Below are 115,014 nucleotides of genomic sequence, written 5' to 3'. Positions count from 1 at the left end.
CGCGCCGGGCGTGCTCGGCGATGCGGGCGGCCAGGGCGACCACACCGGAGACCTCGCCGGCGAAGCGCTGTCCGGCGGCCTGCTCCCGCGGGCCGAAGCTGTGGGCCTGCCGGGAGTAGAGGTTGAGCGCGCCGACCGGTTCGTCCAGCACGAACAGCGGGACCGACAGCGAGGAGAGCACGCCCCGGGCCAGCGCCTCCGGGCGGTAACCGCCCCACCGGTCGTCCCCCGCGAGGTCCTCGATCAGGTTCACCTCACCGGTGCGCATGGTCGACAGGCACGGCCCCCGCTCGTGGCCGTACTGCACCTCGTCCACGCGGGTGGCCAGGTCGTCGCTGCTGGCCACCGTCACGGGCCGTCCGTCCTGGCGGACGGTGATGCCGCACGAGACCGGCGCCTCGACGGCGGCCGCGGCCCGGACGGTCACCTGCTGGAGGAACTCGTCGACGTCGCGGGTGCTCAGCAGGAGGTCCTGCAACTCGGTGACCAGCCGCGCACCGCCGTGCTCCGGCACGTCCGTCATCCGCCGCCCACCTCCCTCCGCGGTCCCCGCCGGTGATCACCCCATCGTCGCACCGGACCGCACTCGGTGCAGCGGACGGCGAGCGGGCACCGCCCGCGACGGTCGGAACGGGGAAGCGGCACGAGTACCGCGTCGGTGTGGCGCGCGGCGCGTTCCGTTCCTCCCGGAACGGAACGCGCCGCGCGTCACCTGCGACCCCCCGGGGCCGGGGAGCGCATGACGATCAGGTCGCCGTGGCCGCCGTACCCCAGGACCGGTTCGGCGAACTGGGTGCCGTCGAAGGTGATGAGCCACCACTCGCGGCCGACCGGCAGCAGCACGGGGTGCGGGATGTTCGTGCCGTAGGGGGCGTCCAGCGTGCCGAGCTTGCGCATCCGCAGGTCGTACACCGGGTACGTGCGGGCGTCGCCGTCGCTGGCGAAGACGTACCAGGAGCGGCCGACGCGCTGGATGATCGTGCCCTCGGTCTGGTCGACGCCGGTGTCCGCGCCGACCCGGCTCAGCGACTCGGCGTAGTCCGCGCCGACGGGCCCGGCGGCCAGGGCCGGGTGGAAGACGAACGCGGGCTGCTGCGCCTCGCTCTCCACGAACGCGAGCCGCCAGCGGCCGTCGACGCGGGTCAGCGCCGGGTCCCAGGAGCTGACCGTCGTGGGCAGCGGCAGCCGCTGGGTGGGGATGACGTGGACGCCGGAGAGGACGTTCGCCCCGGTGGTGGCGTGCCTGATGTGCACGCCGCGGAAGTCGAAGTCGCCCCAGGAGCTCATCAGCACGATGAAGCGCCCGGTGCGGTCGTCGTACACGATCTGCCCGGCGTGGTCGCCGAGCACCGCGCCGTCGCGCTCGAAGAACAGGATCGCGACCTGCTCCAGCCGCGTGGGATCGGCCAGGTCGATCGTCCAGACGGCCCAGTGCGCCTGCTGGAAGAAGCCCAGCCCGGCGTTGGTGAGGGTCAGGTACATCTTGCCGTCGCGGACGTACGGCCTGCCGTCGGCGTGCTGCACCACGTGCGGGTCCCGCACGCCGACCTGGCCGAAGTAGCCGGCCCGCACGCGGCCCAGGCGCACCGAGCCGTCGCCCCGCCCGCCGTAGGCGTGGTCGAGGTTCCCGAGGACCGCGGGCACCCGCAGGTCGATCAGGGCGCGCACGCCGTTGCGCTCGGTCACCAGCGGCTGCCAGCCGGTGCCGGTGCCGGTGGTGTCGACCAGGACCGTGACGGCGTTCTCGTTGAGGACCACGGCGAACCCGAACGACCCGCTCACCCGCGCCTCGGCCGAGGCGACGACGGTGGTCGTGCCGCCGACGGTCACCTCGATCGTCGCCCGCCCCGCGCCCGGGTCGAGCGTGCCCAGCACGGAGGTGTCCCCACCGGCCCAGCCCGCCTGCACCGCGCCCGCGCCGTCGATCCGCTGCACCTCGACCAGCACCGAGGCGAACGGCGCCCGCGGGCCGGCGCCGGTGCTCACCAGCGTGCCCGAGGCGCGCGGCGACGGGGTGACCGCGCTGTCGTACTGCACGAACCGCGGCGCGATCAGGTCGAACGGCCGGAACCGCTCGGTGGTGGAGAAGTGCAGGTCGAACGGGGTGACGTCGGGCGCGGCCGTCGCCGGGGCGGTGCCGAGCAGGCCGGTCAGCGCCGTGCTGACGCCCGCGACACCAGCACCGCGCAGCAGCGTGCGCCGATCCATCTCGTGTGCCGTCACTCGTCCTCCTCCTGGTCCTCCGACGCTGGCGCGACCGGGTCCTCGATCATGACCCGCCGGACGACCGGCTTCAACCCCTCGGCCGAACGCCCCCGCTAGGACGCGCGGAGGGCGAGCCGCACGGCGCTCCAGGAGACGGGCGGAGCGACGAGCCGCAGGACACCGCCGGTGATCTCGGCGCTCGCCGGTCGTGGCACGACCCGGTCGGGGTCGTCGCGCGTGTTGCTCGCGGAGGCGTCGGCGTCGTGCAGCGTCCACGCCTCGGCCACCTCCACGTCCCCGAACGGCGTGACGGAGACCAGCACCTCCACCGGCTCCGCCCGGCCGCGGTTGACCGCGAACAGCACGACCTCACCGGTGTCGGGGTCGTGGGTGGCCACCGCGTCGACCACGGGCACGTCGCCGAAGCGCGCGGTCCGGGTCGTCGGCGACGCGATCTCCACCCGCAGGACCCGTCCGCGCGCCAGCCGGGAGGTCAGCGCGAACGGGTGGAAGGTCGTCTGCCGCCACGCGGGTCCGCCGGGCTCGCTGCGGATCGGGGCGATGACGTTGACCAGCTGGGCCTGGCAGGCGGCGACCACGCGGTCGGCGTGCCGCAGCAGCGAGATCAGCAGGTTGCCGACCACCACGGCGTCGGTGACGTCGTAGCGGTCCTCGATGATCCGCGGGGCGATCTCCCAGTCCGTGCGCGGATCGGCGTGGAACCTCTTCTGGTACCAGACGTTCCACTCGTCGAAGGACACGCCGATCCGCTTGGTGCTCTTGAGCCGGGCGCCCACCGCGTCGGCCGTGGCCACGACGCTGTCGACGACGTGGTCCACGTCCACGGCCGAGGCGAGGAAGCTGTCGACGTCACCGTCGATCACCTCGTAGTAGGCGTGGCAGGAGATGTGGTCGACCTGGTCGTAGGCCAGCTCCAGGACCGTGGACTCCCACGCGCCGAACGTCGGCATGGTGGAGCTGGAACTGCCGCAGGCGACGAGCTCCAGTCCCGGTTCGGCCTGGCGCAGCGCCCTGGCCGTCTCGGCGGCGAGCCTGCCGTACTCCTGCGCGGTCTTGTGCCCGGTCTGCCACGGTCCGTCCAGCTCGTTGCCCAGGCACCACAGGGCGATCCCGTGCGGCTGCGTCGCCCCGTTGGCCCGGCGCAGCTCCGACAGGTGCGTGCCGCCCTCGTGGTTGGCGTACTCGTGCACGTCGAGCGCCTCGGCGACGCCCCTGGTGCCGAGGTTCACCGCGTACATGACCTCGGCACCGGCCTTGCGGGCCCAGCGGACGAACTCGTCGAGGCCGACCTCGTTGGTCTCGAGGCTGTGCCAGGCCAGCTCGCGGCGAACCGGCCGGTCGGCGACCGGTCCGACGCCGTCCTCCCAGCGGTAGCCGGAGACGAAGTTGCCGCCGGGGTAGCGGACGAGGGTGACGCCCAGCTCGCGCGTCAGCGCCAGCACGTCGCCGCGGAAGCCGTCCTCGTCGGCCGTGGGGTGCCCCGGCTCGTAGATGCCCGTGTAGACGCAGCGGCCCATGTGCTCGACGAAGGACCCGAAGAGACGGCGGCGGACCGGCGCGACGACGTGGCCGGGACTGAGGACGAGAGAAGCGGTCAGCACGGTTCTCCTGCGGTGGTCGTGGAGTGGGCTACTTCAGGGCTCCGGACCCCGCTCCGCTGCGCCAGAAGCGCTGGAGCAGGACGAAGGCGGCGACGAGCGGGACGACGGCCAGCAGCGATCCGGTGATGACGAGGTCGAACAGTTGCCGGGTGCCCGCCTCCTGCTGCGCGGTGTTGAACCACGTGGTCAGCCCGACCGTCAGCGGGTAGAGGTCGGCGTCGCTGAGCACCACCAGCGGCAGGAAGTAGTTGTTCCAGGTCGCCACCAGCGTGACGAGGAAGACGGTGACGATCGCCGGACGCATCAGCGGCACCACGATCTGGAGGAAGATCCGCAGTTCGCCCGCCCGGTCGACGCGGGCGGCGTCGATCAGCTCCACCGGCACGCTCTCGGTCACGTGGACGCGGACGAGGTAGGTGCCGAACGGGCTGAGCAGCGAGGGCAGGACGACCGCCCAGACGGTGTTGACGATGCCCGTCTTCGACAGGATCAGGTACGTCGGCAGCACCAGCGCGGTGGCGGGCACCATGATCATACCGAGCAGCGCGGTCTCGAAGAACCGCTTGCCCCAGAAGGAGAAGCGGGCAAGGCCGTAGCCCGCGAGCGCGGCGAGCAGGGTCGCCCCGGCGGCGCTGACCCCGGAGTACAGGGCGGTGTTGGCGAGCCACCGGCCGTAGACGCCGCCGTCCTCGCGGAACAGCCGCCGGACGTTGTCGATCAGGCTGAACTCGCGGCCGAACCACAGCGCGGGGCTGGAGAGCAGGTCGGGCTGGCTCTTGGTCGCGGCGATCACGATCCACACCAGCGGCAGGACGAAGTAGAGGACACCGGCGGCCATCAGGGCGTGGGCGAGCCGCGAGCTCGGCTCCCCCGAGCGGCGGCGGGACCCGGTCGTCGTGGTCACGAGGCGGCTCCCCTGCGGCGGCTGACGACCACGAAGACGTGGGCCACGACGAACACGACGAAGCCGAGGGTGAAGGAGATCGCGGCGGAGTAGTGGAAGTTCGAGTAGGCGAACGCCTGGTTGTAGGCGTAGAGGTTCGGCGTGTAGCCCGCGGAGATCTGCGGCGCGAACCGGGCCATGACGTAGGGCTCGGTGAAGAACTGCACGGTCCCGATGACGCTGAAGATCGCCGCGAGCGAGACGGCCCGCCGGATCGCCGGGACCTTGACGCGCAGCGCGATCTGCACCGGGGACGCGCCGTCGATCACCGCGGCCTCGCAGGTCTCGCGCGGCACGCCCTGCAGCGCCGAGTACAGGACGATCGTGTTGTAGCCGGTCCACGCCCACGTGACGATGTTGCCCAGCGACACCAGCAGCAGCGAGGAGCTGAAGAAGTCGACCGGTTGCCCGCCGAACAGGACGGGGACGTCGGCGAACACGCCGAACGTCCGGCTGTAGAGGAAGCCCCACATGAGCGCGCCGAGCACGGCGGGCACGGCGTAGGGCGTGAAGGCGACGAGCCGGTACACCCTCGCGAACCTCGTGCCGACGGCGTCGATCGCGAGCGCTCCGGCCAGCGCGACGCCCAGCATGATCGGGATCTGCACGACGCCGAAGAGCACGACCCGCACGACGCCGTCGAGCAGCAGCGGGTCGGTGAAGGCGCGCACGTAGTTGTCGACGCCGCTGAACCGCGTGCCGCGCGCGAGGCTCTTGCTGGAGAGGCTGAGCCAGAACGCGAACCCCAGCGGCACCACCAGGAAGGCCACGACGACGAGGAAGAACGGCAGGACGAACAGCGCTCCCGCGAGCGGGTGCGCGGTCGCGCGGCGCGACGACCGACGCGGCGCGCGTCCGGACGGCTCGGGGGGAGCGATCGGCAGAGCCCTGGTCACGGGACCTCCTGGTTCGGTCGCCCGCGCTCCCGCCGCGGCGGACGAGCGCCGCGGCGGGAGCGCGGGGCGCTACTGGGTGACCGTGAAGCCCTGCTGCTCGGCGTGGGCGACGACGTTCTTCTGCGTCTCCTCCAGCACCGTGCTCCACGGCCGCTCTCCCGCCATGGCCTCGGCACTGCGGTCGTTCAGCTCGCCGAACACGAAGTCCTGGAACGGCGTGAACTGGAAGTCGCCGAGCTTCTCCGACACCGGCACGAAGATCTCGTTGACCTTCTGGCCGCCGAAGAAGTCGTGGCTCTTGCCGATGAACGCCGGATCGGCGGCGACGTCGGTGACCAGCGGGTGGAGGAACGCCTTGTTCAGACCCACGTCCCAGGCCGCCTCCGACGTGCCGAACAGCTCCCTGGCGACCGTCGTCGCCGCCCCGGGGTTCTTCGCCTGCTTGGTGACCGTGAACGTCGAGCCGCCCCAGTCGCCCTGCTCGTCGCCCCCCGCGGTCCACTGCGGCATCGGCGCGACCGCCCACCTGCCCGCGGTCCTCGTGAGCGATCCCGCGACGTAGCCGGGCGTCCAGCCCGCCGCGGCCCACGTCCAGTACTTGCCGGAGTCCAGGGCCGCGGTGGCGTCCGCGGTGAAGAACGGGTCCTGCGCCATGAGACCGCGCTGCACGAGGTCGCCGTGCAGGTCGAAGACCTTGCGGCACTCGGGACCGGTGAGCGCGATCGTCACCCGTTCCCTGCCCTCGGCCGGCGAGTAGCCGTAGGGGCGGCACCCGGCCTGCCACATGAGGCCGTTGATCCAGCCGCCGTCGCTGCCGAAGCTGGCCACGTAGGCGTTCGGGTCGGCGGCCTTGATCTTCACCGCGGCCTCCGCGTACTCGGCCCAGGTGGTCGGCACGGGGATCTGGTGCTGCTCGAAGAGGTCCTTGCGGTACATCAGCGCCATCGGGCCGCCGTCGACGGGGATGGCGTGGACGGCGTCGCCGTCGGTGGCCTGGCTCCAGGCCCACTCGGCGTAGAGGTGCTCGTCCTCGTTCGCGCCGTACTGCCCCATGTCCGCGAGGGCGTCGAGGACGACGAACGTCGGGATCTGCTGGAACTCCACCATCGCCACGTCCGGCGCTCCGGTGCCGGCCTCGAACGCCGTCTTGAGCTTGGCGTACTGGTCGGGTCCGGTGCCGACGTTGGTCCAGTCGACCTGGACGTCGGTGTGCGAGGCGTTGAACGCCTCGACCACTCCCGCGAACTCGGGGTACCAGGCCCACACCGAGACCCGCACGGGTCCCCCGTCCCCGCCGGGCTCCGCGCCGTCGCCCGTGGTGCAGGCCGCCGCCGCGAGCAGACCACCGGCGGCGAGCACCGGCACGAGCCTTCGCGAGGCCCTTCTCCACCTGCTGATTCCGGGCATGGACAGCGCCTTTCTGTGGCGGCACGTCACCGGGCGTGCGGCAACCGCCATCACGGAACGTGAGCGAGGAGTCGGGCGGTGCGGCCACCCCCGTGCGGCGGGAACGCCCGCCTCCGAGGACCGGTCGGGAACTGCGCCACGGCGGGGGGACTCGGGCGAACCGACCGGGATCGCCGCCGTGGCACCGGTCTTGCTGCGCTGCAAAGAAGTGTGGTCCCGGTTTTGCCGCGCTGCAAGAGGCATCTGGCCGCACTTCGGCCCACGTCCGCGGTCCGGCCGCGCGGTTCGGCCGGACCGGGGTTGTCGGCCGGGGAGGTCTCCCCCACACTTCGTGCAGCGCTGCGGGACCGGGGCGCCCGGACGAGGGAGAGCCATGCGCGGTGCCACGCTGCGTGACGTCGCACTGCTCGCGGGCGTGTCGGCCCGGACGGTGTCGAACGTGGTCAACGGCTACGCGCCGGTCACCGAGCGCACCCGCCTCAAGGTCGAGCGCGCCATCGCCGAACTGGACTACCGGCCCAACGTCCTGGCCCGCAACCTCGCCAACGGCCGGTCGGGACAGATCGCCGTGGTGGTGCCCTACCTCGACACGCCCTACTTCGCGGAACTGTTGCAGGCCATCATCCCGCGGGCGCGGGAGCACGGGTACAACGTCCTGGTCGACCAGACCGACGGCGACCCCGAGCACGAGCGCGAACTCGTCCGCCGCGGCGCGCGGGGCGTCCTCTTCGACGGGATGATCCTCAGCCCGCTCGGACTGGCCCAGGAGGACCTCTCCGACTGCGATCCGACGCTGCCGCTGGTCGTGCTGGGCGAACGCACGTCCGACGGCACCTTCGACCACGTCGGCATCGACGACGTGCAGGCGTCCCGCGAGGCCACCCGGCACCTGATCGACCTGGGCAGGCGCCGGGTCGCGGCCGTCGGCGACCAGCCCTACCCGACGGGAGAGGCCGCTCAGCTGCGCACCCGCGGCTACCGCCTCGCCCACGAGGACGCCGGTCTGCCGGTGGACGAGTCGCTGATCGTGCGCACGCCGCGGTTCAACCGCGCCGACGGCTCGCGGGCGATGACCCGGCTCCTCGACCGTCCCGATCCGCCGGACGCCGCCTTCTGCTACAGCGACCTCGTCGCGCTCGGAGCGCTGCACACCGCCCTCGACCGCGGCCTGCGCGTGCCCGAGGACATCGCGCTCATCGGCTACGACGACATCGAGGAGGGCCGCTACTCCAACCCCACCATCAGCACCGTCTCCCCCGACAAGGAGGCCATCGCCACGACGGCGGTGGACCGCCTCCTGCGCCGCATGACCGGCACGACCCCGCTGCCGGGCGTGGAGGTCAGAGCCTCCCACCGCCTGATCCCCCGCCAGAGCACCGTGGGCCGCCCGAGTTGAGCGTTCGAGCACGACGAGTGGAGCGTTCGAGCACGACGAGTGGAGCGTTCAGGACGTGCCGGGCGCGCACGCCCGTCCTGAACGCTCCACTCGCGGTGCCTGAACGCTCAACTCGCGGTGCCTGAACGCTCCACTCGCGGGGTCAGTGGATGTAGGGCCAGCCCGCCGCGTCCAGGGCCAGGAGGTTGATGCCCAGCAGGGGGGTGCCGTTGTCGGCGTAGTAGTGGTACACGAGGACGTCGCTGTCGGTGTCGGTGAAGACGGCCTGGTGGCCGGGACCGTGGACGTTGCCGTGGCTCGCCACGACCTCGGTGCCTCCGCCGGACGTCATCGCGACTCCGTTGCGGTCGCGGTACGGGCCGGTGACGCTGGTGGAGCGGCCGACCACGACGCGGTAGGTGCTCGCCGCACCGCGGCAGCACAGGTCGAACGAGACGTAGAGGTAGTAGTACGACCCGCTCTTCACGATGAACGGCGCTTCGATCGCCCCGCCACCGCGCCCGGCGATGGAGCGGATCGTGCTGTCCGACCGCTTTCCGGTGCCGGCGTCGAGAGCCACCACCTTGATCCCGGACCAGAACGAGCCGAAGCTCAGCCACCAGCGGCCCTGGTCGTCCACGACCAGGTTGGGGTCGATGGCGTTGAAGTCGTCCGAGGTCCGCGACTCGATCACCAGGCCGCGGTCGGTCCAGGTGCCGGAGTTCCCGCTGGGGCTGGTGGCCAGGAAGATCGCCGAGCGGTTGGAGCCGAACGTCGAGGCCGAGTAGTACAGCCAGTACTGGCCGTTGCGGTGCGCGAGGTCCGGCGCCCACAGGCTGCGGCTGCCGCCGGTGTAGGCGGTGGTCCACGGCGCGCCGCCGGGGAAGGCCGCGCCCGCGTTGCGGAAGGCCGTGCGGTCGGTGGAGGTCTTCAGGCTGATGCCGTCCCCGGTGTGGGCGATCAGGTAGCCCCCGGTGGGCCGCTTGACCACCGCCGGGTCGTGCACGCCGGTGTCACCGGTCACCACGCCGGGGCCGGGGTAGGCGGCCGCCCCCGCCGTCGGGACGGTGAGGGCGGTCGTCGCCAGCACGGCCACGACGAGCAGGGCGCGTGCCACCGAGCGCCTCGGTGCGGTGCGGTGGGGGACGGGTCGCAGGGTCACGGTGATGCCTCCTCGTTCCGTTCCCGGAGCACGGGCGGACTCTCCGGGTGAACGCGATGGCGGCGGGACGATCGGCCGCACGCGCCGGTGCGGGCGCACCTCCGACTGTTACCGCTAACACACACAACCGTGCGCGCGGGACGGTCCAGGAGCGGCCGAGCACCCCATTCGTAGCGCCGCGGACCTGGACTGTCAACGACCGCACGAACCCGGACGTCCGGCGTGGCCGCATCCGGCCGGACGCGCACGCTCCGCCGTCCGCCAACACCTGTTAGCGGTAACAGTCCTAGTGGCGGCGGAAGGCCAGCAGAGCGATGTCGTCCCGCTTGCCCCGGCCGAACTCGTCCAGCAGCCGGTCGCAGAGGTCCTCCAGGTCGTCGTCGCGGGACACGGCCGAGCGCAGGACCTCCATGCCCTCGTCCAGGTCGATGCCGGACCGCTCCACCAACCCGTCGGTGGTCAGCACGACCAGGCTCCCCCGCGGCAGGTCGAACCGGGTCGCGGGAGGCCGCGACAGCCCGATGCCCAGCAGCGGTCCCAGCACGTCGAGGTAGCGGGTGCCGTCCTCGTCGGCGATCAGCGGCGGCACGTGCCCGGCGTTGGCCACGGTCATCGTCCCCTCGTCCAGGTCGACGAGCAGCAGACAGACGGTGGTCAGACCGCCCACGGGGTGGAACTGCTGGAGCATCACGTCCAGGTGCGTGAGGATCTCCGCGGGACCGTGTCCCTCCACGGCGTAGGCCCGCAGAGCGTGCCGCACCTCGCCCATGATCGTCGCCGCTTCGATGGAGTGCCCGCACACGTCGCCGATGGCGATGAGCAACCGCCCGTCCAGCTCCGCGACCTCGTAGAAGTCACCGCCGATCGCGGCGTTCGCGGACGCGGGCACGTAGCGCACCGCCATCGGCAACTCCGCCCGCTCGGGCAGGTGCCGCGGCAGCAGGCTGTGCTGGAGCGTCAGCGCCAGGTCGTGCTCCTCGGCGTAGGCGCGCAGGCCGTCCGCGGCCAGCGCCGCTGCCTGCCCCAGTTGCAGCAGCAGGTTGCGGTCGTCCGCCGTGGTCGCGGCGTTCGCGTCGACGGCGATGCACGTGGGCGGGCGACCGGGCTTGCCCCTGGCCACCACCACGGCCAGCGGGACGTCCGGGTTCCAGTCGGGCTCGTCCAGGACGACGACACCGGCGCCCTCGGCGGTGACGGACGACGCCACCACCTGGATCAGCGCGATCTGCTCGGTGCGCAGCGCCACCGCCTCGCCCACGGCCTCGACCCGGCCCACCCGCACGTCGCCCTGCGGGGTCAGCAGCAGCGCGGTCGCCGCGCCGTCGAGCACGTCGGCCGCGCCCGCCGCCGCGGCGGTGGCGAGCGCGTCGAAGGACGCGGCGGCGTTGATCGTGAGCGTCGCCCTGGTCAGGCGGGTGAGCCGATCGGCGAGACGTTCGGCCAGGGCGCGAGCGCGGTAGTAGCGCAGCGCGGCCTCGACGGTGGCGAGCAGCTCGCCGGGGTCGACGGGTTCGGTGAGGTAGGCGTCCGCGCCGCGGGTCAGTCCCGCGGTCTTGTCGTCGGGCTGCACGTAGGTGGCCGACACGTGGACGACCGGGACCGCGGCCGTGCGCGGCTCGGCCTTGATCCGCTCGCACACGTCGAAGCCGCTCATGTCCGGCAGGTGCACGTCCAGCACGACCAGGTCGACGTCCTGCTCGCCCAGCACCGTCAGCGCCTCGCCCCCGGTGACCGCCTCGACGACCTCGTGGCCGCTGCGCCGCAGCCAGCTGGAGATGATGTAGCGGCTGGCCTCCAGGTCGTCGACCACGAGAATCCTCGCGCCGGCGTTCGGCGCGGACGTCTGCGCAGCGATCGGGGAGTTCATCCGGACACCGTCCTTCGCACGGCCACGAGCGCTTCCCGGACGGCCTGCCGCACCGTCTCGGTCGAGATCTGCCGTCTGGGCAGCAGCGACGCCGCCAGACCGGACACGGTCAGGTGCAGGGCGGCCGACTCCGCGGTGCACACCACGACCGCGGGCACCGCGCTGAAGTTCGCGTCCCGGCGCAGCACCGACAGGATCTCGGCGCCGGTGACGAAGGGCGCGTCGGCGTCGAGGAAGACCAGGCCGGGACGTTCGGTGGTGGCCGCGGTGAGCCCGGTCCTGCCGTCCGCCGCCTCGACCACCACGTGGGCGAGGTCTCCGATCACGTCCTTCAGCAGCGCGCGCGACTCCTCGTTCCCGTCCACGAGCAGCGCGGTGCCGACCGGGGTCAGCGGGATGTCGTCCAGCGCGCCCACCGGGAGCCGCAGCGTCACCTCGGTGCCGCGCCCCGGCTCGCTGCGCAGGGCGAGGTCACCGCCGAGGATGCGGGCGAGCTTGCGCGCGTAGGACAGCCCGAGTCCCGTTCCGCCCGCTCCGACCTGCAACGCGCCGGGCACCTGGTGGAACTCCTCGAACACCCGGTCCTGCTGGTCGGCCGGGATGCCGATGCCGGTGTCGGTGACCACGAAGTGCAGGTGCCTCCCGTCCTCGGCGAGGTGCACCGACAGGCGCACCTCTCCCCGCACGGTGAACTTGAGCCCGTTGGACAGCACGTTGCGCAGGATGCGCACGAGCATGGTCTCGTCGGTGACGAACGGGGGCAGCGCGGGGAGGTCGTCGGCGACGAGTTCGACCTCGCCCGAGCGGATCATCGGCTGCAGCGCGCCCCGCAGCTGCACGACGACGTAACCGAGGTCGACCGGCACCGGCTGGGGCCGCATGCTGCCCGACTCGGCCTTGGCCGTGTCCAGCAGCTCGTTGACCAGGGCCAGCAGCGTGGCGCCGGAGTCGTTGATCAGTTCGACCTGCCGGCGCTGGTCCGCGGTGAGCGGGTCGGCGCCCTGCGCGGCGAGGAGCCTGGTGAGCCCGACCACCGAGTTGACCGGTGTGCGCAGCTCGTGGCTGATGTTGGACCAGAAGCGGGTCCTGGCCTCGGCCGCCTCGCGCAGCTGCGTGGACTTCTCGTCCAGCTCCGCGTACAGCGCCACCACGCCGCGGTTGGTCTCCTCCAGCTCCTCGGACAGCTCCTTGTAGAGGGCGACCACCCCCCGGTTGGTCTCCTCCAGCTCGTCGTTGAGGCGCTCCAGCTCCCGGCCCTTCTGCTCCAGGGTCTCCAGGGTCTCCAGCAGTTCCTGGTTCTGCGCGCGCAGCTCGTCCAGAGCGGTGCTCCCGATCGGCGTTCCGAGTTCCCGGCGCACCCTGATCAGGTGCTCCGGCGACGGCGCGACGACACCGCCGGGCAGCCTCTTGACCAGGACGACGGTGCCGCCCTCGTCGCCCGCGGTGACGTGCACCTCGTCCAGGAGCCGGTCGGCGGTGTCCCAGCCGGGACCGGTGGTCCTCGCGGGGCCGCCGCGCCAGCTCAGCTCCACGACCAGCGCCACGCGGGGCGCGAGTCGCAGCGCGAACACGACCGCCGAGGTCAGGGACTGGCGGACCAGTTCGCGGCCCACGTCGCTGAGGGCCGTGGCCACCCGGATCTGGTCCTGGCCGTCGAAGCCGACCGCCGCGGCCACCTGCCGGCCGCGCTGGCGCACCAGGAACACGTCCGGCTCGCCGTGCACGGCGGTGCGCAGCAGTTCGTGGTGCGTCTCGCCGGTGGCCACGGTCACCACGGCTTGCCGACGAGGACGCAGGCGTCGTCCCTGCGCACGCCGGCGTCGCGCAGCAGGGTGGCCGCGATGAGCACCGGGGGGCCGTGGAGCAGGTCGTCGCCGCGGTCGATCGTCCACCGCTCGGTGAGTCCGTCGGAGTGCAGCACCACGACGGCGTCCTCCGGCAGCTCGTGGTCGAAGGCGCGGATGGTGCGGGCGTTGTGCCCGGCGACCCCCGGCACGGAGATCATCCCCCGCTTCTGCCCACCGCCGAGGATCGCGGCGGCGATGTTGCCGAGTCCCGCGAACCGGACCGTCCTGGCGGTCAGGTCGAGTTCGGCCACGGCGAGGGCGCCCCCTCTGGTGCCGCGCAGCACCTCGTGCAGACGGGCGACGGTCTCCTCGGGAGGGCCGGGACGCAGCTCGCAGAACGCCCGCACGGCCGCGCGGGAGGCCGACGCGGCCAGCGGACCGTGCCCGGAGCCGTCGCACATCATCAGCGACAGCCGTCCGGGGGCGCGCCGGACGGCGTAGGCGTCCCCGCAGACCTCCTCGCTGCCGATGGGGCGCGAGATGCCCGCCGCGACGTCCTCGGGGATCTCCTCCTGCGGCCGGTGCTGGGGGTGGAAGCGCGCCACGAGCGCCGTTCCCCGGCCGGGCCGGGACGTGATCGCGCTCGAATCGGCGAGGCGGGCGACGGCTCCGAGACCGATGCCGAGCGTGCCCGCGGTGGAGCTGCCGTCCTCGAGGGCGCGGGCGAGGTCGGCGATGCCGGGACCTCCGTCCACGGCGACGACCTCCACGGCGGCCTGGTCGGTGCCGCGCACGGACCGCACGAACACGAGTCCTCCGCGCGCGTGCTTGTGCAGGTTGGTGCCGATCTCGGTGACGGCCAGGCCGATCTCGGCGACCCGCGTGGCGGGGAACCCGAGCCTCTCGGCCAGCGAGGAGACGGCGCGGCGGGCGCGGCCGACCTCGACCGCCTCCTCGACCCGGACGACGGTCACCTCCTCGACCATCGGCAGGCAGGTGAAGCCGCTCAGCGCTTCCACTTGACCACCGTGACGCTGGTGCCGCGTCCCACCTCCGTGTCGAGGTCGAACTCGTCGACCAGCCGGCGCGCTCCGCTCAGGCCCAGTCCGAGCCCCTTGCCGCTGCTCCAGCCGTCGGCCAGCGCGAGCGAGACGTCGGGGATGCCCGGTCCCTCGTCGCGGAAGGACGCCCGGACCCCCCGGCGTCGGCCGTCGGCGACGATCTCGATGTGCGCCACGCCTCCGCCGCCGTAGATCAGGGTGTTGCGGGCGAGCTCGCTGGTCGCCGTCACGAGCTTGGTCTGGTCCACCAGCGACAGCGCGACCTGCTGGGCGTAGTTCCGCGCGAGCTGGCGGACTCGCACCACGTCACCGTCCTCGGTGATCGGCACCGTCCCCGACTCCTCGCTGGCGACGGTCACAGCAGGGCTCGGAGTGGGTCGGCGTCCTCGTCGGAGGACGGGCCCCTGCGTTGCTCGCCGAGGACCCGCAGGATCTTCATGCCGCGCTCCAGGTCCAGCGCGGTGCGCACCCCGCCGAGCGTCAGGCCGAGTTCGACGAGGGTGATCGCCACCGCGGGGCGCATGCCCACCACGACGGTGTCGGCGTCGAAGAGCTGGGAGATCGACGCGATGGTGGCGAACATCCGGCCGATGAAGGAGTCGACGATCTCCACCGCGGAGATGTCGATCACCACGCCGTGCGCCCCGGTGGTGCTGATCTTCTCCGCCAGGTCCTCCTGGAGGGCCAGCACGCTCTGGTCCTGGAGGTCGATCTGGATGGAGACGAGCAGGACACCACCGATCTTGAGAATCGGCACGCGTTCCATCAGACCGTCCTCCTCTCGGCTCTGCGCACGACGTCGATCCCCTCGCGGCGCAGCGCGTGGCGCAGGGCGTCCGCGAGGGACGACTTGGTGGTGATGTCCCCGAACTCGATGCCCAGGGCGACGATGGTCTGGGCGATCTGCGGCCGGATGCCGGAGATGGTGCACTCGGCCCCCATCAGGCGGGCGGCGACGACGGTCTTGAGCAGGTGCTGGGCCACCTGGGTGTCCACGGCGAGCACACCGGTGATGTCGATGATGGCGTGCTCGGAGCCGGTCTCCACGAGCGCTTCGAGCAGCTTCTCCATGACGACCTGGGTGCGCGCGGAGTCCAGGGTGCCGACGAGCGGCACCGCCAGCACGCCCTCCCAGAGCTTGACCACGGGGGTGGTCAGCTCCAGCAGCTGCTCCGACTGCTCCTGGATGATCTCCTCGCGGGCGCGGGCGTAGGTCTCGAAGGTCCACAGACCCAGCGCGTCCAGCAGCGTGGAGAACCTCATGAGCTCCCGGAACAGCTCGGGGTCCTCCTCCTGCTCGGTCAGTTCGAACACGATGCGCTTGAGCGCGAAGACGCTGGACGCGGTCTCCGAGGGCGTGAACCCCTGCCGGGCGCGGCTGCGGGAGAACTCCTCCAGCAGCGCCTTGATCTCGGCGTACTCGGCACCGGAGAGGTTCCGGCCGTCGCCGTCGGCCACCGGCAGCAGCGTGGCGAGGAACTCGCGGAACTCCGACTCCAGCTCGGCCCGCACCGACCGGCCGCGCAGCACGACGGCGGCCGACGTCACCCACTCCTCGATCAGGCGGTCGACGTTCTCCCGCAACAGCTCGGTCAAACGGTGAGCGTGCCCCGCTTCGGCAACCACTTGATCCTCCTCGTGACCTGCTTACCGCGCAGAGACTAATGGCGCGGCGGGGCCGCGGCGCACCCGACGGGGGTCCGCACGACGAGCGCGGCGGCCGTCACGTGCAGGGGAAAGCCCGTTTCGGCCGTCTCGTGCGGCGCGTCGCTCCTCCTGGCCGCCGTGCTCGCCGATCTCCCGTCGCGGGAGTTCGGGAGGAGTTCGCCGAAACGCGTCGACATTCCTGCCGACGAGTTCCTCCGGCGAACGGAACGCACCGTGCGGTGATCGCTCCATTCGGTGAGATGTTTCAACCGCCGCACGTCGCCCGTGGTGGTGATTGATTCGGCGCGCCGGACGTGAACGCGTCGTCGACGTGCGGAAGAAACTCCTGCGACCGGCGAACACCGGTGAGATCGTCGTGAGGAACACGTTCGCGTGAAGACGTGCCGTGCGGTTGAAGGGTGCTGCGGCATGGTGCATCTTTGCTCCTGTGGGCTCTTCGGCCGACACCGGAATTCGGTCTTCCGCCCACCCGCCGGGGTGCGGAACCGACGTCCTGACGGGGCCACGCGGCCGGTCGCCGTTCGTCGACCGGCCGTTCGGCGGAGCGCGACCCACCACGTCGGCCTCCCCGGCGCGACGCGGGAGCGGTCCCTCCGCGCACCGGGGCCCGCCACACGCACGTGTGTGGCGGGCCCCGTTCGGACGCGGCGCGGCCGAAAAGCGGCTCACCCCGGTCGGTTACGCCGTCTCCACTTTGCTCATGTCGTAGAACGCCACCTCACCGGTCTCGGGAAAGTGCACCACCGCGCAGTAGACCACCTTGCCGACGCCGAAGTTCTTGCTCTGCTGGAGGACCTCGCCGATGTCCGAACGCCCCGGCACCCGGACGCGTCTCGGTCGGTCGGACCGCTCGCCTGCAAATATCACGGTTCCTCATCTCTCGCAGCCCAGGTCTGCGACGGCACTCCGATGGTTCGCCACGACGGCCGGAAGTCCGCCACTCGCGGGGGAACGAGGAACAGCGAGCGACGAATTCTCCCGGGGATGGGAAGATCGCTCACGAGAGCGGGCACGTTACCGTCCGCGTACCGAATCGCCACCGGTCTCCGCCGAGTGCTGCGAATGCGTGCGCGCGGGCGGGCGAACGGCCGCCGCGACGTATCCGGCCGGGCGGATGGACACGCTCTCACCGCCGGGGTGACGCACACCCCGGCCGACGACCAGGAGGAGGAGCGTGGACGTGCCGACCGGTCCGAACGGCGCACCCGCGCCGGCGGTTCCCCGTCCGGGCGCGCTGCTCGGCCGCCACCCGCTGCCCGAGCGGTTCCGGCCGGAGGGCGCCGCGGAGGCGATCGCCGTGCTCTACCAGGGCGCCGGGTACGACGGGACGCGGCGCGCGGTCAGCGGCTCGGTGTTCCTGCCGGCCGGACCGCCACCGCCGGGCGGCTGGCAGGTGGTGAGCTACGCGCACGGCACCACGGGCCTGTCGGACCGCTGCGCCCCCTCGCGCACCGGGCTCACGCGGCTCGAACGCGAGCACGTGTCGCGGTGGCTGGCCGCGGGGTACGTGGTGGCGGTCACCGACTACGAGGGACTGGCCACCCCCGGACCCCACCCGTACTTCAACGGCGAGGCGGTCGCCGACGACGTGGTCGACGTCGTCCGCGCGACCCGCCGGCTCGACCCCCGGATCAGCCGGACGTGGCTCGTGGCGGGCTTCTCCCAGGGCGGGCACGCCGCGCTGTTCGTCGGCCTGCTGGCCCGCCGGTACGCGCCCGAGCTCGACTTCCGCGGCACGGTCGCCCTCGCGCCGCCGGTGCACCTGCCGCTGCTCGTCGAGGTCCTCACGGCGCGCGGTGACGCCCCGGTGTCCGTCCTCCTGCCGTTCCTGCTGGCCGGGCTGCGCACCTCGCACCCCGGCTTCGACGCGCGGCCGTTCCTGACCGCCACCGGCGACGACCTCGTGGAACTGGCGGCGACGGCACCGCTGGTCGACGTGTTCCGCGCGGCGGCCGGGCTCACCAACGACGACGCGGGCACCACGCTGCTGAGCACCCGCCCCGAGGTCGCGACGGTCCTGCGGGCCTGCCGGGTGCCGGTGGCACGGCTGGACCGGCCCCTGCTGGTCGTGGCGGGCACGGCCGACGAGATCGTGCCGGTGGAGGTCGTCGAGCGGTTCGTCGGCGACGTGCGCCGGGCCGGGACCGCCGTGCGCTTCACCCGCCACGACGGCGCCACCCACGCCGGAGTGCTCGGCGCGGGTCACGACGACGTGATCGCGTGGACCCGAGAGCTGCTCGCGGACGGCGTCCCGGCTCCGGAGGCCGTGCCCGGCCGGTTCGACCTGGTGGACGTGACGGGAGACGGGCACCTCACCCGCGACGACCACGAGGCGTTCGCGCTGCGGCTCGTGCAGGCGTTCGGCGAGCCGCCGGGCTCATCCGCGGCCGCGGCCGTGCGGGACGGGTACCGCGCGCTGTGGCGGGGCGTGACGGCCAGGGCCGACACCGACGAGGACGGCCGGGTCGACCAGGCGGAGTTCTCGCGGTGGCTCGACTCGGCGGCGGGCCACGACGACGGGTTCGACCAGGAGGTCCGCCCGCTCGCCGAGGCGGTGACCTCCCTGGCGGACGCCGACCGCGACGGTGTCCTGGCGGCGGAGGAGGTCGTCCGGCTGCTGCGCGCGTGCGACGTGCCCGGCGAGCGCGTCCCGGCCGTGCTGGACGCGCTCGACGCCGACCGGAGCGGGTCGGTGTCGGTCGCGGAGGTCGTGGCGACGGTCCGGGACTTCTGCCTGGCCCCCGCGCCCGGCAAGCCGGGGCACTGGCTGTTCGGACGGTTCTGACCACGTCCGGTGGGGTCCTCGCAGGACCACCGGGTACCGCGGCGGCCCGGCGGTCCGGCGAGGCGGTCCACCGGGCACGCCGGGATCAGGAAGCGGGGACTCCCACGGCTTCGAGGGCCTCGTCCACGGTGCTGTGCAGCGGCAGGAGGCGGTCCATCGCGGTGGACCGCAACGACAGCCGCACGCTGCGGCTGGCCACGACGTGGACGGGACGACCGCCGAGCGCGGCGCTCTCCTCGCGCATCTGCGCGAGCGCGGCTATGCCGGACGAGGCGAAGAACGTCACGCCGGACAGGTCGAGCACGAGTGCGTCCGCACCACTTCTCAGGATCTCCGAGGCTCTTGTCCGCAGTGCGTCGCTGTTGGACATGTCCACGTCACCGGCCACCGCCAGCACGGTGGCGCCGTCCCTGGTCTCGCTGCTCATCTGGGTCTCTGCGTCGTCGGGTGAAGTCACCGGAACATCATCGCCCATGACGTCACCACCGGCACGAAGCCGGTCAGTCGCGCAGACCGGTGCGCTCGGTGAACGCGTTGCCGAACTTGCCGGCCGGGTCCAGGTCGCGCGCGAGGGCCCCGAAGTCGGAGAGCCGCCCGAACAGGGAGTGCAGGTCGTCCGCCGATGTGGTGAAGACCTTCCCCCAGTGCGGCCTGGCCCGCAGCGGCGCGAGCCGCTCCTCCAGCAACCGCACCACCGGGAGGACGGCCGCGAAGTCGTCGATCCAGGTGAAGTGGAAGCTCACGCCGTCCCGGCGGTGGTAGGGGCTGACCCACAGCTCGTCGGCCGCCACGAGGCGGATCTCGGAGGTCTGGAGCACGGCGTGCACGTCGGCGCGGATCTCGTCGATCGCGCGCAGCGCCGCGACGGCGTCGCCGACGGCGACCGTGTACTCGGACTGGAGCTCGCGGCCGGCGCTGGGGGTGAAGTCGGGCCGGAAGTGCGGCAGGCGCTCGAACCACGGCCCCGGCACGCCCTGCTGCCGCGTGCAGCTCTCCGCGGGCTGGCCGGGCACCGGGTGCCGCTCGCCGTCGGCCGGGGCGGCGGTGAACCACGGCGCCTCGACCACGGCGTTCCGCGGCTCGTCGACGCGCTGCTTGACCCAGGCCTGGACGACGCGCGCCTCGGACCAGACGGTGAACAGCGACACGCTGTGCGCGCAGGACAGCAGCTCCACCAGGTGGTCGTGCAGCACGTCCAGCGGCAGGTCGTCGTACACCCGCTGGGTCATCTCGAACGAGGGCACCAGGTCCAGCACCAGGCCCGTGACGACGCCCAGCGCGCCCAGGTGGGCCGGCACGCCGTCGAAGCGCGGGTCGGAGCGGTCCAGCGTCAGCAGGTCGCCGTCCGCGGTGACCAGGTCGAGCCGGGAGACGCGGGTGGCGAGGTTGCCGTGCCCCGGACCGGAACCGTGGGTGGCGGTCGCGCAGGCCCCGGCGACCGAGATGTGCGGCAGCGACGCCAGAGCGGGCAGGGCGAAGCCCGCGGCGTCGATCCGGCGTGCCAGCTCCCCGAAGCGGACCCCCGCGGCGACGTGGACGGTCGAGGCGGCCGAGTCCACGTCCACGACCTGCGGCAGGCCGGTCAGCTCGACCAGCGCGCCCGGTGAGTCGGGGAGGTCGTTGAAGGAGTGGCCGCTGCCCACCGCGCGCAGCTTCGCCGTGCGCGCGACGACGGCTCGCAACTCGTCCAGCGAGGTCGGGCCGTGGATCTCCGTCGCGCCGTAGCCGATGTTGCCGGCCCAGTTCGTCCTCACCGTCGGCGTCCTCTCGGGCAGTGGTGCCGGACTGCTCGACCCTGCTCCCGCGCCGACCAGCACCGGCATTGTGCACGGGGTGCGGCCGGCGGGGGCCCGCTCGTGGGTGGGATCACGGCGGCAGCCGCAGCCGCACGATCCGCGCGTCGAGGTCCACGGTGGTGTGCGGCGGGGCGCCGTCGTCCGCGTCGTCGCGCCTCCTCCGCTCGGACTCGCGGTGCTCCAGCTCGTCCCGCTTGCCCGCGTACAGCGCGGCGCCCAGCTCCTCGAACCCGATGGCCGAGATCGGCGTGCTCGCACCGGTGCTGTCGCGACGCCAGGGCAGCCAGCTCCGCCGCCGCACCCACAGCCCGATCCGTTCGAGCGCGGCGAGGACGACGAGCAGACACACGAGCCCCGGCAGCGACACCGCGAACAACCATCCCACGCCCGGCCAACGCACGACCCGCCCACCGAGTTCCACGATTTCCCCACCACGGGCGAATCACCCCGGAGAAGAATGCTCCGCTGCTCCTTTCCGACGCACCGTGCTGCACCGTGCGGAACACGCGGCCAATGACCGGGGCACGCGTCCCCGGCGATCCGAGTGGATCACCCGATCGGGTGAGAAATAGAGAGACGAAAGCCTTCCGGATTCACCGTCGTCGCAGGTGCGCCGCGTGCCTGGCGGACGCCCGACCGACACGCAGGGCCGTTCTACCACGTCTCCCGACTGCTCCGAAGGCTGTAACGAGACATACCCGGTGCGCGACTCACCGAACAACAAGGGTGTCGCGGAACGAACTGCGAAAGGCGGGATCATGAGATTCACCGGTGATTCGTCAGAGCGACTGCGTCGGGTTCGCGTTCCGGGACGCTCCGACATCGGCGAGGTGCTCCAGCAGGACCAGTACTTCGGGGTGAGCAAGGTCGTCTACTGCGCGGTCGTGCACTTCCCGGAGACGGGCGAGGTCGCCTTCTACGACATGAGCAGGGTGGAGACGGCCTTCACCAGCAGGGAGGCCTGCTGACCCGTCCGCCCGCACCGGCCCGCCGAGAGCATCGGCGGGCCGGTGGCGCGAGCGCCGGTCTTGACGGAACGCAGTCGGGTGAGCATCATCGGTGACACGGGCATTGTTAGCGCTAACACCGGTTCTGTCCCGGCGGCGCCTGTTCAACGGAGAACTGATGACCGACCTCCCCCCGCGCCCCAGCAGGCGCACGTTCCTCCTCGGCGCGGCCGGTGCCGCCGCGATCACCGCTCTCCCGCTCACCACGGCACCGGCGAGCGCCGCCGCGCTCACCGGCAGCAACCCGCTGGTGCGGCAGCGCGCCGACCCGCACGTCTCCCGGCACACCGACGGCCTGTACTACATGACGGCCACCGTCCCGGAGTACGACCGGCTCGTCGTGCGCAGGGCGAGCACGCTCCAGGGCCTGTCCACGGCGGCGGAGTCGGTGATCTGGACCCGTCCCTCCTCCGGTGACACCGCTGGCCACGTCTGGGCTCCCGAACTGCACTTCCTCGACGGCCGCTGGCACCTCTACTTCTCCGTCGGCACGTCCGCCGAGCCGTTCCGCCAGCGCATCCACGTGCTGCGCAGCTCCTCGGCCGACCCGCGCGACGCCGCGTGGACGATGCTCGGACGCGTCACCACGGCGTGGGACACCTTCTCCCTGGACGCCACGACGTTCACGCACGGCGGCGTGCGCTACCTCGCGTGGGCGCAGTCCGAGCCGGGCATCGCCACCAACAGCAACCTCTACCTCTCGCGGATGGCCTCGCCGACGACGCTGACCGGGCCGCAGACGCGGCTGACGGTGCCCACCCTCGACTGGGAGACGCGCGGCTACAAGGTCGCGGAGGGGCCGTCCGTGCTGATCCGCAACGGCCGGGTGTTCCTGACCTACTCGGCGAGCGCCACCGACGCCAACTACTGCCTGGGCATGCTGACGGCGAGCGCGTCGGCGAACCTGCTCGACGCCGCGTCGTGGACGAAGTCGCCGACGCCGGTGTTCACCTCCAGCGCCGCGACGAGCCAGTACGGACCGGGGCACAACGGCTTCACCACCGCGCCGGACGGCTCCGACGTGCTGATCTACCACGCGCGCGAGTACCGCGACATCACCGGCGACCCGCTGTTCGACCCGAACCGGCACACCCGCGCGCAGAAGCTGTACTACAACGCCGACGGCACGCCGAACTTCGGCATCCCGGTGCCCAACGGCCCGCTGCCGGTGCGGCTGCGCAGCGCGAACTTCTCCGACCGGTACGTGCGGCACTACGACCACCGGCTGCGGATCGACCCGGACGTGCGCGTGCTGGCCGACTCGCAGTTCCGGCTCGGCACCGGACTCGCCGGCGGCGGCACGGTGTCGCTGGAGTCGATCAACTTCCCCGGCCGGTACGTGCGCGCCCGCGCCGACGGCACGGTGCACCTCGACGCGACCGACGGCACGTCCGCCTTCGCCGGGCAGGCGAGCTTCCGGCAGCGCGCGCCGCTCACGGGCTCGGCGGGCGTGTCGTTCGAGTCCGCGGACCGCGCCGGTCAGCACCTGCGGCACCAGAACTTCCTGCTGACCCTGGGCGCCGCGAGCAGCGGAGCCGACGCCGTGTTCGTCCTCGACTGAGAGCGCTCCCCCTCCGCAGGCCGACGAGAGGAACGACGATGTTCCGCACGACGACGCCGCACCGGTCCACCACCCGCAGAGCGATCACCGCACTGGTCGCCGCCCTGCTGACCGTCACCTGCGCGGTGGCCACGCCGACCGGCGCCGCGGCCGCGGCCGCCGCGTACGAGGGCTACCTGTTCGCCTACTTCACGGGCGAGGGCACGGCTGACGGCGAACAGGTCCACTTCGCCGTCAGCCGCGGCAACGACCCGCTGCGCTACGACGTGCTCAACGGCGGGCGGCCCGCGCTGGTCTCCACGGTGGGCACGAAGGGGGTGCGCGACCCGTTCGTGATGCGCAAGCAGGACGGCACGTTCGTGCTCGTCGCGACGGACCTGCGCATGTACCGGGGCCCGTCCTGGGACCAGGTCCAGCGCACCGGGAGCCGGTCGATCGTCGTGTGGGAGTCCGCCGACCTCGTCACGTGGTCCGCGCCGCGCGCGGTCGTGGTCGCGGACTCCACGGCGGGCAACGTGTGGGCGCCGGAGGCGTACTACGACCCGGCGCTCGGGAAGTACGTGGTCTTCTGGGCGTCGAAGCTGTACGCGGCGAGCGACCCGGACCACACCGCCAGCACGTACAACCGGATGCTCTACGCGACCACGACGGACTTCCGCACGTTCAGCGCGCCGAAGGTGTGGGTCGACCCCGGCTACTCGGTGATCGACTCGACGGTGATCGGGCACGACGGCACCTACCACCGCTTCACCAAGGACGAGCGCTCCAGCTCGACCGGATCGCCGTGCGGGAAGTTCGTCCTGCAGGAGAGGGCGACGTCGCTGACCAGCACGAGCTACTCCCCCGTGGCCGAGTGCATCGGCAAGGGCGTCATCGGTCAGGGCGAGGGGCCGCTGATCTTCAAGTCCAACACCGAGAACAGGTGGTACCTGTTCGTCGACGAGTTCACCGGGCGCGGCTACGTGCCGTTCGAGTCCACCGACCTGGCGTCCGGGCGCTGGACCGAGGTCACCGGCGCGCAGCTGCCGGCCAGCCCGAGGCACGGCGCGGTCGTGCCGATCACCAAGGCCGAGCTGGACCGGGTCGCCGGTGCGCGCACCGCGGTCCCGGTGACCGCGGGCAAGCGGACGGTGCGGGCGATGACGTCCGGCTTCACCACCTCCGTCTGGCGGCACGGCGACTTCGCCGGGCGCATCGACCCGATCTCGGCGAGCAGCCCGCTCCCCGACCGGCAGGACGCGACGTTCGCGGTCGTGCCGGGCCTGGCGGACCCGTCCTGCTCGTCCTTCGAGTCGGTGAACTTCCCCGGCCGCTTCCTGCGCCAGGCGGACCTGCGACTGCGGCTGGACGCGCGGGCGACGACGGCCTCCCACCGCGCGGACGCCACGTTCTGCGCGCAGGCGGGCAACAGCGGTTCCGGCGTCACCTGGCGCTCCTACGCCGTGCCGACCCGCGTCGTGCGGCACTACGGCCAAGTCCTGTACCTGGCGGCGAACGGCGGGCCGAACGCCTTCGACAGCACCGGGAACTGGGCCGCCGACACGACGTGGCGCGACGAGGCACCGCTCGCCCCCTGACCCGGCCGGGGCGAGGGGACGAACCGGTCGCGCAGTCCCCCGGCGCCGCGCGGTGGGCGTGACGACGGCCGGTCGGCGGGGACGAGCACTGCCGCCCGGCTTGACCCCGACGCCGGGTAGGGGTTCGACGATGCGGGCATGCCGATCACCTCCGTCCTGTACCTCGCCTCCGGGGCGCTGTCCCTGCTGGGCAACCTCGTCGCCGGGATCGCCCTGCCGCTGCTCGTGCTCGTGCGCACCGGTGACGTCACCGCGGCCGGTGTCGTGGCGGCGGCGGTGGGTCTGCCCACCGTCGCCGCCGCGGTGTTCGGCGGGATCGTGGTCGACCGCTGGGGACGACGCCGGGTGTCGATCGGCGCGGACCTGGCGTCGGCGGCGTCCGTGTCGGCGCTCCCCCTGGTCGACGCGCTGTGGGGACTCGACCTCGCCGCGTTCGTCGTGCTGGGCGTCGTCGGCGCGCTGTTCGACCTGCCGGGGATGACGGCTCGCGAGGCGCTGCTGCCCGACGTGGCGGCCGCGTCGGGAACGCCGCTGGAGCGGCTGTCCGGGCTGCGCGAGGGTGTGCAGGGCGTGCTGATGGTCGTCGGACCGCTCGCCGGGGGCGCGCTCGTCGTGCTGCTGCCCGGTTCGGCGGTCCTGTGGGTGACCGCCGCCTGCTCGGCGGCCGCCGCCGGTGTCACCGCCCTGCTGCCCCGCGGCACCGCGCCCTCGCCCGCGCCGCGGCGCGGTGGCTGGTGGGCCGACCTGCGCGAGGGCGGCGCGGTGCTGCGGCGCGATCCGGTGCTGAGCGGACTGACGGCGCTGAGCTCGGCGTCCGTGCTGGTGATGGCGCCGCTGGTGGTGCTGCTGCTGCCCGCCCACCTCGTCGCGACCGGCACGCCGGGACGCCTCGGCCCGCTGGTGGCCGCCTCGGCGGTGGGCGGCCTGCTGGGCGCGATCGTCTACGTCGGCGTCGGGCGGCGGCTGTCGCGCCGGACGTGGCTCGTCGGGTGCACTGCGGGTGCGGCGGTGATGTTCACCTGGTTCGCGTCCCTGCCGTCCTCCGGGTGGATGCTGCTGGCGATCGGGCTGCTGGGCCTGGTCTCCGGGCCGCTCGCACCGCTGGTCGCCGTGATCACGGCGGAACGCGTGCCCGAGGACGCGCGAGGCCGTGTGCTGGGTCTGCAGAACGCGGCGGCGCTGCTCGCCTCACCGGCTGGGATGCTGTGCGCGGGTCTGCTCGTCGGTGGCGTCGGGCTGCGGGCGACGGCCCTGGTGCTCGCGGGGGTGTGGGTGGTGCTGACCGCCGGGGCGCTGCTCCTGCCGGGACTGCGTTCGCTGGAGGTGACCGGTGCTGACCATCGGTGAACTGGCGCGGCTGGCCGCCACCACCGTCCGGGCGGTCCGGCACTACCACGCGGAGGGCCTGCTGGAGGAGCCGGAGCGCGACCACTCCGGCTACCGCCGCTACGGCGCGAACGACCTGATCCGGCTCGTGCGCATCCGCCGGTTGCGCGAGGTCGGCGTTCCGCTGGCGCGCATCGGCGAACTGCTCGTCGACCGGGAGCTGCTCGGGCAGGTGATCGACGACCTCGACGCGGAGCTGGCCGAGCGGCAGCGGGTGCTGGCGGAGCAGCGCGCCCGGCTGGCCGAGCTGCGCGCGTTGCGGGCCGATCCGGAACTGCCGGAGGCCGCGGCCGGGGTGTTCGCCGAGCTGGCCGCCGCCGGGGTCTCGCAGCGCGTGCTGGAGCAGGAGCGGGACGCGCTGCTGCTCGTGTCGGCGATCGACCCGGCGACGACGGCCGTCCTGGTCGAGCGGTACCGGACGATGGTGACCGCTCCCGGCGGCGGTGTCGGCGTCGAGCTCGCCAAGCGTTTCGACGCGCTGCGCGAGGTGCCTGCCGACGACCCGGCCGTGGCGCTCCTCGCGGCGGAAATCGCCGAGTTCACGCGGCAGCAGGTGCACGACCTGGTCGAGCTCGCCGGGGAACGGCCCGACCCGAAGCACGTGGCGGAGCGGGTGATGGCCGACTGGCTGGGCACGATGAGCCCGGCGCAGCGGCGCGTGGTGGAGCTGATGGGCGCGGAGTTCTAGGTCGTGGCGCGCCCGAACCGGAAGGCGTGCGGGCGCACACCGGGGGGCCTCGTCCAGCAGCCGACCAGCACCGCGCCGGCCACCACGACGACCTCGCCCCCCGCCGGGCCACCGGTGGGCCCGCGATCGCCGGGCCGATCACGACCACCCGCACGGTCCGAACCTCCTCCGGCCGCGGCTCGCGACTCGACGAGCACCGGCACGCGATCGTCCCGGCACCGGATCAGCGGGCCCCGGCGAGGACCTCGCGCAGCCGCGCGGCGAACGCGTCCGGCATCGACAGGGGCGCACCGTGGTCACCGGGGAACTCGACGAGCGGTGTGCCCAGCTCCTCGGCGAACGCGGCCGCGCCCCGGTGGGCGAGCTGGCCCGCGGACTCCGCGCCGCTCGCCACGACGACCCTCGTGGAGACCTGCCGGAGCGCGGCCACGTCGGGGACGTACCGGCCCAGCGGACGGAGCACGTGCCCGAAGAACAGGTCGAAGTTGCCGTTCGGCGCGCCCGCCGCCCGCGGATCGGGCGGCCCCTGCCGCTGCGGGGCGCGGGTGCGGTCCAGGCCGGTCAGCTCCAGGAAGCGGGCCAGCGCTGCACCCGCCCCGGCGGTGCGGTGCAGCTCGTGCAGCTCCTCGTCGTTCGCGCGCAGCCGCGGCGCGTCCGGGAGCAGCTCCGTGACCGGCGGTTCGTGCGCCACCAGCGTCCGGACGCGCTCGGGGTGCCGCGCGGCCAGGGCCAGGCCGGTGATCGCCCCGGCGCTGCACCCCAGGACGAGCGCGGGCTCGGCGGTCAGCGCGGTCAGCAGGTGGAAGGCGTCCTCGGCCTGCGTCTCGACCCGCACGTCGGCGTCCGGGTCGTCGCGGGTGCTGCGGGACATGCCGCGCGGGTCGTAGGTGATGACCGCGTGGTCGTCGGCGAGCAGGGACGCCAGCGCGGTGAAGCCGCGGGAGTCGGCCGGGCCACCGGGGATCATCAGCAGCGGCGGTCCCGATCCGCGCACCTCGTGGTACAGGTGCGCACCGGGCACGTCCAGGACGCCGGTCCGGGGTTCGTCGGCCGTCACGGGCTCGTCTCCTCCGCTGGAAGTCGATCGGACCGCCACCGTAGCGACGGGCACCGACAGAACCGGGCCCGTCACCGTCCTGTCCGGACCACCGGGCCGGTCACCAGCGCGACCGCCGGTCGCGGTGCGACGCTCTCCGGCGCGAGAAGAGGGGCGTGGAATCCGTTCTCTTCCCGCCACCACCAAAGTACAGCGCACAGGGGGTCTTGCGGCAAGGCCCCGGTCGTGCCGCAGAATTTCCGCTCGACGCCGGCGCCCGCGGACATTCGGAATTCGCGAAGCAGATGTGCCGGTGACACCGCGGTTGTGTTCTACGGGGGAGTTCTCATGATCGACGTGATCGTCGTCGGTGGCGGGCCGACCGGTGTGGTGCTGGCGGGTGAGCTGCGGTTGCACGGCGTGCACGTGGTGGTGCTGGAGAGGGAGGCGGAGCCGACCCCGGTGGTCCGCGCGCTCGGCCTGCACGCGCGCAGCGTGGAGATCATGGACCAGCGCGGTCTGCTGGAACGGTTCCTCGCGCTCGGCACGCGGTATCCGGCCGGTGGTCTCTTCGCCGGAATTCCCACGCCCCCGCCCGAACGGCTGGACACCGCGCACCCGTACCTCCTCGGCATCCCGCAGCCCCTCACCGACCGGCTGCTGGTCGAGCACGCCACCGAACTCGGCGCCGAGATCCGGCGCGGCTGCGAGCTGGTGGGGCTGAGCCAGGACGACGACGGGGTGACCGCCGAGCTGGCCGACGGCACGCGGCTGCGCTCGCGCTACCTCGTCGGCTGCGACGGCGGTCGCAGCGCGGTGCGGAAGCTGCTCGGCGTCGGCTTTCCCGGCGAGCCCACCAAGATCGAGACGCTGCTGGGCGAGATGGAGGTGGGCGTGCCGCCGGAGACGGTGAGCTCCGTGGTGGCGGAGGTCCGCAGGAGCAACACGTGGTTCGGCGTCGGCCCCCTCGGCGACGACGGGGTGCACCGAGTCGTCGTGGCCGCCGAGGGCGTGACCGGGGACCGCTCGGTCCCGCCCACCCTGGAGGAGGTGAAGCGGCGGTTGCGGGCGGTGGCGGGCACCGACTTCGGCGTGCACTCGCCGCGCTGGCTCTCCCGCTTCGGCGACGCCACCCGGCTGGCCGAGCGCTACCGGGTCGGCCGCGTGCTGCTGGCCGGTGACGCCGCGCACGTGCACCCGCCGGTCGGCGGGCAGGGGCTCAACCTGGGCGTGCAGGACGCGTTCAACCTCGGCTGGAAGCTGGCCGCCGAGGTCGCGGGCTGGGCGCCGGAGGGACTGCTGGACAGCTACCACGCCGAACGGCACCCGGTGGCGGCCGACGTGCTGGACAACACGCGTGCGCAGGTCCAGTTGATGTCCCTCGACCGGGGAGCGCAGGCGGTGCGCCGCCTGCTGTCGGAACTGATGTCCTTCGAGGACGTGAACCGCCACCTGACCGAGAAGATCACGGCGATCGGCGTCCGCTACGACTTCGGCGAGGGCCACGACCTGCTCGGCCGGCGGCTGCGGGACGTGCAGCTGAAGCGGGGACGCCTCTACGGGGTGATGCACGGCGGCCGCGGGCTGCTGCTCGACCAGACCGGCCGGCTCTCGGTGGCGGGCTGGGCGGACCGGGTCGACCACGTCGTGGACGTCAGCGAGGAGCTGGACGTGCCCGCGGTGCTGCTGCGGCCGGACGGCCACGTGGCGTGGGTCGGCGAGGACCAGCGGGAGCTGCTCGGTCGGCTTTCCCGGTGGTTCGGCGCAGCCGTCGGCTGAGCGCGTGGTCGTGGCCCGGCCCGCGCCGGGCCACGACCGCGGTCAGCCGGCGCGCTCGATCGCGAAGGCCGTGAGGAATCCGGCCGCGGTGATCAGGCCGGTGAGCAGGTGGGCGCGCTCGAACGCCTCGGGGATCATCGTGTCGCTGATCATGGTGAGGATCGCGCCCGCCGCCACGGCGGTGATGACGGCGACCGCGGTGGGTGAGGCCTCGCGCAGCAGGAGGGCGCCGAGCAGCGCAGCGAGGCCGCTGAGCAGCGCGATACCGCCCCACACGCCGAAGACGTAGCGCGCGCCGCGGCCGGCGCGCTTCATCCCGGCCGCGCTGGACAGGCCCTCGGGGACGTTGGAGATCACGACGGCGGCCAGGACGCTCACCCCGACGCCGCCGCCGGACAGCAGCGACAGTCCCAGCACCACCGACTCGGGCACACCGTCGAGCAGCGCGCCGATCGCGATGGCCGCGCCGCTGCCGCTCGACTCCTCCTCCGACGGCTGCTGGTCGCCCGAGCGCTTGCGGTGCCGGGCACCGCGCCGGGCGAGCAGGGCGTTCGCCGCCACGTAGACGACCGCGCCGGTGAGGAACCCCGCGACCACCGCGCCGAGCCCGCCGGTCCTCTCGGCCTCGTCCACCAGGTCGAAGGCGAGGGCGGAGATCAGCACGCCCGCGCCGAAGGCCATGATCCACGCCACCACCCGCCGGGGCACCGTCACCCACCAGGCGATCAGCGCGCCGAGGACCAGGGCGAGCCCGCCGACGAGCCCCCACCAGCCCGCCTCCAGCCACACCGGCACCGCGCACCACCGTTCGGTCGGAGCGGCCCGTCCGGCCGACCGCACATCCGTACCACCGAGCGCGCCCGCCACGCGCGGCGGTGCCGTCGGGTTCCCCCGGCAGGAGGACGTTCCGGTCCGCCGGTGCCGCGGGTGCGCATACTCCAGGAGCACCGATCCGGGACGGACGGGAACGGGGAGGCTGCCGTGGCCGAGCACGCGGCGCACGGATCGCCGGGGACCGACCAGGAGTTCTCCGTGCGCGTCGACCGGTCCCGCGCGGTCCCGGTGGTCGTGGTGGTGGGCGACGTGGACGCCCTGACTGCTCCGCTGCTGCACCGGCACCTGGCGGACGCGGCCCACCACCCGCTCGTCGTGGACCTCAGCGGTGTGACGTTCTTCTCCTCGTCCGGCGTCAACTGCTTCCTGGTGGCCGGGGCCTCCGGGACGCGTCTGCGGCTGGTCTGCTCCGACCGGGTGAGCAGGATCTTGGAGCTCGTGGGCCTGTCCGAGTCGCTGGAGCGCTACGACTCGCTGTCCAGCGCCGTGCGGGCGGCGGCGGGCTGACGCGCCACCGGCTGCGGAGGGGTGCTCCCGCGCGAGCGCCCCTCCGCAGCCGGGCCGCCCCGATCAGCTCGGCAGCTTCGCGATCGTGGTGTAGAACTCGTCGATCTGCCGCACGGCGCGGGTGAAGGCGTCCACGTCGACGGGCTTGGTGATGTAGGCGTTGGCGTGCAGGTCGTAGCTGCGCAGAACGTCCTCCTCGGCACTGGAGGTGGTCAGCACGACGACGGGGATGGACCGCAGCGAGTGGTCGGACTTGATCTCCGCCAGCACCTCTCTGCCGTCCATCCTGGGCAGGTTGAGGTCCAGCAGGATCAGGCCGGGCCTGGGCGCGCGGGAGTGGTCGCCGGCACGCAGCAGGAACGCCATGGCCTCCGAACCGTCGCGCACGACGTGCAGCCTGACGCGCGCGTCCCCCTCCGACAGCGCCTCCTCGATCATCAGGGCGTCACCGGCGTCGTCCTCCACGAGCAGGACGTCGATCAGGTCGGAGACGATGGCGGCCACTGGGTTCTCGCATTCTTCGCAGGAGCGGTCCGCCGGGGAGCGGGACCGCGTCGCCCCCGGCGGTTCCACCGGAGGCGCACACCGTTGTTCTACGGCAATGGTGCACCCGGCGTGCGCTTCGTGCCGCGTCGACACCCTGAGTGCTTCGAGGTGCGTCGTCGTGGGTACTCGATCGACCGAGCAGGACGACCGCTGGAGGAGAGACCGACATGGCAGTGCTTCGCAGGTTGACCGTCGTCGCGGGCGCGGCCCAGATGGCGCGCGAGTACGTCAGGCGCAACCCGGACAAGGTCCGCGCGGTGGCCGAGCAGGCCGGGCGGTTCGTGGACCAGCGGACCGGGGGCAAGTACCGCACCAAGATCGACGCGGTGGTGCGCCAGGTGGAGCGCGTGACGGGAGCGGGCACGGGCGCCGGCACGACGCGCGTGGTGCGCTCGGAGCGTCCGGACCGGCCGTACGGGAGCTGACCCCCCGCTCGCGGTGGCCCTCGACCGGCCGCCGTGGCCCCGACGGGCCACGGCGGCCTGCTTCACGTGCGCGATGTGGTGAAATGCTGCCCAACACCTTGACCTGTGGGGTACCGACCGTGGAGCGACCAGTGCGATGACGACCTCGATCTCGGAGTGGTCTCGCGCGCTGGGCGCTCTCGCCGAGGAGGCGGGGTCGCCGCGCGCCGCCGCGCACGCCGTCGTGGCGCACCTGGAGCGCGAGCCGGGATGTCTGTTCGCCCGCTGCCTCCTGGCCGAGAACGGCGAGCCCGTCGCCGTCGCCGCCACCGCGGGAGACCCCGCGCACTCCTCCGCCGACGTCCCGCACCGCGAGCACTGGTTCGAGGCGTCGTGGGGCGAGGACACCACGGCGCTGCGCTTCGGCGGGCCGCTGCCCGGTGACGGCCTGCTCGCGTGGGACGTCGTGCTGGACGGACGGCTGCCGCAGGAGGAGCTCGACCGTTTCCGCGTCGCGGCGCTGCACCTGCACCTGGGCGTGCTGCGCGGGTCCGCCGCGAGCTCGGACGAGCTGGCGCGCACCACCGACGTGCTGCTGGACACCCTGCACACCGGGCTGGACTCGGCGCGGGAGACGGTGCGGCAGCGAGAGGCGACGCTGCGCGCCGAGGCCCGCGCCCTGGACAAGCTGCACCGCGTCGGCAGCGCCCTGTCCGCGGAGCTGGAGCTGGAGCGGATCGTGCAGCTCGCGACCGACGCCGCCACCGAGCTGACCGGGGCCGCGTTCGGGGCGTTCTTCTACAACGTCGTGGACTCCCTCGGCGAGTCGTACCTGCTCTACGTGCTCTCCGGTGTGCCGCGCGAGGCGTTCTCGCGCTTCCCGACGCCGCGCAAGACCAAGATCTTCGGCCCGACCTTCGACGGCGCCGGTGTCGTGCGGCTGGACGACGTGACCGCCGACGAGCGCTACGGGCACAACCCGCCGCACCACGGGATGCCGCAGGGGCACCTGCCGGTGCGCAGCTACCTCGCGGTGCCGGTGGTCTCCCCCGGCGGCGAGGAGGTGCTCGGCGGCTTCTTCTTCGGCCACCCGGACCCCGGCGTGTTCGGCGAGCGCGCCGAGCAGCAGGCGGTGGCCGTCGCGGCGCAGGCCGCGGTGGCGCTGGTGAACGCGCGGCTCTACGAGCGGCAGCGCGAGGCCGCGGCCCACCTGCAGCGCACGCTGCTGCCGTCGATCCCCGAGGTCGACGGCCTCCGGATCGTCTCGCGCTACCTGCCCGCGGCACGCGGTGTGGAGGTCGGCGGCGACTGGATCGACGTGATCCCGCTCGAACCCGGCCGCACCGCGCTCGTGGTCGGCGACGTGATGGGCAAGGGCGTCGGCGCCGCCGCCGTGATGGGGCAGCTCCGCACGGCCGTGCGCGCGTATGCGATCACCGGGCTCGACCCGGCCGCCCTGATGACCCGGATGGAGCACCTGATCGCGCAGATCGCCCCCAGCCAGATCGTCACCTGCGTGTTCGCGGTGCTCGACCTGTCGGCGCGCACGCTGTGCTGGGCCAACGCCGGGCACCTGCCGCCGGCGCTGCTGAGCGCGGGCGAGGAGGCCACCTACCTGGACGACAAGCTGGGTCCGCCGCTGGGCGCGGGCGGAACGGTGTTCCGGGAGCGTTCGGTGCCGCTGCCGGAGGACGGCGGGCTGCTGCTGTTCACCGACGGGCTCGTGGAGCGGCGCGGGGTGCCCCTGGACGACGGGCTGGCGGCGCTGCGCGAGCGGCTGACCGACACGGGCCAGGCGTCCCCGGAGGTGTGGTCCGCGCTGATCGACGACCTGACCTGCGCGCAGGACCACGACGACGACATCGCGGTGCTGCACGTGGGGTTCGGCCGATGACGACGGTGGCGGTGTCCCGGTGGCTGCCCGCGGAACCGGCGTCGGTGGTGCGGGCCCGGCGGCCGGTGGGAGCGAGCCGCGCCGCGCGGGGCGCCCCGGCGCACGTCGACGGCCTGGCCCTGATCACCGGCGAGCCGGTCGCCGACGCGGTGCGCCACGCCGCGTCGCCGCGTCGCCCGGTGCCGCGGCAGGTGCCGGGCGGGACGCTGGTCGAGGTCTGCGACGAGGACCCGCGTCATCCTGTCGTGCAAGTCGCCGAGCCGAGCGGTCCGAGGCACCGCGGCGTGTTCGTGGTCGAGACGCTCAGCTCCACCCAGGGCGTCGTTCCCACCACCACCGGCACGTGCGTGCGGGCCGAGCTGGCGCTCGACCCGCGGAACACCGGCGGCACCGAACGCACATGACACAGCACAGTGGAGGATCAGTGGGCACGAGCACGACACCCCCGGCCGGCGGGGACGAGGCGCAGCTGACGGCGCTCGGGACGCACGACGTGCGCCCCGAGTTCGACGTGTCGCACGAGGAGCGCGACGGACGGCTCGTCGTGCACGTCGTCGGCGAGCTCGACTACCACACGGCGCCGAGGTTGCAGACCTACCTGAGCTCCCGCCTCGACCGGCCGGTGGTGCTGGACCTGGAGGGCGTCGAGTTCTGCGACTCCAGCGGCCTGGGCTGCCTGGTGGAGGCGTACAAGCGGGCCGGGGCCGCGGGGGGCCGGTTCTCCGTCGCCGCGCCGCACCCGTTCGTGCGCCGCGTGCTGGAGCTGACCCAGCTCGACCAGATCGTGCCGATGTTCGCCACCGTTCCGGACGCCCTGCGCGGTTCCTGACCGGGTTCGCGCGTGCACGCGCCTTTCGCGGGTACCTCCCGGTCGTGGCGAACGACGTGGCTGGTGCACCGGGCGGGGACGCGCGACCTGTGGTGGTGGTCGTGGGCGGCGGGTTCGGCGGGCTGAACGCGGTCCGGGGGCTGCGGGACGCCGACGTGGACGTGGTGCTGGTCGACCAGACCAACCACCACCTGTTCCAGCCGCTGCTGTACCAGGTCGCCACGGCGCTGCTGCCTCCCGGCGACATCGCCCCGCCGCTGCGCAAGGTGCTCGCCCGCCAGCGCAACGCGCGCGTCGTGCTGGGCGAGGTGACCGACGTCGACCCGAACGCCAAGACCGTCCGGATCGCCCTGTCCACCGGCACGGAGCGGACCGTCGGCTACGACGTGCTCGTGCTCGCCGTCGGCGCCACCGACTCCTACTTCGGCCACGACGAGTGGCAGCGCTTCGCTCCCCCGATGAAGACCCTCTCGCACGCCGTGCGGATGCGTTCCCAGCTGCTCACCGCCTTCGAGAACGGCGCCTCCACCGACGACCCGCAGGAGCGGCGGCGCTGGCTGACCATCGCCGTCGTCGGCGCGGGCCCCACCGGTGTGGAGCTGGCCGGACAGATCGCGGTGATGGCGCGGCGCACCCTGCGGGACCAGTTCACCGAGTTCGACCTGGACGACGTGCACATCGTCCTGCTCGACGCCGCCCCCGACGTCCTGCCGCCGTTCGCGCCGTCGCTGCGCGACCACACCCGGCGGGTGCTGGAGGGGATGGGCGTGGACGTGCGGCTCGGCCGCGCGGTGGACGACGTCGACGCCACCGGCGTGACGACGAGGGCCACCGGCTCCGACGACGCGACGCGCGACCGGCTCGACGCGGGCACGGTGATCTGGGCCGCCGGTGTGCGCGCCGCGCCGCTCGCACAGCGCCTGGCCGACGCCACCGGCGCGACGACCGATCGCAGGGGCAGGATCGTGGTCCGGCCGGACTGCACCGTGCCCGGTCACCCCGAGGTCTTCGTCATCGGCGACGCGGCGAACCTGAACGACCTGCCCGGCATCGCGGAACCGGCCCTCCAGGAGGGCAAGTACGTGGCCGAGGTCGTGCGGGCGCGCACGTCCGGGCGGCCGGCGCCCGGCCCGTTCCGCTACCTCGACCTGGGCACGATGGCGACGATCTCGCCCTCCGACGCCGTGGCCGACGTGCGGGGGCTGCGGCTGCGCGGGCTCCTCGGCAAGGTCTCCTGGGCGGTGGTGCACCTGGCGTTCCTGGTGGGCTGGCGCAACCGCGCCTCCGTGCTGCTGGAGTGGGCGTGGATGCTGCTGACCGGCCGCCGCAGCCAGCGCGTCATCCTGCGCGGCGAGGTCGGCGACGTCCCGGCCCGCTCGACCACCCCCTGAGCGGTTCGGCGCGCAAGAACCGTCGACGGGGGTGTCCACGAGCGCCCGTCCCGTTCGTCGTGATGATGTGCGGCGGGAAGCCGCGCACGGGAGCGACAGGACGGGAGACCACGAACGTGAAGTACGTGCTGCTGATCAACGCCGGTGCGATCGACGAGGACGGCGGGGCCGCCGGGTGCACCGTCGAGGACTGGGTGGAGTTCGACCAGGAGGTCAGGGACAGCGGGGTCTTCGTCTCCGGTGAGTCCCTGGCCGACCTGGTCACCGCCACGACGGTGCGGGTCGGCGAGGACGGCGAGCGGACCGTGACCGACGGGCCGTTCGCCGAGACCCGCGAGGTGCTCGGCGGCTTCTACGTCGTCGACGTGCCGGACCTGGACGTCGCGCTCGACTGGGCGGCCCGCTGCCCCGGCGCGCGCGGCGGCGGCTCGGTCGTGGTCCGCCCGGCCGCGGACTTCTCGAACTGATGGCCGGGGACGAGCGGGCCGGTCACGTCGGTTCGTCGGTGGAGGCGGTGTTCCGCGAGGAGCACGGCAGGCTGCTGGCCTCGCTCGTCCGCCGCTACCGCGACCTGGACCTGGCCGAGGACGTCGCGTCGGAGGCGATCGAGGCGGCACTGGCGACCTGGCCGGTGCAGGGCGTTCCGGCGAATCCGGGGGCCTGGCTGCTGACGACGGCGCGGCGCAGGGCCGTGGACCGGCTGCGGCGCGACACGACGTACGCGGCGAAGCTCGCCCTGCTCCAGGTGGAGGCGGACCGGACCGACCCGGCTCCGCCTCCGGTGGTCGGCGCAGACCTGCCCGACGAGCGGTTGCAGCTGTTCTTCACCTGCGCCCACCCGGCGCTGCCCGCCGAGGACCGCGCGGCCCTGACCCTGCGCTGCCTCGCCGGGCTGACCACGCAGGAGGTGGCGCGGGCGTTCCTGGTTCCGCCCCCGACGATGGCCAAGCGGCTCGTGCGGGTCAAGAAGAAGATCCGCGAGGCGCGCGTCCCGTTCCGGGTGCCGGACGCGACCGAGCTGCCGCACCGGTTGCCGGGCGTGCTCCAGGTCGTCTACTCGATCTTCACCGAGGGCTACGCGGCCAGCTCGGGCCCGCACCTGCAACGGCTCGACCTCGCCGAGGAGGCGATCCGCCTCGCCCGGATCCTGCGCCGCCTGCTGCCCGCCGAGCGGGAGGTCGCCGGGCTGCTCGCCCTGATGCTCCTGGTGCACGCCCGGCGCGGCACCCGGACCGGGCCGGACGGCGAACTGGTGCTCCTGCGGGACCAGGACCGCGGCCGCTGGGACCGCGCGGCGATCGAGGAGGGCCGCGCCCTGGTGGTGGTCGCGCTGACCGCGGGCCCGGCCGGGCGGTACGGCGTGCAGGCCGCGATCGCCGCCCTGCACGCCGAGGCCGCTGACCTCGCCAGCACCGACTGGCCGCAGGTCGTGGCGCTCTACGACGTGCTGCACGCGCTCGCCCCGTCGCCGGTCGTCGTGCTCAACCGGGCCGCGGCGGTGGCCGTGCGCGACGGGCCGGAAGCGGGCCTCGCGCTGCTCGACGGCCTGGCCGGCGAGCCCCGGCTGCGCGGCCACCACCCCTACCGGGCCGCCAGAGCGGACCTGCTGCGCCAGCTCGGCCGGCACGACGAGGCGGCGACGGCCTACCGGGAGGCGCTCGACCTGGCGGGCACCGGACCGGAACGCGCTCACCTGCGGCGAGGACTCGACGCCGTCGAGTCCTCCCGCGCGGACCGCGAGCCCGGCGCGCCGGCGCCGGGATGACGTCCGGTGTGGACCGACCGTCACGCCGCAGCGGGACGGGGCGTCCCCCGGGGGAGTGACGCCCCGTCATCCGGTGACCAGCACAATGCTCCCCATGACCAGCAGCGCGGTGCGGACGGGCAGATCGCTGGCCCACCGGGTGCTCGGGCGCGAGCACGGGGTGGAGCGGTCCCTGGCGCGGCAGTCGGTCCTGGTCGCGGCCGTGTGCCTGGCCAACGACGCGCTGAGCTTCGTGACCAGGGGGCCCGAGGACTTCGGCGCGTTCGACGCGCTGGTCCTGCTCGGGCTCGTCCTCGCGGACGCCGCCCTGGCGTCGTCACCTCGGCACTCGGGCCGGGTCGCACTCGCGCACGCCGCCCTGCTCCCGGTGCTGACCCTCGTCCTGCCGGGGCGCAGCGTCAACACCGCCGGTCAGCTCGTCTCCGCGTACCGGGCGGGCGCCTGGTTGCGGGGCGGCCCCGCGGGCCTGTCGCTGGCCGTGATGGCGCTCGGCGTGCTGTCGTCGCTGTGGGTCAGCGGCACCCCGGCCCCCCTCGCCGCGCTGACCCTGGTGGTGGCCAACTCGGCGCTGCCGTGGCTGGTCGGCCGCTACACCACCGCCCGCAAGGCCCACGTCGACGAGCTGCGCCGCCAGCGCGAGGACGCCCTGCGAGACGCTCGCGCCGAGGTGGACGGGGCGGTCGCCAGGGAGCGCGAGGCCATCGCCACCGACCTGCACGACGTGATCTCCCACCACGTCAGCGCGATCGGCGTGCACGCGGCGGCGGCGCGGTTCAACCTGGACGACCACGGCGGCAGCGGCCCGGTGAACGCCTCGCTCACGGCGGTGGAGACGTCCAGCCGCGCGGCCATGGTGGACCTGCGGCGACTGCTGGACCTGCTGCACGCGAGAGACGAGTCCGCCGAGCAACCGGGACTGGCCAAGTTGCAGGAGCTGTTCGACGGAGTGCGCGCCTCCGGCCTGCGCGCGACCTTCGTCGTCTACGACGACCCGTGCCGGATACCGCCCGCCGTCGACACCGCCCTGTACCGGGTGGCGCAGGAGATGATGACGAACGCCCTGCGACACGGCGACGGGAAGGCGGTGCGGGTGGAACTCGACTACGGCGGCGACCACGTGACGCTCACCGCGCGCAACCGGGTCGCCTCCGCGGCGGCCCTCGCCGGGCGCACCTCGCTGATCGCGCACGAGGGTTCCGCCCGCGGCCTCGACGGCATCAGGAAGCGCGCGGAGGTGTTCGGCGGCTCCGCGACCTGCGGGCTCGTGGAGGACGGCCGGTTCTGGGAGACGAGCGTGACGGTGCCGATCGGGGGCGAGTCGTGACCCTCCGCATCGTGATCGCCGACGACCACGCGATGTTCCGCTCCGGCCTGCGGGCGGTGCTGGACGCCCAACCGGACATGACGTGCGTCGCGGACGTCGGCGACGGCTACAGCGCCGTCGAGGCGACGCGGAACCTGCGCCCCGACCTGGTCGTGCTCGACGTGAGCATGCCCAAGCTGAACGGGATCGCGGCGGCGCGCGAGCTGGTGTCGTCGGGGGGCGCGGACCTCAAGGTCGTCCTGCTCACCACGTTCGACGCCGACGACCACGTGCAGCAGGCGCTGGCGTCGGGGGTGAGCGGCTTCGTCCTGAAGAGCCTGCCCCCGGAGGAACTGGTGACCGCGCTGCGCGTGGCCGCGCGGGGCGACACCTACATCGACCCGTCGATCACCCGCCGGCTCGTCCCGCGGCTGAGCGACGCCCTGCTGCCGAGGGCTCCGGCCCGCAGCACGGCGCCGGGCGTCGACCGGCTCACCGCGCGCGAGCACGAGGTCTTCCTCCTGATGGGCGCGGGGTTCTCCAACGCCGAGATCTGCGACCAGCTCTACGTCGGGAGCCAGACCGTCAAGACCCACGTGTCGCGCGTGCTCACCAAGCTCGGGCTCCGGGACCGCGTGCACGCGGTGCGCTTCGCCCACCACCACGGACTGATCGGGCAGAACGACACCTCGGGGCTGTGACGCCGGAGGCGCTCCGGCGGCCACCACGCGGATCGCCTCCGCTCCGGTCGCTCCGTCCCGGCGAGCGGGGCGTGATCAGCCGCGCGGGGAGTTCCGCACCGAGAAGACCGGGGCCGTCGCCCCGAACGGCCTGGTGCAGGATGTGCCGATGCGGCGCAACCCCCTCCTCCTGGCGCTGATGGTCGTGCTGGTGGCCGTCAACCTGCGCCCGGCCGTCGCGAGCGTCGGACCCGTGCTGCCCGACGTGCGCGCCGACCTCGCGCTCTCCGGCACCGCCACCGCCCTGCTCACCACCCTGCCCCTGCTCTGCTTCGGCCTGCTCGCGCTGCTCGCGCCCCGCCTGGCGCGGTGGGCGGGCATCGAACGCGTCCTGCTGGCCGCGCTGCTCGTCCTGGTGACCGGCACGGTCTGCCGGGTGCTCGCCGGCTCCGGCCTGCTCTTCACCGGCACGGTGCTGGCCGCCGGCGCCATCGCGATCGGCAACGTGCTGCTGCCGCCGCTGATCAAGCGCGACTTCCCCACCCGCACCGGCGTGATGATGGGCGTCTTCTCGATGACCGTCAGCGCGGCCGCCGCCGTCGCCTCCGGGGCCACCGTGCCGCTGGGCGACGCCCTGGGCCACGGCTGGCGCGGCGCGCTCGGCGTCTGGGCGGTGCCCGCGATCGTCGCCGCACTGCTCTGGCTCCCCCAGCTGCGCGCACGCACCGCACCGGACGAACGGCCACCCGCGCCGCGCTCGCTGCGCCGCGACCCGCTGGCCTGGCAGGTCACCACGTTCTTCGGCACGCAGTCGCTGTCGTTCTACGCGACCCTCGCGTGGCTGCCGTCGATCTACCGGGAGCACGGCGTCGATGCCGCCTCCGCCGGGTTCCTGCTGGCGCTCTCGGGCGTGGCGCAGATCCCGGTGGCGCTCGTGCTGCCCGCCCTGGCGCAGCGCGCGTCGAACCAGATCGCGCACGCCGTCCTCTCCACGGCGGCGATGGGTGCCGGCCTGGCCGGACTGCTGCTCGCACCGATGTCCGCGCCGGTGGTGTGGGTGGTGCTCCTCGGCATCGGCCAGGGCGCGACCTTCGCCCTGGGGCTGAACCTCTTCGTCCTGCGCACCCGCCGGGTGGAGGACACCGCGCGGCTGTCGGCGATGGCGCAGAGCACCGGGTACGTGCTGTGCGCGTTCGGGCCGCTGCTCGTCGGCCTGCTGCACGAGGCCACCGGGTCGTGGACGCCGCCGCTGGTGCTGCTCCTGCTGTTCCTGGTGCCCCAGCTGGTCAGCGGCGTTCTCGCCGGTCGGGACCGGCACGTCGCCGAGGACGCGTCGCCGGTGCTCGTCGCCTCGCGGTGATCGTGCCGCTCGCCGGACGTGAGATTTTTTCGGTCAACACCGACGTCATCGAGTCCACCGCAGGCCGGGAAGCGCGGAGGAGCGCGCCGCCACGACGGGGTCCAGCGCCCGCGTGGCGGCGGTCACCGCGCGGACGGCCACGGCCCAGTCGGTGCCCGGCGGCCAGGACGTCAGCACGACGACGGCCAGCAGGCCGGACCCGCCGACCAGGCCGCTGCTGTGCACGACCACGCGGCCCGACCGGGCGCCCCACCCCTGCTTCACCGCGAGCGGCGGCCCCGCCAGCGCCGCGGGCACCCCGAAGTGCTGGTCGAAGCCGTCGGAGGCCGTGCGGGAGGCCGCGGCGAGCGCGTCGACCAGCAGATCGTGCCGACCGGCCGGCAGGTCGGCGACGACGTGGCGGTAGACGAGCCCGACGTCGCGGGCCGTCGTCGTGGTGGCGCCCCACAGCCCCGGCCGCTCCGGCGGCCGGGTTCCGCGCAGCCCCAGGCGACCGGCCGTCCTGCGCACGATCTCCGGGCCACCACCGGCGGTCCACAGCTCGCTCGCCACGTCGTCGTCGCTGGCCGACAGCATCAGCCGCAACCGCCGCCGCGTCTCGTCCGGCACGTCGGGCGTGCGGTCCAGCACGTCGAGCGCGATGAGCAGCTTCACCAGCGACGCCGACGCGAACCGCTCCTCAGGGGCGACCGCGGCCAGTTCGGCGCACCCGGCGAGGTCCACGACCTCGACGGCCGCGACCGCGTCGGCCGAGACGGACCCGACGACCTCGCGCGCCCGCTGCGCCGCCCGGACCACCGCGTCGTCGGGCCGCCACGCCACCGACGCGCACGACGAGGCCCAGTCCTCCTCCCCCAGCCGCGTCAGGACCACGACCAGGGACGCGACCGCGGCGATCACGACGACCAGCACGCCCGCTCGACGCACGCCCACCTCCACCCAGAACGGCGACGTCCGACCACGACGACGCGCCGGCTGACGCAGGTCTACTCCGTGTCGCGCACGACGGTGAAGGGGGAGGTGCGTTCCTGACGTCCCGCACGTCGGCGCACCCCGCGGGGGCGGCCGAGAACAGCGCGAAGCCGTCGTCGCCGGCGACCCGGAAGCGGGTGTGCCGCGGACCGGCGCCCGGCGAGTCGCCCGGACCCGCCTCGGGGCGCGGCAGCGCCACGTCGACGGCTCGGGCGGTGCTGTGCGCCGGACGGCGCACCGGGGAACGTCCGGGCAGACGTCGCGGGACCGTCAGACCGCGGGCTGGTCCACCGCGCGCAGGGCCGCGACGAGGTCGGAGTGCAGCGGGTAGATCGACGCGAGGCCGGTGGCCTGCATGGGGCGGGTCACCTCGCGCTGGGGCGCCACGAGCGCCATCGGCACACCGTGCCCGGCTGCCACGTCCTGGATCTCGACGAGCACGCCGATGCCCGACGACGCGAAGAACCGCACACCGCTCAGGTCGATCACCAGGGCGGCCGGCTCACCGCGCAGCACGTCGACGCAGCGGTCGCGCCACAGGCGGCTGGTGGCGGCGTCGATCTCGCCGGCGACGTGCAGGACGGTCACACCGCCGATGATCTCGGTGATCATCTCGGGGGAGCTGGGCGTCCGCGCTTGCACGTGCTCGATCATCAGGTGCTCCTAGCACCGATGCCGCACGACTCGTGCCGGGAACCCGGCGAAAGCGGGGTGACGGTCCATCGGTGTCCTTCCGACGGTACGGGTAGCACCGTCAGCTCCACAACCGGCCCCGTCCCGGCACCTGTCCGACGGTCGTTCTCCCACGTGAACGGCCGTGTCGTCACTACGATGGTCACCACCGCGCCCCGCCACCGGCGGCACGGCGCCGCAGCACGAGGAGAGCCCGGTGAAGGTGACCGAGAAGCCGACCGGCGAGTTCGAGCGCACCCCGATGGCGTTCACCGACCGGATCACCGCCGACGGCGCGAGCGGCTGGCCCGTGGAGGCGGGACGCTACCGGCTGGTGATCAGCCGGGCGTGCCCGTGGGCGCACCGCGTGGTGCTCGTGCGCAGGCTGACGGGGCTGGACGAGGCGATCTCGCTGGCCGTGACCGACCCGGTGCAGGAGCAGGTGGCGGGCGACGCGCACTGGGTGTTCACCGCGCGGACCGGCAGTCCCGGCGGGCTGGACCCGGTGCTGGGGGTTCACACGCTGCGCGAGGCGTACCTGGCGCGAGACCCCGGCTACGACGGCGGCGTGAGCGTCCCCGGCCTGGTGGACGTGCCCTCCGGGCACCTGGTGAGCAACGACCACGACCAGCTCACCCTCGACCTGGGCTCGGAGTGGGCGGCACTGCACCGCGAGGGCGCTCCCGAGCTGTACCCGCCCGCGCTGCGCGACGAGATCGACGCGCTGAACGCGGAGATCTACCGCGACGTCGCCAACGGCGTCTACCGGGCGGGCTTCAGCCCGAGCCAGCAGACCTACGAGCGCACCGTCGCCGCGCTGTTCGCCCGGCTCGACGCGCTGGAGGACCGGCTCACCCGTCAGCGGTTCCTGCTGGGCGGCTCGATCACCGACGCGGACGTCCGGCTGTTCCCGACGCTGGTGCGCTTCGACGCGGTCTACCACGGACACTTCAAGTGCAACGTCCGCAAGCTCGTGGAGTACCCGGCGCTGTGGGCCTACGCCCGCGACCTGTTCCAGACGCCGGGCTTCGGCGACACCGTGCACCTCGACCACGTCCGGCAGCACTACTACGCGGTGCACCGGGCGATCAACCCGACCGGGGTGGTCGCGGTCGGTCCCGACCCGGCGGGATGGCTCACCGCGCACCACCGCGAGGAGCTGGGTGGCCGCCCGTTCGGCGACGGCACGCCTCCCGGACCGCCCCCGGCGATCGACCGGGTGCCGGAGATCGTGCCGGGCGGCGCACGACCGTGCGGGTGATCGCGGGCACGGGCGCGCACGAGATCGAGATCCAGCGGTCGCGCTTCCTGTGCAGCCTGGCGCGGGTCACCGACGACGACGAGGCGGGCGCGTTCATCAGCGCGGTCCGCAAGGAGCACTGGTCGGCCAGTCACAACTGCTCGGCGTTCCGCGTGGGGCCGGACGGCGGGTCGCAGCGCTCCAGCGACGACGGCGAACCTGCGGGCACCGCGGGCGTGCCGATGCTGGAGGTCCTCGTGCGGCGGGAGCTGACCGACACCGTCGCCGTGGTCACGCGCTACTTCGGCGGCACGAAGCTGGGCGCGGGCGGTCTCGTGCGCGCCTACGGGCGCGCGGTGTCGGAGGCCGTCGACGCGATCGGCACGCTGCGCCGGGCCCGCTTCGCGGCGCTGGAGGTCGTCGCCGAGCACACCGACGCCGGCCGACTGGACAACGCGCTGCGCGCGGCCGGTCACCGCGTCTCCGACGTCGTCTACGGGCAGCGGGTGGCGTTCGCGGTGCACGTGCCGCAGCACGACGTGGACGCCTTCGACGCGTGGCTGGCCGAGCAGACCGGTGGCGCGGTCGAGGCCGTCGCCACCGGGTTCGTGGACCTCGACGTGCCGGACTGAGCGGTCACAGCGCGTCCAGGTAGACCCACTGCCCGTCCACCCTGGTGAACCGGCTCCTCTCGTGCAGCACGTCGGCGCGACCGGCGTCGGTGAGGTGGGCGCGGAACTCGACCGTGCCCTCCGCGTGCAGCGCGCCTCCCCCGGTGGAGCCCAGCACCTCCAGCCGCGTCCACCGCACCGCGGGGTCCAGTTCGACGCGCGCAGGCCGGGTCGACGGGTGCCAGGTGCGCAGCAGGTACGCCTCGTCGGCGACGGCGAAAGCGCTGTAGCGCGAGCGCATCAGCCGCTCGGCGGTCGCCGCCGTCGTGCTTCCGGCGTGCAGCGGGCCGCAGCACTCGCCGAGGGTCTCGCCGAGGGTCTCGCCGAGGCCGCAGGGGCAGGGCGAGGTGCTGGTGATCGCCGGAGAGCGGCGTGAGGAGCGTCGGGACACGTCACGATTGTGCCCTCCGCCGAACGCCGGAGCGCTGCACCGGCGGGTCAGGCGCTGGCGCGTTCCACCTGGAGGTCGCAGGAGACGAGCGCCTCGTCGACGGTGGCGCAGACCTCCAGCACCTCGGCCAGCCCGCCGACGTGCAGTGCGCGGCGCACGGCGCGGCCCCGGCCGACGAGGGCGAACGGGCGGCCGTCCTCCCGGCACTGGCCGTCGATCTCGGCGAGCAGCGCGAGGCCGGCGGAGCCGAGGAAGTCCACTTCGGACAGATCAACGATCAAGGGCGAGAACCGCTGGGAGACCACGAGCGCGAAGACGATCTGCTCGCGCAGCGCGGCGATGGTGCCCGCGTCGACGGCGCCCCTCGCGCGCAGGACGACCGCACGGCCGCGGAACGCCGAGGTGACACCGGACGCGGAGCGGGCGCGACGGGACAGCAGGGAGACGGGGCGGGCGGTGATCACGATGAGTTCTCCTGACGAGACGGGGACGGGTGCGGGAGAACCGCCAGCACGGGCACGACGAGCGTGCTGGCCGCGCGGCGGAAGAGGCGTTCTGGAAGTCGCACCACTCGACGAACCGGCCGGTCGAGCGGGCCTTCACGGAGTGCTGCGCAGAGCTTAGCCCCTGCCGGTACCTCTCGCCGACACCGCCCGGTCAGGAACACCCGAAAGGTGCACGACGTCACGTCGTCCACTGTGGACGAGACGTGTCCGCTCGGTCCACAGTGGTCCCGAGCGGACGCGCCGGTCCGAGCGGCTCGCCGCCCGGCCGGGCGGCGATCGGGCGGCCCGGCCCGGCGGTCCCGCGCCCGTGGCGGCACGGACCTCCGCACCGCCGCGGCGGTCGCGTCGGCGGCGATCAGACGGCCCGGACACGACGAAGGGCGGGCACCGCGGCCACGTCTCCGCGTGCCGCGGTCCCGCCCACCGCACAACCGCACGGCCTCACCCGTCGGTGTCGGTCACGTCCTCCGAACGCCGGTGCTCGTGCACCTCGACGTCCTCCCGCTCCGGCCCCGACGCGTCCGTCGGGGCGTAGCTCGGCGCGTTCACCCGCTCCTCCGACTCCCGCAGGATCGCCGCCGCCTGAGCCCGCGGATCAGCACTGCCACCGGCGGACTCCTCCTCCGGCAGCAGGTGGGCGCGGGCCGTGATCTCGTCCTCTCCTGGCATCATGCGTTCCACTCTGCCGCACCCCCGCCTCCACCGCGCGTCGCGAGGACGCGCCGTCAGGTCCTCTCGATCAGGTGACCCACCACGTCCGGACCCGGATGCGGCGCACCAGAACCGTCCCGCCGCGGATCGACCGTCGGCAGCTCCACCGGAGCACCCCGATCCGTCGCACCCGCCGGACGCGACCCCACCCACGCCAGCACCAGCCGCGACTCGCCCTTCACGAAGCGGTGCGCCCGCACACCACCCGTCGCACGACCCTTGGCGGGGAACTCCGCGAAGGGCGTCACCTTCACCGACGACCCCGTCGACGTCACCACCACCGGCTCACCGTGCGCCTCGTCGTCCGTCCGCACCACGTCGAAGAACACCACCTCGGCGTCACCACCGACGTTCACACCGGCCACACCACCACCGCGCAACCCCTGCGGACGCACCAGGGACACCGGGTACCGCAGCAGCGACGCCTCCGACGTCACGAACACCGCCCCCTCGGTCCCGTCACCCAGCCACGTCGCCCCGACGACCTCGTCACCCTCCTTGAGGGTGATCACCTCGAACTCGTCCGACCGCACCGGCCACTCCGGCGCGCACACCTTCACCACACCCGACCGCGTCCCCAGCGCCAGTCCCGGCGATTCCGCCGCCTGCTCACCCAGCGGCGCGATGCCCACGACCCGCTCCCCCTTCTCCAGGGGAGCCAGCTCGCTCGCCGCCATGCCACCGCTCAGCGACACCGTCCCGCTCTGCTCCGGCAGCACCGGCAGCGGCAGCACGTCCGTCTTGAACGCCCGGCCCCGGCTCGTCACCAGCAGCACCTGCCCGCGCGCCGTCGAGTGCACCAGCGCCCGCACCGCGTCGTGCTTCGTCCGCCCGTTGCGCCGCCGAGCCTCCGACGCCTCCTCCGACTCCGCCGCCGTCCGCGCCACCAGCCCCGTCGCCGACAGCACCACCTGACACGGATCGTCGGCCACCTCCAGCGGACCCGCGGGCCTCGACGCCGCCAGGACCTCCTTCAGATCACCGTCGATCAGCGACGTCCGCCGCGGCACCGCCAGCTCCTTCGCCACCGCCGCCAGCTCCGCCGACACCACCTTGCGCAGCACCGACTCGTCGTCCAGGATCTTCGACAGCTCGGTGATCTCCGCGCGCAACCGCTCCTGCTCCGACTCCAGTTCGATCTTGTCGAACTTCGTCAGCCGACGCAGCGGCGTGTCCAGGATGTAGGCGGCCTGCACCTCCGACAGCCGGAAACGGCTCACGAGGCCGTCCTTCGCCTCCTGGGCGTTCTCGCTGCCCCGGATCAGCCGGATCACCTCGTCGATGTCCACGAGCGCCTTCAGCAGGCCCTCCACCAGGTGCAACCGGTCCTCCCGCTTGCGCCGGCGGTACCTCGTGCGCCGCGTCACCACCTCGTACCGGTGCGCCAGGAACACCTCCAGCAGCGCCTTCAACCCCAGCGTCTGCGGCTGCCCCTCCACCAGCACCAGGTTGTTGATGCCGAACGACTGCTCCAGCGGCGTCAACCGGTACAGGTCCGCCAGCAGCGCCTGCGGGTTGACCCCGACCTTGCACTCCACCACCAGGCGCGTGCCGTTCTCCCGGTCCGTCAGGTCCTTGACGTCCGCGATCCCGGTCAGCCGCTTGGACTTGTTCACCTCGTCGGTGATCTTCTCGATCACCTTCTCCGGCCCCACCCCGTAGGGCAGTTCCGTCACCGTGATCGCCTGCCGTCCCCGGCTGCCCTCCAGCAGACCGATCTGCACCTTCGCCCGCATCCGCACCACGCCGCGGCCCGTCTCGTACGCCTTGCGCACCTCGTCCAGCCCCAGCAGCGCCCCGCCCGTCGGCAGGTCCGGCCCCGGCACGAACTCCATCAGCTTGTCGAGCGTCGCGCCGGGGTGCGTGATGAGCCACCGCGCCGCCCCCACGACCTCGCCCAGGTTGTGCGGGATCATGTTCGTCGCCATGCCGACCGCGATGCCCGACGTCCCGTTCACCAGCAGGTTCGGGAACGCCGCCGGCAGCACCGTCGGTTCCTGGAGCGATCCGTCGTAGTTCGGCCGGAAGTCGACCGTGTCCTCGCCCAGCTCACCGACCAGCAACATCGCCTCGGACGACATCCTCGCCTCGGTGTACCGGCTCGCCGCCGGGCCGTCGTCCGGGCTGCCGAAGTTGCCGTGCCCGTCGATCAGCGGCGCGTTCATGGAGAAGTCCTGAGCGAGCCGCACCATCGCGTCGTAGATGGCCGTGTCACCGTGCGGGTGAAACTTGCCCATCGTGTCGCCGACCACGCGCGACGACTTCACGTAGGCGTGAGTGGGGCGGTACCCCTGCTCGTTCATGGAGTACAGGATGCGGCGGTGGACGGGCTTGAGGCCGTCCCGCGCGTCGGGCAGCGCGCGCGAGTGGATGACCGAGTAGGCGTACTCCAGGTAGGAGTCCTCGATCTCGGTCTTCAGCGGGTTGTCGAAGACCTTCGCCCCGGCCTGGTCGAAGGCGGAGGGGTCGACCTTGCTCGTGGTGGCCTTGCGGCGTGCCATGACTGCGTGCTCTCTCTCGGTGTGCGTGCCCGTCAGACGTCGATCGCGGCCTGGTCCACCCGTGCGGCGGAGTCGACCAGCCACGCGCGGCGCGGCTCGACCTTCTCGCCCATGAGCAGTTCCAGCGCGGATTCGGCGGCCTCGGCGTCGTCGAGGGTGATCCGGCGGACCGAGCGGGTCGCCGGGTTCATCGTGGTGTCCCAGAGCTCGTCGGCGTCCATCTCGCCCAGGCCCTTGAACCGGGGCACGGGGGTGACGACCTGCTTGCCCGCCTTCTCCAGTCGCGCGACGGTCTGCTCCATCTCGCGCTGGGTGAAGGTGAACCGGGTCTCCGGGTTGCGCCCCCTGGTGACGACCTTGTGCAGGGGCGGCATGGCCGCGTAGAGGCGTCCGTCCTCGATGACGGGGCGCATGTACTTGGCGAACAGGGTGATCAGCAGTGTGCGGATGTGGGAGCCGTCGACGTCGGCGTCCGCCATCAGGATGACCCGGCCGTAGCGCATGGTGGACAGGTCGAAGGTGCGGCCGGAACCGGCGCCGAGGACTTGCACGATGGAGGCGATCTCGGCGTTCTTCAACGTGTCGGCGATGTTGGCCTTCTGCACGTTGAGGATCTTTCCGCGCAGGGGCAGCAGCGCCTGGTACTCGGACACGCGCGCCATTCGGGCCGAGCCCAGCGCCGAATCGCCCTCCACGAGGAAGAGTTCGCTCCGCGAGATGCCCGTGGCGCGGCAGTCGACGAGCTTCGGCGGCATCGCCGCGCCCTCGAGGGCGGTCTTGCGGCGGGCCGCGTCCTTCTGCTGCTTCTGCGCGAGGCGGACGCGGGAGGCGTCGACGACCTTCTGCAGGACGGTCTTGGCCTCGACCTTGGTCCTGCGGTCCTCGGTCCACTCCTTGAGGTGGCGTTCCACGACGGTCTGGACGACCTTGGTGATGCCCGCGGTGGACAGTTCGTCCTTGGTCTGCGAGGTGAACTGGGGTTCGGGCACGCGGACGTGGACGACGGCGGTCATGCCCTCGAGGACGTCCTCGATCGTGGGCGGGTCCTCCTTGGCCTTGAGGAGGCCGCGGGTCTTGCCGATGGCGTCGTGCAGGGCCTTGACGACGGCGCGGTCGAAGCCCCTGCGGTGGGTGCCGCCGTGGACGTTGCGGATGGTGTTGGTGAAGCACTCGACGGTGCGCTCGTAGCCGGTGCCCCAGCGGAGGGCGACCTCGACCTCGGCGTGGCGCTGGACCTTGGAGCGCATGACGCCGTTCTCGTCGGCGGCGTTCTCCAGGTAGGTGCCGTCGCCGGTGACGAGCAGGACGCCGGAGACGGGCTTCTCGCCAGCGGGGGTGAGGAACTCGACCATGTCGGCGAGGCCGTGGGGGTAGTGGAACGTCTCCTCGCCGATGGCGCCGTCGGTGGCGGTGCGCAGGACGTAGGTGACGCCGGGCACGAGGAAGGCGGTGTTGCGGAGCTTGGCGCGGACGCCGTCGACGTCGAGGGTGGCGCCGTTCTCGAAGTAGCGGGCGTCGTACCAGTAGCGGATGGAGGTGCCGGTGGCCTCGCCGCGCTTCGTCCTGCGGGTGACGGTGAGGCCGGAGCGGCGGGTGAAGGGCGCCTTGGGGCCGGGGCCGTCGAAGACGCCGGGCACGCCGTGGGCGAAGGACATCTCGTGGACGGAGCCCTCGCGCTTGACCGTGACGTCGAAGCGGTGGGAGAGGGCGTTGACCGCGGAGGCGCCGACGCCGTGCAGGCCGCCGGAGGTCTTGTAGCCGGAACCGCCGAACTTGCCGCCGGCGTGCAGGCGGGTGAGGACGAGTTCGACGCCGGACAGGCCGGACTTGGCGTGGACGCCGGTGGGGATGCCGCGTCCGTCGTCGTCGACCTGGACGCTGCCGTCGGCGTGCAGGGTGACGACGATCCTGGTGGCGTGGCCTGCCACGCCTTCGTCCGTGGAGTTGTCGACGACCTCGGTGAAGAGGTGGTTGATGCCGCGGCTGTCGGTGGACCCGATGTACATGCCGGGTCGCTTGCGCACGGCTTCGAGACCTTCGAGGTGCGTGAGGTCGTCGGCCCCGTAGAGCGTCTCAGCAGTCACCGGGTCTTGTCTCCCTGAATCGCGGGCGCGGGTGTCCTCGGCGATCGGCGGTCCCGCGTGCCGCCGACCAGCGGTCAACGGTACTGGAGCGTATCCGCGTCCCCCGACAGTTCCTCGTGTTCGTGACCGGGGTGACCGCGGGGGTGCCCGTTCACCGGGCGTTCGGTGCGGTGCGGTGCGGGGTTTCCGGGGAGAGCGGGAAGCGGGCGAGGGCGCGGTGCGGCTCGTCGGAGCGGTCCGCCGTGGACTCGACGGCGAGCAGGTCGGCGGCGAGGTCGAGGAGGGGCTCCAGCTCCACCGCCCGTCGTGCCGCTGCCGGCGGACGGTGGAAGCGGTGCGCGGTCAGCGGCGGTCGGCGTCGCGGGCCGCCTGCTCCAGCCGGGCGCGGTGGTTCCGCCACCACGTCCGGTCGCCGGGGGCCAGGTTGTCGTTGCCGGGGCGCAGGCCCGCGGTTCCGTCGACGAGTTCGCGGAGGATGTCGGCGTGCCCCGCGTGGCGGTGGGTCTCGGCGATCACGTGGACGAGGACCAGGTGCAGGGTCACCGAGTCGCGGGGCTCGGGCCAGTGGGGCACGCGACCGGGCGAGTCGAGGTCGAGCGCGGCGACGGTGGCGTCGGAGTGCGCCCACGCCCGGTGGTAGAGGCCGACGACGTCCTCGCGGGACTCCTCGGGGGTGGCCCACATGTCGGCGTTGGGCTCCGCGTCGTCGTCCCACCAGGGCAGCGGTTCGCCGCCGGGGCGGCCGAAGGTGTCGCCGAAGTAGGCGAACTCGCAGCTCGCGACGTGTTTGACGAGGCCGAGCAGGTTGGTGCCGGTGGGGGTGAGAGGACGGCGGGCGTCGTACTCGGAGAGCCCGTCGAGCTTCCACAGCAGGGCGTCGCGAGCGCTCTGGAGGTAGCGGAGCAGGTCCGTCTTGGGGTCGGATCCGGTCATGGCCGACAGCCTCCCACCCGGCACCGACGGGGCGACGGCGAACGAGGAGGCCCCCGTCGCCGGGTGCCTCCTCGTGTCGCGCTCCGGGCCGGTGCTCGCCGGAGCCGCCGTCACCGGGGAGCACCGGCCCGGAGGCGGACGGGCGTGCGGGCGGGGAGTTCGTCCCGTCCGCACGCCGTGCCCTGCCGGGGCCCTCGGGGCGCGGCGGCCCTGAACGTCGCCGCGCCCCGCACCACCCGCCCTACAGCGGCGGGTAGGCGTTCTGGATCAGCTGCCGGAACTGCGCGGAGAACCAGTGGCCGGACAGCGGTGCGTCGGCGAGGGCGCCGGACATGTTGTTGCCGTTGAGCGCGTTGCCCCCGTAGGTCGGGTCGCACATCCGGTCGAAGCCCTTGCCCTCGTCGTTGTCGATCTGCCGGCTCGCGCCGTCGGACTCGCCCGGAGGCTTGACCCACACGTAGGCGTCGATGCCCGAGGCGGGTGCGGCCTTCGGACGCTCGCCGATCCCGGCCCCGGACTGGTTGCACCAGTTGCCGAGGTGGATGCGCCGGTCGAGGCGACCGCCGTCCACGAAGGCGTCCACGCTGGTCCTCGGCCCCGGTCCGGTCGGGCGCTGCGCGCCGCCCCAGCCGTTGCGGGAGGTGTCGATCATCATGCCGATGTCCGACCGGAAGCCGGCGGAGACGAGCTGCGTGCGGAAGGCCTGCGCGAAGCTCAGCTCGTCGACGTAGCGGTTCCAGTCGACCCACTTGGCCTGGCGCACCGAGGTGCCGTTCACGCTGTCGTTGATCGTGTAGTTCGGCTCCTTGAGCACACCGTAGTTCGCGGTGTTGGTGATGAAGCCGGTCACGTTGTCGACCGTGCTGCCCTCGGCCCTGGCGGCCTCGGCGAAGAGCTGGGCGGAGGTGGTGAAGTTGTCGTCCCAGCCGATCCAGCCGTGGTGCGCGGCGTCGATGTAGTTGTAGACGTTCTCGATCGCGCCGAACTTCGACAGGGCGTAGCCGATGCCCTTCACGTAGTTGCCGTTGGCCTTCATGACGTCGCACTCGGGCTTGGCCGTGGGGCGGCTGCCGGTGTTGGTCACGAGGTTCGGCAGCGAGTCGATCTCGATGACGGTCGAGATGCGCAGGTTCGCGTACTTCGCGTCGCCGAGGATCGCGGCGATCGGGTCGATGAACTCCGACTTGTACTTGGGCAGTTCGTCGGGCTTCAGCTCACCGTTGGAGGCCAGGGCGGAGCAGTCGCGGCCGGGCAGGTTGTAGATGACCACCTGGAACACCAGGGGCTGCCCACCCGCCTGGTTCAGCGCCTCGTCGAGGTGGGCGCGCAGGCCCATGCCGCCGTTGACGCCGTTGATGGCCGCGATGCGGTCCATCCAGACGAAGGTGGGCTGGTTGGCGATGGCCGCGCCGCCGTCGCCCCTGGCCTTGGCCGCCCACTCGGGGTTCACGTAGACCTTGGCCCCGGAGTACGGGTTGTCGACGCGTGCGGCGAGCTGCGACGCCGGATCTCCCGAGGCCGCGCCACCGGCAGTCAGCACCATTCCCGCGGCGCAGAGCACCGCCGCCGCGGCGGCCGCTCCTCGCCGCAGAGCACCGCCGCCCCGAAGGGCCGTGGACAATCTCATCTGAGCTCCTTGATCGTAATCGCGACATCGTTGTCCGAGGCGACCTGCACCTCGACGGACTACTGGGAGCGCTCCCAGAAATGACCGTAGCAACGTGCTCACGGACTGTGAAGCTGAGTCGCGATCATTCGTTCCCGCGTTCGAAGATCACTGGCACCACTGGAGTTCGCAGGTCAGAGCGGGTTGAACGAGACGAGCCGCTCGGCGGGCGCCCGACCGCCGGGGCGCGGTGCCGCCGAAAGATCCACTTTCCGCAGAATGCCAGGTGACGGCCTTGACGTCCGTTTCCTGGAATCGCTCCCACACAGGACTGTGTAACAAGTCGGACACAAAAGTCCGAGATCGGTAACGTCTCCGTCGATGACGTCGGTCGAATCGTCGAACGGAACGGATCGAACGTTTCCGCGGGCGAAGTCCTCCACTTCAGCGCCGCCGGATCGGCCGACCTGTTCGAACGCTCCGCTCGAGGTGCTCGAACGCTCCGCTCGGAGTGCTCGAACGCTCAACTCGGGGTGCTCGAACGCTCCACTCGCGGGTCAGCTGGACTCGCGGACCACCAGGGTCGGGGCGAACACCACCGAGCGGGCCGGGCGGCCGGGCTGGTCCACCTGGTCCAGCAGGAGGCGGGCCATCTCCGCGGCCATGTCCTCGACGGGCTGGCGCACGGTCGTCAGGGGCGGGTCGCACGCCAGTGCGGAGCTGCTGTCGTCGAAGCCCACCACGACGACGTCGTCGGGCACGCGGCGGCCGTGGCGGCGCAGCACGGGCAGCGCGCCGTGGGCCATCAGGTCCGAGGCGACGAACAGGCCGTCGACGTCGGGGTGCTCGGCCAGCAGGCGCTCCACCGCCGCCGCGCCGCTCTCCCCGGTGAACGCGCCCTCCGCGTGCGGCACGTCCGGCAGGCCGTGCGCCGCCATCGCCGCGCGGAAGCCCGCGAGCCGGTCCTGCCCCGCCGGGGTGTCCAGCGGCCCGGAGATCGTCGCCACCCGGCGGCGGCCCCGCGCGGCGATGTGGTCGGCGGCGAGCGCGGCCCCCGCGGTCTGGTTCACGTCGACCCAGGTGATCGCCGTCGGCGTCGCCGGACGGCCGGACAGGACCACGGGCAGGCGCGAGGCGGTCAGCAACGCGGGCAGCGGATCGGCGGAGTGGGTGTGGATCAGCACGGCGCCGTCGAGCCTCCCCTGCCGCAGGTCGGCGACGACCTGCTCCCCCGTGCCGGGTCCGGCCGTCGTGAGCACCAGGTGCACCCCGCGCGGTCGCACGACGCCGAGCACCCCGTCGACCACCCGGCCGAAGAACGGATCGCCGAGCATCCGGCCCTGCTCGGGCAGCACCAGCGCGATCGACCCGGCCCGCCGGGTGACCAGCGACCTCGCCGCGCTGTTGGGCAGGTACCCGGTCGTGGAGATCGCCCGCTCGACGGTGCGCCGCAGCGCCGCGTCCACGGTGGCGACGCCGTTGACGACCCTGGAGACGGTGGCCCTGGAGACGCCCGCGACGCGTGCGACCTCGTCCAGGGTGGCGGGTCTGGGCGGGGCGGGACGATCGGCGGGCACGCGTTCTTCTTACCAGGCCGCTCCGCTCAGCCGAGCCGGTTCAGCCGCTCCAGCAGGGCGTGCCGGTCGCGCCGCATCCGCTCGGCCAGCTCCACCGTCTCCGGCGCGCTCGCGGGGGAGTCCACCGCGGACGCCACCACCGTCGCCGACTCCTCCAGGTGGGCGCGCAGCGCCGTGGTGAACCGGAGGTCGAAGTCCGCTCCGGCCGCGCCGAGCGCGTCCAGCTCCACGTCGGTGGGCATCCCCGGCATGTCGTGCCCCCGGTGCTGGTCCGCGTACGGCACGGCCGCCGCCGCGAGCAGCCCGCGCAGCTCCGTCAGCTCGGCGCGGCGAGCCGCGGCGGTGTCCGCGGCGAGCGAGCGCAGCGCGGGACCGGTCGCGCGGCGGCTCCCCAGGTCCGCCAGACGCACCGCCTGCTCGCCGGTCGCGACGGACAGCTCGGCGAACGCGACGTCGGTCGGGCCGAACCGGCCGGAGCCGGTGCTGGAGGGCACCGGCTCCGGCGTCGGCGTCGGCGTCCCGCACGCCGCCAGGGCGAGCGCGAGGGACGCGGTCAGCAGGCGGAGCGCACTCATCCGTGCTGTCCGTCGTGGCCGCACTTGAGGACCACGTTGATGCAGTTGCGGACGCGCCGCTCCATCTCGGCGGCTGGCCACACGTTGAAGAAGTCGCCGTGCATCGTGTAGCCGGGTCCCGAGGACAGTCGCAGCCGCGCGCCGTCACCGGTGACCGGGTAGCGCAGCACCATGCGCAGCTTCGGCACCGGCACCGGGTGCGTCGACGGGCAGTTGCCCGCCACCGGGGTCGTCATGTGGCTCTTGTGGTCGGCGGAGTCCAGGTCGCGGCCGTTCCAGCACTGCGGGAAGTCCAGGTAGGTCTCCAGCATGGAGTCGCGGGGACAGGTGACGAAGTTCTTCGAGGGGTTGACCTCGCCGTGGTGCAGACAGGACCAGCGGGCCGTGCTGTCCGCCTCGCCGGTGGCCCTCGCGTTGCCCGCCACGATCTTGAGTCCCACCGGGGTCGGGCGGATGGCGGCGGGGGCGTTCACGCCCTCGCCCAGGTAGTAGAAGGTGATCCCGGTCGGCGGCACGGCGGTCGCGCCGTCGTAGAGCGTCGGCACCCAGTACGAGGACAGGTCCACGACGGGGTCGCAGTTGCCGGTGGCGCGCGCGAGGCTCGCGTGGTCGGAGTGCGCGTCGGTGGCGTGGTTGCCGAAGAAGTCGTGCGAGTGCGAGGCACCGGGCAGACCGGGCAGCACGATGGGGTCGTCGGGAAGCCGGTGGCTGAGCCGGCAGTCCGCGAGGAACTCCGCCACCCGCACCGGTTCGGCCTTCGCCGGTCCCGGTGTGCTGACGGACGCCGACAGCGCCGCTCCGACGAGAGCGGTGACCACCGCGACGTGCAGGCCGAACTGCCGTGTGCGTGTCTTCTTCTCCATTGAGGTGAACTCCCTCTGAGGTCGTGGGGTCCCGGTCTCGGCGGCGACCTGAGAGAGCGCTCTCGCACCCCGAGTGTGACGCGCTCCGTTCGGCGGTGTCAACGCCGACAACGAGTTCCGGACCTCGCGGGCACCGCGCTGAGCCGAACGGGGCAACTGCGGTCCCGCAATCGAGAGAGCGCTCTCTCAGCAGAGGCGCACGATGATCTGCCGATGGTCGGACAACGGTGGTTCCGCACCGGATCGGTGCACGGCGCCGGTGAAGCGCCCGTTCGTCGTGGCCCCGCCGAGGCGTACCGGAAATGCCGTGCCCGTCTTGACGGGGCGAACCGGGCGGACCACTCTCGGAAGAGAGCGCTCTCGCACGCTCCTCCCCCGTTCCCGCCGAGTCGACGGCTGGAACCACCCTGCCCTCCCGCAAGGAGTCGCCGTGCTCACGTCCCGACCAGCCCGCCACCGGCGCCGCCTCGCGGTGCTCGGTGTCGTCGCCGGAGTGGTCCTGTCACTGCTCCAGGCGGCCTCGACGACGAGCGTCGCACACGCCGCCGGTCCCCTGATCTCGCGCGGACGGCCCGTCACCGCGTCCTCCAGCGAGTCCGCCGCCTTCCCCGCCTCCGCCGCCGTCGACGGCGACCCCGGCACGCGGTGGTCCAGCCTGTTCTCCGACCCCCAGTGGTTGCAGGTGGACCTCGGCTCCCGCCACACCGTCGACCGGGTGGTGCTGACCTGGGAGGCCGCACACGCCACCGCCTTCACCCTCCAGCTCTCCGACGACGGCACGTCCTGGCGCACCGCGCACACCACCACGACGGGCACCGGCGGCACGCAGACGATCACCCTGTCCGGCACGGGCCGCCACGTCCGGCTCGACGCCACCGCCCGCGCCACGCAGTACGGCTACTCGCTGTGGGAGTTCGAGGTCTTCGGCACGCGCGCCGGTGGCCCCGCTCCCGGCGGGCTGCTCTCCCACGCCAAGCCGGCCACCGCGTCCACCCGGCAGGACGACGCGCACTGCGGCGGCTGCACACCGGAGAAGGCGGTCGACTCCGACCCCGCGACGCGCTGGGCCACCAGCTCCACCGACGGCTGGGTCGATCCGGGGTGGATCAGGATCGACCTCGGCGCTCCGGCGACGATCAACCGGGTCGTGCTGCAGTGGGACCCGGCGTTCGCCACGGCGTACCAGATCCAGGTCTCCGACGACGACGTCACCTGGCGCACCGTCCACTCCACGACGACCGGCCGGGGCTTCAAGGAGACGCTGGCCGTCTCGGGCACGGGCCGCTACGTGCGGATGTACGGCACGGCGCGGTCCAACGGCTACGGCTACTCGCTGTGGGAGTTCCAGGTCTACGGCACCGGCGGCGACCCGATCGCACCGCCCGCGCTGCCACCCGCACCGAACTTCCCCGGCCGTCTCGTGTGGAGCGACGAGTTCGACGGCCCCGCCGGCGCCGCGCCGGACGCGAGCAGGTGGACGCCGGAGACCGGACCCGGTGTGAACAACGAACTCCAGTACTACACGGACAACCGGAACGCGAAGCAGGACGGCAACGGCAACCTGGTGCTCCAGGCACGCCGCGAGGTCACGCCCGGCTCGGCGTGCCCGCCGGACCCGATCAGCGGCAGCACCACCTGCCAGTACACCTCGGCCAGGCTGAACACCGCGGGCAAGTACAGCTTCACCTACGGCCACGTCGAAGCGCGGATCAGGGTCTCCTCGACGCAGGGCCTGTGGCCCGCGTTCTGGTTGCTGGGCCAGAACTTCTTCGACAGCGGGACGCCGTGGCCCGCGTGCGGGGAGATCGACGTCATGGAGCACGTGGGCAGGAGTCCGAACCTCGTGCACTCCACGCTGCACGCCCCGGCCTACCACGGCGCGGGCGGGTACGGCGCGGCGCTGGACCTGGGCGCCCCGGCCGCGGCGGCGTTCCACGTCTTCGCGGTGGACTGGGACAGCACGCGCATGACCTTCACCGTGGACGGCGAACCGTTCTTCACGGTGAACCGCGACGAGCTGGAGACGACCAGGGGTCCGTGGGTCTACGACCACCCGTTCTTCATCATCCTCAACAACGCCGTCGGCGGTGACTTCCCCGGTCCGCCCGGAGCGGGCACGGTGCTGCCGCAGGACATGGTGATCGACTACGTCCGCGTGTTCCAGTGAGGTGCTGAACGCGGTGCGCCTCCCGGACCGCACGGTCCGGGAGGCGCGCTCGGCGACGCCGACCACCGCGCGGCCGGACCGACGAGGTCCGCGGGCCGGACCCGGCGAAGGTTCCGCCGGGGACTTGCACCTCGAGCCGCTTGAGATCGCATAGTGGGCGTCGTGGACACGAACGAGCTGTACGCCATCGGAGATGTCGCCCGGCGGACCGGCCTGAGCGTCAGCGCCGTCCGGTACTACGCGGACGCGGGTGTCGTCACGCCGGCCGCCACCACCCCGGCGGGTCACCGCCTGTACGACGTGTCGGCCGTCGCCCGGCTGGAACTGGTCCGGACGCTGCGGGAGCTCGACGCCGGTCTGGACGAGATCCGGCGGGTGCTGGCCGGTGAGGCGACGCTGCGCGAGCTGGCCGCCACCCACCTGGCCCTGCTGGAACGGCAGGAGGCACGACTGCGCAGCCGCCGCGCGGTGCTGTCGACCATCCTGCGGCAGGACTCCACGGCCGAGCAGGTCACGCTGATGCACAAGCTGGCCGGCATGTCGGACGAGGAGCGCGACCGGCTGATCGACGAGTTCTGGACCGAGGTCTCCACCGGCTGGGACCCGCCGGAGCGGATGGTCGAGTGGTGGCGGGCGGCCCGGCCGGAGCTGCCCGAGCACCCCACCGCCGCCCAGCTGGAGGCGTGGATCGAGCTGGCCGAGCTGGTCCGGGACACCGAGGTCCGGCAGGCCGTGCGCCGCGAGCTGCACGAGGTCTGCACCACCGGAGCCGGGCCGCTGATGACCTCCTCACCGATGCTGGACAGGATGGAGGCGGCCACGCCGATCGCCGGGGCGGCGATGGACGCGGCGCGGGACGGGGTGCCGCCGGACTCGCCGCGGGGGCGGGAGATCGCCGACCGGTGGATCGAGTGGCTGACCGGGGTCTTCGCGACACCGGACGGCCCCGGCATCCCGGACACGCCCGAGTTCCGGCTCCAGACGGCCGAGCACACGGCGACGGGCTCGGAGTGGGAACGCACCCCGCCGGAGCCGCGGGGACCGTACGACCGGTACACGGCGCTGGTCACCGCCGTGAACGACGCGCCGCCGGAGCAGTTCCCCTTCGAGTGGCTGGCCGCGGCGCTGCGCGCGTCCGTCGAACCGGCTCGCTGAGCGCCCGGTCCAGAACTCCGTCCGCGACCCGCCGATCACCCGTCGGCGGGTCGCCCGTCCGAGAGCCGACGACGTACTACCGGGAGCGGGCGGCGATCTCCGCGATGGTCGCCTCCTGGTTGGTGACGATCTGCGTCGCCAGATCCTTCGTGGGCTGGTGCGTCCCCGCGGCCTGGACCTCCTTCGCCATCGCCACACCGTTGCGCAGGTGCTTGGTCAGCGTCTCCAGCCACAGGCGGTCGAACTCCTCGGCGGGCGCGGCCTGCAACGCGGCCAGGTCGGCGACGCCGAGCATCCCCGGCACGTCGTGCCCGCCGTGCCGCGTGTCCTCCGGCACCGGTTGCTTCCACTCGCGCAGCCACCCGCTCATGGTCTCGATCTCCGCGGACTCCGCGGCCGAGATCTCGGCGACGATCTCCTCGATGAAGGCGTCGGAGCTGCGGTCGGCCACCATCCGGCCGATCTCCAGGGTCTGCCGGTGGTGCGGGATCATCTCCTGGGAGAAGGCGATGTCGGCGGCGGCGGCCCCCGAGTTCACCGCCGCGCCCGCGGCGGCTCCCGCGGGCGAGGACGGCGTCCCGTCGCCCGTGGCCGAGCACCCGGCGAGCACGGTCACTGCCAATCCGATCGTCGCGGCCAGTCGGCGAGTCCGCATCGTTCCTCCTGTGGTGATGTCCTCACGGAGGGGTACGGCGAGCGCCGCGACCCGGTTCACCCCGGTTCCGCGCGGCCTCGTCCTCGGGTGCGCGCGTTCGTGCAGCAGATGCGGGGGCTCGGCGCGTCTGAGAGGTGCACCCGTGTTCTCGGGTGTGCCGAAGGGGAGGAAGTGCTCGTGCCCACGAGCTACACCGAGTTCGTCGAGACCCGTTTCGGCGAGCTCTCGCGGTACGCGACCGCGCTGACCGGGGACCCGCACCTCGCGCAGGACGTCGTGCAGGACGTGCTGATCCGGCTGCGCCCGCGCTGGGGGAGCATCGACGCGCCCGGCCCGTACGTCCGTCGGATGATCACCAACGAGTACTTCTCGTGGCGACGGCGGCGCTCGGTGCGCGACGTGGTGCTGTCGCCGCCAGACGTGCTGACCGACATCGGTCCGGCGACGGGCGACTTCAGCGCGCAGATCGACGAGCGCGACGCCATGATGGCCCGCCTGTCGACCCTGCCGCGCAAGCAGCGCGCCGCCGTGGTGCTGCGCTACTACGAGAACTGCGACGACGCCGAGATCGCCGCCGTGCTGGGCTGCCGCACGAGCACCGTGCGCAGCCAGATCTCCCGCGCGCTGGCGACGCTGCGCGAGGTCGAACGCACCGGCGGACTGGTAGCGGGAAGGGAAGGGACGGCATGAGCAGGCTCGCGCTGGACGAGACCGAGGAGCTGATCAGGCGAGGGCTGCGCCGGCGCGCGGAGTCGGCCCCCGACCCGGCGGTCGGCATCCGCACCGTGCTCGGCGCGGCGCCGCCCCCGCGCCGTTCGCGGACCCCGCTGCTGCTGGTCGCCGCCGCCGCCGCGATCGTGCTGGCCGTGTCGATCGGGGTGATCGTGCGGCCCGACGCCCCGGCCGAGCGGGTGACGGTCGCAGCTCCGGGCTCGGTGCTGGCGCTGCGACCGGCGTGGCTGCCCGACGGCTTCGTCGAGCGGTACCGGGAGATCAGCGCGGACGGCTCCCTCCAGACGAGGGGGTGGACCCGGCCGGACGAGCAGGGTCAGGAGGTCCTGCTGACGCTGCTCCCCGGTGCCGAGGAGATGCCGGAGACCCTTCCCCCCGGCGGTGAGCGGATCACCGTCGGGGAGGCTCCCGGCTACCGCTACACCGTCGGGGACACGGCTCTGGTCACCTGGACCCCGGACCAGGACTCGACGGTGCAGCTCAGGGTGACCGGTGTGCCCGACACCAGCGCCGCGGCCCGGCGGATCGCCGACTCGGTGGAGCCGGACGGAACGGCGCGGGTGCACGCCGACCTGGCCTTCGGCGCGCTGCCCGGTGGGCTGGTCGCCGACACCACCGCGGTCAGGGGCGTCTCCCCCGCCGACGGGGTCGACGAGGTGCGGGCCGTCGCACCGGGCGACCCCGGCCGCTCCGCGCTGTCGGCGGAGGTCTCCGACGACGGTCCGGCCGGTCCCGGCGGCACACCGGTGCGGGTGCGCGGCCTGGAGGGGACGTACGTCGCGGACGGGGTGGCCACGCGCGACCTGAGCGTGCGGCTGCCCGACGGGCGCTGGCTGGTCCTGCGGGACGCGACGGACCAGCTCACGCGGGAGCAGGTCGTCGCGGTGGCGGAGGACCTCGTCATCGGCGAGCAGCCCGACCACTCCTGGCTCGGGCAGCGCTGAGACCGTCGCGGCGCGGACCCCGATGCCGACACCCGGTGGTCCGCGCCGCGACTGCGCGGCGGCTCGGGTCGCTACGCCGCCCCGGTCTCCGCGAGCACGCTCAGCGCCTGCGGCAACGGGCCCCGGTGCAGGACGCCGAGGCGCTGGGTGGCGCGGGTGAGGGCGACGTAGAGCTCGGCCGCGCCGCGCGGGCCGTCGGCGAGGATCCGCTCGGGGTCCACGACCAGGACCGCGTCGAACTCCAGGCCCTTCGTCTCCGACGCCGGCACCGCGCCGGGCACGTCCGGCGGCCCGATCACGACGCTGGTCCCCTCGCGACCGGCCTCCTCCCGCACGAACTCCTCGACGGCGGTCGGCAGCTCGTCCTCGGTGACCCGCCTGGCCCACGGCCGGACGCCGCACGCGCGGACCGACTCCGGCGGACGGACGTCCGGCGCGAACTCGGCGAGCACGCCGGCCGCGACGGTCATGATCTCCGCCGGGGTGCGGTAGTTCACCGACAGCGACCGGTGGACCCAGCGGCCGGGCGCGTAGCGGTCCAGCACCGCGCCCCACGACGTCGCCCCGGCCACCGACCGGCGCTGGGCGAGATCGCCGACCACCGTGAAGGACTTGCCGGGACACCGCCGCACCAGCACCCGCCAGTCCATCTCGGACAGTTCCTGGGCCTCGTCGACCACGACGTGCCGGTAGGTCCAGTCCCGGTCGGCGGCGGCGCGCTCGGCCAGGTCGCGGGTGTCGCGTTCGAGGAAGCGCTCCGCCAGGTCCTCGGCGTAGACCAGGTCCTGCGCGAGCAGGTGGTCCTCGTCGGCCATCAGGTCCTCGCGGGTCGTGGACAGGATCTCCAGCACACCAGCGGTGTACTCGGCCTCCGCCTTCTGCTCCCGCTCGGCCGCCTGCTCCGCCGACGTGTCCGCGCGCCCCAGCAGGTCCACGAGTTCGTCGAGCAGCGGCACGTCCGACACCGTCCAGGCTGTACCGTCGGCGCGCAGCAGCGCCTGGTCGGCACCCGCCGCGCGCAGCCGCTCGGGCGACTCGTAGAGCGGTGCCAGCAGCGTCTGCGGCGTCAGCACCGGCCAGAGCTGGTCGAGCACGGCGGTGAACTCCTCGCTCTGCGCCAGTTCCGCGAGCAGATCGGTCCGCAGCTGCTCCCAGGCCACACGGTCCGCCCTGGTCAGCCAGCCCTTGCTGATGCGGGCGACGGCCCGTTCGGCGAGCGCCCAGGCCACGATCTCGGTGAACACCGGGCGGGCCTCGTTGTGCGGCAGGCCGCTCGCGCGCGCCTCGTCCCTGCCCCACCCCGCGATCCCGGCGTCGACGTGCACCGTGACGTCGGCCAGTTCGACCGGCAGCGGGTCCTCCGGCAACCGCTGCCGGTCGGCGACGGCCGCCGCGAGCACGTCCAGGACGGTCAGCGATCCCTTCAGGCGCGCGGCCTCGGGAGCGTCCTCGGCCGTGACGTGCAGGCCCGGCACGAGGTCGCCGGTGGTCGCGAACACCACGTCGGACTCGCCCAACGACGGCAGGACGCGGCCGATGTGGTTCAGGAACGCGGGGTTGGGGCCGACCACGAGCACGCCGTGGCGCTCCATCCGCTCCCGCTTCGTGTAGAGCAGGTACGCGACGCGGTGCAGCGCCACCACGGTCTTCCCGGTGCCGGGACCGCCCTCGATCACCAGCACTCCGGGGTGGTCGAGCCGGATGATCTCGTCCTGCTCGGCCTGGATCGTCGCGACGATGTCGCGCATGCCCTCGCCGCGCGGCGCGTCGATCGCCGCGAGCAGCGCCGCGTCCCCCCTCTCCTCTCCGCTCGGGCGGCCGAGCACCTCGTCGGTGAAGTCGACCAGCCGGCGTCCGCGCGTGTGGAACTGGCGTCGGCGGCGCATGTTCTCCGGGGACGCGGCGGTGGCGACGTAGAACGCGCGCGACGCCGGTGCCCGCCAGTCGAGCAGCACCGGTTCGTAGTCGTTCTCGTCGTCGAACAGGCCGATCCGGCCGACGTAGTGGCGTTCGCCCGACAGGGTGTCCAACCGGCCGAAGCACAGCCCGTTGTCCGCCACGTCCAGCCGCCTCACCTCCTTGGCCAGCGCGCGCACCTCGGCGTCCCGCTCGACGAGCGTCTCGCCGCCTCCCCGCAGCGCCGCGCTGTAGTTCTCCCTCACCCGCGCGCGTTCGGCGTCGAGCCGCGCGTGGAGCGCGGCCACTCGATCGCGCTCGGACCGCAGTTCTTCTTCGTACCCCTGAATTGACACAGGCTCCCCACAGCATTAGAATGAGGACATATTCAGCGCATTCTTCGTCTTCGGGAGAAGAATGCGCTGATCTTTTATCGTCCACCACACGTCAAGTCCTCGAACGCCGATCACCGGCGCCTCACGCGGACGCTGCGTCCCGGCCGATCGCGTCGATCAGCAGCGCCGCGGCCGCCCTCGCCCCGTCCGCGCGGACCCGCTCGGCCACCGCGCCAGCTCGCACACGGGTCTCCGGCGTCAGGACCGCGCCGAGCGCGGCGGACAGGGAGCCGGTGGTCGGCGTCGGACCGTCGTGCGCCACACCGATGCCCAGCTCGGCCACCCGGCTGGCCCAGTACGGCTGGTCCACCGCCTGGGGCACCACCACCTGGGGCGCTCCGGCGCGGGCGGCGGTCGTCGTGGTGCCCGCTCCGCCGTGGTGCACGACGGCGGCGACCCGCCCGAACAGCGCCTGGTGGTTCGCCTCGCCGACGGCGAAGCAGTCCTCGGCGTCGTCGATCAGCTCCAGGTCGGCCCAGCCGCGGGACACGAGCACGCGGCGGCCCTGCGCGCGGACCGCTTCGACGACCACTCGCGGCAGGTCCTCGGCCGTGCGCACGGGCATGCTGCCGAAGCCCGCGTACACCGGTGGCGCACCGGCGTTCAGGAACGCCTCCAGGTCGTCCGGGAGCGGGCGCTCGTCGGGCAGGAACCACGCGCCGGTCTGCACGACGTCGAGACCGGGCGTCCCTCGCCACGGGTCCAGGACCGGGTCCGTCGCCAGCCACGGCCGCTCGCCGAGGACGTAGCCGCGGACGTCGTCCACCGGCGGCAGGCCGATCGACGCCCGGTTCGTGTTGAGCGCCTCGCCGAACAGCGTGTCGACGCTCTGCGCGTCCAGGTCCCACAGCACCCGGTTGTCGGTCACCTCCGGCGGGAACGGCCGGCCGGGGTAGGCCAGCGGCGAGTGGTGCGGCGACGGCAGGGTGAGCTGCTGGAAGGTCACGGACACCGAGCGGACGCCCAGCTTCTCGGCCACCGACAGCGCACCGGCCGCGGCGGGGATCATGCCGGTCGCCACCAGCGCGTCGCACCCCTCGGCCGCCGGGGGGATCGCGTCGAACTGGGCGGCGATCACCTCTGCCGCCCGCTGGGGCAGGCTCTTCGGCGACGGCGGCGGTGACGCGGTCGTCAGCGCGCGTGCCGACGGGCCGATCGGCACCACCGCCACGCCGACACCGGCCAGCCGCCGCGCGAAGTCCTCGTCCGGTGGCGCGCACACCCGCACCTCCGCGCCGAGTTCCCGCAACCGCACGGCGAGTCCCACGAGCGGCTCGACGTCCCCGCGCGATCCGTACGTCGACAACAACACGCGCATTCGGCACTCCCACTGTCGCGGTCCTCGGCTACGGCGGGCGATTCTGCGGCACCACCGGGGCCTTGCCGCAAGCCCGGGGGTGCGCTATAAGTTGAAGGTGGAAACGGGTGTCTTCTCCTCGTGCTCCTGATCGCGCGGCTCGCGCACGTCTCCGTTCTCACCGGTCGTGGCGTCGTGGAACGCGCGGATCACCGCGTTCGGGATGCGGCCGCGATCCGCGAGGGGCAGTCCGCGGTGGCGTGCCCACCTCCTGATGGCGCGCGCGTCCTCCCTGCTGCGCGCGGAGGCGTCCCGGCGAGGACGGCGGACCCGGCGGGCGGCGGCGACGTACTCCTGGAGCGCCCTTCGCAGCGCGTTGCGGCCGTGCTTGGTCAGGTCGATCTCGTAACCGACCCCGTCCAGTCCGAAGTGGACCGTCGCGACGTCGTCGGTGCGGGTGCCGTGCAGGTCGTCGACCAGTTCGACGACAAGGCTCTGTGCCATCCGTGGTGTCCTCGTCGGGTCGGGAACGCGGCGGCGGTGGGTGCCACGTGGTCCACAACGACGCGACGGCCACGGCGGTTCGCGCGGCGTCTCGACAGGCGCTCGGCCTCACTTCCCGGCGTCGCACTCCGGTGGCCGGTTCTGCGGCGGCCCGGTGCACGTCTTCACCGGCTTGCCCGAGTTGCCCCTCTCCTCCGGCGCGGTGGTGACCGGAGCCGTGGTGGGCGTGGGCGCTGGTGCGGTCGGGGTCCCGTTCCCCGGCGGAGAACCCGCGGACGACGTCGGGGCGGGCGCCGTCCCGGTCGTCGGCCGGGCGGTGGACCCGGTCTCCGCGTCGGGCGGCCCGTCCGCGGACGTCTCCTCCGGCCGGGGAGCGGGCTCGGCCGGGACCTGCTCGCCGAGGACCACGTCGCTCACGCGCTCGGTGTCGCCGAGGGACGCCCGCACCCGGACACCACCGCCGTCGCCGGACGTCCACAGCGACGTGCGGTAGCGCTCACCGGGGCCGAGCACGACGCGCGCGGACACCGGGCCGCCGGTCAGCGCGACCCCGCCGCGGCCCTCGGCCTCCAGCAGGACCTCGCCCCGCTCACCGCTGCGGTTGACCACCACGACGTCGACCCGCGGGTCCCACGTCCCGCCGCGCCACACCGTCGTGCCGAGGTCCACCTCGTCGCGGAACGGCCGCATCCGCACGTCCACGGGCACCCCGACGTCCACGGTCTCGTCCCCGGCCACGACGGTGCCCGTCGCCACCCCCGGACCGGCCTGGCCGGTGACGTGCAGCCGGAACACGAACGTCGCCGATCCGCCGGGTGGGAGGCCGTGGGGCGTCGAGCACCCGACGACACCGCCACCCGCGGAGCAGGTCACCACCTGGTCGGCCGGATCGGTGAGCACGCGCCTGCCGGCGAACGACCCGCCACCGCCGACCGTGCGCACCCCCGGCGGGAGCGCGAGGGACGCGGTGGCGGGCGGCGCCGTCGTGCCACCGGTGTTGTGCACGGTGATCGCCATGTCCTGCGGCTTCTCCCCCTGCCTCAGCGCGAAGGCGCTGGGCACCACGGGGACGAGCCGGGCGGGTTCGGCCGGAGCAGGAGCCGTGCCCGCCGACGGCTGCCCGGACGGGGCGGACGGCGCGGAGGACGGCGCGGAGGACGGCGTCTCCGGCGACGAGGGGGTGCCGGAGAGGGGCCCGGCCGAGCCCGCGGGGCCGCCCGGCGGCGCAGGAGCTCCCGTCGCGGTGCTCACCACCGACGCCGGGGGGACCTGCGCGACGGGGGCGTCACCCCCTCCGCCCACCACGACGACCAGGCTCGCGGTGAACACCGCTGCCGACGCCGCGGCGGCGGCCAGGGCCTTGTGCGAGGCCACGGCGTGCGACACCGCGGCGACGACGCCGCCGGTTCCGGTCGCTCCGCCCGAGGCGGTGGCCAGGTAGCCCGCGGCCGCGGCGGGCCCGAGCACCAGGGGCGCCACGACGGAGCGCAGCGAACCGTTGACGTCGGCGAGTTCCGCCGCCAGTCCCCGGCAGTGCGCGCACCCGTCGAGGTGCACCTCGATCTGGGCGGTCTCCCGCTTGGCCAGCCCTCCCCGCACCCAGCCGCCGAGCCGGTCCACGACGGCCCGGCACTGCTGCTCCGCCGTCCGCGCGAGGTGCATCTGGAGGTAGGCCTGCCGCAGTCCCTCGCGGGCCCGGTAGGCCAGGGCGGAGACGCTGTTGGGGGTGAGCCCGAGCAGGGGCGCCACCTGCGCGGGACTCTGCCCCTCGATCTCGGTGTGCCACAGCACGGCCCGCCACCGCTCCGGGAGGCTCTGGAACGCCCTGGCGGCCAGCGAGCGCTCCAGCCCGGCCAGCGCGGGATCGGCGAACGGCACGCTGATCGCGTCCGGCGCGACACCGCCGACCGTGCTCACGTCGTCGGTCAGGTGCAGCCGCTTGTCCCGGCGCGTCCGGTCGTAGGCGGTGTTGCGCACCGCGGTGAGCAGGTAGGCGCGGAACGCGACGTCGGGCCCCTCACCCGCCCGCAGCCTGTCGAGCACCTTCGTGAACGCCTCGGACACGAGGTCGTCGGCCTCCACGGCCGATCGGGAGAGCTGCCGGGCGAGCGAGCGCGCCGCGCCGACGTGCCGCTCGTACAAGCGGGCGAACGCCTCCGTCTCGCCGTCGCGCACGAGCACGATCAGCTCCGCGTCACCGCCCTGCACCCGCCACCTCGCACGATCCGGCCGCCGCTGCGGCCCACCCGGTTGGTCCGCGGACAGGAGGTCCGCAGAGCGGGTCACACTAGCGGGTGAAAATCAGGCATCGGCACGTGCATCTGCACGTTCACACGTTCGGGGCACGATGTGCACCTCGTCCCCGAGCACCGGGAATGCCCCGGACGGGTGCGCTGTTGCAGCGGGTGTCCATGCAAACGCATCGACTTCGGGTCGACGCGGTGTCAGGGAGAGATCATGCAGATCGGCATCTTCACGGTCGGGGACGTCACACCGGACCCCACCACCGGCCGCACGCCCACCGAGCACGAGCGCATCAAGGCGATGACGACGATCGCCGAGCACGCCGAGGCCGTGGGCCTGGACGTCTTCGCGACCGGCGAGCACCACAACCGGCCGTTCGTGCCCTCCTCGCCCACCACGATGCTCGGTCACGTCGCGGCGCGCACCGAGCGGCTCGTGCTGTCCACGTCCACCACGCTGATCACCACGAACGACCCGGTGAAGATCGCCGAGGACTTCGCGATGCTCCAGCACCTCGCCGACGGCAGGGTCGACCTGATGCTCGGCCGCGGCAACACCGCGCCGGTGTACCCGTGGTTCGGCAAGAACATCGCCGACGGCATGGCGCTGACGGTCGAGAACTACCAGCTGCTGCGCAGGCTGTGGGACGAGGACGTCGTCGACTGGGAGGGCAAGTTCCGCACCCCGCTGCACGGCTTCACCTCGACGCCGCGCCCGCTGGACGACGTGCCCCCGTTCGTCTGGCACGGCTCCATCCGCAGTCCGGAGATCGCCGAGATCGCCGCCTACTTCGCCGACGGCTTCTTCGCCAACAACATCTTCTGGCCCAAGGAGCACTACATCAGGTTGATCGACCTCTACCGGCAGCGGTTCGAGCACTACGGTCACGGTCGCGCCGACCAGGCGATCGTGGGGCTCGGCGGCCAGGTGTTCATGCGCCGCAACTCCCAGGACGCGGTGCGCGAGTTCCGCCCCTACTTCGACAACGCCCCCGTCTACGGGCACGGGCCGTCGCTGGAGGACTTCACCGCGCAGACGCCGCTGACCGTGGGCAGCCCGGCCGAGGTGGTCGAGAAGACGCTGACGTTCCAGGAGTTCTTCGGCGACTACCAGCGCCAGCTCTTCCTGGTCGACCACGCCGGTCTGCCGCTGAAGACCGTGCTGGAGCAGCTGGACCTGCTCGGCGAGATCGCGCCCGAGCTGCGCCGCGAGTTCGACGCCCGCCGTCCGGCCGACGTGCCGTCCGACCCGCCGTCGCACGCCGTCCGCAAGGCCGCCCGCGAGAGCGCTTCCCGTGATGACGCGGACACCGCCCCCGTCGCGGGCTGAGCCCGACCCGGCGGCGAGCCGCACCCGGCTCGCCGCCGAGTCCTGGGAGGCGCTGTTCCGGGCGCAGGTGACGCTGGTGCGCCGCCTGGCGGGTGACGACGTGTGGGACCCGATCTCCATGCGCGAGTACGACGTGCTGTTCACGCTGAGCCGCTGCCCGGACGGCCGGGCGCGGCTGCGCGACCTCAACCGGGAGATCCTGCTGAGCCAGCCGTCGCTCAGCCGCATGGTCGAGCGGCTGGAGGAGTCGGGGCTCGTCTCCCGCGAGCACGACCGGGCCGACCGGCGCGGCACCGTCGTGGTGCTCACCGAGGCCGGTTCCCGGATGCAGCGCCGCATCGGGCGGCGGCACGCCGAGAGCATCCGGCACTACGTGGGCCCCGCGCTGGACGACGACGAGCTGCGCGCCCTCCAGGCGCTGTGCGAGAAGCTGCGCCTGGCCCAGGCGGACATCCCCGACTCCTGATCCGCGGAGGGGTTCCCGCCGCGGATCAGCGCCCCGGCGGGCGGGCCGCCGCGGCGGGAACGCGGTGCGGCGACGTGTGGAAGTAGCGCCGCCGCTGGGCCGGACGCACCGGGGCGGGAACGACCGGGATCGGTTCGGTGGGCGGCGCGGGGTCGCCCGCGGGCGGCAGCGGCTGCTCGTGACGCCCGTCCCGCTCCTCGCGGGGCACCCCGCGCCGGTCGTCGATCCAGCCCGGCGTCTCCCGCCGCGGCGGGGTCTCCCGTCGCAGCGTCTCGCGCCCGGACACCCCGGCGCGCACGTCGTCCCGTTCCGCGGCCGTCGCCCTCCCCGGTTCCTCGTCGAGCGTCCCGCGGCGTCCGTCGCGCCGCGCGTCGAGCCGTCGCCGCCCGCCCGCCGGCGGCCGGGGGGCGTCGCCGGCCGCCCACCAGCCGAGCAGCCTGCTCAGCGCGGGCGCGAAGACCAGTGCCGCCGAGCCTCCCGCTGCGACGCACAGCACGGCCACGCGCACCAGCGGCGCCTGGTCGGCCAGCACGGGCCCGCTCGCGGTGTCGACCAGTGCCACGGCCGGGACGACCGCGAGGAACGTCACCGCCGCGGGCCGCCAGCCGCGCCGCTCCCCCGCCACCACCGCCACGGGCCGCATCGCGGGCCGGGTGGCCTGGCCGATCGAGGTGTCCCCGCGAGTGCGCTGCACGCCCCCGGTGTCCGCGAAGCGCTGCACGTAGCGGCTCCAGCGCAGGAACGAGCCCGACCTCTCCCAGGAGTCGGCCGAGGCGTCGCTGTCGAAGCGGCACACGATCTGCCAGGTCCTCTCACCCGAGGGCGAGCCCACCAGGCCGCCGCCCAGGCAGCCCGGGGTGCGCGACGCCGCGCTGAGCAGACCCCTGGCCGAGACCGAGAAGTCGGCCAGCCTGCCCGCGGTCACGCGGTGGGTGGTGGTCAGCACGACGGGTGCGTCCGGATTCACCGACCTGACACCTCCGTGGTTTGATCGTCGACGACGTGACGTCCAGCATCACGGGTTACGGACGGCCGGTCCGCGCGGTTCACCTCCGGTGGGGAAACCCCGTCACCGGTCCGCTTCCTTGACCGTCGTGAACCTGGACATTATGGTCTAGACCACACCCGTACGCGGGTGTTGGACCGGTCGCCCAGCGGTGAGTCCACAATGGATAGACGGCTACCTGCGCCGTCGCCCCGGAAGAGCGCTCTCGACCCTGCAGGCGCGCGACAGCGCGTCCCGAGCGCCGCTCCTCCGTCCGCGGCCTCCGGTCCTCCCGGTGGGTCACGCCCACCGGGCACGGCTGTTCCATCCTGAAGGAGCACAGATGACCCTGAAGCGGAACATCGCGGCCATGGCCGTCGGTGCCGGCATCGCACCACTCGTCCTCGTGGTCCTGCCGGCCGGCCCCGCCAGCGCGCACGGCTACATCTCCTCGCCCGCCAGCCGGCAGGCGCAGTGCGCGACCGGCGTGGTCAGCGGCTGCGGTCAGATCCAGTACGAGCCGCAGAGCGTCGAGGGCCCCAAGGGCCTGAAGAACTGCAGCGCCAACATCGGCCAGTTCGCCGTCCTCGACGACGCGAACAAGGGGTGGAGGGCCACGTCCGTCGGCAGCACCGTCGACTTCAACTGGGTGCTGACCGCGCGGCACGCGACCAGCACCTGGGAGTACTTCGTCGGCGACACCAAGATCGCGTCGTTCGACGACGGCGGCAGGCAGCCGGGCGCCACGGTGAAGCACACCGTGTCCCTGGGCGGTCGCACCGGACGGCAGACCGTCCGCGCGGTGTGGAACATCGCGGACACGCCGATGGCGTTCTACTCCTGCGTCGACCTCCAGGTCGGGGGTGGCGCGACCAACCCGCCCACCACGACGACCAGGCCGCCGGCCACGACGACGACCACCAGGCCGCCCGTCACGACGACCACGACCAACCCGACCAACCCGCCGGCGAGCGGCAGCTGGGCGCCCAACACGGCGTACGCGACCGGCAGCACCGTGACCTACAACGGCGCGAGCTACCGGTGCGTCCAGGGGCACACCTCCCTCACCGGCTGGGAGCCGGCCGCCACGCCGGCCCTGTGGCAGAAGCTCTGACCGAGCAGTCCGACCGAGTGCACCGGCCCGCGCTCCCGCACGGGAGCGCGGGCCGGTCCCGCAGCCACAGGAGTTCTGAGATCATGAAGCGCTATCCGCTCGCCGCGCTCGTCACGGGCGCCGCCCTGCTGCTCGCCGGGTGCGGTGGCACCGTCGACGCGGGGAGCCCGGCTCCCGCACCCGCGGGCGCCACCTCCGCGGCGGCGCAGTCCGCCGGAGAGTTCAACGACGCCGACGTGGCGTTCCTCCAGATGATGATCCCGCACCACGAGCAGGGCATCGAGATGGCGAAGCTCGCGAAGGAGAAGGCCACCCGCGCCGAGGTGAAGGAACTCGCCGGCGCCATCGAGGCCACCCAGGCGGCCGAGGTGCAGAGCATGAGGTCGTGGCTGGAGCAGTGGAAGCAGCCCCTCACCGCCGCTCCCGGCACCGACCCGCACGCCGGTCACGGCGGCGACGGCGGCGACCACAGCACCGACCCGTCGTTCATCACCGACCTCGCGACCAGGTCCGGCCCCGAGTTCGAGACGCAGTTCCTGAGCCTGCTGACCGGCCACCAGCACAACGCCGTCGACATGGCGAAGACGGAGACCGAGCAGGGCAGCGACGACGCCACCAAGGACCTCGCCGCCAGGGTGGTCCAGTCCCGCCAGGAGCAGATCAAGCAGATGCTGACGCTCGTCGGCGGATGACCCCGCACGGGGGGCGGCGCGGGCGCGGCACCGTCCGCGCCGCACCTCGCGGGGCGGTCTGCGCCCCCCGGAGCAGCGACGGGACGAGCGGCGTGCGACCGTGCGGGTGACGTGCCCGACTTCTCCCGCGGAGGACCCACTCGTGAACGACAGGCCGTGGCTCGCCCAGTACGCCGACGACGTCCCCGCTGACGTCGAGGTGCCGGAGGGCTCGCTGGTCGACCTGCTGGAGTCGGCGGCCGAACGCTTCGGACCGCGGACCGCGCTCGACTTCTACGGCGCCACCACGACCTTCACCGACCTGCGCGAGCAGGTGCTGCGCGCCGCCAACGGCCTGCGCGCCCTGGGCGTGCGGCGCGGCGACCGCGTCGCGCTCGTGCTGCCGAACTGCCCCCAGCACGTCGTGGCCTTCTACGCGGTGCTGCGGCTGGGCGCGGTCGTGGTCGAGCACAACCCGCTCTACACGGCGCGCGAGCTGGAGAACCAGCTCACCGACCACGGCGCGCGGGTCGTGATCGCCTGGGACCGGGTCGCCCCGCTGGCGCGCGAGGTGGGTCGCGACGTGGAGACGGTCGTCGCGGTCGACCTGACCGCCGCGCTGCCCCGGCTGAAGCGGTGGGCGCTGCGCGTGCCGCTGCCCGCCGTGCGGCGGACCCGCGACGCGATGACCCGCCCGGCGCCCGGAGCGCGGTCCTGGGACGACCTGCTGCGCTCGGCGTCGCCGGTCGAGGACTCCCTGCCCGGCCCCTCCGGTGGCGACGTCGCCCTGCTCCAGTACACCGGGGGCACGACCGGCACCCCCAGGGGCGCGATCCTGACCCACCGCAACCTGCTGGCCAACGCCACCCAGGGCCGCGCGTGGGTGCCGGGGCTGCGCGACGGCGAGGAGGTGATCTTCGGCGTCCTGCCGCTGTTCCACGCCTACGGACTGACGCTGTGCCTGACCTTCGCGGTGAGCATCGGCGCGACGCTCGTGCTGTTCCCGCGCTTCGACGTCGACCAGGTGCTCGCCGCGCAGAAGCGGCGTCCGGCGACGTTCCTGCCCGCGGTGCCCCCGATCTACCAGCGCCTGGCCGCGGCGGCGCGCGAGCGCGGAGCCGACCTGACGTCCATCCGGTTCGGCATCTCCGGCGCGATGCCGCTGCCGCCGGCGGTGGTCCAGCTGTGGGAGTCGGTGAGCGGCGGACTGCTCGTCGAGGGCTACGGCGCGACCGAGACCTCTCCGATCACGCTGGGCAACCCGGTGGCCCCGACGCGCAGGCCGGGCACGATCGGCGTGCCCTTCCCCTCGACGCACGTGCGGGTGACCGACCCCGACGACCCGTCGCGGGACGTGCCGCCGGGACAGCGCGGCGAACTGCTGGTGCGCGGCCCGCAGGTGTTCAGCGGCTACTGGAACCGGCCCGAGGAGACCGCGGCGGTGCTGCTGCCCGGCGGGTGGCTGCGGACCGGCGACGTCGTGGAGGTCGACGACGACGGGTTCGTCTCGGTGGTGGACCGCATCAAGGAGCTGATCATCACCGGCGGCTTCAACGTGTACCCGTCGGAGGTGGAGGACGCGCTGCGCCTCGCTCCCGGAGTCGCCGACGCCGCCGTGGTGGCCCTGCCGGGCCGGGACGGCGCCGAGGAGGTCGTCGGCGCGGTCGTGCTGGCCGAGGGGGCCGAACTGGACGAGGACGCGGTCAGGGCGGTGTGCCGGGAGCACCTGGCGGCCTACAAGGTCCCCCGCCGGGTGCTGGCCGTGGACGACCTGCCGCGCTCGCAGATCGGCAAGGTGCTGCGGCGCGAGGTCCGGCAAACCCTGATGGAGCGCGATTCAGCCTCTGGAGCGGTGTAATCCGCACTTTCGTGCGCAGATCGGGGAGATTCCGCTCCAAACGGAATGGAATCTCCCCGATCAACTGCTCTTTTCGAGTGAAGACACTCCCGATCGTGACGACTCGATCGGCATTTGCAGACCAAGAGTGAATTCCAGCGCTTGCGCAACCCGATTGCTCCGATCGGGTCATCGTTTCACGCGAACGATTACCGCGTCTTACCCCGTGGCCGGCACAACGCGCTGCTGAGCTGCCTGGAGAGCGGTTTTTTCGGTCGTCCCGCGTCCGGTGAGACGGACCCGTTCGGCCGCACCCGCACTAGCGTGGGCCGAACGCACTGCAATACTCTGCGGCGCTCAGGAAGAGAAGTCCCGCTGTTCTCCCGCACCGGAGCACGTCGATTCGGCATCTCGCGAACGAACCGACGACGCTCGCACCGCTGGCGGAGCGCACCGCGCCACCACGGCCGCGAGCGAGTTCCGCACGGGCCGGACGATCCGCTCCTGCCCGCTTTCCGACCACGAGGATCTGATGGATCAGTCTCTCCTGGTGCCGCTGTTCTGGTGCCTGCTGGCCTGTGGGGCCGTCGGCGCCGTCCTGCTGGCGCGACAACGGCACGTCACCACCCGGCTGCGCGCGCGCAACGCCGAGGTCGAGCAGGCGCTGCGCATCCGCGAGGAGGAGGTGGCGCACCTCGCCTCGGTCCGCCTGCGCGCCATGGTCGACTCGGTCAACGGCATCGGCGTCGACGTCCCCGGCCTGCTGCACCCGCGCCTGCAGGACACCACGTTCGCCCAGGACCTCCAGGTCGTGCTCGACCTGGTGGCCGACTCGGAGGCCAAGGCGGTCGGCCGCGCCGACGAGTGGGTCAAGACCTCGTTGCAGTCGATGGCGCGCGCCGTGCAGAGCCTCGCCGCCGAGCAGCAGATCGCGATCTCGGCCATGCAGGAGCAGCACGACGACCCCCTGGTGCTGGAGGGACTGCTGCGCATCGACCACGCGAACTCCCAGCTCGGCCGCCGCGTGCAGGCCGTCGCCGTGCTGTGCGGCGCGTGGCCCGGCACCCAGCGCACGGCGGCGGAACTGGTCGACGTGGTGCGCGGCGCTGTGTCGCGCATCCGCGACTACCTGCGGGTCGAGGTCCGCTCGCGGGTGGACCTCGCCGTCGTCGACACCGCCGTGGAACCGGTGGTGCTCGCCGTGGCCGAGCTGCTGGACAACGCGGCCCGCTCGTCCCAGTCCGGGACGACCGTGCGGGTCGACGTGCAGGGCGGGCACAACGGCGTGTCGATCGTCATCGACGACGCGGGCGTGGGCATGAACTCCGAGCTGATCGCGAAGGCGCACCGCCTGCTGTCGGGCACCGAGCCGGTGGACGTGCGCCGCCTGGGCAACCCGCCGCAGACGGGCTTCGCGGTGTGCGGCGTGCTCGTGGCCAAGTACGGGTTCCGGGTCTCCGTCGACACGACCTCGCCCTACGGCGGTGTGCGCGCGGTGGTGTTCCTGCCCAACGAGCTGCTGACCAGGGTGGAACGCCCAGAACCGCTGCGCGCGCAACCCAGGGCCACCCCGGTGGCCGCCCCGCCGGTGGAGGACCCCGCGCTGCGGCCCACCACGCTCAACGGCCTCCCCGTGCGCCGCCGTCAGCGCCCGGTCCAGGCGGGCGTGGGCGTCGCGCCACGATCACGACCGGCGGAACTCCAGGCGGCGCCACCGCGCTCGCCAGAGCAGACGGCGTCCGGGATCGGCGCGTGGCAGCAGGCCAGCGTCGCCGGGCGCGTGATCGATCCGCACGACGAGAGGACCTCACCATGATGCCCGTCGTGAGCGACAACAGACTGGGCTGGATGCTCGACCAGGCGGTTCAGGACGTGCCGCACGCGCGGGACGCGATCCTCTTCTCCGCGGACGGCCTGCTGATCGCCCACACCTCGGGCCTGCACCGCGACAACGCCGAACCGCTCGCGGCCGGGCTCTCCGCCTCGGCCGCGCTGGCCCGGCGCAACAGCGGCTTCACCGACCAGGGACAGCGCATCTGGCGGCAGAGCATCGACGAGTACGACGCCGGGTACCGCCTGCTGATCGCCGCGGGGCCGGGCGCGCTGCTCGCCGTCACCGCCAAGCCGGAGGTGAACCTCGGTGACCTGACGTACCGCCTGCAGAAGCTCGTGCAGCGCGTGGGCCAGGAGCTGACCAGTCCGCCGCGCCAGGACGTGGGCCCGTGAACCCGGCACCGGCCGACGGGACGCGGACCGACTGGAACACCGGCAGGGCGCTGGTGCGCCCGCACGTGGTGACCGGCGGGCGCGGCACCCCCAGCCGCAACACCCTCGACCACATCACGCTGATCACCGCCGCCCGCGAGGACCTCACGGACCTCGGTCCCGAGCAGTGCCGCCTGATGCGGGTGTGCCTCGGCGGCTGGCTGTCCGTCGCCGAGGTCGCCGCCAACCTGCGACTCCCGACCAGCGTGACCAAGGTGCTGCTGGCCGACCTCGTCGACAGCGGCCACATCACCGCCACGGCGCCCGCGGCGCCGGCGGGCATCCCCGGTGAACAGCTCCTGAAGGACGTGCTCGATGGGCTCCGCGCTCTCCTCTGACACCACCGCCACCTACCTGCGGCCCACCGTCGCACGAGCGGCCAAGATCCTCATCACCGGCCACTTCGCCGTGGGCAAGACGACGTTCGTGCGGACCCTGTCCGAGATCGAGCCGCTGCAGACCGAGGAGGTCATGACCCGGGCGGGAGCGCTCGTCGACGACCTCACCTGGGTGGCCGGCAAGACCACCACCACCGTGGCGATCGACTTCGGCCGCCGCACGCTCAGCGACAGCCTGGTGCTCTACCTGTTCGGCACGCCGGGCCAGGACCGCTTCACCCACCTGTGGGACGGCATCGCCAGGGGCTCGCTGGGCGCGCTCGTGCTCGCCGACACCAGGAGGCTGGCCGACTCCTTCAGCGTCGTGGAGCGCCTGGAGGCGATGGGTCTGCCCTACGCCGTGGCGATCAACCGCTTCGACAACTCCCCGCGGTACTCCGGCCAGGAGCTGCGCCACGCGCTCGACCTGCTGCCCGAGACACCGCTCGTCGCCTGCGACGCGCGGGACCGGGCCTCCTCGGCGCACGCCGTGATCGCGCTCGTCGACCACCTCCTCCACCACCAACCGCGGGAGCACGTGTGACCCAGTCGACCCCCGACTCGCTCGTCCCACCCCCCGGTCGCCCCTCCCGCACCCGCCTCTACGGCGAGGCGTTCGCCGCCGACCCGGCCGCGACCTACGACGCGCTGCGCGCGCACGGGCACGCCGCGCCGGTGGAGCTGGCCCCCGGCGTCCCGGCCACGCTGATCGTGGGCTACCAGGCGGCGCTGGAGGTGCTGCGCAACCCGGCGACGTTCCCGAAGGACCCGCGCCGCTGGCAGACGACCGTGCCGCCGGACAGCCCGATCCTGCCGATGACGTCCTACCGGCCGAACTGCCAGTACGCCGACGGGGCCGCGCACGCCCGGTTGCGCGGCGCGGTCACCGGCAGCCTGGAGCGGGTGGACCTGACGGCCCTGCGCGGGCACATCGCCCGCTGCGCCGTCGAGCTGATCTCCGACTTCGCGTCGACGGGCAGGGCCGACCTGCTGCACGACTACGCCGAACCGTTGCCGCTGCGGGTGTTCACGCACCTGTTCGGCTGTCCGCCGTCCCTGGGCGAGCAGCTCGCCGGGCACGTGCGGGACATCTTCGACGGCGTGAACGCCGAGCAGGCCGACGCGAAGCTGCTGGGCTGCCTGAACCAGCTCATCGCGCTCAAGCGCGCCCGTCCGCGCACCGACGTGCTGTCGTGGCTCATGGAGCACCCCGCCCGGCTCACCGACGAGGAGCTGGTGCACCAGCTGGTGCTGCTCATGGGCGCGGGGCAGGAACCGCAGCAGAACCTCATCGCGAACGGGCTGCTCCTGCTGCTGTCCGACGACAGCTTCGCGGGTGACCTCTCCGGCGGCAGCATGCCCGTGGACGACGCGCTGGACGCCATCCTGTGGACCGACCCGCCGATGCCGAACTACGGCATCAGCTACCCCGTGCGCGACGTGGACCTGTTCGGCACGACCCTGCCCGCCGACCAGCCGGTCGTCATCGGCTACGCCGCGGCGAACACGGACCCCACGCTGCGGTCGGAGCACCGCGCCGGGAACAGGGCCCACCTGGCGTGGAGCGCCGGGCCGCACGCCTGCCCCGCCCAGCAGATCGCCCGGCTCATCGGCTCGGTCGCGATCGAGACCGTGCTCGACCGGTTGCCCGGTCTTCAGCTCGCCGTCCCGGCCGATCAGCTCACCTGGCGACCGGGGCCGTTCCACCGGGCGCTGACCGCCCTTCCCGTGCGCTTCCCGAAGCCGTCCGCCGCCTTCTTCCAGCACGATCCGAGCGGAGACCGCCGATGGAACGACCGACGTGCCCCGTCCGCCTCGACCCGACTGGCCGGGACCTCCACGCGGAGGGTGCCCGGCTCCGCCGCGAGGGGCCGGCACCGCTGGTGGAACTCCCTGGTCAGGTGGTGGCACGGTCAGTGAGCGATCCCGCCCTGCTGAGGCGGCTGCTCACCGATCCCCGCGTGTCCAAGGACCCGCGCCGGCACTGGCCCGCCTACTCCGACGGCACCGTGCCGGCGGACTGGCCGCTGCACCTCTGGGTGTCCGTGCGGAACATGTTCACCGCGTACGGCCAGGAGCACCGCAGGTTGCGCGCACCGCTGGCGACGGCGTTCACCGCGCGGCGCACCGCGGCGCTGCGTCCCGTGGTGGAGGAGATCACCGCGGGGTTGCTGGACTCGCTGGCGTCGGCCGGCCAGCGGGTGGTGGACCTGCGCGGGCGGTTCGCCCATCCGCTGCCGGTCGAGGTGGTGACGCGGTTGTTCGGCATACCCGAGCACGCGCGCGCCGGTCTGCGTCGCGTGGTCGACGCGGTGTTCGACACGACGCTGACGCCGGAGGAGGCGCAGGCGAACCAGGCGGAGCTGTACGAGCTCTTCGGCTCCCTGGTCGCGGCGAAGCGCGAGGCACCGGGCGACGACCTCACCAGCGGTCTCGTGGCGGCCCGCGACGAGGGCGGGGCGCGGCTGAGCGAGCAGGAGCTGGTGGACACGCTGGTGCTGATGGTCAGCGCCGGGCACGAGACGACGGTGAACCTGATCGACCAGGCCGTGACGGCGCTGCTGACCCACCCGGAGCAGAAGGCGCTGGTGCTGTCCGGCGAACGCTCGTGGGAGGACGTGGTCGAGGAGACGCTGCGCTGGCAGGCGCCGGTGGCGAACCTGCCGCTGCGCTACGCGGTGGAGGACCTCGACCTGGACGGCACGACGGTTCGGCGGGGCGAGGCGATCCTCGTCGGGTACGCGGCGGCCGGGCGCGATCCCGCGCTGCACGGGGAGACCGCCGACCGCTTCGACGTCACCCGCGCGGACAAGGAGCACCTCGCCTTCGGCCACGGCGCGCACCGCTGCGTCGGTGCGCCGCTGGCGCGGCTGGAGGCGCGGATCGCCCTGCCCGCGCTGTTCGCGCGCTTCCCGGAGCTGGCGCTCGCCGTTCCGGCGGAGGAGCTGACGCCGCTGGCGTCGTTCATCTCGAACGGTCACCGGGAACTGCCGGTCGCACTGCACGGCTGACCGCCCTCCGTCCGGGCGTTCGCCCAGGTGCGGCACCTCGACACGCATCGTCCACTTCGGACTGGCTCACGGCAGCGCACCCGCCCTGTGATAACGGAACGGTAACGACCGGGTCGCGGAGGCGCATCGCGTTCGGCTCCGTACGTATGCCCTGGTGTCGCAGTGATCGATCGCCCTTCGGGGGTCTGGCGTCGAAGTGCCCCGCAGTACTACCAACGAGGTGACGGATCAATGACCCGAAACACGGGACGGCATCGCTTCTCCCGTCGTACCAAGCTGGCGGCCGGTTCGACCGCGCTGGCGCTCACGGTCGGCATGGCCGTCGTCATCGCCACGACCGGTGATCCGGGAACGGCGAAGGCCGACGGCGCCGACGCGTCGCAGTACGTCGACATCACGACCGTGGAGCCCAACGTCGACGAGGTGCGGCCCGGCAGGCGCGCGTCGACCGGCACGTTCACCGTCGACTGCGGGCGCAACGAGAACGGCCACTTCAACCCGGACAACTTCATCGCGCAGCCGGGTGTGAAGAACGGCGCGCAGCACCTGCACGACTACGTCGGCAACCTGTCGACCGACGCCGACTCCACCAACGAGAGCCTGGCGGCGGCGGGGACCACCTGCGCCAACGGCGACAAGTCGACCTACTTCTGGCCCGTGGTGCGAATCCTCGACGAGGAAGCGGAGGAAGCGCCGGAGGACGAGGCTCCCGCCGAGGAGGCGCCGGAGGACGAGGCGCCGGAGGACGAGGCGCCGGAGGAGGCCCCCGAGGCGATCACCTGTCCCGACGTGGCGAGCCAGCTCGAAGAGGTGCCCGACCAGGCCCTGGCCGAGGTCGAGCAGAACCTGGAGCAGCTCGACACCCAGGTCGAGGAGGCCAACCAGCGCCTGGTGACCTCGGCGGGCGAGGGCGGCGAGAACTTCGTCGACAACGCGATCCTGGGACCGCTGGCGGACAAGCGCACCGCCACCATCAACCGCATCCTCACGGCCGTGGGCCGTTTCCTGGGCAACCGCCCCGAACTGCCCGTGGACGAGCTGGCGCCGTGCGCGCTGAGCCCCGAGGGCGACGCCAACCGCAACCTCGACACCACCGACGACGGCCAGCAGGACCCCGAGGCCGAGAACCCGCCGCCCGGTGAGGACGCCGAGAACGAGCTTCCCGGCAACGAGGGCGAGATCCAGCGGCCCGCCGTCGTCGACCTGACCTTCCGCGGCAGCCCGGTGGGCAACGTGCGGGCCATGCCGAAGTTCCTGCGCGTGCTGTACGGCGACGCGAAGCCGTCGACCAACGGTCTGGGCAACACCAGGGCGTCGTTCACCTGCTCCGGCTTCGAGGACCGGCTGATCGACAAGTACCCGATCTGCCCCGAGGGCAGCGACGTCATGCGGGTGCACGACTTCGCGAGCTGCTGGGACGGCAAGAACACCGACAGCGCCAACCACCGCACGCACATCGTGTACCCCGACGAGAACGGGCAGTGCCAGCGCGGGTTCAAGGCCGTGCCGCAGCTGCGCATCAGCCTGACCTACGACATCCCCACCGAGGTCCAGCAGCAGCGCCGCTACGTGATCGACTCGTTCCCCGAGGAGGAGCACGACCCGGTGTCCGACCACGACGACTTCGCCAACGTGATGTCGCAGAAGATCATGAACCGCGTCGTCAACTGCATCAACCGGGACAAGGTGTGCAAGGAGTGACCCCCTGCCCCTGAGCACACCCGTCCGGACGAGCCCGTCGCACCCGGTGCGGCGGGCTCGTCCGCTCGAACGGCCCGCTCGCGGGTGAGCCGCCGGTGGACCGGCCACAGCTCCGGCCACGCCCGCACGCCCGGTGTCCGCACGCCGGGAGCGCGGTGGGAAGCTGACGGGCATGGGTCTGTTCACGGTGCCGGAGGCACGCGAGGAACTCCGCGGACTGCGACCGGTGCTGGACGAGCTGGTGGTCCTGCGCGCCGACGCCGCCGAGCTGGCGGCGGCGCTCGCCGACGGCCGTCCCACCGCGCTGGGCGGGCTGCCCGAGCTGAAGGCGGCCAGGGCGAGGCTGGACGAGCTGATGACCGCCGTCCAGGCCACCGGCGCCGAGCTGAAGGGCTTCGCCCCGCTGCTGATCGACTTTCCCGCCGACGTCGACGGCGTGCCGGTGCTGCTGTGCTGGCTGGAGGGCGACGAGGACCTGGCCTGGTACCACCGCGCCGACGTGGGCTTCGCCGGCCGCCGCCCCCTCCCCTGACGCGAGTTGCCCGTTCAGGCACCCGGAGCGGACCGTTCGAGCACCGCCGGTGGCGGGTTCTCGTCGTGAACGCGACGTTCACCCTGCTCGAACGGTCCCACTCGCGGGGTCAGGGGCGGGTGGCCAGCCAGACGGTCCTCGTCGCGCGGACGGTGAGGTCGTCGCGCTGGAGCAGGTTGCCGCCGAGGAGGACGTCCAGCGCGGCTCGGTCCTCGGCGTCCAGGCGGTCGCCGAAGCCGGAGCGCAGACGGGTCAGGGACGCTTGCGCGTACCGGGCGGCGGCCTCGGGGAGGGGCGGGGTCAGCTCGATCTCGATCACGCGCTCCACCTCGACGGTGAAGCCCGCGGCGGACAGGCGCGGCCCCCAGTCCGCCCCGAGGTGCGGCATGTCGGTGGCGCGCTGTGCGGCGACGAGGGCGCGGAAGCGCGCTTCGAGACCGGGACGGCCGAACCCGAGGTCCTCCGGCAGGAAGCGCGGGAAGGAGTCCAGCTCCACCACGGCGAGGTGCCCGCCGGGACGCAGCGTCCCGAGGACGTCGGTCAGGACGCGGGCGGGGTCGGCCACGTGGTGCAGCGACGCGGACGCCCACACCAGGTCCGCGGTGCCGACGGCGGGCCACGCCACGTCCAGGTCCGCCTCCACGGTGCGCACGCGGTCGGCCACGCCGAGGTCGCGGGCCCTGCTCCCCAGGCGGTGCAGCAGCTGCGCGGAGGCGTCGAGGGCGACCACCTCCGCGTCCGGGAAGCGTTCGAGCAGGGCGAAGGTCCCGGTTCCCGTCCCGGCGCCGAGGTCGACGATCCGCCGGGGCGCCGGGTCGCCCACCAGGTCGCGGAGCCAGGCGGTCAGATCGGTCAGGTAGGTGTGCAGCACCTCGGCGTCGAGGTCGAGCACCTCGGCGAGGACGGTCTGGTCGGCGTGGTCGTGGTGGTCGTGGTGATCGTGTCCCATGCCTCCACGCTACGTGCCTGTTGCGCCGAAGACATATATTCTTGCGCATGACGCAAGACCATGAGATCGACGAGCTGGTCCGCAAGCGGATCCGCGGACTGCGCGTGGCCCTGGGCTGGTCGCTCGACGAGCTGTCCGCCCGCTGCCACCTGAGCCCGTCCACCCTGAGCCGCATCGAGACGGGACACCGGCGGATCGGCCTCGACCAGCTCAGCTCCATCGCCCGCGCCCTGCGGACCACCATCGACCAGCTCGTGGAGTCGGTCAGCGACGACGACGTGGTGATCAGGCCCGAGCACAACGCCGAGCGCGGGACGACCACCTGGACGCTGAACCGGGAGACGGGACCGAACGGCGTGACCGTGGCGAAGATCCGGCTCACCAGGCCGGAGCCCCGGCGCGGCGAGACCGAGCAGAAGGTCCACCCCGGCAAGGACTGGTTCACCGTGCTGTCGGGCACCGTCGTGCTGCTGCTGGGCGAGCGGACGATCGTCGTGGAGGCGGGCCAGGCCGCGTCGTTCTCCACGATGGTCCCGCACGCGTTCGGCGCTCGCGGCGGTCCGGCGGAGATCCTGGCCATCCTCGACCACGAGGGGCAGCGCACCCACCTCCAGCCGCATTCCTGAGGCGACACGCCGAGCGTCACCGTTGTGGGTGAATAGTCCGTTACGTCGCGGGGTATCGGATTCAGGTGACCCAACACGTCGTGGTGCTCGCCCCGTCCCCCCAGCTGACCGTGACCGTCGAAGAGCTCGAAGGACAGCCCGACATCCACCTGCACGCCGGAGGCCAGGGCATCTGGCAGGCGAGGATGATCACCTCGCTGGGCGTGCCCGTCGTGCTGTGCGCGACGTTCGGCGGTGAGACCGGCGGCGTCCTGCGCGGCCTCGTCACCGGTCCCGACATCGACGTGCGCTCGCGGGACGTGCGGGCCCGCAACGGCGCCTACGTGCACGACCGGCGCGACGGCGGGCGCACGCCCGTCGTGACCGCGCACGCGGACAGCCTGTCCCGGCACGAGGTGGACGACCTCTACGAGATGACGCTCGTCGAGGGGCTGCGCGCGGGGATCGCGGTGCTCAGCGCGCCGACCGAGGACGGGGTGCTGCCGTCGTCGGTCTACCGCAGGCTCACCGCCGACCTCACCTCCCACGACTGCCGCGTGGTCGTGGACCTGTCGGGCGAGCGGCTCGACGCGGCCCTGGAGGGCGGACCGACCGTCGTGAAGGTCAGCCACGAGGAACTGGTCGACGACGGCCGGGCCGAGAACGACGAGCTGCCCGCGCTGATCGGGGCCGCGCGGAAGATCGCCGATTCCGGCGTCCGCGCGGTGATCGTGTCGCGGGCGGCGGAGGCGACCCTCGCGCTCGTCGGCGACCGGACGTTCCTGATCGAGTCGCCCGCCTTGCAGACCGTCGACACCAAGGGCGGCGGCGACTCCATGACCGCGGGCGTGGTCGCCGCGCTCGCGCAGGGCGAGGAGATCGAGGACGCGCTGACGCTGGGCGCGGCGGCCGGGGCGATCAACGTGACCCGCCACGGGCTGGGGACGGGCAGCGGGGAGACGATCCGGGCGCTGCGCGATCACGTGACGCTTCGCGAGATCGGTCCCGACGGGACAGAGTCGACCTCATGAGAGCTCTCGTGACCAACGACGACGGCATCGACTCCCCCGGCCTGCACGCGCTGGCCCGCGCGGCCGTCAGCGCGGGCCTGGACGCCTCGATCGCCGCACCCGCCGCCCAGTCCAGCGGTACCAGCGCGGGTCTGATGTCCGCCGAGGACGACGGCAGGGTGGTGGTGACGCGGCGCGACGTGCCGGGTGTCCCGGTGGCCCGCGCGGTCGCCGCGCACCCCGGCCTGATCGCGCTGCTCGCCGCGCGCGGCTCGTTCGACGGCACCCCGGACGTCCTGCTGTCCGGCATCAACCACGGCGCGAACATCGGCCGGGCGGTCCTGCACTCCGGCACCGTGGGCGCGGCGCTGACGGCGAGCATCAACGGCGTCAGCGCGCTGGCGGTGTCGCTCGACGTGGGGCTGACGCCGATCGAGGACCACTGGGACACGGCGGCGGCCGTGGCGCAGCGCGTCCTGCCGCTGCTGCGGGACATGCCGCCGGGGACCGTGCTGAACCTGAACGTGCCGAACGTCCCGCTGGAGTCGCTGGAACCGCTGCGCTGGGCGACGCTCTCGGAGTTCGGCCTCGTGCAGACGCGGGTGGACGACCTCGACGACGGCAGCCTGGCGCGGTCGGAGGTGCTGGTCGAGGGCGAGCAGACACCGGGCAGCGACGCGGCGCTGCTCGCCGCGGGCCACCCCACGCTCACCCCGCTGCGCTCGGTGCAGGAGGACACGGGCACCACCCGCCCGGACCTCCCCGGCTGAGCGGTTCCGGCGGCGTCGGCCCGAGGTGGCCAGCGGCGTCCGGAGGGCTTCCCGCGGCTGCGCGGTGGTCGTCGGCGTCACGACGTTCGCGACCACCGCCGACCGGGAGCGCGAGACGCCGCCGATCGGCGGCGACGTGTTCGGCGGTGACGTGTGGTGCGGCTGCGACCGTTCTCGGTGGAGGTCGCACTGCTCCAGCGCGGCGCCCTCGGCCGTGGTGCACGGCGGGTACCCGGCCTCCTCCAGCCGCAGCCCGGCGGACGACCCGGCCGTCCAGCGCGAGCGCGGTCAGCGCGTCCTCCTCGCGGGCACGGGTGACCGGGGGCGCGTCCGCGCAGCCGATCGCGCCGGGCGTCTCGCCGATCTTGCGCACGACCTCGGTGCTGGAGCCGCGCTCGCAGCGGCTCCCCCGCGCACCCGGCGTCGCGGCGGTGTTCGCGCTCGTCAGCCGAACGGGACGCCGTGCACGGGTTGTTCGAGCGCCGGACGGCCCGGCGCAACCCCGGTGGCGCGCTCGGCCTCAGTCGCCGGGCGGCGGTTCCACCGGTGGCCGCCGACCGGCCCGCGTGCGCTCCGTGCTCAGCAGCAACCGGTGCGCGAACAGCACCAGCACGTGCAGCAGGTACAGCCACAGTCCGAGCGCGGCGACCGCGCCGACGACGACCAGGCCGCCGAACGGGATGCTCCAGTCGATCGGGATGGCCAGGAACAGCAGGAACCCGTGCAGGAACCCGGCGAGGACCGCGCCGGTGGAGAAGGCGCACACCACCGCGTAGCGCCGCCGCACACCGGAGGGGGTGTTCGCCAGGAACACCGCGCACAGCACTGCCGACAGCACGAGCCAGTCGACGTGGAAGGACACGACCACGCCCAGCACCGCGGTCCAGCCACCGGCGGTGTACAGACCCGCGACGAGGTCGGTCGTGCCGAGCAGGACGACGACGAGCACCGGGCTCATCAGCAGGACCGGCGCGAACGCCAGCCTGCCCTTCCAGCCGACCAGCGCGCCCGCCGGCTCGGCGGCGACCTGCGTCATGCCGCGACGCAGCCCCTCGCCGTAGAACGTGGCGGGCAGCAGCGCCACGAGCAGCACCGTCCAGGACGAGCCGAGCGCCGCCGACGCCAGCGCGTCCAGCGCCGCGGCCGGGCGGTGCTGCGGCGGCAGGGCCTCGCCCCAGCGGCGCAGTCCCTCCTGCACGAACTCCGGCGAGACCAGCACCGCCGCTCCGCGCAGGGCGATCAGCAGCAGCGGCACGACCGCCAGCAGCCCGAAGAACGTCACCCCGGCGGCCCACAGCGACAGGTCCCTGCCGCGCAGCGCCCGGCCCGCGTCGCGCAGGACCGTCCGCGCGCGGCGCACCGCGGGCGTCACCGTCTCCTCCGGCGGCGAGCGCGCTCCGCGCCTACCGTGGTCGACGTGGAACGGGACGACGGGGTGGCCGGGTGGTCGCGCCTGCACGCGCACGACGTGTCGGGCAACCGGCTGGCCGTGGGGTGGCTCGGGCTGGTGCAGCGCTGGGCGCGGCCGGCGCTCGCGGTGCCGCCGGACGTGCTGACCGCGTGCGGGGTGCTGACCGGCGTGCTCGCCGTGCTGCTCGCCGGGCGGGGTGGCGCCTGGCCGCTGGCCGCAGCGGGCGCCGTGGTGCTGACCGCGGTCCTGGACGGCCTGGACGGCGCCGTGGCGCTGCTGACCGGACGGGCACGGCCGCTGGGCGCGGTGCTCGACGCGGTGGCCGACCGGATCACCGACCTGTGCTTCGTCGCGGTGCTGCTGGTGCTGGGCGCACCGGCGGCGTGGTGCGCGGCGGTCGCGGCGGCGGTGCTGCTGCACGAGTACGCGCGCGCCAGGGCGCAGGGCGCCGGCATGACCGGGGCCGGGTCGATCACCGTCGCCGAACGTCCGACGCGGGTCGTGGTGGTGGCGGTCGCCGCGGCGGGGTCGGCGCTGGTGCCGGCGGGCACGCCGCTGACCGGGTGGTCCTGGGCGTGGACGTGTGCGGTGCTGTGGGCCGTGCTGTCAGTCATCGGCCTGGTGCAGCTCTCGGTCGGGCTGGTCCGCGCGGTTCCGCGCGGCGGGGCCGATCAGGTCGGCGACGATCGCGGCTGACATCGCGACCAGGGGCAGTCCCCCGCCGGGGTGCGCCGATCCGCCGACCAGGTACAGGCCGGGCACGCGGCTGCGGTTCGCGGGGCGCAGCAGCGCGGCGCGCGGCCCGTTCGACGACGACCCGTAGATGGAGCCACCCGGTGCGCCGGTGTCGCGCTCCAGGTCGGCCGGGGTGCGGATCTCCCGCCACAGCAGGCGTTCCCGCACGTCGAGCCCCCGGCGTGCCAGCACGTCCAGGACCTGGTCGGCGTACCGCTCGGCGAGCCCGGACTCCGTCCAGTCCACACCGGACGCGGAGTCGTGCCGGGGTGCGTTGACGAGCACGAACCACGCTTCGTGGTCGGCGTCGGGCCGCACCGCCGGGTCGTCGGGGGCGCACACGTAGACCGTCGGGTCGGGCACCGGCCGGGGGCGCGGCCCGAAGATCGCGTCGAACTCGGCGTCGGGGTCGCTCGCGAACAGCACGCGGTGGTGCCGTGCGTCCGGCGTGCGCCCGCGCAGGGCCAGGAGCAGCACGAACCCCGCCAGCGACGGCTGGACGCGGTTCAGCGCCCGCCGGGCGCGGCGCGCGCGCCGGTCGCGCAGCAGGTCGTCGTGCAGGTGCCGGGCGTCGGCGTTGCACACCACGACCGAGGCCGGCACCCGCTCGCCACCGGCCAGGCGAACACCCGTGACGCCGGCGGCGCCGGTCTCCACGGCCACGACCTCGCTGCCGGTGCGGACCTCGACGCCCAGCTCGCGCACCCGGTGCAGCAGCGCGTCGGCGAGCACCCGCAGCCCGCCGCGGACGTACCAGCTCCCGTAGCGCTGCTCGACGTGCGGCACGACGGTCATCAGCGCGGGCAACCGGCGCGGGTCGGAGCCGGTGTAGGTGGCGTACCGGTCGAGCAGGAACCGCGCGCGGGGATCGGCGAAGCGCCGCCGCCCCAGGCCGCGCAGGGTGCGCCAGGGAGCGATGGCGAACAGGTCGCGCACGCTCGCGGAGTGCCGCAGCAGGTCCCGCACGCCGTTCAGGGGCCGTTGCAGGACGGGTTCGCCGACGAGGCCCCACAGGCGCTCGGCGTCGGTCATCACCGCCTCCCAGGCGGCGGCGGTGTCCGGGCCGAGGGCTCGGGCGAGGGCCGGACCCACCCGCCCGCGGTCGTGCGGCACGTCCAGCTCGCTGCCGTCGGCGAAGCGGTAGTGGCAGGTCGGGTCGACCGGCACGACCTCCACCAGCTCGTCCAGGTCCGCGCCGGTCGCCGCGAACAGGTCGCGGTAGACCTGCGGCAGCGTCAGCAGGGACGGGCCGGTGTCGAAGACGAACCCGTCGCGGGAGTACGTGCCGAGCTTGCCGCCGCACGTCGCCGAGCGCTCCAGGACGGTCACCCGGTGCCCGGTGGCGGCCAGTCTCGCCGCCGCGGCCAGACCGCCCATCCCCGCTCCGACCACCACCACACCGGTCACGAGCGCGCACCCCCCGGCAGCGCCCGTCCCTTCCAGCGCAGGCGGCCGCCTCGGCGCGCGGACCAGGAGCGGCCGATCAGTCCCACCAGCGCCGCCACCGAGACCGGGTGCGCCAGGGCGTCCGGCCACGCCCGGCCACCGGTCCGGCGTGCCGACACCACCCGGCTGAGCACCCCGGCGGCGTACCCGGCCAGGCCCGCGCGCGAACCGGTGAGCGCCGCCGCGGCGGGCAGCACCCACACCCACAGCAGCAGCGCGGAGACCACCCCCGCCGCGACGGGCGAGCCGGTGGCCGACCACAGGGACTTGGTGTAGCCCTCGCGCAGCTGCGGCCACGTCTCGTACATGCGGCACACCGCGATCTCGCTGCCGTCGGCCACCGCCGCGCGACCGCCGGCGCTCTTGATCGCGCGGACCAGCGCGATGTCGTCCAGGACCTCGCCAGCCACCGCGCGGAACCCGCCGCAGCGCCGCAGCACCGCCGCGTCGACCACGAGGAACTGCCCGTTGGCCGCGGACAGCGACGGCCGGGGCGAGCGCTCGGCGAGGCCGAGGGGCAGCAGCACCAGCCAGGACCACTGGAGCAGGGGCTGCACGAGCCGGGCCGCGGCCCCGTCTGCGAGCTGCCGGGGGAACGGCGACACCGCGTCCAGGTCCGCGTCGCGCAGCAGGGTCACCGCGGCGGCGACCGCGTCGGGAGCCAGGACGACGTCGGCGTCGACGCACACCAGCACCTCGCCGCGCGCCGTGCGTGCGAGCTGGTCGCAGGCGTGCGGTTTGCCGAGCGTTCCGGGCGGCGGCGGGCTGCCCGTCAGCAGGCGCACCCGCGGGTCCGCGCCGGCGACGCGCCGCACGACGTCCGCGGTGCCGTCGGTGGAGCAGTCGTCCAGGACGAGGACCTCCAGGTCGTCCACGCCGCGCTGGGCGAGCAGCGAGCGCAGCGCGGGTTCGACCCGGTGGGCCTCGTCGCGCAGCGGCAGCAGGACCGACACCGCCTCCGGGCGCGGTGCGGGGTCGCGCGGCGGCACGCGCACGACGCGCGCGTTGCGCAGCGCGTGCAGCGCCCCGGCCGCGGCGGCGACGGCGGCGGCGCGCACCGCGGCGCGCGCCCTCACCGCTGCCCCCGCACCACGGCGACGGCGAAGGGAACGGCCACCGCGCCCATGAGCAGCCCGCCCACGAGCGACACCGCGGGCCGGTCGAAGAAGGCGGCGTGCGCCCACACCGAGGAGAACCACGTCCACACGTAGAGCACGGGCGCCGGTCCGGAGCGCAGCGTCAGCGGCCTGCCGGTCGCGGGCGGCACGAGCGCGCGCAGCGCGGCCTGGATTCCCACCGCGACCAGCAGCCACCCGGCGAAGTTCGTCAGCGGCACCCCGTCCACGCCGGGCAGCGACGGCTCCGGCGCGGACCACGTCCAGTAGCCCGCGTCGACCATCTGCGGGTCGAGGAACACGTCCCACGCCGCCAGCGCCCAGGCCGCGACCAGCACCGAGATCACCCGGTTCCCGGCGAGCGCCCGCCCCACCAGCAGCGCTGGCCACGCCATCATCACCCACGCCAGCGGCACGACCACCGGAACGCCGAGCACGGACGCGCCCAGGGCGTCGGTGTAGCCGTAGTCGCCGAACGGCACCCCGGTGTGCAGGCCCACGACCTCGGCCAGCAGTCCCCCGCCGCCCGCGACGGCCACCAGCGCCAGCGCGGCCCTCGCCCCGCAGCGCGTCCAGGCGTCCAGCACCGAGGCCGCGCAGAAGGTCAGCACGGTCAACACGGTCAGCGGCGTGCGCTCGGCGGGCTCGGTCGTCGAGTAGACGATCTGCGACAGCACGGTGCCGGCTCCGAGCAGCCACGCCGCCAGCGCGGTGGCGCGCGGCAGCGGAGGTGCGAGGGCCCGGACGAGGGGACGGGAGGACAGCACGGCGATCACGCTAGGTGCAGCGGGCCGGGTCGGCACGACGAGTGCTCGCCGTCGTGCGGGACCGTTGTGCCGCTGGAAGACTGCGCGGATGCAGCAGCCGCGCGGCACGCGCTCTCCCGTTCCCGGTCGCGACCGCCGCGCCGTCGCGCTCCCCGCCGCACCCGGCCTGTCCGACACCGGCCACCTGGACCGCGCCCCGAGGGTGGCCGTGGTCGGCGGTGGCATCGCCGGAACGGCCGCCGCGGTGGGCCTGGCCGAGCGCGGTGTCGCGGTGACGCTGTTCGAGCGCGAGGCCGACCTCGGCGGCCGGTTGCTGGGCTGGCCGGTGACGCACGCCGACGGCTCGGCGGCGACGATGACGCGCGGTTTCCACGCCTTCTTCCGCCAGTACTACAACCTGCGGGAGCTGCTGCGGCGCGTGGACCCGGACCTGTCGCTGCTGCGGCCCGTGGCCGACTACCCGCTGCGGCACCACGACGGCACGACGGAGAGCTTCGCGAAGCTGCCGCGCACCCCGCCGTGGAACGTCGCGTCGTTCGTGCTGCGCAGCGACACCTTCACCCTGCGCGGCCTCGCCGGCATGAACACCTCGGCGGCCACGTCGCTGTTCGACGTGTCGGTGCCCGGCACCTACCGCGAGTTCGACTCGGTGGACGCCTCGGCGTTCCTGCGCGAGATCCGCTTCCCCGAAGCGGCCAGGCACCTGGCGTTCGAGGTGTTCTCCCGCAGCTTCTTCGCGCACCCGGCCGACCTGTCCGCGGCGGAGCTGGCGACGATGTTCCACATCTACTTCCTGGGGTCCAGCGAGGGCCTGCTGTTCGACGTGCCGCGCTCCCCGTACCCGGAGACGCTCTGGGGTCCGCTGCGCCGTCACCTCACCGGGCTCGGCGCGGACGTGCGCACCAGCACACCGGTGGACGCGGTCGAGCGGGACGCGGACGGCCGGTTCCTGGTCCGCGCCGACGGCGCGGACCAGGGGGCCGACGCCGAGGAGTTCGACGCCGTGGTGCTGGCGCTGGACACCTCCGGGCTGCGCGGCCTCGTGGCGCGGTCGCCGCGGCTGGGCGACGCGCCGTGGCGGGCGTCGGTCGACGCGCTGCGCACCGCGCCGCCGTTCCTGGTCAGCCGCTACTGGCTGGACACCCCGGCCGGTCCGGACCGGCCGCCGTTCCTGGGCACGAGCGGGTTCCGGCACCTGGACAACATCAGCGTGCTCGACCTGTTCGAGGACGAGGCGGCGCGGTGGCGTGCCGACACCGGCGGTTCGGTGGTGGAGCTGCACGCCTACGCGCTGCCGCAGGACGCCGATCCGGCCGTCGTGGCGGAGGAGATGGCCGAGGAGATGCGGTCGGTGTTCCCCGAGCTGCGCGGGGCCGTCGTGCGGCACGTGGAGCACGTGGTGCGGGCGGACTGCCCGCTGTTCTCCCCCGGCGCGTTCGAGGGCAGGCCCACGGTCCGCACCCCGGACCCGGATCTCGTGCTGGCCGGTGACCTGGTGCGGATCGACCTGCCGGTGGCGCTGATGGAACGGGCGGCCACGACCGGCCTGGCCGCGGCGAACGCCCTGCTGGCGCGGTGGGGTGTGCGCGGCCACGACCTGTGGACGGTGCCCAACGGCGGCCGGTCCCCCCTGCTGCGGCGGGCGGCGGCACGTCAGCGGGCCACCGTCCGCTGAGCCGGGCGGCCGTCAGCAGGGGAGCACGTGGTCCGGCAGGTCGAGCGACGAGTGGACGTCCTGCTCCTCGTCGCCGGACGGGGCGGCCGACGCGGCGCGCAGCGCCTCGTCGCGCAGCGCCAGCTCCTCGGCGGTGCGGGGAACGAGCCGGGCGCCGCCGGCGTGGGCGAGCGCCTGGTTCCGCTCGACGAACGGCCGGACGCGCGCCTCGTAGGCGGTGAAGGCGGCCCGGTGGTCGCTCGTGCTCGCCAGCTCGCCGGCGAGCACGTACGCCCCGACCAGCGCGATGCTCGACCCCTGCCCGGACAGGAACGACGGCGCGTGCGCCGCGTCGCCGACGAGGGCCACCCGGCCGCTCGACCACCGCGGCAGGTGGATCTGGCTGACGACGTCGAAGAACAGGTCGGGGGCCGCGCGCATCGCCTCGACCATCCGCGGGACCTCCCACCCGCCGTCGGCGAAGACCGACGCCACGAGGTCCCGCTGCGCGCCGGGGTCGGCGAACGCGTCGAACGGGGGCTCGGACCTGACGAAGGTCAGGAAGGCGTGCAGCACGTCGCTGTCGCCGGGCGCGTAGAGGACGGCCGCCCGCCCCGGTGTGTTGAGGACCAGGCCACCGTGGGAGAGCCCGAGGTGGTTGGGCATCGTGAACCCGGCGAAGCAGCGGTCGAGGTAGCGGTGGAACGGCTCCTCGGGACCGAAGATCAGCTCCCTGGTGCCGGAGTGCAGCCCGTCGGCTCCGACGACCAGGTCGAACGTGCGCTCCAGCCCGCTGCGGAAGGTCACGTCCACGTGCTCGCCGTCGTCGCGCAGCGTGGCGATCGAGTCGCCGAACAGGAATTCGACGTCGTCGCGCACGGCGTCGTGCAGCGCCGCGGCGAGTTCTCCGCGCGGCAGTTCGACGTCGCGCCCCGCGGCCCCGCCGGTGATCGCCTCGGGCGTCACCGAGGCGATCACCGAGCCGCCGGCGTCGAGGAAGGTGATGTGGCGGGTGTCGATGTGCGCGGCCCGCAGCCGCGGGAGCAGGCCCATCCGCTCGACGACCTCGACGGCGGTGCCGCGCACGTCGATCGGGTAGCCCCCGCCGCGCACCGCGCTCGCGCGCTCCACGACCGTGACCTCGAAGCCGTGCGCGTGGAGCTGGTGGGCCAGCGCGGGCCCGGCGATGCTGGCGCCGGAGATCAGCACGCTCCGCTTCGGCGATGACGTCCCCACAGTTCGTTCCCCTCGGTTGATTACCTAATTTAGGTAGGATGTTTCGCGCCGCGCGAACCCCGCGCGGCGTCGTGTTCCCCCCCGAATAATATACCTAAGTTAGGTAATCAACAAGGAGTGGCCGTGGAGTCCCAGGACGACCAGTTCGCGTCGTTGCTTCCCCGCCTGGCGCAGCTCAACGCCGTGGTGAACCGCGGACGCGTGTACGAGCGGGCCACGACCGAAGCCGGGGTGTCCCTGGAGCGTCCGGCCATGGGTGCCCTCGTCCTGATCGCGCTGGCCGACCGGCCGCTGCGGATCGGCGAGATCGCCACCCGGATGCAGGTCGCGGGACCGCACGCCACACGGCAGGTGCAGGCGCTCGAACAGCGCGGCCTGGTCCACCGGATCGCCGACCCCCTCGACCAGCGGGTCCGCCTGATCGAGCCGACCGCAGGGGGGAGGGAGGTCAGCGAGCGCTACACGCGGTCCGTGTTCGGCTGGTTCGCCGAGGCCATGACCGACTGGTCGCAGGAGGACCGGCAGGACCTCGTCCGTCTGCTCGGGCGCGCGGTGGACGACCTGACCGCCAAGCTGGCCGACGAGGACCGGCCCGGCTGACGGCGGAGGAGCACCTGCGGGAGCCGGGACCCGGCTCCCGGTCGGCCCGCCCGAGGTCGAGCGGGCCGGGCGCGGCCGTGCTCGTCGGCGCGGGCGAGCCGCGCCGCGGCGACCCCTGGTCCGGGGGTCGCCGCGGGCGTCCCGATCAGGTGGCGCCGTGGTGGTGCCCGCCGCCGAAGCGGTGCACGTGGAAGCGAGCGGCCTCGGCGGGCATGACGACGAAGGGGCGCATCATGCCCTCGTCCTCGTGGTCGAGGATGTGGCAGTGGTACATGAAGTTGCCCGTCGCGCCCTCGAAGTGGCCCGCGATGGTCAGCCACTCGCCCGCGCCGACCTGGTAGGTGTCCTTCCAGCCCTCCTCCTGCGGGTCCAGCGGCCTGCCGGGACCGGGCACGGGCAGCGGTGCGACGGTGCCGCCGGTGGCGACGTCGAAGCCCGCGACGGCGCCCGTCGCCTGGTCCAGCGGGTAGGCGGTGCGGGTGAGGGCCTGGAACTGGCTCATGTGCACGTGCATGGGGTGGGCGGGACCGCCGAGGTGCACGAAGTTCCACACCGCCCAGCGGCCGTGGTCGACGAAGATGCTCGTGGTGTCGTCGAACAGGCTGGCGACCCGCTCGAACGTGCGCACCCGGCCCGTGGCGGGGTCGGTGAGCTGGACGATCCCCGCCGCGGGCAGCGTGGTGGGGATCTGCTCCGGGTCGGTGATCTCCTGGAGCTCCCACATCTGCGGGTGCCCCTCCCCCGCCGAGCCGGGAGGGACCAGCGCGACGAAGACGTGGTCGTGCTCCTCGGGGACCGTGGTGCCGTGGTGCAGTCGCACGTAGGAGGTCGACAGCCGCTTCGGCAGCCGGAACCGGTCGTGCCGCTCGCGGTTCTCCACCCGGAACTGCATCACGTCGGGCTCGGGAGCCGCGCTCGGGTGCGTGTTGGTCAGCCGCACCCGCGTGCCGCGCAGCGTCGAGAAGTCGATCAGCAGGTCGGCCCGCTCGGCCGGGGCGACGGTCAGGCCGCCGGACGGCAGCGGCGCGGGCGCGGGCAGCAGGCCGCCGTCCGTGCCGATCTGGTGGACGGCGTGGTCCAGCGGGGCGCCGGTCTCGTCGTCGACCAGGCGCAGCCGGTAGAAGCGCGAGTTGGAGGCGTTGACCACGCGGAAGCGGTACCACCGCGCCTCGACGTTCAGGTGCGGCCAGATCACCCCGTTGACCAGCGTGAACGGTCCGGTGAACGGCAGGTGCAGCACCTCGCCGGTCGCCGTGGTGACGAAGGGGACCTTGTAGAGCAGCTGGCCGGTGAGGGCACCGGTCGCGTCGGTGTCGAGGTTGCGGTCGGTGATCATCAGCGGCACCTCGTGCGCACCCGAGGGAAGGTCGAGCGAGGCCTCCTCCTCGTCGCGGACGAGGTACGTCCCGGCCAGTCCCGCGTGAACGGTGAAGCGGGTGATCGCCATCGCGTGGTCGTGGTACCAGAGCGTCGTGGCCTGCTGCTGGTTCGGGTACTCCGCCAGCTGCGCGGCGTCCCGGAGCACCGCGTTGTGGGCCCAGCCGTCGTTGCCGCCGCCGGTGAGGGCCCCGTGCAGGTGGACCACGGTCCACGCCGGCAGGTCGGCCACCCCGTCGATCAGCGACACCCCGGCGGGCAGCGAGCCGTCCGGGTCGCGGAAGCCGGGGCTGTTCTGCGGCGCCGACGCGATCGGCGCCCGCACGGCGACCAGCGGGATCTTCCCCGCGATCTCGTTGGCCCAGGAGACCCGCAGCTGCCGCCCGCTGCGGACCTCGACGGTGGGTCCGGGAAAGTGCCCGTCGTAGGCCCACACCGTCGTGGCCGGCAGCTGCGAGTGCAGCCGCGTGGTCGTGCGCACCGCGGTCATCGTGAGCGCGTCCTGGTGCCACCACGAGTGGGGCCGGATCACCGGCGGCACCCGCAGCGGGTCGAGGAACTTGGTGAGTCCGAACGTGGGCCCCGCTAACGCGGGCGCGGACCTGCTGACGAGGTCTGTCATCGAGCTTCCCCCTGGCGGTCGGGGCGCGCCGCGGCCCGTCGGCGATGCGGTGCGCCGGATCTCCCGTGGCCGGGGCGCACGGCTCCCCACCGAGCGACCCCGACGTGGAGCAGGAGGGGTGAGGACGCCGCTGGATACGTGCGCGCCGGACCCGCTCGGAGGTGACCGGCGCGGCGCATCCGGAGGACCAGCTCGCCCGCGCCACCGGGCACGGGCGCCGCACCGGCGAGGACAGCGCCCGCGCCGACGATCAGGAGCGGGTCGCCCCGCGGCAGGGACGCCTCGCGGGTGCGGACGCGCGAGGGCGTCAGCCCCGGTGGTGGGCGCGGCCATCCGCACGGCGCAGGACCGCCGCGGGTTCGCCGGGAACCGGACCGCGCGGGACGACCAGACGGACGTCGCGAAATGTGACAACGGATGTCCGGTCCGTTAACCCGCTTGGCCCTTCACTTTCGTCGTAACCATGCATAAGTTGCAGGTGGTCGACGCGAAAAACGGCAGAACTCGCAGGACCGAAGACAGCCACGCCCAGGTCGTCCGTTCCACCGGAACGGACGGCGTCTTCGCCGCGGGACGACGCGCGCGCCCCTATCGTCGGGGGACGCCTGTTCTCACGCGGTCTCTTCCGGCCCCCGTTCCCGATCTGATCTCCCGAAGGCCCGTTCCGGGCCTGTTCTCGTCGACGTGGATGGAGAACGATGGACACGAACGCCCAGACCGGCTGGTTCGGCAGGATGGTCTCCCGGCGCTCCGTGCTGACCACCAGCGCCGCTGGACTCACCGTCCCCGCGGTCCTGGGGCTCGGTCCGGCGACGCCACGGCGCAGCGCCGTCGCGCAGACCGGCACGGTCGAGAAGGTCACCGTCTACGCCGAGGCGCTGCCGGGCAACCTCTACGGCTACGGCCTCGAACCGGGGAGGGCCACGATTCCCGGACCGGTCCTGGAGATGTACGAGGGGGACACCATGGAGGTGACCCTCGTCAACAACACCGACCGGCGGATGTCCATCCACCCGCACGGCGTGGACTACAGCGTCGACTCCGACGGCAGTCCGCTCAACGCGTCCTTCAACAACCCCGGCGAGACGCGCACCTACACGTGGCGGTCGCGGGAGATGTTCGCCGCGGCCGGACGGCGCTTCATGCCCGGCAGCGCCGGGTACTGGCACTACCACGACCACGCGATGGGAACCGACCACGGAACGCTGGGCATCGCCCGCGGCCTGTACGGCGCGCTGATCGTGCGGCGGCGGGGCGACATCCTGCCCGACGAGCAGTTCACCGTCGTGTTCAACGAGATGTCGATCAACAACCAGGTCGCGCCGCACACGCCGGTGTTCGAGGCGAACCTCGGGCAGCGGGTGGAGTGGATCGCGATCGGCCACGGCACCCAGTTCCACACCTTCCACCTGCACGCGCACCGCTGGGCGGACAACCGCACCGGAATGCTGGAGGGTCCGTCCGATCCCAGTCAGGTGATCGACAACAAGGACCTCAACCCCGGCAGCTCGTTCGGCTTCCAGGTGCTGGCGGGCGAGGGCGTCGGTCCCGGCGCGTGGATGTACCACTGCCACGTGCAGAACCACTCGGAGACCGGGATGTCCGGGATCTTCCTCGTCCGCAACGCCGACGGCTCGATGCCCGCGGGCGCGCAGGAGGCGATCGACCGCTTCCGCGGGCACGCCCACGGCGCGTCCGCCGACCAGACCGGCGCCGCACAGGCCCCGGCCGACTCCGCCGAGCACCACCAGCACTCGTCATCACGATGACCTCGTGGCCCGGCCACGACAAAGGAGTGAAGGATGAGGTCGACGTCTTCTCCACGCAGGCACCGCAGGAGGACGGGGACGAGAGCGCTGCTGGTGGTGACCGCCGCGGCGCTGGTGGTCGGCGGACAGCTGACCTCCGCGCCCACCGCACCGGCCGCGCCGCCGCCACCCGCGCCGGTGTCCGCCGCCGCCCCGGTGTCCGTCCTGGTGTTCCACGGGCCGGTCGCCGCGCAGCAGGACCCGGTCACCCGCGCCACCGACGCCTTCCGGGAGATCGGCGCGGCCAGCGGCATCACCGTCACCGCGTCGTCCGACCCGGCGGTGTTCACCGCGGAGAACCTCGCCCGGCACCGGGGAGTCGTGTTCCTGTCCGCCGAGGGCGTGACCCTCGGCCCCGACCAGGAGGCCGCTCTCCGGGGGTACGTGCAGGCCGGGGGCGGCTTCCTCGGCGTGGCCGACGCCGCGAAGGCGCAGGACGACTCCTCCTGGTTCACCGGCCTCGTCGGCACCCGTCCGAACACCAGCACCTCGAAGCTGGAGACGGCGGCCGAGGTGACCGCGAGCGGGGAGAACCCGCCGAACGAGACCAGGGACAAGCTGAGCGACGGGAACGCCGCCACGAAGTGGCTCGTCCGCACCCCGGCGGCGTGGGCGGCCTACCGGCTCCCCGCCGCCGCCGCGGTGAACCGCTACGCGCTCACCTCGGCGAACGACGCGCCCGGACGCAACCCGAAGGACTGGACGTTGCAGGGTTCGGCGGACGGCACGACGTGGACCGACCTGGACCGCCAGACCGGCCAGGCGTTCGCGGAACCCCTCCAGACCCGGACCTTCACCATCGCCGCGCCGCGGTCGTTCGCGCACTACCGGCTGAACATCACCGCCAACGCGGGCGAGCCGCTGACGCAGCTGGCCGACCTGCGGCTGTACTCCGGTGACCCGACGCCGCTGCCCACGCCCGGCGTGCACGAGTCGGTGGTGAACGTCGTGGACCGGCAGCACCCGGCCAACGAGGGCCTGCCGCTGAACATCACCCGCTCGGACCGCTGGTACAACTGGAGCCCGAACCCGGTCGGCACGGTGCACACGGTCGCCCAGGTCGAGGAACGGCACTACGACCCCGGCCCCGGCGCCAACGGCCCGTTCCACCCGGTCTCCTGGTGCCACGACTACCAGGGCGGCCGGTCCTTCTACACCGCCATGGGCCACACCGAGGGCAGCTACGGCGAGGACGCCTTCCGCAGCCACCTCACCGGCGCGCTGAAGTGGACGACCGGGGTGGTGCGCGGCGACTGCCAGGCCACCATCGCGGCGAACTACCGGGTCGAACGGCTGACCTCGGCCAACAAGACCGGTCAGCTCGACCAGATCGGCGAACCGCACGGCCTGACCGTCGCCGACGACGGCACGGTCTTCTACGTGGGCAAGGCGGCCTGCCCGAGCGGTCCGGTCGTCGCCTGGACCGACCCGGAGGTCGGCCTCGGCTGCGGCACGATCCACCAGTTCGACCCCGAGACGAAGCAGGTGAAGCTGCTGGCGACGCTGCCCGTGATGGGCAACCGGGGCAGTGGCTCCGAGCTGGTCAAGAACGAGGAGGGCCTGCTCGGCATCGTTCCCGACCCGGAGTTCGGCGAGAACGGCCACCTGTTCGTCTACTGGATGCCGCACGACACCGTCGACCGGGAGAAGCGGACTGGCAAGCGGACCGTCTCCCGGCTGACCTACGACCGGACCACGGAGACGATCGACCCGTCCACGCGGAAGGACCTGCTCCAGTGGGAGGTCCAGCAGCACAGCTGCTGCCACGCGGGCGGCGGCATGGCGTTCGACGCGAAGGGCAACCTCTACGTCGGCTCCGGTGACAGCAACTCCTCCCAGGGGTCGGACGGCTACTCCGGCAACAACTGGACCGCCGAGTGGGAGGGACTGTCCTTCCAGGACGCCCGCCGCACCTCCGGCAACACCAACGACCTCAACGGCAAGATCATCCGAATCCACCCGGAGCCGGACGGCACCTACACGATCCCCGAGGGCAACCTGTTCCCGCCCGGCACGGCGAAGACCCGCGCCGAGATCTACGTGATGGGCGTGCGCAACATCTCCCGTCTCCAGGTCGACCCGGTCACGCAGTGGCTGACCGCCGCGTGGGTCGGCCCGGACGCGAACTCGCCGAGCCCGACCCTCGGCCCGGCGAAGTACGAGACCGCGACGATCATCACCGAGGCGGGGAACCACGGCTGGCCCTACTGCATGGGCAACAAGCAGCCCTACCGCGACCGCAGCGACACCGACGCCACCGTGCTGACGGGCTGGTACGACTGCGACGCGCCGAAGAACACCTCGCCGCGCAACACCGGCCTGGTCGACCTGCCGCCGGTGAAGAACAACATGATCTGGTACTCGCCGGGCGGCGGCGGTCCCGTCTTCCCGGAGCGCCCGGACGGCAGCGGGATCCCGTCGTACGTGGCGGCCGAGGCCACCTACACCCAGCCCTACCTGACCGGTGGCGGCCAGGCCGTGATGACCGGCCCGACCTACCACCGCGAACTGGTGAACACCGCCAGCGGTGTCGCCTGGCCGGAGCACTGGGACGACAAGTGGTTCATCGGCGACCAGTCCAGCTCGACCAACCGCATCGCGGTGACCGTCGACCCGGCCGGTGTTCCGCAGGCCGCTCCCCCGGCCTTCGCCGAGTCGCTGCGCGCGATCGTGCCCGGCGGCAACGGCGACGACAAGCTCCAGAGCTGGATGGACGCGAAGTTCGGCGCGGACGGCGCGCTCTACCTGCTCGACTACGGCGGCGGGTTCTTCACGCTGCACCCCAACCAGAAGCTGATCCGGGTTGCCTACCGGGGCGGCGCACCGACCCCGGCGCCGGCCGCGACCTCCACCGCCGTGCAGAACAAGCCGCTGACCGTGGCCTTCACCGGGTCGAGGTCGGGTGGTGCGTCCCACCGCTGGGACTTCGGCGACGGGACGTCGTCGACCGAGGCCGACCCGCGGCACACCTACGCCAGGACCGGTGAGTACAGCGCGACGCTCACCGTGACCTACGCCGACGGTGAGACGCAGGTCGTGCCGCACGCGGTGACCGTCGGCTGCGCTGTTCCCGACGACCGGGACACCGTGTGGACGGGTGACGCGGACTCGGGCGTGGCGAACGAGGACGTCGGCGGTGGCTGCACGATCAACGACCTGATCGACGACGAGAGCCCGTGGTCCGACCACGGCGCGTTCGTCCGCCACGTCACCGCGGTCGCCGATCAGTTGCAGCGCGACGGCACGATCACCGGCCGCGAGCAGACCGCCCTGGTCCGCACGGCGGCGGGGACGGACGTCGGCGGTCCCGGCAACACCGGGTACGAACCGGTCTTCGACGGCACGGCCGAGTCGCTGCGCGGCTGGACGCAGGCCCCCGGCGGATCGTTCTCGATCCAGCCGGACGGCTCGCTGCGCTCCTCCGGCGGGCTGGGGATGCTGTGGTACTCGAAGAAGGAGTTCGGCGACTTCTCGGTGAAGCTCCAGTTCCGGGACTCGTCACCGGAGGGCACGAACGCCAACAGCGGCGTGTTCACCAGGTTCCCGGACCCGCGCACCCCGCTGGAGCAGCGTCCACCGGACAGCTGCGGGACCGTGGGCTCGGCGCGGACGTCACCGGCGTGGGTCGCGATCTTCTGCGGCCACGAGGTCCAGCTCTACGACGGCACGACGGGCGAACCGCAGAAGACCGGCTCGATCTACAACTTCGACCCGGTCGGGGCGCCCGGTTCGCCCGTGCCGCCGAAGGGCGAGTGGAACGACTACGAGGTCCGGGTGGTCGGCCAGCACTACACGATCGTCCGCGACGGCGTCGTGATCAACGAGTTCGACAACACGCCCGGCAAGCAGTCCTCCAGGGCGGGTGACCCGCCGACGGACCTGCGTCAGTTCGCCAGCGGCTTCCTGGGTCTGCAGAACCACGGAACCAGCGACGTGATGGATTTCCGCAACATCCGGGTGCGGTCGCTGTAACCGCCTCGGCCGGTCGGTGCGCGGCGACGCGCACCGACCGGCCACCGCGCTCCACGAAAGGTGCAGCATGTTCCGACGTCTGATCACCGGTGCCGCGGCGGCCCTCCTGCTGGCGTCGCTGACCGCCGTCGTCCCGCTCCCGGCACCGCCGACCGCCTCCGCGGGGGTGCTGGCCCAGGTGCTGACCTGGACCGCGGACAACGACATCACCCGCTACAAGTCCGCGCCCACCACGGCCACCGCGGGCGAGACGACGATCGTCTGGGAGAACAGCGAGGCCACCGGCAACACGACGGGGATGCCGCACACCCTCACGTTCGACACGTCGACGCCGGGTTACAACCACGACGTGGACCTGGACGTCCTGGCCAACCCGTTCGACGTGCAGAACGGGCGGCACGAGGCCGTGGTCGCGCTGACACCCGGCAAGTACCGCTACTTCTGCGCGATCCCCGGCCACGGCACGATGTCCGGCGAGTTCACGGTGACGAGCGGCGGCGGTGGTGAGGACACCACCGCGCCGACGGTCGCGGCCGCGGTCTCCGGGCCCCAGGACGCGAACGGCGACCACCTCGGCAGCGCCACGGTGACCGTGACCGCCTCGGACTCCGGATCGGGCGTGGCGAGCGTCGAGCACGGGATCGACGGCGGCGAGTTCCAGCCGTACACCGGTCCTTTCCAGGTGACGGCGCTCGGCGAGCACACGGTGCGGTACCGGGCGACCGACGCGGCGGGGAACGCGTCCGAGGTCGGTTCGGTGTCGTTCACGGTGGTGGAGGCGCCGGGCGACACGACCCCGCCGACCGTCACCGCGGCGGTCTCCGGCACGCAGGACGCCAGCGGCGCCTACGTCGGGAGGGCCACCGTCACGATCACCGCCACCGACACGGGCTCCGGCGTCAAGACCGTCGAACACCAGCTCGACGGCGGCCCCTGGACCTCCTACACCGCGCCGTTCGACGTCACCACCACCGGATCGCACATGATCCACCACCGCGCGACCGACAACGCGGGCAACGTCTCCGCCGAGGGCATGACCCACTTCTCCGTCGTCGCGGCACAACCCGCCGACACCACCCCGCCCACGGTCACCGCCGCGGTCTCCGGAACGCAGGACGCCACCGGCGCCTACGTCGGGAGGGCCACCGTCACGATCACCGCCACCGACACGGGCTCCGGCGTCAAGACCGTCGAACACCAGCTCGACGGCGGCCCCTGGACCTCCTACACCGCGCCGTTCGACGTCACCACCACCGGATCGCACGCGATCCACCACCGCGCGACCGACAACGCGGGCAACGTCTCCGCCGAGGGCACGACCCGCTTCTCCGTCGTCGCGGCACAACCCGCCGACACCACCCCGCCCACGACGTCCGCGACCGTGTCGGGCAGCAGGAACCCGAACGGCGACTACCTGGACAGCGCCACGGTGACGATCACCGCGACGGACACCGGGTCCGGCGTGACGCTCGTCGAGCACGCCCTGGACGGCGGCGCGTGGACCACGCACTCGGCGGCGCTCGTGGTGGGTGCGGCCGGTCCGCACACCGTCCGGTACCGGGCCACCGACGACGCCGGGAACACCGCGGCGGAGAAGTCCGTGTCGTTCGCGGTGGTCGACGCGGGCGAGGACGCCTGTCCCGACTCCGACACCCGCGACACGGTGATCATCGGCACCGACGACACCGGGATCGCCAACGCGCACACCGGAAACGGCTGCACCATCAGCGATCTGCTGAACCAGCACGGCGAGTACCCCGACCACGGGGCGTTCGTCCGGCACGTCGAACTCGTCACCGACGACCTGGTGGCCAGCGAGGTGCTGACCCGCCGGGAGCAGGGCGTCGTCGTTCGCGCGGCGTCGCGGTCCGACATCGGCAAGTAGTGCCACGTCCTTTCGTCACAGCAGCAGGGAGAACTCAGATGGCTCGACGGACCGCTTCCGCGCTCGCGATCCTGGGCGCCGTCGTCACCGCGTCCGTGCTGTGCGCGCCGGGCGCGCACGCCGACCTGGTGATGCACTGCGTGGGCAACGGCGGGGCCGTCACGGTCCCCAGCGACCTGCTCGTGCCAGCGGGCGAGTCGTGCTCGTTGCAGGGCACGACCGTCACGGGCAACGTGCGGGTGGCCGACGGCGGCAACCTCGTGGTCAGGAACGGCAGGGTCGGCGGGGAGATCAGAGTCGCCTCCGACGGGTACCTCGACGCGACCGACACGCGGGTCGACGGCGGCGTCACGCTGGCGGCGGGCGGGTTCGGCGTCTTCCTGAAGAACACCGACACCGGCGGCGTGGTCGTCGAGCCGAGGGGCTCGGCCGCGGTCGAGGGCTTCCTGTTCGCCGAGCAGGGCACGAGGATCGACGGGAACGTCACCGCCGGTGTCGGCGAGATCAGCGTGTCCGACAGCGAGGTCACCGGCAACGTCAGCACCAGCGGCGCCCACTTCACCGATCTGCACGACACCTTCGTGGACGGAACGCTGTCGGTGCTGAACAACACGAACGGCAGCGTCGTGTGCGGCAGCGCGGTGCAGGGCAGGACGACGTTCGCCGGCAACCTCGGCGGCGTCCAGCTCGGCCCGAACGGCGGCCTCGACAGCTGCGCCTCCGGCGGCTACTTCGCCAGGGACGTGAGCATCTCGAACACCACCGGCCGCACGACGCTGGACGACACCATCGTCAACGGCAAGCTGGAGCTGACCGCGAACGCCCCGGTGGCCGAGATCGCCGCCAGCAGCAGGGTCCGCGGCGGGATCGTCGGCGACCACTCGGTGGCGGACGCGGCCGGGGCGGCCGCCGCCGAGAGCGTCCGGGGCACGGCGGTGCAGCGGGCCGAGGAGCGGCTCGCCCGAGCCGACGCCTCCGCCGCGATGCGGGGCCGGGCACGGCTGTAGCCGGTCGAGAGCCTCCGTCCGGGGTCCGCGGACCCCGGACGGAGGCTCTCGCCGTCGTGCGGGGCCGCAGCACGGCCGAGCAGATCCGCGCTCACCCTTGACACCGCCCGTGATCCAGAGTGCAATATATTGCATGCCAGTACCTCAGAGCCGGGGCCTCGTGTCCCGGTCGCTCCTGCGGGAGGACGCCCACCGGGCGATCCGGGACGCGATCGTCGACGGCACGCTCGCCCCCGGTGAGCGCCTCAACGAGAGCGACCTGGTGGCGTGGCTGGGTGTCAGCCGCACACCCGTCCGCGAGGCGTTGATGCGCCTGGAGCAGACCGGCCTGGTGCGGACGAAACCCGGCCGCTACACCATGGTCAGCCCCCTGGACGTCCGCGCCGTCCGGGACGCGCAGTCGGTGACGGCCGCCGTGCACGAGCTGGCCGTGCGGGAGGCGGTGCCCGTCCTGTCCACCGCCGACCTCGACGCCATGCGGGAGGCCAACGCGCGCTTCGCCGACGCGCTGCGCCGCGACGACGTCGACGCGGCGATCACCGCCGACGACGACTTCCACGGCGTCGCGGTCACCGCCTGCGCCAACCACGCCGTCCGCACGGTCCTCGACCAGTTCACCCCGGTGCTGCGCCGGTTGGAGCGGCTGCGCTTCTCCTCGCTGAGCGGTCGCGGTTCGGTCGCGCAGCACGACCGGATCATCGCGCTGTGCGAGGCCGGGGACGTCGCGGGAGCGGTGGCCGCCACCCGCGCCAACTGGCAGACGCTGGTGCACCTGATCGACGCGTTGCCCGACGACCAGCCGCACGACTGATCTCAGGAGCCGCAGATGTCCCTCGACGACTTCGACCGCTACCCCCTGCTGTTCGGCCCCAGCCCCGTTCACCCGCTGGACCGGCTCAGCGACCACCTCGGCGGCGCCCGGATCTGGGCCAAGCGCGAGGACTGCAACAGCGGCCTGGCCTTCGGCGGCAACAAGACCCGGAAGCTGGAGTACCTGGTCCCCGACGCCCTCGCCGCGGGCGCGGACACCCTGGTCACCATCGGCGGGGTGCAGTCCAACCACACCCGGCAGGTCGCCGCGGTCGCCGCCAGGACCGGCCTGAAGGCGGTCCTGGTCCAGGAGAGCTGGGTGGACTGGCCGGACGCGGTCAACGACAAGGTCGGCAACATCCTGCTCTCCCGGATCATGGGCGCCGACGTGCGCCTGGTGCGGGCCGGGTTCGGCATCGGCGTCAAGGACAGCTGGCGCCAGGCCCTGGAGGAGGTCCGCGCCGCCGGAGGCACGCCGTACGCGATCCCCGCCGGAGCGTCCGACCACCGCCTCGGCGGTCTCGGCTTCGCGAACTGGGCCCGCGAGGTGCAGCAGCAGGAGCGCGAGCTGGGCGTCTTCTTCGACACGATCGTGGTGTGCAGCGTCACCGGCAGCACGCAGGCCGGCATGATCGCCGGGTTCGCGGGTCAGGACCGGCCGCGCCGCGTGCTGGGGATCGACGCCTCGGCGAAGCTCGCCGAGACCCGCGCCGGGGTCGAGAAGATCGCTCGTGGCACCGCCGAGCTGATCGGCCTCGGCCGAGACCTGCGCGACGACGAGATCACCGTGCTGGAGGGCTGGGCCGGTGACGTCTACGGCGTTCCCGTGCGGTCCACGGTGGACGCGATCCGGCTCAGCGGGAGCCTGGAGGGGATGATCGTCGACCCCGTCTACGAGGGCAAGTCCATGGCCGGGCTCGTCGACCTCGTGCGGAACGGGGACGTTCCGAAGGACTCCACCGTCCTGTACGCCCACCTCGGCGGCCAGCCCGCGCTCAACGCCTACAGCGGCGTCTTCTGACGTCTCGCGCCGCTCCCCTCCGACCACGTGATCGCGTCGCGCGGACAGAACTTCCGGGCGTGCTGTCGATTCGGGGCGGCTCCGTTCGCCGTACTGGGTGAGGGCGCCACCACCGGCGCCCGCGGGCGGTTCGAAGCGGAGGAACTACGTGCGCACACTGATGGTGACCGCGTTCACGTCCCTGGACGGGGTCGTGCAGGGACCGGGCGGCAGCGACGAGGATCGCGAGGGCGGGTTCGAGCACGGGGGCTGGGTCGTGCCGCACGTCGACGAGGTGATGATGCGGCGGATGGCGGACACGGTCGACCGGGCCGACGCGCTCCTGCTGGGACGCAGGACCTACGACGTCTTCGCCGCGAGCTGGCCGCTGACCGGGGCCGAGGACCTCATGGGGTCGAAGCTGAACAGCATGCCCAAGCACGTCGCCTCGCGGACGCTCGACACCGTGTCGTGGCAGAACTCGACCCTGCTCACCGGTGACGTCGCCGAGGCGGTCGCGGAGCTGAAGCGGAGCGGTGACGGCGAGATCCAGGTCCACGGCAGCGGCGAGCTGGTCCAGACCCTGCTGGCGCACGACCTCGTCGACGAGTTCCAACTGCTGGTCTTCCCGGTGGTCCTCGGGTCCGGCAAGAGGCTGTTCGGCCGGGGCTCCGCGCCGACCGGTCTCGCGCTGCGCGAGAGCACCACGTCGAGCACCGGTGTCGTGATCAGCACCTACGTCCGCGTCGGGAAGGTCGAGTACGGTGCGATGGGCCCGGAGACCGGGAACTGGTGAGCGGACGCGAGGGGAACCGGCCATGCCGCAGTACGCGGTCCTGATCTACGAGAAGGAAACTCCCGGCGGTGTCGCGGACATCCCGCCCGAGGTGATGGAGGCCAACGTCGCCGCCGGGGCGAAGATCGCCGAGATGGGCGTGCGGGTCGTCCACGAGCAGGCGCTGCAACCCAGCGCGGCCGCGCGGACGATCCACCGGGACGGTCTGGTCACCGACGGCCCGTTCCTGGAGAGCCGGGAGGTGATCGCCGGTTTCTTCGTGGTGGAGGCCGCCGATCTCGACCAGGCCGTCGCCGTCGGCAAGCTGCTCCCGATCGTGGACGGCGCCGTCGAGGTGCGGCCGCTGCTCGCGGTGTGACCGCGGTCGGCCGCGCGGTCGCCGACGCGCACCGTCGCGAGTGGGCCGCCGTGCTCGCCGCGACGGTGCGCGTCACGCGCGACCTCGACCTGGCCGAGGAGTGCGTCCAGGACGCCTACGCCGCCGCGCTCGCCGACTGGGCGCGCGGCGGCGTGCCGGCCAGGCCGGGCGCGTGGCTCACCACCGCGGCCCGGCACAACGCGCTGGACGCCCTGCGCAGGGCCAGGACGCTGCGCTCGAAGCTGCCGCTGCTGGTGGAACCGGAGGCCGCGCCCGACCCGGACGTCCCGGTGGACCCGGTGGTGCACGACGACCGGCTGCGCCTGGTCTTCCTGTGCTGCCACCCCGCGCTGGCTCCCGAGGCGCGGGTCGCGCTCACGCTGCGGCTGGTGTGCGGGGTGGCGACCCCGGACGTGGCGAAGGCGTTCCTGGTCCCCGAGACGACGATGGCGGCGCGGATCACCAGGGCGAAGAAGAAGATCGCGGGCGCGGGCGTCCCGTTCCGGATGCCCGCGCCCGCCGAGCTGCTGGACCGGCTGGACGCGGTCCTCACCACGATCCACCTGCTCTTCACCACCGGGCACACCGCGCCGACCGGGCCCGAGCTGACGCGCAACGACCTCGCCGAACGCGCGCTCGACCTGGCACGGGTGCTGCACGAGCTGCTGCCGGGCGAGCGCGAGGTCCGGGGGCTGCTCGCCCTGCTGCTGGCCAACCACGCCCGACGCGCCACCCGCACGACCGCGGACGGGCGCCTGCTGCTGCTGGAGGAGCAGGACCGCTCGGCCTGGGACCGGGAGGCCGTCGCCGAGGCGCACGACCTCGTCCTGAGCGCGCTGGGCGGCGGTTCTCCCGGCAGGTTCGCCCTCCAGGCCGCCATCGCCGCGCTGCACGCGTCCGCGCCGACCTACGCCGACACCGACTGGGCGCAGATCCTGCTGCTCTACGACGAGCTGCGCAGGGTGTGGCCGTCACCGGTGGTCGCGCTCAACCGGGCCGTGGCGGTCGCGGTGGTCCACGGTCCGGCCACCGCGCTGGCCGAGGTGCGGGACCTCGAACGGGTGGGCGGGCTCGCCGGTCACCACTACCTGCCGGCGATCGAGGCCGACCTGCTGCGCAGGCTGGGGCGCGCCACCGAGGCCGCGGCGGCCTACGAGCGCGCGATCGCGCTGACCGGCAACGACGCCGAGCGCGCCTTCCTGACCGGCCGGCTCGCCGAGACGACCTGACCGCTCGCAGCAGACGATCGTCCGCCTGTCGCGAGCGGCGGGGGCCGGCCCGACCGCGGTCACCCCCCGATCACCGCGGTCGGGCCGCGCACGCGGCCCCGCGACCGTCCGTCAGCGCGGCTGCGTCATCGCCGACCGGTCGAACGGGACGATCTCGCCGGCCCGGACCTCCTCCGTCCACACCGGATCGGCGAGCGGTGCCCGGCCGACGGCCGCGAGGTCGAACTCGTTCCGTTCCGGGCGCCGCAGCAGGTCGCCGCAGCAGGCCGCCGCAGTCCGTGGCGGACGGCGACTCCTCGCCGGTGCGCGTCGGAGTGCTGGTGAGGTCCGCGCCCAGGCCGACCGAGCCCACCGCGATCACCGGACGCCGGCGATCCTCTCGGTCCGGTCCGCGAGGTTCGGGGAGGGGTGGAACACGCAGACGCCCGCCTCCGTCAGCGCTGCGAGGAGCCGCTCACCCGCACCGGTCCGCGAGTCGGCCGTTCAGGCACCACGGGCCGACCGTCCACGACCGACTGCGCGTGCCCGTCCCGCCGACGCGGCTGCGGACGTCACGCGTCGGCGGGAGGTGCGGCGGCGAGGCACACGACGCACGGCATTCCCCTGCCCACACCCACGATCTCCGCCTGCCCCGGTGCGAAGGACTGGCCGCAGAAGGCCTGCAGCCGGTCCGGTGGCACGGTTCCGGCCGGCGCGGGTACGAGGTGGACGACGCGGTCGCGCTCGCCGATGCGACGGCCGTTCAGCACGACGCCGGGCAGGAACCGGACGGCGATCGTGGCGGACGGTCGTCCCCGTGGCGTCGCGGTGCCGAACCGGATCGGCGACACCATGTCGTGGTGCGAAAATCCTCGCGCTTCCATGGCCGGATTCTGGAACCGATGCTCGACCCCGTGGGTACCGGTTCGGCTCGCACCACATACTTCACCCGATCGGTGTCCTCCAACGGGGAACGGCCCCGCTCCCACCACGTGCACGGCACGCCGCACCTCTCCCCGGCCGCGATCACGACCCCGGCGGCTCCGCGGGAACGGCCTTCTCGAACCAGTGGTGGGCGTGCGGGTTGTCGTTGAACGGGGGCACCTCGCGGTACCCGGCCGCCCGGTACATCCCGATCGCCTCGACGAGGACCCGGTTGGTGTCCAGCCGCACCACGCGGGCCCCGTGCTCGGCGGCACGCCCCTCCAGCTCGCCCAGCAACCGCTTGCCCAGCCCGAGCCCGCGCGCGCTCGCCGACACCCACAGCCGTTTGACCTCGGCCGAACCGTCGTCGTGGAACCTGAGCGCGCCGCACCCGACGGGTTCGGACCGCAGGGTCGCCACCAGGAACAGCCCGGCGGGCGACCTCATCTCCTCGTCGTGGACGGGGAGACCGGCGGCGGGGTCGAACCCGCCGTCGAACCGCTCGGCCAGCTCGCCGTAGTAGCCCGCCAGGCACGCCCGCGCGTCCGCGTGCGCCGGATCGCACACCGACACCCGCACGGCCGAGGCGAGCAGGAGCTGCTCGACCTCGGTCATCGCGGCGACGAGCCGGTCGCGCTGCCGCGGGTCGAGCGGACGGAGCAGGTCCGCCGCCACGTCGTCGGAGCGGTGGTCGAGCACGGCCCGCTCGGCCGTTCCGCGCTCGGTGAGACGGACGGTGCGCACCCGCTTGTCGGTCTCGCTGCGCCGGAGGACGACGAGCCCGTCCTCCTCCAGGGACCGCAGCAGGCGGCTGAGGTAGCCGGAGTCCAGGTCGAGCCGCGACCGCAGGGACCGCACGTCGCTCCCGTCGGGGCCGATCTCCCACAGCACCCGCGCCGCGCCGAGCGGACGCTCGCTCGCCAGGTACGACTCGTGCAGCGCGCCGATCCGCTGCGCGACGACGCGGGAGAACCTCCGCACCCGCCGCACCGCCTCACCGTCCACGTCCATCCTCTGACTCTAGTCAGAGGACGGACGCCCAGGCACGTCGTCACGCAGCGCAGCCAGCGTCCACCTTCCGGTCCTCATCCTCTCGGGGGCGCGGGAACCAGTGCGACGCTCCCGCGAGGCGTCGGCGAAACCGCACTCACCCGTGCCCCGCCGCTGCGTGACGTTATCGTCTGAGGAACGCTCGTGTGCTCGGCGTCCGCTCGTGCGACACCCGTCACGCGCTCGTGCCGTTCACGCGGTGTGCACGGTCAGGATGCGGACGGGGTTGGCGAGGATGGACGAGGTCCGGGTTTCGGAGATGCGGCAACGCGTCCTGGAGGCGATCACGGACGGCACGCTCCGGGAGCTCGACCTGGAGAAGCTCTTCGAGGTGCTGCTGTGGCGGGTGCGCGACCTGTTCTCGGTCGCCACCGTCACCGTCCTGCTGACCGACCCCAGCGGAGAGCAGCTGGTGGCGAAGGCGGCCTCCGGTCTGGAGGAGGAGGTCTTCCAGGGCGTCCGGGTACCGGTGGGGACGGGCTTCGCCGGGCGCGTGGCCCGGCACCGGGCGCCGGTGCGGATCGAGCACGTGGACGAGTCCACGGTGGTCAACCCGCTGCTGTGGGAGCGGAACCTGCGGGTCCTGCTGGGCGTGCCGATGGTGGTCCAGGGCGACCTGACCGGGGTCCTGCACGTCGGCAGCACCGAGGCCCGCGAGTTCACCGACGAGGAGATCGACCTGCTCCAGCTCGTCGCGGACCGGCTCGCGATGGCGGCGCACGTGCACCGGTCGCGCTCCGAGCGGGCTGCCGCCGCCATGCTCCAGGACAGCCTCCTGCCGGGACGCCTGCCCACGCCGGACGGCTGGGAGCTGGCCGCCCGCTACGTCCCCGGCACGAACAGCGGGGTCGGCGGCGACTGGTACGACGTGTTCCAGCTCCCCGGTCACCGCATCGGCCTGGTGATCGGCGACGTCGTCGGCAGCGGGCTGCCCGCCGCGATCGTCATGGGACGCCTGCGCAGCGCGCTGCGCGCCTACGCCCTGGAGTTCGACGACCCGGCGGAGGTGCTCGGCAAGCTCGACCGCAAGGCCAGCCACTTCGAGGACCACACCATGGCCACGATCGCCTACGCGGTCGTCGACACGACGACCAACTGCACGGACCTCGCCCTGGCCGGCCACCTGCCTCCCGTCCTGGCCGTGCCCGGCCGGGAGGCCGAGTTCGTCGCCGCCCCGGTCGGCCCGCCCGTCGGCTACGACCTGGCGGTCACCGGACGCACGGGCGTGCGCCTCGACATGCCTCCCGGCGCGCTGATCGCCCTCTACACCGACGGCCTGGTGGAGCGCCGCGGCCTGGACCTCGACGGCCAGCTGGAGCTGCTCCGGCAGACCGTGACCCCCGTGCGGCCGGAGTCGGCCTGCGCCTCGATCATGGCCGCCCTGGTGGGCGACCAGCCGGCCACCGACGACATCGCCCTACTGACCGTCCGGCACACCTCCGATCTCGTCCAGCGCTGAACCGCGCGGGCGGGACCGGACCGCCGAGGGCTACCCTGAGCCTTGACGCTGACGTCAGAGGTGGGGGTTCGGCCCCGCCGGACGAGGAGGTGCTGTGCGCATCGGTGAGGTCGCCGCGGCGGCGGGTGTGAGCCCGCGCTCGCTGCGCTACTACGAGGAGCGGGGACTGCTGACGTCGGTCCGGAGTTCGAGCGGGCAGCGGCACTACGCCCAGGACGCCGTGGAGCGCGTCCGGTGGATCCAGGCGCTCTACGCCGCCGGACTCAGCAGCAGGGCCGTCGCCGAACTGCTTCCCTGCGTGCACACCGGTGTCGCCACCGACGCGATGCTCGCCGGGCTCTCGGCCGAACGGACCCGCATCGACACGCAGATCCGCGACCTCACCAGCACCCGCGACCGCCTGGACGCCGTCATCGCCGCGGCGAACGACCACAGCCGGGAGTGCGCCGCGGACCGGTCAGCCAGCAGCACAGCCTGACGGACGCGCACCGTCCACCGTGGACAGACACAGTGGACGGACGTCGGCCGTCCAGCGACAGCTCGTCCAGCGGCGGGGACCGCAGGAAGTCCTCGGCGATCACCAGCTCCCGGCCGTGACCACGCCGGCCGCACGGCCGCGACCCGCCGCCCACCGGCGGGCGTTCCCCGAGCGGACCGGCCGGGCGCGGACCGCCGGCCGCCCCTCCGCGCCGCCGGGCGCGCACGGTCCCGGCGTTCTCAGGGGTGCACGCCCTCCAGCGCGAGGCGGAGCAGGCGACCGGCGGTGGCCGGATCGCCCTCGGTGGCCAGCGAGATGGCGTTGGTCAGGACGATCAGGTCCGCGGCGGAGACCCCCGGCCGGGCGACGCCCGCCTCGACCGCGCGGGCCACCAGGTCGTCGGCCGCGTCCAGCAGCATCCCGTGGCAGGTGTCCTCCGGCGGCAGCTCACCGGCTCCGGACATGAGCGAGGTGGCGAGACCGCGGTTGTTCGTGGTGTAGAGCGTCAGCTCCTCCAGCCACGTGGCGAGTCCGGTTCCCGGATCGTCGCGACCCAGCTCGCGCGCTCGGCCGCAGAGCCGTTCGACACCCTCGTGGAAGACCTCCTCCAGCAGCGCGCGCCGGGACGGGAAGTGCCGGTGCAGGGTCGCGGAGCCGACGCCGGCGCGGCGGGCGATCTCCTCCAGGGACACCCCGGCCCCGTCGCAGGCGATGAGGTCGGTCGCCACCGCGAGCAGTCGTTCGTGATTGCGCCGCCGATCCGATCGCGGGGGCCGCGCGCTGGAGTTCGCCACGTGAACACTCTCCCACTGGACAAACGGAGGGCCACCCCATATGGTGCGGAAGGTCAAACGGAGCACCACCCCATTTATTGTACGAGGAGTACCACCGTGTCTGCGATCCCCCCGTTCGTGCTGGTCACCGGAGCGACAGGCAGGCAGGGCGGCGCTGTCACCCGCGCCCTCCTCGCCGCAGGCACTCCCGTGCACGCCCTGGTGCGCGACCCCGACTCCGAGCGCGCCCGCGCGGTCGCCGACACCGGCGCGACCCTCGTGCGCGGCGACCTCGACGACCCCGCCTCGCTGACGCCGGTGCTCGACAGGGCTCGCGCGGTCTTCTCGGTGCAGATGCCCGATCTCGCCGACCTGATGGGCGACTCCGAGGTCCGGCAGGGCCGCGGCCTGGTCGAGGCCGCCCGCGCGGCCGGTGTCGAGCAGTTCGTGCACACGTCGGTCTCGGGCACGGGAACCGTGGACGCAGAC

Annotated in this window: 106 protein-coding genes (2 of these 106 only partly in view); 57 read left to right on the top strand and 49 right to left on the bottom strand. The window is 73.3% G+C overall.

Going from position 1 to position 115,014, the window contains the following annotated elements; genetic code table 11:
* The 6 genes from IMZ35_RS17675 to IMZ35_RS17650 form a co-directional block, all read right to left on the bottom strand.
* On the bottom strand, nucleotides 1–523 hold the 5' portion of the coding sequence (locus IMZ35_RS17675) for a GAF and ANTAR domain-containing protein (protein WP_199442190.1). Its footprint begins 203 nt before the window's first position; only the first 523 of its 726 coding nucleotides appear in the window; it begins with the start codon at nucleotides 521–523; its stop codon lies beyond the left edge, outside the window.
* Between the two features lie 185 nt (nucleotides 524–708).
* Nucleotides 709–2,223 (bottom strand): hypothetical protein, encoded by a 1,515-nt coding sequence (locus tag IMZ35_RS17670; RefSeq protein WP_307868301.1) that lies wholly within the window; start codon nucleotides 2,221–2,223, stop codon nucleotides 709–711.
* Nucleotides 2,224–2,318: 95 nt separating this feature from the next.
* Nucleotides 2,319–3,827, bottom strand: a complete 1,509-nt coding sequence (arfA, locus tag IMZ35_RS17665; protein ID WP_307868300.1) for an arabinosylfuranosidase ArfA — start codon at nucleotides 3,825–3,827, stop codon at nucleotides 2,319–2,321.
* A gap of 28 nt (nucleotides 3,828–3,855) precedes the next feature.
* Nucleotides 3,856–4,731, bottom strand: coding sequence for a carbohydrate ABC transporter permease (locus IMZ35_RS17660; protein ID WP_307868299.1), 876 nt, complete (start codon nucleotides 4,729–4,731; stop codon nucleotides 3,856–3,858).
* Nucleotides 4,728–5,666 carry a carbohydrate ABC transporter permease gene (locus IMZ35_RS17655; protein WP_307868297.1) on the bottom strand — a complete coding sequence of 313 codons (939 nt, stop codon included), beginning with the start codon at nucleotides 5,664–5,666 and terminating at the stop codon, nucleotides 4,728–4,730. Before IMZ35_RS17655 ends, IMZ35_RS17660 begins: the two co-directional genes overlap by 4 nt.
* A 69-nt stretch (nucleotides 5,667–5,735) precedes the next feature.
* The gene (locus IMZ35_RS17650) at nucleotides 5,736–7,073 is read right to left on the bottom strand and encodes an ABC transporter substrate-binding protein (protein WP_199442189.1); all 1,338 of its coding nucleotides are present in this window, start codon (nucleotides 7,071–7,073) and stop codon (nucleotides 5,736–5,738) included.
* Between the two features lie 373 nt (nucleotides 7,074–7,446).
* Between IMZ35_RS17650 and IMZ35_RS17645 the strand changes: the two genes are divergently transcribed.
* Nucleotides 7,447–8,469, top strand: a complete 1,023-nt coding sequence (locus IMZ35_RS17645) for a LacI family DNA-binding transcriptional regulator (protein ID WP_199442188.1) — start codon at nucleotides 7,447–7,449, stop codon at nucleotides 8,467–8,469.
* 142 nt (nucleotides 8,470–8,611) lie between these two features.
* Here IMZ35_RS17645 and IMZ35_RS17640 read toward each other — a convergent pair whose 3' ends face one another.
* The 8 genes from IMZ35_RS17640 to IMZ35_RS17605 form a co-directional block, all read right to left on the bottom strand.
* A complete protein-coding gene (locus IMZ35_RS17640) occupies nucleotides 8,612–9,565 on the bottom strand; it encodes an arabinan endo-1,5-alpha-L-arabinosidase (protein WP_438816881.1) in 954 nt (317 codons plus the stop codon).
* A 331-nt stretch (nucleotides 9,566–9,896) separates the two neighbouring features.
* Nucleotides 9,897–11,477, bottom strand: coding sequence for a fused response regulator/phosphatase (locus IMZ35_RS17635; protein WP_199442187.1), 1,581 nt, complete (start codon nucleotides 11,475–11,477; stop codon nucleotides 9,897–9,899).
* Complete coding sequence (locus tag IMZ35_RS17630) at nucleotides 11,474–13,243, bottom strand: ATP-binding protein (protein WP_307868295.1); 1,770 nt, start codon at nucleotides 13,241–13,243, stop codon at nucleotides 11,474–11,476. Before IMZ35_RS17630 ends, IMZ35_RS17635 begins: the two co-directional genes overlap by 4 nt.
* Nucleotides 13,244–13,245: 2 nt before the next feature.
* Nucleotides 13,246–14,283: an ATP-binding protein gene (locus tag IMZ35_RS17625; protein WP_307868293.1), complete on the bottom strand. Its 1,038-nt coding sequence runs from the start codon at nucleotides 14,281–14,283 to the stop codon at nucleotides 13,246–13,248.
* Entirely contained in the window at nucleotides 14,271–14,654 is a 384-nt protein-coding gene (locus IMZ35_RS17620) for an anti-sigma regulatory factor (RefSeq protein ID WP_307868291.1), read from the bottom strand. The genes IMZ35_RS17625 and IMZ35_RS17620 overlap by 13 nt, the downstream gene beginning before the upstream one ends.
* Before the next feature lie 26 nt (nucleotides 14,655–14,680).
* Nucleotides 14,681–15,091, bottom strand: coding sequence for an STAS domain-containing protein (locus IMZ35_RS17615; protein ID WP_199442184.1), 411 nt, complete (start codon nucleotides 15,089–15,091; stop codon nucleotides 14,681–14,683).
* On the bottom strand, nucleotides 15,091–15,921 hold the full coding sequence (locus tag IMZ35_RS17610; protein ID WP_229372294.1) for an STAS domain-containing protein: 831 nt from the start codon (nucleotides 15,919–15,921) through the stop codon (nucleotides 15,091–15,093). The genes IMZ35_RS17615 and IMZ35_RS17610 overlap by 1 nt, the downstream gene beginning before the upstream one ends.
* Nucleotides 15,922–16,671: 750 nt before the next feature.
* Nucleotides 16,672–16,815: a hypothetical protein gene (locus IMZ35_RS17605; protein ID WP_199442182.1), complete on the bottom strand. Its 144-nt coding sequence runs from the start codon at nucleotides 16,813–16,815 to the stop codon at nucleotides 16,672–16,674.
* Nucleotides 16,816–17,173: 358 nt separating this feature from the next.
* Between IMZ35_RS17605 and IMZ35_RS17600 the strand changes: the two genes are divergently transcribed.
* Nucleotides 17,174–18,778, top strand: coding sequence for a lipase family protein (locus IMZ35_RS17600; RefSeq protein WP_199442181.1), 1,605 nt, complete (start codon nucleotides 17,174–17,176; stop codon nucleotides 18,776–18,778).
* Between the two features lie 85 nt (nucleotides 18,779–18,863).
* On the opposite strand, the gene IMZ35_RS17595 is transcribed toward IMZ35_RS17600, so the two are convergent.
* From IMZ35_RS17595 to IMZ35_RS17585, 3 genes are all read right to left on the bottom strand, one after another.
* Nucleotides 18,864–19,235, bottom strand: a complete 372-nt coding sequence (locus IMZ35_RS17595) for an STAS domain-containing protein (RefSeq protein ID WP_307868289.1) — start codon at nucleotides 19,233–19,235, stop codon at nucleotides 18,864–18,866.
* Nucleotides 19,236–19,278: 43 nt separating this feature from the next.
* Nucleotides 19,279–20,532 carry an FAD-binding protein gene (locus IMZ35_RS17590; protein ID WP_307868288.1) on the bottom strand — a complete coding sequence of 418 codons (1,254 nt, stop codon included), beginning with the start codon at nucleotides 20,530–20,532 and terminating at the stop codon, nucleotides 19,279–19,281.
* 112 nt (nucleotides 20,533–20,644) lie between these two features.
* Nucleotides 20,645–20,959: a DUF6191 domain-containing protein gene (locus IMZ35_RS17585; RefSeq protein ID WP_199442179.1), complete on the bottom strand. Its 315-nt coding sequence runs from the start codon at nucleotides 20,957–20,959 to the stop codon at nucleotides 20,645–20,647.
* Between the two features lie 445 nt (nucleotides 20,960–21,404).
* On the opposite strand from IMZ35_RS17585, the gene IMZ35_RS17580 reads away from it, so the two are divergent.
* The 5 genes from IMZ35_RS17580 to IMZ35_RS17560 all read left to right on the top strand — a co-directional run bounded on the left by IMZ35_RS17580 (nucleotide 21,405) and on the right by IMZ35_RS17560 (nucleotide 26,793).
* Nucleotides 21,405–21,542, top strand: coding sequence for a hypothetical protein (locus tag IMZ35_RS17580; RefSeq protein WP_199442178.1), 138 nt, complete (start codon nucleotides 21,405–21,407; stop codon nucleotides 21,540–21,542).
* Between the two features lie 157 nt (nucleotides 21,543–21,699).
* Nucleotides 21,700–23,142, top strand: coding sequence for a family 43 glycosylhydrolase (locus tag IMZ35_RS17575; RefSeq protein WP_199442177.1), 1,443 nt, complete (start codon nucleotides 21,700–21,702; stop codon nucleotides 23,140–23,142).
* Between the two features lie 38 nt (nucleotides 23,143–23,180).
* Nucleotides 23,181–24,719 (top strand): glycoside hydrolase family 43 protein, encoded by a 1,539-nt coding sequence (locus IMZ35_RS17570; protein ID WP_199442176.1) that lies wholly within the window; start codon nucleotides 23,181–23,183, stop codon nucleotides 24,717–24,719.
* A gap of 138 nt (nucleotides 24,720–24,857) precedes the next feature.
* Entirely contained in the window at nucleotides 24,858–26,066 is a 1,209-nt protein-coding gene (locus IMZ35_RS17565; protein WP_199442175.1) for an MFS transporter, read from the top strand.
* Nucleotides 26,050–26,793 (top strand): MerR family transcriptional regulator, encoded by a 744-nt coding sequence (locus IMZ35_RS17560; protein ID WP_199442174.1) that lies wholly within the window; start codon nucleotides 26,050–26,052, stop codon nucleotides 26,791–26,793. Before IMZ35_RS17565 ends, IMZ35_RS17560 begins: the two co-directional genes overlap by 17 nt.
* Nucleotides 26,794–27,016: 223 nt before the next feature.
* On the opposite strand, the gene IMZ35_RS17555 is transcribed toward IMZ35_RS17560, so the two are convergent.
* The gene (locus IMZ35_RS17555) at nucleotides 27,017–27,850 is read right to left on the bottom strand and encodes an alpha/beta fold hydrolase (protein ID WP_307868286.1); all 834 of its coding nucleotides are present in this window, start codon (nucleotides 27,848–27,850) and stop codon (nucleotides 27,017–27,019) included.
* 327 nt (nucleotides 27,851–28,177) lie between these two features.
* Here IMZ35_RS17555 and rox point away from each other — a divergent pair, with 327 nt between their 5' ends.
* The gene (gene rox, locus IMZ35_RS17550) at nucleotides 28,178–29,608 is read left to right on the top strand and encodes a rifampin monooxygenase (RefSeq protein WP_199442173.1); all 1,431 of its coding nucleotides are present in this window, start codon (nucleotides 28,178–28,180) and stop codon (nucleotides 29,606–29,608) included.
* Between the two features lie 42 nt (nucleotides 29,609–29,650).
* On the opposite strand, the gene IMZ35_RS17545 is transcribed toward rox, so the two are convergent.
* Nucleotides 29,651–30,403: a ZIP family metal transporter gene (locus IMZ35_RS17545; RefSeq protein ID WP_199442172.1), complete on the bottom strand. Its 753-nt coding sequence runs from the start codon at nucleotides 30,401–30,403 to the stop codon at nucleotides 29,651–29,653.
* 186 nt (nucleotides 30,404–30,589) lie between these two features.
* Between IMZ35_RS17545 and IMZ35_RS30730 the strand changes: the two genes are divergently transcribed.
* Nucleotides 30,590–30,949 (top strand): STAS domain-containing protein, encoded by a 360-nt coding sequence (locus tag IMZ35_RS30730; protein ID WP_199442171.1) that lies wholly within the window; start codon nucleotides 30,590–30,592, stop codon nucleotides 30,947–30,949.
* A gap of 63 nt (nucleotides 30,950–31,012) precedes the next feature.
* Here IMZ35_RS30730 and IMZ35_RS17535 read toward each other — a convergent pair whose 3' ends face one another.
* The gene (locus IMZ35_RS17535) at nucleotides 31,013–31,453 is read right to left on the bottom strand and encodes a response regulator (RefSeq protein WP_307868285.1); all 441 of its coding nucleotides are present in this window, start codon (nucleotides 31,451–31,453) and stop codon (nucleotides 31,013–31,015) included.
* A gap of 209 nt (nucleotides 31,454–31,662) precedes the next feature.
* Between IMZ35_RS17535 and IMZ35_RS17530 the strand changes: the two genes are divergently transcribed.
* From IMZ35_RS17530 to IMZ35_RS17485, 10 genes are all read left to right on the top strand, one after another.
* Entirely contained in the window at nucleotides 31,663–31,920 is a 258-nt protein-coding gene (locus tag IMZ35_RS17530; RefSeq protein ID WP_199442170.1) for an antitoxin, read from the top strand.
* 136 nt (nucleotides 31,921–32,056) lie between these two features.
* Nucleotides 32,057–33,793 (top strand): PP2C family protein-serine/threonine phosphatase, encoded by a 1,737-nt coding sequence (locus tag IMZ35_RS17525; protein ID WP_199442169.1) that lies wholly within the window; start codon nucleotides 32,057–32,059, stop codon nucleotides 33,791–33,793.
* Nucleotides 33,790–34,197, top strand: coding sequence for an ATP-binding protein (locus IMZ35_RS17520; RefSeq protein ID WP_199442168.1), 408 nt, complete (start codon nucleotides 33,790–33,792; stop codon nucleotides 34,195–34,197). Before IMZ35_RS17525 ends, IMZ35_RS17520 begins: the two co-directional genes overlap by 4 nt.
* Nucleotides 34,198–34,217: 20 nt before the next feature.
* Nucleotides 34,218–34,622 carry an STAS domain-containing protein gene (locus IMZ35_RS17515; RefSeq protein WP_199442167.1) on the top strand — a complete coding sequence of 135 codons (405 nt, stop codon included), beginning with the start codon at nucleotides 34,218–34,220 and terminating at the stop codon, nucleotides 34,620–34,622.
* Nucleotides 34,623–34,678: 56 nt separating this feature from the next.
* Nucleotides 34,679–36,013: an NAD(P)/FAD-dependent oxidoreductase gene (locus IMZ35_RS17510; RefSeq protein WP_199442166.1), complete on the top strand. Its 1,335-nt coding sequence runs from the start codon at nucleotides 34,679–34,681 to the stop codon at nucleotides 36,011–36,013.
* Nucleotides 36,014–36,129: 116 nt separating this feature from the next.
* Nucleotides 36,130–36,480 carry a YciI family protein gene (locus IMZ35_RS17505; protein ID WP_199442165.1) on the top strand — a complete coding sequence of 117 codons (351 nt, stop codon included), beginning with the start codon at nucleotides 36,130–36,132 and terminating at the stop codon, nucleotides 36,478–36,480.
* Nucleotides 36,480–37,778, top strand: a complete 1,299-nt coding sequence (locus IMZ35_RS17500) for an RNA polymerase sigma factor (protein WP_199442164.1) — start codon at nucleotides 36,480–36,482, stop codon at nucleotides 37,776–37,778. Before IMZ35_RS17505 ends, IMZ35_RS17500 begins: the two co-directional genes overlap by 1 nt.
* 94 nt (nucleotides 37,779–37,872) lie before the next feature.
* Nucleotides 37,873–39,102, top strand: coding sequence for a sensor histidine kinase (locus IMZ35_RS17495; protein WP_199442163.1), 1,230 nt, complete (start codon nucleotides 37,873–37,875; stop codon nucleotides 39,100–39,102).
* Entirely contained in the window at nucleotides 39,099–39,782 is a 684-nt protein-coding gene (locus tag IMZ35_RS17490; protein ID WP_307868283.1) for a response regulator, read from the top strand. The genes IMZ35_RS17495 and IMZ35_RS17490 overlap by 4 nt, the downstream gene beginning before the upstream one ends.
* A 148-nt stretch (nucleotides 39,783–39,930) precedes the next feature.
* Entirely contained in the window at nucleotides 39,931–41,121 is a 1,191-nt protein-coding gene (locus tag IMZ35_RS17485; protein WP_199442162.1) for an MFS transporter, read from the top strand.
* Nucleotides 41,122–41,166: 45 nt separating this feature from the next.
* Here the strand turns inward: IMZ35_RS17485 and IMZ35_RS17480 are convergent, their stop codons facing one another.
* Complete coding sequence (locus IMZ35_RS17480) at nucleotides 41,167–42,048, bottom strand: serine hydrolase (RefSeq protein WP_199442161.1); 882 nt, start codon at nucleotides 42,046–42,048, stop codon at nucleotides 41,167–41,169.
* 315 nt (nucleotides 42,049–42,363) lie between these two features.
* Nucleotides 42,364–42,747: an STAS domain-containing protein gene (locus IMZ35_RS17475; protein WP_199442160.1), complete on the bottom strand. Its 384-nt coding sequence runs from the start codon at nucleotides 42,745–42,747 to the stop codon at nucleotides 42,364–42,366.
* Nucleotides 42,748–43,027: 280 nt separating this feature from the next.
* On the opposite strand from IMZ35_RS17475, the gene IMZ35_RS17470 reads away from it, so the two are divergent.
* Together IMZ35_RS17470 and IMZ35_RS17465 are read left to right on the top strand one after the other, a co-directional pair.
* Nucleotides 43,028–44,026: a glutathione S-transferase family protein gene (locus tag IMZ35_RS17470; protein WP_199442255.1), complete on the top strand. Its 999-nt coding sequence runs from the start codon at nucleotides 43,028–43,030 to the stop codon at nucleotides 44,024–44,026.
* Nucleotides 44,017–44,637, top strand: a complete 621-nt coding sequence (locus IMZ35_RS17465) for a YigZ family protein (RefSeq protein WP_199442159.1) — start codon at nucleotides 44,017–44,019, stop codon at nucleotides 44,635–44,637. The genes IMZ35_RS17470 and IMZ35_RS17465 overlap by 10 nt, the downstream gene beginning before the upstream one ends.
* Nucleotides 44,638–44,641: 4 nt before the next feature.
* On the opposite strand, the gene IMZ35_RS17460 is transcribed toward IMZ35_RS17465, so the two are convergent.
* From IMZ35_RS17460 to IMZ35_RS17430, 7 genes are all read right to left on the bottom strand, one after another.
* Nucleotides 44,642–45,067, bottom strand: a complete 426-nt coding sequence (locus IMZ35_RS17460; protein ID WP_307868281.1) for a YchJ family protein — start codon at nucleotides 45,065–45,067, stop codon at nucleotides 44,642–44,644.
* A 47-nt stretch (nucleotides 45,068–45,114) separates the two neighbouring features.
* The gene (locus tag IMZ35_RS17455; protein WP_307868280.1) at nucleotides 45,115–45,531 is read right to left on the bottom strand and encodes an STAS domain-containing protein; all 417 of its coding nucleotides are present in this window, start codon (nucleotides 45,529–45,531) and stop codon (nucleotides 45,115–45,117) included.
* A 483-nt stretch (nucleotides 45,532–46,014) separates the two neighbouring features.
* Nucleotides 46,015–46,245 (bottom strand): hypothetical protein, encoded by a 231-nt coding sequence (locus IMZ35_RS17450; protein WP_199442158.1) that lies wholly within the window; start codon nucleotides 46,243–46,245, stop codon nucleotides 46,015–46,017.
* A 53-nt stretch (nucleotides 46,246–46,298) separates the two neighbouring features.
* Nucleotides 46,299–48,785: a DNA gyrase/topoisomerase IV subunit A gene (locus tag IMZ35_RS17445; protein ID WP_199442157.1), complete on the bottom strand. Its 2,487-nt coding sequence runs from the start codon at nucleotides 48,783–48,785 to the stop codon at nucleotides 46,299–46,301.
* Between the two features lie 32 nt (nucleotides 48,786–48,817).
* A complete protein-coding gene (locus tag IMZ35_RS17440) occupies nucleotides 48,818–50,869 on the bottom strand; it encodes a DNA gyrase/topoisomerase IV subunit B (RefSeq protein ID WP_199442156.1) in 2,052 nt (683 codons plus the stop codon).
* 151 nt (nucleotides 50,870–51,020) lie between these two features.
* A complete protein-coding gene (locus IMZ35_RS17435) occupies nucleotides 51,021–51,167 on the bottom strand; it encodes a hypothetical protein (RefSeq protein ID WP_199442155.1) in 147 nt (48 codons plus the stop codon).
* A 44-nt stretch (nucleotides 51,168–51,211) separates the two neighbouring features.
* Complete coding sequence (locus tag IMZ35_RS17430) at nucleotides 51,212–51,802, bottom strand: DinB family protein (RefSeq protein ID WP_199442154.1); 591 nt, start codon at nucleotides 51,800–51,802, stop codon at nucleotides 51,212–51,214.
* On the opposite strand from IMZ35_RS17430, the gene IMZ35_RS17425 reads away from it, so the two are divergent.
* Nucleotides 51,801–52,016 carry a hypothetical protein gene (locus tag IMZ35_RS17425; protein ID WP_199442153.1) on the top strand — a complete coding sequence of 72 codons (216 nt, stop codon included), beginning with the start codon at nucleotides 51,801–51,803 and terminating at the stop codon, nucleotides 52,014–52,016. The two genes, IMZ35_RS17430 and IMZ35_RS17425, sit on opposite strands and share 2 nt — an antisense overlap.
* A 27-nt stretch (nucleotides 52,017–52,043) precedes the next feature.
* Here IMZ35_RS17425 and IMZ35_RS17420 read toward each other — a convergent pair whose 3' ends face one another.
* The 4 genes from IMZ35_RS17420 to IMZ35_RS17405 all read right to left on the bottom strand — a co-directional run bounded on the left by IMZ35_RS17420 (nucleotide 52,044) and on the right by IMZ35_RS17405 (nucleotide 56,423).
* The gene (locus IMZ35_RS17420; RefSeq protein WP_199442152.1) at nucleotides 52,044–53,429 is read right to left on the bottom strand and encodes a glycoside hydrolase family 6 protein; all 1,386 of its coding nucleotides are present in this window, start codon (nucleotides 53,427–53,429) and stop codon (nucleotides 52,044–52,046) included.
* 536 nt (nucleotides 53,430–53,965) lie between these two features.
* Nucleotides 53,966–54,985 carry a LacI family DNA-binding transcriptional regulator gene (locus IMZ35_RS17415; RefSeq protein WP_199442151.1) on the bottom strand — a complete coding sequence of 340 codons (1,020 nt, stop codon included), beginning with the start codon at nucleotides 54,983–54,985 and terminating at the stop codon, nucleotides 53,966–53,968.
* A 26-nt stretch (nucleotides 54,986–55,011) separates the two neighbouring features.
* Nucleotides 55,012–55,560 (bottom strand): DUF305 domain-containing protein, encoded by a 549-nt coding sequence (locus IMZ35_RS17410; RefSeq protein WP_199442150.1) that lies wholly within the window; start codon nucleotides 55,558–55,560, stop codon nucleotides 55,012–55,014.
* A complete protein-coding gene (locus tag IMZ35_RS17405; protein WP_199442149.1) occupies nucleotides 55,557–56,423 on the bottom strand; it encodes a DUF1996 domain-containing protein in 867 nt (288 codons plus the stop codon). The genes IMZ35_RS17410 and IMZ35_RS17405 overlap by 4 nt, the downstream gene beginning before the upstream one ends.
* 430 nt (nucleotides 56,424–56,853) lie before the next feature.
* Here IMZ35_RS17405 and IMZ35_RS17400 point away from each other — a divergent pair, with 430 nt between their 5' ends.
* Together IMZ35_RS17400 and IMZ35_RS17395 are read left to right on the top strand one after the other, a co-directional pair.
* Nucleotides 56,854–58,590 (top strand): discoidin domain-containing protein, encoded by a 1,737-nt coding sequence (locus tag IMZ35_RS17400; RefSeq protein ID WP_307868278.1) that lies wholly within the window; start codon nucleotides 56,854–56,856, stop codon nucleotides 58,588–58,590.
* Between the two features lie 162 nt (nucleotides 58,591–58,752).
* Nucleotides 58,753–59,745, top strand: a complete 993-nt coding sequence (locus IMZ35_RS17395) for a helix-turn-helix domain-containing protein (RefSeq protein ID WP_307868277.1) — start codon at nucleotides 58,753–58,755, stop codon at nucleotides 59,743–59,745.
* 76 nt (nucleotides 59,746–59,821) lie between these two features.
* Here IMZ35_RS17395 and IMZ35_RS17390 read toward each other — a convergent pair whose 3' ends face one another.
* On the bottom strand, nucleotides 59,822–60,400 hold the full coding sequence (locus IMZ35_RS17390) for a DUF305 domain-containing protein (protein WP_199442146.1): 579 nt from the start codon (nucleotides 60,398–60,400) through the stop codon (nucleotides 59,822–59,824).
* Between the two features lie 177 nt (nucleotides 60,401–60,577).
* On the opposite strand from IMZ35_RS17390, the gene IMZ35_RS17385 reads away from it, so the two are divergent.
* Entirely contained in the window at nucleotides 60,578–61,090 is a 513-nt protein-coding gene (locus IMZ35_RS17385; RefSeq protein ID WP_307868275.1) for a SigE family RNA polymerase sigma factor, read from the top strand.
* On the top strand, nucleotides 61,087–62,076 hold the full coding sequence (locus tag IMZ35_RS17380; RefSeq protein ID WP_199442145.1) for a hypothetical protein: 990 nt from the start codon (nucleotides 61,087–61,089) through the stop codon (nucleotides 62,074–62,076). Before IMZ35_RS17385 ends, IMZ35_RS17380 begins: the two co-directional genes overlap by 4 nt.
* Before the next feature lie 71 nt (nucleotides 62,077–62,147).
* On the opposite strand, the gene helR is transcribed toward IMZ35_RS17380, so the two are convergent.
* The 4 genes from helR to IMZ35_RS17360 all read right to left on the bottom strand — a co-directional run bounded on the left by helR (nucleotide 62,148) and on the right by IMZ35_RS17360 (nucleotide 68,376).
* Nucleotides 62,148–64,328 carry an RNA polymerase recycling motor ATPase HelR gene (gene helR, locus IMZ35_RS17375; protein ID WP_199442144.1) on the bottom strand — a complete coding sequence of 727 codons (2,181 nt, stop codon included), beginning with the start codon at nucleotides 64,326–64,328 and terminating at the stop codon, nucleotides 62,148–62,150.
* Nucleotides 64,329–64,449: 121 nt separating this feature from the next.
* Nucleotides 64,450–65,685: a glycosyltransferase gene (locus IMZ35_RS17370; RefSeq protein WP_199442143.1), complete on the bottom strand. Its 1,236-nt coding sequence runs from the start codon at nucleotides 65,683–65,685 to the stop codon at nucleotides 64,450–64,452.
* A gap of 84 nt (nucleotides 65,686–65,769) precedes the next feature.
* Nucleotides 65,770–66,168, bottom strand: a complete 399-nt coding sequence (locus tag IMZ35_RS17365; RefSeq protein ID WP_199442142.1) for a histone-like nucleoid-structuring protein Lsr2 — start codon at nucleotides 66,166–66,168, stop codon at nucleotides 65,770–65,772.
* A gap of 108 nt (nucleotides 66,169–66,276) precedes the next feature.
* Complete coding sequence (locus IMZ35_RS17360) at nucleotides 66,277–68,376, bottom strand: sigma-70 family RNA polymerase sigma factor (protein WP_199442141.1); 2,100 nt, start codon at nucleotides 68,374–68,376, stop codon at nucleotides 66,277–66,279.
* A 249-nt stretch (nucleotides 68,377–68,625) separates the two neighbouring features.
* Here IMZ35_RS17360 and IMZ35_RS17355 point away from each other — a divergent pair, with 249 nt between their 5' ends.
* Nucleotides 68,626–69,741 (top strand): LLM class flavin-dependent oxidoreductase, encoded by a 1,116-nt coding sequence (locus IMZ35_RS17355; RefSeq protein WP_199442140.1) that lies wholly within the window; start codon nucleotides 68,626–68,628, stop codon nucleotides 69,739–69,741.
* Entirely contained in the window at nucleotides 69,710–70,207 is a 498-nt protein-coding gene (locus IMZ35_RS17350; protein WP_199442139.1) for a MarR family winged helix-turn-helix transcriptional regulator, read from the top strand. Before IMZ35_RS17355 ends, IMZ35_RS17350 begins: the two co-directional genes overlap by 32 nt.
* 25 nt (nucleotides 70,208–70,232) lie before the next feature.
* On the opposite strand, the gene IMZ35_RS17345 is transcribed toward IMZ35_RS17350, so the two are convergent.
* The gene (locus IMZ35_RS17345; RefSeq protein WP_199442138.1) at nucleotides 70,233–71,174 is read right to left on the bottom strand and encodes an antibiotic biosynthesis monooxygenase; all 942 of its coding nucleotides are present in this window, start codon (nucleotides 71,172–71,174) and stop codon (nucleotides 70,233–70,235) included.
* Between the two features lie 361 nt (nucleotides 71,175–71,535).
* Between IMZ35_RS17345 and IMZ35_RS17340 the strand changes: the two genes are divergently transcribed.
* From IMZ35_RS17340 to IMZ35_RS17295, 11 genes are all read left to right on the top strand, one after another.
* The gene (locus IMZ35_RS17340) at nucleotides 71,536–72,306 is read left to right on the top strand and encodes a lytic polysaccharide monooxygenase (protein ID WP_199442137.1); all 771 of its coding nucleotides are present in this window, start codon (nucleotides 71,536–71,538) and stop codon (nucleotides 72,304–72,306) included.
* 83 nt (nucleotides 72,307–72,389) lie between these two features.
* A complete protein-coding gene (locus IMZ35_RS17335; RefSeq protein WP_199442136.1) occupies nucleotides 72,390–72,998 on the top strand; it encodes a DUF305 domain-containing protein in 609 nt (202 codons plus the stop codon).
* A gap of 142 nt (nucleotides 72,999–73,140) precedes the next feature.
* On the top strand, nucleotides 73,141–74,835 hold the full coding sequence (locus IMZ35_RS17330) for a long-chain-fatty-acid--CoA ligase (protein WP_199442135.1): 1,695 nt from the start codon (nucleotides 73,141–73,143) through the stop codon (nucleotides 74,833–74,835).
* Nucleotides 74,836–75,346: 511 nt separating this feature from the next.
* Entirely contained in the window at nucleotides 75,347–76,630 is a 1,284-nt protein-coding gene (locus IMZ35_RS17325) for an ATP-binding protein (RefSeq protein ID WP_199442134.1), read from the top strand.
* Nucleotides 76,631–76,638: 8 nt separating this feature from the next.
* A complete protein-coding gene (locus tag IMZ35_RS17320) occupies nucleotides 76,639–77,040 on the top strand; it encodes a roadblock/LC7 domain-containing protein (RefSeq protein WP_307868272.1) in 402 nt (133 codons plus the stop codon).
* A complete protein-coding gene (locus IMZ35_RS17315) occupies nucleotides 77,037–77,417 on the top strand; it encodes a DUF742 domain-containing protein (RefSeq protein WP_199442133.1) in 381 nt (126 codons plus the stop codon). The genes IMZ35_RS17320 and IMZ35_RS17315 overlap by 4 nt, the downstream gene beginning before the upstream one ends.
* Nucleotides 77,395–78,000: a GTP-binding protein gene (locus IMZ35_RS17310; protein ID WP_199442132.1), complete on the top strand. Its 606-nt coding sequence runs from the start codon at nucleotides 77,395–77,397 to the stop codon at nucleotides 77,998–78,000. The genes IMZ35_RS17315 and IMZ35_RS17310 overlap by 23 nt, the downstream gene beginning before the upstream one ends.
* Entirely contained in the window at nucleotides 77,997–79,376 is a 1,380-nt protein-coding gene (locus IMZ35_RS30725; protein ID WP_307868271.1) for a cytochrome P450, read from the top strand. Before IMZ35_RS17310 ends, IMZ35_RS30725 begins: the two co-directional genes overlap by 4 nt.
* Nucleotides 79,358–80,467, top strand: a complete 1,110-nt coding sequence (locus IMZ35_RS17305) for a cytochrome P450 family protein (RefSeq protein ID WP_307868270.1) — start codon at nucleotides 79,358–79,360, stop codon at nucleotides 80,465–80,467. The genes IMZ35_RS30725 and IMZ35_RS17305 overlap by 19 nt, the downstream gene beginning before the upstream one ends.
* Nucleotides 80,468–80,698: 231 nt before the next feature.
* Nucleotides 80,699–82,168, top strand: a complete 1,470-nt coding sequence (locus tag IMZ35_RS17300; protein WP_199442130.1) for a DUF1996 domain-containing protein — start codon at nucleotides 80,699–80,701, stop codon at nucleotides 82,166–82,168.
* A gap of 172 nt (nucleotides 82,169–82,340) precedes the next feature.
* Nucleotides 82,341–82,700: a DUF2203 domain-containing protein gene (locus tag IMZ35_RS17295; protein ID WP_199442129.1), complete on the top strand. Its 360-nt coding sequence runs from the start codon at nucleotides 82,341–82,343 to the stop codon at nucleotides 82,698–82,700.
* Between the two features lie 109 nt (nucleotides 82,701–82,809).
* Here IMZ35_RS17295 and IMZ35_RS17290 read toward each other — a convergent pair whose 3' ends face one another.
* Nucleotides 82,810–83,649 (bottom strand): class I SAM-dependent methyltransferase, encoded by an 840-nt coding sequence (locus IMZ35_RS17290; RefSeq protein WP_199442128.1) that lies wholly within the window; start codon nucleotides 83,647–83,649, stop codon nucleotides 82,810–82,812.
* A gap of 47 nt (nucleotides 83,650–83,696) precedes the next feature.
* Between IMZ35_RS17290 and IMZ35_RS17285 the strand changes: the two genes are divergently transcribed.
* The 3 genes from IMZ35_RS17285 to surE all read left to right on the top strand — a co-directional run bounded on the left by IMZ35_RS17285 (nucleotide 83,697) and on the right by surE (nucleotide 86,034).
* Nucleotides 83,697–84,275 carry a helix-turn-helix domain-containing protein gene (locus IMZ35_RS17285; protein ID WP_199442127.1) on the top strand — a complete coding sequence of 193 codons (579 nt, stop codon included), beginning with the start codon at nucleotides 83,697–83,699 and terminating at the stop codon, nucleotides 84,273–84,275.
* Between the two features lie 65 nt (nucleotides 84,276–84,340).
* Nucleotides 84,341–85,285: a PfkB family carbohydrate kinase gene (locus IMZ35_RS17280; RefSeq protein WP_199442126.1), complete on the top strand. Its 945-nt coding sequence runs from the start codon at nucleotides 84,341–84,343 to the stop codon at nucleotides 85,283–85,285.
* On the top strand, nucleotides 85,282–86,034 hold the full coding sequence (gene surE, locus IMZ35_RS17275) for a 5'/3'-nucleotidase SurE (RefSeq protein WP_199442125.1): 753 nt from the start codon (nucleotides 85,282–85,284) through the stop codon (nucleotides 86,032–86,034). The genes IMZ35_RS17280 and surE overlap by 4 nt, the downstream gene beginning before the upstream one ends.
* Before the next feature lie 520 nt (nucleotides 86,035–86,554).
* On the opposite strand, the gene IMZ35_RS17270 is transcribed toward surE, so the two are convergent.
* Entirely contained in the window at nucleotides 86,555–87,406 is an 852-nt protein-coding gene (locus IMZ35_RS17270) for a YhjD/YihY/BrkB family envelope integrity protein (protein WP_199442124.1), read from the bottom strand.
* 45 nt (nucleotides 87,407–87,451) lie between these two features.
* On the opposite strand from IMZ35_RS17270, the gene IMZ35_RS17265 reads away from it, so the two are divergent.
* Entirely contained in the window at nucleotides 87,452–88,141 is a 690-nt protein-coding gene (locus IMZ35_RS17265; protein ID WP_307868266.1) for a CDP-alcohol phosphatidyltransferase family protein, read from the top strand.
* Here IMZ35_RS17265 and IMZ35_RS17260 read toward each other — a convergent pair.
* The 3 genes from IMZ35_RS17260 to IMZ35_RS17250 are packed head-to-tail and all read right to left on the bottom strand — an operon-like array spanning nucleotide 88,052 to nucleotide 91,508.
* Nucleotides 88,052–89,587 carry a phytoene desaturase family protein gene (locus IMZ35_RS17260; RefSeq protein ID WP_199442123.1) on the bottom strand — a complete coding sequence of 512 codons (1,536 nt, stop codon included), beginning with the start codon at nucleotides 89,585–89,587 and terminating at the stop codon, nucleotides 88,052–88,054. The genes IMZ35_RS17265 and IMZ35_RS17260 overlap by 90 nt on opposite strands.
* On the bottom strand, nucleotides 89,584–90,702 hold the full coding sequence (locus tag IMZ35_RS17255; RefSeq protein ID WP_199442122.1) for a glycosyltransferase family 2 protein: 1,119 nt from the start codon (nucleotides 90,700–90,702) through the stop codon (nucleotides 89,584–89,586). The genes IMZ35_RS17260 and IMZ35_RS17255 overlap by 4 nt, the downstream gene beginning before the upstream one ends.
* Entirely contained in the window at nucleotides 90,699–91,508 is an 810-nt protein-coding gene (locus IMZ35_RS17250; protein WP_199442272.1) for a carotenoid biosynthesis protein, read from the bottom strand. Before IMZ35_RS17250 ends, IMZ35_RS17255 begins: the two co-directional genes overlap by 4 nt.
* Before the next feature lie 88 nt (nucleotides 91,509–91,596).
* Here IMZ35_RS17250 and IMZ35_RS17245 point away from each other — a divergent pair, with 88 nt between their 5' ends.
* A complete protein-coding gene (locus tag IMZ35_RS17245) occupies nucleotides 91,597–93,183 on the top strand; it encodes an FAD-dependent oxidoreductase (protein ID WP_199442121.1) in 1,587 nt (528 codons plus the stop codon).
* Between the two features lie 12 nt (nucleotides 93,184–93,195).
* On the opposite strand, the gene IMZ35_RS17240 is transcribed toward IMZ35_RS17245, so the two are convergent.
* Nucleotides 93,196–94,398, bottom strand: coding sequence for an FAD-dependent monooxygenase (locus IMZ35_RS17240; RefSeq protein WP_199442120.1), 1,203 nt, complete (start codon nucleotides 94,396–94,398; stop codon nucleotides 93,196–93,198).
* 123 nt (nucleotides 94,399–94,521) lie between these two features.
* Between IMZ35_RS17240 and IMZ35_RS17235 the strand changes: the two genes are divergently transcribed.
* The gene (locus tag IMZ35_RS17235; protein ID WP_199442119.1) at nucleotides 94,522–94,998 is read left to right on the top strand and encodes a MarR family winged helix-turn-helix transcriptional regulator; all 477 of its coding nucleotides are present in this window, start codon (nucleotides 94,522–94,524) and stop codon (nucleotides 94,996–94,998) included.
* A 145-nt stretch (nucleotides 94,999–95,143) separates the two neighbouring features.
* Here IMZ35_RS17235 and IMZ35_RS17230 read toward each other — a convergent pair whose 3' ends face one another.
* Nucleotides 95,144–96,997: a multicopper oxidase family protein gene (locus tag IMZ35_RS17230; protein WP_199442118.1), complete on the bottom strand. Its 1,854-nt coding sequence runs from the start codon at nucleotides 96,995–96,997 to the stop codon at nucleotides 95,144–95,146.
* 698 nt (nucleotides 96,998–97,695) lie between these two features.
* Between IMZ35_RS17230 and IMZ35_RS17225 the strand changes: the two genes are divergently transcribed.
* From IMZ35_RS17225 to IMZ35_RS17185, 9 genes are all read left to right on the top strand, one after another.
* Nucleotides 97,696–98,766: a multicopper oxidase domain-containing protein gene (locus IMZ35_RS17225; RefSeq protein ID WP_199442117.1), complete on the top strand. Its 1,071-nt coding sequence runs from the start codon at nucleotides 97,696–97,698 to the stop codon at nucleotides 98,764–98,766.
* A 33-nt stretch (nucleotides 98,767–98,799) separates the two neighbouring features.
* Entirely contained in the window at nucleotides 98,800–102,777 is a 3,978-nt protein-coding gene (locus IMZ35_RS17220) for a ThuA domain-containing protein (RefSeq protein ID WP_199442116.1), read from the top strand.
* A 67-nt stretch (nucleotides 102,778–102,844) separates the two neighbouring features.
* Nucleotides 102,845–104,662 (top strand): OmpL47-type beta-barrel domain-containing protein, encoded by a 1,818-nt coding sequence (locus IMZ35_RS17215; RefSeq protein WP_199442115.1) that lies wholly within the window; start codon nucleotides 102,845–102,847, stop codon nucleotides 104,660–104,662.
* A gap of 38 nt (nucleotides 104,663–104,700) precedes the next feature.
* A complete protein-coding gene (locus IMZ35_RS17210; RefSeq protein ID WP_199442114.1) occupies nucleotides 104,701–105,669 on the top strand; it encodes a hypothetical protein in 969 nt (322 codons plus the stop codon).
* A gap of 133 nt (nucleotides 105,670–105,802) precedes the next feature.
* A complete protein-coding gene (locus IMZ35_RS17205; RefSeq protein WP_199442113.1) occupies nucleotides 105,803–106,480 on the top strand; it encodes a GntR family transcriptional regulator in 678 nt (225 codons plus the stop codon).
* A gap of 15 nt (nucleotides 106,481–106,495) precedes the next feature.
* Nucleotides 106,496–107,500 carry a 1-aminocyclopropane-1-carboxylate deaminase gene (locus IMZ35_RS17200; RefSeq protein WP_199442112.1) on the top strand — a complete coding sequence of 335 codons (1,005 nt, stop codon included), beginning with the start codon at nucleotides 106,496–106,498 and terminating at the stop codon, nucleotides 107,498–107,500.
* A gap of 148 nt (nucleotides 107,501–107,648) precedes the next feature.
* Nucleotides 107,649–108,275, top strand: coding sequence for a dihydrofolate reductase family protein (locus IMZ35_RS17195; protein ID WP_199442111.1), 627 nt, complete (start codon nucleotides 107,649–107,651; stop codon nucleotides 108,273–108,275).
* Nucleotides 108,276–108,297: 22 nt separating this feature from the next.
* On the top strand, nucleotides 108,298–108,633 hold the full coding sequence (locus tag IMZ35_RS17190) for a YciI family protein (protein WP_199442110.1): 336 nt from the start codon (nucleotides 108,298–108,300) through the stop codon (nucleotides 108,631–108,633).
* Complete coding sequence (locus IMZ35_RS17185; protein WP_199442109.1) at nucleotides 108,630–109,862, top strand: RNA polymerase sigma factor; 1,233 nt, start codon at nucleotides 108,630–108,632, stop codon at nucleotides 109,860–109,862. Before IMZ35_RS17190 ends, IMZ35_RS17185 begins: the two co-directional genes overlap by 4 nt.
* A gap of 551 nt (nucleotides 109,863–110,413) precedes the next feature.
* On the opposite strand, the gene IMZ35_RS30720 is transcribed toward IMZ35_RS17185, so the two are convergent.
* Nucleotides 110,414–110,725, bottom strand: coding sequence for a hypothetical protein (locus tag IMZ35_RS30720; RefSeq protein ID WP_229372290.1), 312 nt, complete (start codon nucleotides 110,723–110,725; stop codon nucleotides 110,414–110,416).
* Nucleotides 110,726–110,867: 142 nt separating this feature from the next.
* The gene (locus tag IMZ35_RS17175; RefSeq protein ID WP_229372288.1) at nucleotides 110,868–111,776 is read right to left on the bottom strand and encodes a bifunctional helix-turn-helix transcriptional regulator/GNAT family N-acetyltransferase; all 909 of its coding nucleotides are present in this window, start codon (nucleotides 111,774–111,776) and stop codon (nucleotides 110,868–110,870) included.
* 298 nt (nucleotides 111,777–112,074) lie between these two features.
* On the opposite strand from IMZ35_RS17175, the gene IMZ35_RS17170 reads away from it, so the two are divergent.
* Nucleotides 112,075–113,274 (top strand): PP2C family protein-serine/threonine phosphatase, encoded by a 1,200-nt coding sequence (locus IMZ35_RS17170; protein WP_229372286.1) that lies wholly within the window; start codon nucleotides 112,075–112,077, stop codon nucleotides 113,272–113,274.
* A 94-nt stretch (nucleotides 113,275–113,368) separates the two neighbouring features.
* Entirely contained in the window at nucleotides 113,369–113,752 is a 384-nt protein-coding gene (locus tag IMZ35_RS17165; protein WP_199442107.1) for a MerR family transcriptional regulator, read from the top strand.
* A gap of 239 nt (nucleotides 113,753–113,991) precedes the next feature.
* On the opposite strand, the gene IMZ35_RS17160 is transcribed toward IMZ35_RS17165, so the two are convergent.
* The gene (locus tag IMZ35_RS17160; RefSeq protein WP_307868263.1) at nucleotides 113,992–114,480 is read right to left on the bottom strand and encodes a TetR/AcrR family transcriptional regulator; all 489 of its coding nucleotides are present in this window, start codon (nucleotides 114,478–114,480) and stop codon (nucleotides 113,992–113,994) included.
* A 162-nt stretch (nucleotides 114,481–114,642) separates the two neighbouring features.
* Between IMZ35_RS17160 and IMZ35_RS17155 the strand changes: the two genes are divergently transcribed.
* On the top strand, nucleotides 114,643–115,014 hold the 5' end (the start) of the coding sequence (locus IMZ35_RS17155) for an NmrA/HSCARG family protein (RefSeq protein ID WP_199442105.1). Its footprint extends 537 nt past the window's final position; 372 of the gene's 909 nt are visible here — the first part of the coding sequence; its start codon is at nucleotides 114,643–114,645; its stop codon lies beyond the right edge, outside the window.

The sequence above is a fragment of the Umezawaea beigongshangensis genome, assembly GCF_016464305.1.
Classification (GTDB): Bacteria; Actinomycetota; Actinomycetes; order Mycobacteriales; family Pseudonocardiaceae; genus Umezawaea_A; species Umezawaea_A beigongshangensis.
Note: the sequence above shows the minus strand (reverse complement) of the source record. Positions and strands in the feature narration are given on the sequence as shown.

Bases quoted from the DNA above. Each gene is read 5' to 3' on its own strand.
- IMZ35_RS17310 (WP_199442132.1), top strand. From the start codon at position 77,395: ATGGGCTCCGCGCTCTCCTCTGACACCACCGCCACCTACCTGCGGCCC.
- IMZ35_RS17470 (WP_199442255.1), top strand. From the start codon at position 43,028: ATGGCGTTCACCGACCGGATCACCGCCGACGGCGCGAGCGGCTGGCCC.
- IMZ35_RS17220 (WP_199442116.1), top strand. From the start codon at position 98,800: ATGAGGTCGACGTCTTCTCCACGCAGGCACCGCAGGAGGACGGGGACG.
- IMZ35_RS17635 (WP_199442187.1), bottom strand. From the start codon at position 11,477: ATGAACTCCCCGATCGCTGCGCAGACGTCCGCGCCGAACGCCGGCGCG.
- IMZ35_RS17390 (WP_199442146.1), bottom strand. From the start codon at position 60,400: ATGCGGACTCGCCGACTGGCCGCGACGATCGGATTGGCAGTGACCGTG.
- IMZ35_RS17300 (WP_199442130.1), top strand. From the start codon at position 80,699: ATGACCCGAAACACGGGACGGCATCGCTTCTCCCGTCGTACCAAGCTG.
- IMZ35_RS17500 (WP_199442164.1), top strand. From the start codon at position 36,480: ATGGCCGGGGACGAGCGGGCCGGTCACGTCGGTTCGTCGGTGGAGGCG.
- IMZ35_RS30720 (WP_229372290.1), bottom strand. From the start codon at position 110,725: ATGGAAGCGCGAGGATTTTCGCACCACGACATGGTGTCGCCGATCCGG.
- IMZ35_RS17190 (WP_199442110.1), top strand. From the start codon at position 108,298: ATGCCGCAGTACGCGGTCCTGATCTACGAGAAGGAAACTCCCGGCGGT.
- IMZ35_RS17230 (WP_199442118.1), bottom strand. From the start codon at position 96,997: ATGACAGACCTCGTCAGCAGGTCCGCGCCCGCGTTAGCGGGGCCCACG.
- IMZ35_RS17420 (WP_199442152.1), bottom strand. From the start codon at position 53,429: ATGAGATTGTCCACGGCCCTTCGGGGCGGCGGTGCTCTGCGGCGAGGA.
- IMZ35_RS17290 (WP_199442128.1), bottom strand. From the start codon at position 83,649: ATGGGACACGATCACCACGACCACCACGACCACGCCGACCAGACCGTC.
- IMZ35_RS17205 (WP_199442113.1), top strand. From the start codon at position 105,803: ATGCCAGTACCTCAGAGCCGGGGCCTCGTGTCCCGGTCGCTCCTGCGG.
- IMZ35_RS17380 (WP_199442145.1), top strand. From the start codon at position 61,087: ATGAGCAGGCTCGCGCTGGACGAGACCGAGGAGCTGATCAGGCGAGGG.
- IMZ35_RS17215 (WP_199442115.1), top strand. From the start codon at position 102,845: ATGTTCCGACGTCTGATCACCGGTGCCGCGGCGGCCCTCCTGCTGGCG.
- IMZ35_RS17295 (WP_199442129.1), top strand. From the start codon at position 82,341: ATGGGTCTGTTCACGGTGCCGGAGGCACGCGAGGAACTCCGCGGACTG.
- surE (WP_199442125.1), top strand. From the start codon at position 85,282: ATGAGAGCTCTCGTGACCAACGACGACGGCATCGACTCCCCCGGCCTG.
- IMZ35_RS17520 (WP_199442168.1), top strand. From the start codon at position 33,790: ATGACGACGGTGGCGGTGTCCCGGTGGCTGCCCGCGGAACCGGCGTCG.
- IMZ35_RS17575 (WP_199442177.1), top strand. From the start codon at position 21,700: ATGACCGACCTCCCCCCGCGCCCCAGCAGGCGCACGTTCCTCCTCGGC.
- IMZ35_RS17430 (WP_199442154.1), bottom strand. From the start codon at position 51,802: ATGACCGGATCCGACCCCAAGACGGACCTGCTCCGCTACCTCCAGAGC.
- IMZ35_RS17565 (WP_199442175.1), top strand. From the start codon at position 24,858: ATGCCGATCACCTCCGTCCTGTACCTCGCCTCCGGGGCGCTGTCCCTG.
- IMZ35_RS17200 (WP_199442112.1), top strand. From the start codon at position 106,496: ATGTCCCTCGACGACTTCGACCGCTACCCCCTGCTGTTCGGCCCCAGC.
- IMZ35_RS17645 (WP_199442188.1), top strand. From the start codon at position 7,447: ATGCGCGGTGCCACGCTGCGTGACGTCGCACTGCTCGCGGGCGTGTCG.
- IMZ35_RS17475 (WP_199442160.1), bottom strand. From the start codon at position 42,747: ATGATCGAGCACGTGCAAGCGCGGACGCCCAGCTCCCCCGAGATGATC.
- IMZ35_RS17350 (WP_199442139.1), top strand. From the start codon at position 69,710: ATGACGCGGACACCGCCCCCGTCGCGGGCTGAGCCCGACCCGGCGGCG.
- IMZ35_RS17335 (WP_199442136.1), top strand. From the start codon at position 72,390: ATGAAGCGCTATCCGCTCGCCGCGCTCGTCACGGGCGCCGCCCTGCTG.
- IMZ35_RS17525 (WP_199442169.1), top strand. From the start codon at position 32,057: ATGACGACCTCGATCTCGGAGTGGTCTCGCGCGCTGGGCGCTCTCGCC.
- IMZ35_RS17495 (WP_199442163.1), top strand. From the start codon at position 37,873: ATGACCAGCAGCGCGGTGCGGACGGGCAGATCGCTGGCCCACCGGGTG.
- IMZ35_RS17245 (WP_199442121.1), top strand. From the start codon at position 91,597: ATGCAGCAGCCGCGCGGCACGCGCTCTCCCGTTCCCGGTCGCGACCGC.
- IMZ35_RS17355 (WP_199442140.1), top strand. From the start codon at position 68,626: ATGCAGATCGGCATCTTCACGGTCGGGGACGTCACACCGGACCCCACC.
- IMZ35_RS17285 (WP_199442127.1), top strand. From the start codon at position 83,697: ATGACGCAAGACCATGAGATCGACGAGCTGGTCCGCAAGCGGATCCGC.
- IMZ35_RS17615 (WP_199442184.1), bottom strand. From the start codon at position 15,091: ATGGAACGCGTGCCGATTCTCAAGATCGGTGGTGTCCTGCTCGTCTCC.
- IMZ35_RS17485 (WP_199442162.1), top strand. From the start codon at position 39,931: ATGCGGCGCAACCCCCTCCTCCTGGCGCTGATGGTCGTGCTGGTGGCC.
- IMZ35_RS17370 (WP_199442143.1), bottom strand. From the start codon at position 65,685: ATGCGCGTGTTGTTGTCGACGTACGGATCGCGCGGGGACGTCGAGCCG.
- IMZ35_RS17450 (WP_199442158.1), bottom strand. From the start codon at position 46,245: ATGATGCCAGGAGAGGACGAGATCACGGCCCGCGCCCACCTGCTGCCG.
- IMZ35_RS17570 (WP_199442176.1), top strand. From the start codon at position 23,181: ATGTTCCGCACGACGACGCCGCACCGGTCCACCACCCGCAGAGCGATC.
- IMZ35_RS17175 (WP_229372288.1), bottom strand. From the start codon at position 111,776: ATGGACGTGGACGGTGAGGCGGTGCGGCGGGTGCGGAGGTTCTCCCGC.
- IMZ35_RS17170 (WP_229372286.1), top strand. From the start codon at position 112,075: ATGCGGCAACGCGTCCTGGAGGCGATCACGGACGGCACGCTCCGGGAG.
- IMZ35_RS17365 (WP_199442142.1), bottom strand. From the start codon at position 66,168: ATGGCACAGAGCCTTGTCGTCGAACTGGTCGACGACCTGCACGGCACC.
- IMZ35_RS17410 (WP_199442150.1), bottom strand. From the start codon at position 55,560: ATGAGTGCGCTCCGCCTGCTGACCGCGTCCCTCGCGCTCGCCCTGGCG.
- IMZ35_RS17210 (WP_199442114.1), top strand. From the start codon at position 104,701: ATGGCTCGACGGACCGCTTCCGCGCTCGCGATCCTGGGCGCCGTCGTC.
- IMZ35_RS17445 (WP_199442157.1), bottom strand. From the start codon at position 48,785: ATGGCACGCCGCAAGGCCACCACGAGCAAGGTCGACCCCTCCGCCTTC.
- IMZ35_RS17325 (WP_199442134.1), top strand. From the start codon at position 75,347: ATGGATCAGTCTCTCCTGGTGCCGCTGTTCTGGTGCCTGCTGGCCTGT.
- IMZ35_RS17530 (WP_199442170.1), top strand. From the start codon at position 31,663: ATGGCAGTGCTTCGCAGGTTGACCGTCGTCGCGGGCGCGGCCCAGATG.
- IMZ35_RS17405 (WP_199442149.1), bottom strand. From the start codon at position 56,423: ATGGAGAAGAAGACACGCACACGGCAGTTCGGCCTGCACGTCGCGGTG.
- IMZ35_RS17225 (WP_199442117.1), top strand. From the start codon at position 97,696: ATGGACACGAACGCCCAGACCGGCTGGTTCGGCAGGATGGTCTCCCGG.
- IMZ35_RS17650 (WP_199442189.1), bottom strand. From the start codon at position 7,073: ATGCCCGGAATCAGCAGGTGGAGAAGGGCCTCGCGAAGGCTCGTGCCG.
- IMZ35_RS17425 (WP_199442153.1), top strand. From the start codon at position 51,801: ATGGCCGACAGCCTCCCACCCGGCACCGACGGGGCGACGGCGAACGAG.
- rox (WP_199442173.1), top strand. From the start codon at position 28,178: ATGATCGACGTGATCGTCGTCGGTGGCGGGCCGACCGGTGTGGTGCTG.
- IMZ35_RS17340 (WP_199442137.1), top strand. From the start codon at position 71,536: ATGACCCTGAAGCGGAACATCGCGGCCATGGCCGTCGGTGCCGGCATC.